Origin of the sequence: Micromonospora sp. M71_S20, from assembly GCF_003664255.1 — a bacterium.
GTDB lineage: Bacteria > Actinomycetota > Actinomycetes > Mycobacteriales > Micromonosporaceae > Micromonospora.
The window spans coordinates 2680208-2791882 of the sequence record NZ_RCCV01000001.1; the positions used below are offsets into that span (position 1 = coordinate 2680208).

The following is a 111675-nucleotide window of genomic DNA, read 5'->3' on the forward strand; positions in this document are numbered from 1 at the left end:
GGACGTCGCGTTCGACTACGGGGCCTTCCCTGTGTGGGCCTGGATCACGATCCCCGCTCACGGCGGTCGTCCAAGCCGCGAGGTCGTGGGCTCGGTCAGCCCGGAATGGCTGAGCATTTCGGCCAAGCTGGCGACCGAGCTGCGTGCGTGGTCGGACTGGATGGACCTGCACAGCGAGTACGGCGGTGGTCGGGCCGCCGCCGACGATCAGTACCGGGCGTGGACGGCACAGGGCCGGAAGCTGGCCCAGCAACTGGCAGAGGAGACCGGCGCGGAAGTCGTCTACCAGGGGGATCGCGGCGAGATCGATCTCGACTGCCCGCACTGCGGCTAGTTCCCTTGAGCGCATGAGGATTCGAATGCGGTCAGGTTCTTGCGGACAGGGCGGCGTGCGCTGTGGTGAGGTTCGTGTTGGTGGCAGTTTCGGCGTAGTTGACGATCAGCGTGAGGGCGCTTGTGCGGTCGATCGAGGTGCCCGTGACGATGTGATAGCCGTAGGCGTCCTCGAGAGCGACCAGGTTGCAGGCGACGTGTCGGATGGGGCCACGAACGGTGAAGACGCCGCGAGCGGCTCCGTCGTTGAGAATCTGTTCGTAGAGGTCGGCTTGCTTGTCGAACAGGTTCCGCCTCATGTGCGCGTCGCCTGGGCGTAACCGGGCTTGGGGTGAGAACTCGTAGAGCAGGCAGCAGAGACTGTCGTCGCGGTCTGCGGGGAGCCCGGACTCGATCATCGTCAGCAACCGGGCGACCGGATCGCGCAGACCGTCGCTGGCTTGCTGCCGGCGTTGGTGGAACCGCTCGATCGCGTCTTCGTACACGTCCTGGAAGAGGTCGCGCACGTCACGCCAGTAGTAGGTGACCGTGCCGGGTGAGGTGTTCGCGGCATCGGCGATGTCGCGGACCCGGACGCCGGCGAGGCCGCGGTCCCTGATGGCCCGCTGGGCAGCGGTTATCAGGTGCGCGCGTTGGGCCTCCTGCCTTCGTGGTCGGACCATACGGCGCCTCCTGTCATGGCCCCCGTAGGTGCAGGACGGCCCGGGATACCAATGTCGAATCAGGCATGATCACTTCGCGATGCTCGGCCTACAGCGACTCGGCACCGGCTGCGTTGCCTTCCATCGTGCGTCACGTTGGCCGGGCGCGAGCGTCGAGTCAGTAGCCGTTGGGGGTGAGTACGTCGATGAACAATGGGTTCGGTTCGGTGCCGCCGAGGGTGACGCTGTCGTTCTTCACGTAGCCGTAGTAGGCGTTCGCGTCGATGACCCGGTTGTTGCCGATGTAGACGCCGGTGTGGTCGAGGTCGCCGCCGTAGCGGATACCGTCGTTCGGGTCGGTGTCCCAGAAGACGAGGTCGCCCGGGCGCGGGGTGCTGACCCGGCGCCCCTGGTTGATCTGACCCTGCAGCCAGTAGTTCAGTTGCAGGCCGCGTCCGGTCGCGGCCTTGGTGCCGTCCCAGATCGCGTGCCGGTTCAGGCACTCGCAGTCGACTGCCTGCACGCCACAGGTCCAGCCGTACGCCAACCGGTAGGGCGTTCCCAGGTACGCCTTGGCCGCGTCCACGACCGCCGCCCGCACCCCGGACGCGGCCTGTGCCGGCGTGGCCGCCAGCCCCAGCCCAAGCACCGTCACCACTGTCGTCGCCACGGCTCCAAGTTGCCTCTTCATCGCGGTCCATCCCTCCCTCACGTCATCGGACATGATTTGTCGTACGGGACAGCAAAGAACATCGATCGAAGCATGTCAAGGTGCTCCTGGGCTACACCTGGCGCCGCCTACCGTCGCCACGGCTTTACGGCCCCAATCGTGCAGCCGGAGGTGCACCCGGGCCGGCGGCCTCGACCCCTTGGAGAAGGTGTCGGCGCGGTACGCGTCGGGGCAGGACGACGACACCGCCGAAGAGGGCCTGCTGGCGTTGCGGGAGCTCGTTCTGCGTGATGCCGACGACCGCACCTTCACGTTCCGCCGGCCAGGTTCAGAGGGCGAACTGCCGGGCCACCTGGTCGGCGACCTCGTCCTCGCGCATCCCGGGGACCAACCGTATCGCCCGCACATCGAGCCGGTCGGTCTCGACGATCAGGCGCTCGGTGAACAACCGGTCGCGTTCGCTCAGATTCTGCCTCGCCCGTTCCGGGTCGCTGGTCTTCGCCGGGATCTGCCAGGTCGAGCCTCGCTGGGCGAGAGCGGCGTCGCGGAAGTCCGCCGTCGGCAGCAGCCACACCGCGCGATCGACCTCGGTGAGCAGCGGCTTGACCAGGTGCGGGAGGAGCCGGAAGCCCTCGGCCACCACGCGAGTGCCTGCCGGCAGGCTCAGCAAGTCGTCCACGATCAGGTGGAACGCCTCGCCGTGGAACCAGTGGAACGTGTCCAGCATGATCTCCGGGGAGCGGGTGAGCCAGCGCTCGTCCATGTCCATCGCCTTGAACCGGTCCAGGCAAGGCGCTTCCTCGGCGGTGACGCGGCCGGCGTGGTCACCCATGACATCGTCGGTGGCGTACAGACGCAAGCCGTACCGGTTGGCGAGCCGACGCGCGATCGTCGATTTACCGCTCGCGGGCCCACCGCCGATCCAGAACACGTTGCCAAGGCCCTGACGTATGGCATCCGTCGTCAGGTCAGCCTGTCGGGTGTGCATCCCCTCGGCCATGGCTCCGCTTGCGCAAGTGCCGAGGTGCCCGTAGAGGTGGTCCACACACCATGTGTAGCGGATACGCCATCCGACGAGTGGACTGCCGGGCGAGCATCGTCGGCGCGGCCTCGCCTACTTCAGGTCCCCACGAGATTGGCGGTCCGTAGGCGTCACTGACGTTGTGGCAGGCCGGGAAGCCGATCGCGGCCCAGCTGCTTGCCCGTCACCAGTGGAAGAGTTCGAGGGCGGGAGGAAGGTTCGCGTCCTCCGCGTCAGCCGGTCTGGGGGAAGGGCCTGGCTGCGTCTCGGGCGTTCAGGCCCGCTCGGCCAACTCGGCGACGAACGCGCGCCACGCGGCCGGCGCGAAGGTGAGCGCCGGGCCGGCCGGGTCCTTCGAGTCACGGACGGCGACGACGCCGGGAAGGTTGTCGGCGACCTCGACGCAGGCGCCGCCGTTCGAGCTGCTGCGGGTGCTCTTGCGCCACTGCGCGCTGGTCAGGTCATCCATGATCGCGCTCTCAACAGGTCGATGGTTTGGTCTCGCGGCAGCGCGACCGATCTCACGGTATCCCAGACTGCCCAGAGCGGAGCAACGTCATTCGTGAGACGGCCGGTGGCTTGGTCATCGAGGTAGCCGACCTCGCCGTCAGGCGTGCTGGCGATGATGAACGGTCCAGCCTGGCCGGGGTGCAGCCCGGCGCGGAGAGGAAGCACGTGGATCATGACGTTCGGACGCCGGGCAAGCTCGATGAGGTGGTCAAGCTGCGGTTGCATGACCGCCGGCTCTCCCCGGCGAAGCGCAGCCTCATCAATCACGAAGACCAGAAGGGAAGGACGCGGGCGGTCGAGCACGGCGGCCTGCCGGCGTAGCCGGGCGTCGACATAGGCTTCCGCGTCAGCCATCAGCGGTCCGCTGGTGAGGACCGCCCTGGCGTAGTCCTCGGTCTGTAGGAGGCCCGGGATGACGGCTGATTCGAACCACCGCAGTCCTGACGCCTCGCGCTCGATCTCAGTCCACGGTCTGAACCAGGCTGGCTCGCGGCGCTTCAACGCGTCCGGCCAGAGCTCTTCTATGTCCTTGTTGAGAATCTCGGCGACCCGGGCACGGTGGCGGGTCTGCGGGATTCGTCCCTGGCTGACCCACCGGGCCGCCGTCTTCGGATCGACGCCGACCTGAGCTGCGAGGCTCTCCGCAGTCTCCCCGGCCTTCGCCATCGCTACCTGTACCGCCCGGTTCATCCCCGCTCCTCGCCCGAACGTCCCGAATATCCCCGGTACAGATTGCTACGCGGTGTGATCGGCTGGCAACCCTCGGCAGGGTGCTTTGTAGACGGCGCGAGCCGGTGGAGGCGCCCGAAGCCCGCCGGTCGTGCCGCGAGGGGGTCGCCGCCGGGCGAGCATCCGTGGCGGCCCCCTCATCCAGACCGAGGGACGAGGGGGAAGACCTTGCCGGACCGCCAGCCGCCGCCGAGGCCCGACCCGAAGCCTGCGCCGCGGCAGATCAGCTCGGGTGACGTCCTGTACCTGACCCGCTCCGCGAGCCCGCAGTTCGTCCGCCCGATCTCCGTGCGCGTGATCCGTGTCCTGACCGACTGGCACACGTACCACGGTTGGTGCTGGATCGACGTCTACCAGCTGGGCGCGCGCGGCGACGCCGTGGACCGGCGCTCGCTCTACGTGCGGTGCGAGGGGGTGCGCTGGCGTACCGCGGCTCCGGCCTCCCCGGCGCCGGCCCGCCGCCGGCCGGTTTCCCGCCGGCCGGTCACGGCATGACCCGCCGCCGCGCCCACCTGCCCACCCGGCCCACCTGGCGCTGCGCGGCCTGCGGGATCGCCTGGCCGTGTTCGGCGGCGAAGCTGCGGCTGCTCGCCGAGTACCGGACCGACCGGCCAGCCCTGCTGATCCACCTGGCGACCCTCCAGGTCGAGGCGGGCGAGCAGCTCGCCGCGCTGGACCACGCCACGACGGCGACCGACCTGACCGCCCGCTTCACCGGCTGGGCCCGCCCGCGCTGACCCGCGCGACCGGAAGCACCGCCATCGGAAGCACCGGCACGGCAGGCACCGGCACGGCGGGCACCGGCAACGGTGGTCTCCGTCGAAAGATGTAGTGGACGTTCGTCCCGTGGGGCGAGTCGACAGGATCGACGCCGGCACAGAATGGTTCCGTGCCCCTACCCATCGCAAGCACCGCATGAGCGTCGGACTGCTGCTGTCGCTCGCCGGCCTGGCCCTGGTCGACAGCACGAGCATCGGCACGCTCTTCATCCCCGTCTGGCTGCTGCTCGCTCCCGGGCCGGTCAACGCCCGCCGGATCCTCGTCTACCTCGGCACGATCGCCGTCTTCTACTTCGGCGTCGGGCTGCTGCTCGCCCTCGGCGGCAGCCGGCTGGCCGACGTCCTCGGCGGGGCGATGGACAACCGACCGGTGCTGTGGGCTCAGCTCGTCCTCGGGGTCGGGCTGTTCGTGCTCAGCTTCCGCTACGACGGCAAGCGGCGTCCGCGCAGCGGGGGCGTGTTGCGCTGGCGGGACCGGGCCACCGCCGGCGACTCCTCGGCGCGGTGGCTGGTCGGGCTGGCGCTGCTCGCCGCGCTCGCGGAGGTGGCGACGATGCTGCCGTACCTCGGCGCGGTCGGCCTGCTGACCACCTCGGGGCTCGGCGCTGCCGAGATGGTGGGGCTGCTCGCCGCCTACTGCCTGGTCATGGTCCTGCCGGCGGTGCTGCTGCTGGCGGCCCGGATGGCGCTGCCGAGGCTGGTCGAACCGGTGCTGGCCCGGCTCAACGCCTGGATCATGCGGACCTCCGGCAGCATGCTCGGCTGGATCCTCGGCATCGCCGGCTTCCTGCTGGCCCGCGACGCCGCGATCCGGCTGGGGCTGTTCGGCTAGGCCGGCGGATCAGGCGGTGACCCGTTCGGGGCGGGCGTAGACGTTCATCGCGTCGCCGCGCAGGAAGCCGACCAGCGTCAGCCCGGCCTCCTCGGCCAGCTCCACCGCCAGGGTGCTCGGCGCGGAGACCGCCGCGAGCAGCGGCACCCCCGCCATCCACGCCTTCTGGGTCAGCTCGAAACTCGCCCGTCCGGAGACCAGCAGGACGTGCCCGGCCAGCGGCAGCCGCCGCTCGCGGACCGCCCAGCCGACCACCTTGTCGACGGCGTTGTGCCGGCCGACGTCCTCGCGCAGCACCACCAGGTCGCCGTCGCCGGTGAACAGGCCCGCCGCGTGCAGGCCGCCCGTGCGGTCGAAGCCGCGCTGGGCCGCGCGCAGCCGGTCCGGCAGCGCGGTCAGGACCGCCGCCGGCACCGTCAGCGGGTCGTCGCCCACCGCGAAGACCGATCGGGTACGCACGGCGTCGATGCTCGCCTTGCCGCACACCCCACAGGAGCTGGTGGTGTAGAAGTTCCGCGACGGATCGACGGTGGGTTCGGGCACGCCGGGCGCCAGCACCACGTCCACCACGTTGTACGTGTTGGGTGTCTCCGCGCCGGCGCAGAGCTGCGCGGTGCGTACGTCGTCGGCGGAGCGGATCAGCCCCTCGGTCAGCAGGAAGCCGATCGCCAGGTCGAGGTCGTCGCCGGGCGTACGCATGGTCACGGCGAGCGGGCGTCGCCGGCCGGGACCGGCCGCACCGACCCGGATCTCCAGCGGCTCCTCCACCGCGAGGGTGTCCTGCCGGCGTACCGAGGTGCGGCCGGTCGCCGCGTCGAGGTCGATGCGGAGCACGCCGCGCCGGTCAGTCGCCCGTCCCATCCCGCCATCCTGCACCCCCGGGCCGGGGCACCGCGCGGCGACGGCCCGTCCGTGTCCGCGATGTACGCGACCTGTACGCCGCCCGCCGTACGGTGTGACCGTCCGCAGGAGGAAGTCCGGAGAGGGTGGGCCATGGCCGTCAGGGTCGCTGTCGTGGACGACGGGTCGCTGACCTTTCGGGGGGTCGCCGACGCCCTCGGGCGGGCTCCAGGGGTGACCGTGGTCGGCGTGTTCCCCTCGGTCGAGCCGGTCGCCGCCCTGCGGGACGCGCCGCAGGTCGTCGTCGCCGACCGCTGCGCGGAGTCGAACGCCGGCCCGTGGTGGCCCGACGGGCCGGCGTTCGTCGTCCTCGCCACGTGCCAGGACGCGGTACGGGTGCGGGCCGCCCTGGACGCGGGCGCGCTCGCCTATCTCGGGCGGGACGTCGACGAGGCCACCCTGCTGCGGGCGGTCCACGCCGTCGGCCGGGGTGACCTCTACCTCGATGGCGCGGCGCGGGTCGCCCTGCTGCCCGACGCCGTCGGCGAGGTCTGCGACGACGGTCCGCCCACGCTGACCGCCCGGGAGCGGGACGTGCTGCGGCTCGTCGCCGAGGGCCTCACCCACCAGCAGATCGCCCGCAGGCTCTGCCTGTCCAAGTCGACGGTCGACACCTACACGCATCGCCTGCGACAGAAGACGGGCGCGGTGAACAAGGCGGGACTGACGCGGATCGCGATGGCGTTCGAGGTGGACCCCGCCGCCTAGGACCGATGGACCGGCACGTCAGCCCCGGGTCTGCACGAGGAACGAGTAGCCGATCTTCTTCGTGCCGTTCCAGTTGTACATCGGGTAGCACGGCCCCGGTGACGTCCACGAGCTGACGTACGCCGGCCGGGCCGCGTTGCACGCCTTGAGCGTGGAGTAGAGCGGGCTGTTGTAGGCCGCCTGGGCGGGCGCGGCCAGGCCGAGCACCGTACCGCCGGCCACGGCGGCGACTGCGATGAGGCTGCGTACGCGAGGGCGGCGCGGAGTCTTCGTCATAGTGGTCACTCCCTTCTTCGCCTCGGCCCGTCAGGGGCCGAGGGTGGTACCGGTTGGAGAATCGGGGTGGGACCGGTGGTCGCCACCCCCGTGGGCCGACAGCCGCAGGACCGCGTCTGCACGATTTCGTCCCTCGTCGAGCCCGTCGCTCGGGAGGGCCGCGTTACAGGACCAGGCTTCACCGGCGGCCGTCCACGAGCACGTCCCACTTCTGTGTAGGCCGCTCCACGCGGGAGGTACGCACCACCTCCCGCTCGTCGTCCCGCATCTCCCGGCGAGGCGTCGGGCGGATACCGTGGCCCGGTGGACGCGTACGCGGCGGTGGTGCTGGCGGGCGGCGCCGCGCGGCGGATGGGGGGCGTGGACAAGCCCGCCCGGACGGTCGGCGGCCTGCCCATGCGGGACCGGGTGCTGGCCGCGGTCGCCGATGCCGCGCCGCGCATCCTGGTCGGCCCGCCCGGACCGGTGCCCGCCGGGGTGCGGGTGACCCGGGAGGAACCGCCGGGCGGCGGCCCCGTCGCCGCCGCCGCGGCCGGGCTGGCCCTGCTCGACGCCGGTACGCCGGTGGTCGCCCTGCTCGCCGCCGACCTGCCCCTGCTCACCCGCGCGGCGGTCGGGGAGTTGCTCGACCGTCTCGACGCCGACGGTCACGACGGCGCCTGCTACGTCGACGTCGACGGGCGGCGGCAGACCCTGTGCGGGGTGTGGCGGGTGGCCCCGCTGCGCGCCGCCCTGGACCGCCTCGCCACCGAGCGCGCCGGCAGGCAGCCCGGCTTCGCCGCGCCGCTGGCGGGGGCACCGATCAGGGCGCTGCTCGCCGGGCTGCGGGTGCGCGAGGTGCCGTGGTCCGGTGCCGGCCCGCCGCCCTGGTTCGACTGCGACACTGACGAGGACGTACGCCGGGCGGAGGAGTGGACGCGATGACGGTCATGGACGACTGGGTGACGGCGGCCTGTGCCGAGCTGGACCTGGACCCCGCCCAGGTGCCGGTGCCGGCCGTGCTCGACCTGGCCAAGGACGTGGCGCACCAGGTGCTGCGGCCGGGCGCGCCCGTCACCGCGTACCTGCTCGGGCTGGCGGTCGGGCGGGGCGCGGACCCGGTCGGCGCCGCGGCCCGGCTCAGCGCGCTGGCCGCCGCCTGGCCGGTCGAGCTCGGTGCCGAACGCGCGGGCGGAACACCCGCCTGACCTCCGCTGTCCGATCACGGTCGGGCTGATTCGTCTCCCCCGTTCCGTGGGTAGGGTGACCTTGACGGACGGAGGCGATCATGACGGCAGACCACCCCTCGGCGCCGGGCGGCGACTCGCCCGGCACCCTGCCGGCGCACCACGAGCCGATCCTGCTCGACGAGCCCAGTACGGCCGACCTGCGGGCCAAGGTCACCCAGGCCTGGCACGAGTTCGCCCGGGCGCTCGCCGAGCGGTTGGCGGCGCTGCCCACGGGCACGCACGTCGCGCTGACCCTCGACCCCACCGCCTCCGGCACCGGCGACGCGGTCTACTCGGTCAGCATCGACGTCGGTGAGGAGGGCCGGCTGGCCGCCCGCGCGGTCGGCAACGCGACCCTGCCGGAGGGCTACCGGCTGGACCGGGCCGCCGTGGCGGACATGATCGCGCTCGGCTGGTCGCCGCCCGGCGTGGTGGAGGGCTCCGGCGAGCACTTCGGGCTGGACGGCGGCACCGCCGAGGCGACCCGACTGGCGGCCCTGCTCACCCGGACGCTGCGCGACGTCTACGGTGCCCCGCACCCCGCCTTCCTCGTCTACCTCATCCACGACGCCGAGGGCGAGCCGCTGCCGGTGGAGCCGCTGGGCACCGCGCGCAGCGAGTTCGGTCCGGACCGCAACGTCGAGGCCGACCTGGACGAGGCGCTCGCGGCGGCCGCCGCCGCCCAGGCGCCCGAGCACGACGCGGCCGCGCTCGCCGAGCAGGTCCGCACGGTCGTCTCGACCATGCTCAAGTCGGACTCGGACCGGTTGCAGGTCGACTCCGACGGCGACATCAACATCCGTGCCGGCTCGGCCATGGTCTTCGTCCGGGTCCGCGACAACCCGCCGCTGGTGGACGTCTTCTCCCCGGTGCTGACCGAGGTCGAGCCGACCGAGCGGCTCTACGTGAAGCTCTCCGAGCTGACCAACCGGATGCCGATCGGCCGGCTCTACTGCGCCGACGACACCGTGTGGGCGTCCATCCCCGTCTTCGGCCGCAACTTCCAGGCCACCCACCTCATGCTCGCGGTCCAGGTGATGACCGGGCTCGCGGACGAGCTGGACGACCGCCTGCACGGCGAGTTCGGCGGGAAGCGGTTCTTCGGCGAGGGGGACAAGCCGGTCAAGCGGGACCAGGAGGAACACCGCACCGGCATGTACCTCTGAGCCACGCCCCACTCCTGATGGTGACGGGTGGGGCCCGGAAACCCCGAGAAACCGGGCCCCACCCGCCGGGGAGGGAGGATCAGGTCACGGGGAGCCAGTCCAGGCTCCGGGCGGTGGTCGGATCGGTGGCCCGCAGGCCGGCGGCGGAGACGGTCCAGAGCACGTCCCCGACCAGCAACGACCGGAGGACCGGGCCCGCCGGGCCGGCGTGGGAGACCGTGCCGACCTCGCCGATGTCGGTCCCGGACACCCGCAGCAGCCGTACGTCGTCGCCGACCGGCAGGGCGACCAGGCCCGTCTCCGGGTGGTGCAGGAAGGCGTGCGTGTCGTGCTCCAGCGCGGAGTACGCCCTCGGCACGTGCCACTGGTCGAGCCGGGCCGGGCGGGCCGGGTCGCGGACGTCGAACAGCGAGACCTGGAGCCCCTGCGTCCGTCCCCGCCGGTCGGCCTCCTGGCCCACCCCGAGCAGCCGGCCCTCCGGCAGCGGGTGCAGGTACGCCGAGTACCCGGTGATCTTCAGCTCCCCGGTGACCCGGGGCGAGGTCGGGTCGGTCAGGTCGACCGCGTAGAGCGGGTCGGTGAGCCGGAACGTGACCACGTACGCGGAGCCGCCGAGGAAGCGCACGGACCAGATCCGCTCGCCGGGGCCGAGGCCGGTGACCGCGCCCGTGCGGACCAGCGTGTCCCCGTCGGGACGCAGCACGTACACGGCGGACTCCGAGGTGGGACGGGCGCCCCAGGTCTCGCCCGTGGTGGTGGCGACCCGCAGGTGCCCCTGCCACTCGGAGAGGGCGTACTGGTTGACGAGCGAGCCGGGCACCGAACCGGAGGCCACGTAGCGGGGGCGCCCGGGCGAGCCGGTGTCGAACCGGTGGATCTCGGTGACCTGCGGGCCCGGCCGCCAGGTGCTCCCACGGGGCGAGCCGGGCCGGGCCGTCACCGCCCGTTCCCCGGCGAGATAGAGGCTGCTCCCGGTGCCGTAGACGGTGCTGGCGTCGGCGGCGACGCTGACCGGGTCGCCGTCGCCGAGCCGGTCGCCGGCGAGGTCGAAGCTCAGCACGGTCAGCATCGACGTCCCGGACCAGGCGGGTGGCCGGCTCAGCCGGTCGCAGCCGACCCGGCCCACGTGCCGTTCCGCCCCGGCCGTCCACTCGTACGCCGGCAGCCACGCCTCCACCCCGGCGGCGGCGATCACCGCACGGTTGGCGGCGGTCCGCGTCGCGTCGGTGCCCCGTTCGGCGTACGGGAAGACCAGCTGGGGGCGGCTGCGGACCACGACCCGCGCGGTGGTCCCCGTCTGCCGGGCGTCGACGAGGCTCCCGTCCATCCGGTAGGTGCCGAGCACCCGTGGCGTGCCCGCGAGGTCGACCAGGATCAGGCTCGGCGCGGTGCGGGGCCGCGCTGCGCGGGTCGCCCGCTGGAGTTCCGGGCCCACCTGGGTCAGCACCAGCGCCCGGTCGCCGTGCAACAGCAGGGTCGCCTGCTCCCCCCAGCTCAGCTCCGGCGTCGACCGCGTGAGGTCGAGGCGGCCAGTCTCGCGACGGGCGGCCGGGTCCACCACCCGCAGCACGCCCCGGGTGACGGTCACGATCCGCCGCCCGTCCGTCTTGACCAGGTCGGGTTCGTCCGCGCCGGCCTCGTGCACGTTGGTCGTGGAGTGCTCCTGGGCGGGCTGGGCGGACTGGGCCGACGCCCGGGCCCCGGACGCGTCCTTGGGAACGTCGCCGAAGGCGGCCCCGGTGCGCCAGCCGTTGCCGAAGCCCCACGGGCCGACGGAGGCCCCGGCGGCGGCGCGCAGCCCGGCGAGCGCCTGGGCACAGGAGTCGTAGGAGACGAGCAGGGGCGCGGCCGTCGGCCGCATCGGGGCCGCCGGGTCGGGCGGCGCCGCCGGGAACGCGCTGCCGCCGAGCAGGGTGAGCGCGGCCAGCGTGCCGACCGCGAAGATGGGGGCTCCCCGTGTCATGGCCGGTTCGACGCGCCCGACCGGCGGACGGTTCCGGCCCTCCGCCGGCCTTCCGCGTTGCCTTCCGCGTCGCGCCCGCCCCGGTCAGCGGGGAGAGGGGCCGACGCCGGGGGAGTCCACGAGCCGGGAGAGCACGATGGTGCTCCGGGTCGAGGTCACGAAGGGCTCGGCCCGCAGCCGCTCCAGCGCCGCCTCCAGGTGCCCGATGTCGGCGGCCCGCAGGTGTACGAGCGCGTCGGCCTCGCCCGAGACGGTGTACGCGCCGACCACCTCGGGGTGCCGGCGGGTGGCCACCCCGATCTGGGCCGGGGTGGTCCGGCCGGCGCAGAACAGCTCGACGAACGCCTCGGTGGTCCAGCCGACGGCGGCGGGGTCGACGACGGCGGTGAAGCCCCGGATCACGCCGGCCGCCCGCAGCCGGTCCACCCGCCGTTTGACCGCCGGGGCGGAGAGCGAGACCCGCTGACCGATGTCGGCGTACGAGGCGCGGGCGTCCGCGACGAGCAACGCAATGATCCGCTGGTCTACGGCATCTATCTGCAACGTTCCGCCTCTGCGAAGCAACGGTTGTGGCTGTTACCAAAGTTCGAGGGTACCTACTCTTGGTCACCGTGAACCAGCAGCGAGTCCCGCGAAAGCGGACATATCTCATGTGCTCGCCCGAGCACTTCGCGGTCGAGTACGCGATCAACCCGTGGATGGACGTGAGCACCCCGGTCGACTCGGAGCTTGCGGTCAAGCAGTGGGACCGGCTGCGGGAGACCCTGGTCGGTCTCGGCCACGAGGTGCACCTGCTGACCCCCGAGCGAGGGCTGCCCGACATGGTCTACGCGGCCAACGGGGCGTTCGTGGTCGACGGCACGGTCTACGGCGCGCAGTTCAAGCACGAGCAGCGGGCCGCCGAGGCCGCCGCGCACCGGGCGTTCTACGAGTCGCAGGGCTGGCGGTTCATCGCGCCGATCGAGACCAACGAGGGCGAGGGCGACTTCGCGTACCTGCCGGAGGCGCACGGTGGGCTGATCCTCGCCGGGCACGGCTTCCGCACCGAGCTGCCGGCGCACGCCGAGGCGCAGGAGGCGCTCGGCCGCCCCGTGGTGTCGCTGCGCCTGGTCGACCCGCGCTTCTACCACCTGGACGTCGCGCTCGCCTCGATCGACGACGAGAACGTCGTCTACTACCCGGGCGCCTTCTCCGCCGCCAGCCAGCGGGTGCTCACACAGCTCTTCCCCGACGCGGTGGTCGCCGACGCCGAGGACGCCCTGGCCTTCGGCCTCAACCTGGTCAGCGACGGGCTCAACGTCGTGCTGAACAGCGAGGCGACCCGGCTGGCCGGGAAGCTGAAGGCGGCCGGCTACCACCCGGTCCCGGTCGAGCTGGCCGAGCTGAAGAAGGGCGGCGGCAGCGTGAAGTGCTGCATCGCCGAACTCCGCCCCTGACCCGACCCCGCCCTCCTCTCCCCGCCGCCCCCGCTCGCCCCTGCCCGTCCCCGCCCCGACGACGCGTCGATCATGCACTTGTGGTGCCGGTTGCGTGGCGGAATGCGGATTTCATCCCCCACCACAACTGCAAGATCGACGGCGCGGGGCGGCGTGGGGCGGCGGGGCGCGTGGGTGGGCGGGGCGGGGCGCGTGTGGGTGGGGTCAGCCGAGGGTGGCCAGTTCGGTGACCAGGACGTTGGACAGGACCTGGCCGTCGAGCTGGACCTCGCGCAGGTACCACTTCTGCTGCGGCGTACGCGGCTGGTTGAACTGCCACACCCCGCGCGGGCTGTCGATCTGGCCGATCTTGCCGAGGGCCAGGTTGACCTGCTGCGGGGTGGGTGAGCCGCCGGCGATCCGGATCGCCTGGTCGAGCACCTGCGCGGCGTCGTACGAGGCCATCGCGTAGGTGGTGGGCGAGGTGCCGTGCTTCTTGCGGTACGCCGAGGCGAACCGGCGGTTGGCCGTGTTGTTCAGGTCGGACGAGTAGTTGAGCGCGGTCTGGATGCCCAGCGCGTCCTCGGCCTTGACGCTGCTCAGCACGGCGCCCTCGGTCAGGAAGCCAGGGGCGTAGACCTTGCCGGTGAACCCCTCGATGCGCAACTGCTTGATGAACTCGACGGCCGCCGGCCCGGCGAAGAAGCAGAACACCGCCGTCGGGTTGCGGCCCAGCGCCTTGCGGATGTCGGCCCGGTACGCGGACTTCGACGGGTTGGTGAAGACCTCCGTCGAGACCACCGCGTCCTTGATCCGGGGGTCGGACTCGCCGAACTCCTGCCGGAAGCCCCGCACCACGTCCTGGCTGCCGACGCTGTCCGGCGCGATGATCGCCAGCCGTGCCGACGGTTCCAGCTGTTCGCGCAGGTAGCGGCCCAGCGCCCGGCCCGCCTCGTCGAGCACGTACGACGTCCGCCAGATGTAGACGACGCTCTGGAGGCTGGACGGCGAGGCGTTGGAACCGATCAGGGGCACCCGGGCCTGCTCGACGGTGTCCCGGATGCCGGACATGACGTTCGCGTCCACCACGCCGGTGAGGGCGAGCACGCCCTGCTTCAGCAGCCCCTCGACGGCGGCCTTGCCGGTCTTGACGCTCTCGCCCTCGTCGGCGGTGAGCAGGGTGGTGGGGTGCCCGCCCAGCAGCTTGTCGTTGAGGTCGAGGAAGAGCTGGAAGCCGTTGGTGATCTCGTCGCCGATCGCCTTGAGGCCGCCGCTGGTCGGCGCCACGAGGCCGATCTTGATCGGGCTTCCCTTGGCCGTCTCGCCGTCGGCGTCGTCGGTGCCGCACCCGGCGACCAGTCCGGCCGTACCGAGCGCGGCCAGCAGTTGGAGGGCCCGCCTGCGGTTCATCTGCGACACCGAGTTCCTTCCGGGGAGCGTTGCAGGGCGGATCACGCCCCCTCGGCGTTCTACCCGGTCAGCGACGCTGCGTCAATGCTTAGCGATCTTCCCGCAGTGATCGGAAAGCAGCCGTGATCTGCGGCCACGCTGCGGACTCCGGATCGATGAGCCCGAAATGCTCGCATTCCGGCAGCTCAACGAGGTGAATGTCGCCGCCCGCCGCCCGGCCGGCGGCGACGAACTCCCGGCTCATCCCGACCGGCACGTGCTGATCCAGCGCGCCATGAGCGACTACTGTCCGTGTCGGTACGGGTACCAATGACCGTGGATCCGCTGCGGCGTACCGCTCGGGGTGGTCCGCCGGACCGCCGCCCAGCAGCGCGGCCACCGCCCCCTCGTCCAGGTCCAGCCGGTACGCCTCCGCGAGGTTCGCCACCGGGGCCAGCGCCAGCACGCCGCCGACGGCGTCCGGGGCGGTCGCCGCCACGTACAACGCCAGGTGTCCTCCCGCCGAGTGGCCCACCAGCAGCGGTGGCCCGGCGGCGACCCGGCCGGGCAGCGCCTCGGCCGCGAGCCGGGGCAGCTCCGTCACGCCGGTCAGCACGTCGGTAAGCGTCGTCGGCCAGCCGCCACCCGGCTGCCCCGTCCGGCGGTACTCCACCTGCGCCACGGGGTGGCCCAGCCCGGCCAGCGCGGCGGCCAGCGGGTCGGTGTGCCGCCGGTCGTACTCGGCCCGCCAGAAGCCGCCGTGCACCACGACGACCAGCTGCCGGGCCGGGCCCGACCCGGCCGGGGCGCGCAGGTCGGCGAGCTGGTCCGGGTGGTCGCCGTAGGAGACGGTGGCGTCCGGGGCCGGAGCGGGCCGGCTGAGCACGTCGCGGGGGTCGGCGGGCATGGCGCGACCGTAGCGCGGATCACGCGCGGATCCGAGGCCGGGGATCGGTCCCCGGGCGCATGGGCGCTCGCGGCTGGGTAAAGATGGGTCCCATGACCGAAGCGCACTCCGCTGGACAGAACGACGAGCCGGGCCAGGATGGCACCGGTCACTCCGGAACGGTGGTGGTGGTCGGCCCGGACGGGCGACCCGTCGGCACCGTGCAGACCGACGAGGCACACGGCGAGGACCCGACCCGACTGGTCGAGCAGCCGGCCAAGGTGATGCGGATCGGCAGCATGATCAAGCAGCTGCTCGAGGAGGTCAAGGCCGCCCCGCTCGACGACGCCAGCCGGCACCGGATGCGGGAGATCCACGAGCGGTCGATCGTCGAGCTGAAGGAAGGGCTCGCCCCCGAGCTGCGCGAGGAGCTGGAACGCATCTCGCTGCCCTTCACCGAGGAGAAGGCGCCCAGCGAGGGCGAGCTGCGCATCGCGCACGCCCAGCTCGTCGGCTGGCTGGAGGGCCTGTTCCACGGCATCCAGGCGGCCCTGGTCGCGCAGCAGATGGCCGCCCGGGTGCAGCTGGAGCAGATGCGCTCCGGCCGGCAGGCGCTGCCCAGCGGCCCCGGCGGCGGCATGCTGCCGGGCATGCCGGGGATGGGCCAGCCGCCGCAGGGCGGCGAGGGGCACAGCACCGGCCAGTACCTCTGACCGCGCGGCCGGCCGGGAACGCCGGCCGGCCGCTCACCCCACCCCGAAGACCTTCTCCAGGTACGCCGCCACGCCGTCCGCCGAGTTCGCCGCCGTGACCTCGTCGGCGATCTCCAGGACGGCACGGTGCGCGTTCGCCACCGCCACTCCCCGTCCGGCCCAGGTCAGCATCGGCACGTCGTTCGGCATGTCGCCGAAGGCGAGCACGTCCCGGGCGTCGATGCCGAGCCGTGCGCAGTACCACGCCAGCCCGGCCGCCTTGGTCACGCCGGCGGCGGAGATCTCCACCAGCCCCGAGTACGACGAGTGGGTCGCCTCGGCCAGCCCTGCGAGGGCCGCGGCCACCAACGCGACGAACGCGTCCGGGTCATGCTCGGCGGAGCGGGCCAGCAGCTTCACCGCCGGCGCCGACAGCAGCTCCTCGGGGGTCTCGACCGCCCGGATCGCGTCGTGGTCGGCGTCCCAGCGCAGCGGGTAGTGCGCCTCGTGCCGCATCTGCCGGCTGTCGACGATCTCCACCGCGAAGCTGACCTCGGGCACCTCGGCGCGCAGCCGCCGGGCCACCTCGGCGAGCAGTTGCGGGGCGAGCGGATCGGCCCGCAGCACCTCGTCCGTGACCGGATTGTAGACCACCGCGCCGTTGGCGCAGATCGCCGGCAGCGGCTCGGCGAGCTGCTCGTACACCATCTTCAGCCATCGGATGGGACGGCCGGTGACCAGCACGACCGGCGTGCCCCGCGCGGACAGCCGGGCCAGCACCGCGGCGGTGTGCGGGCTCAGCGTGCGGTCATCCCTGAGCAGGGTGCCGTCGATGTCGGTGGCGATCAGCCGTGGTGCCTCTCCCATCAGCGGGACAGTAGCCGATCGAGGTACACCGCCACCCCGTCGTCGTCGTTGCGCAGGGTCACCTCGTCCGCGACGGCGCGGACCGTCGGGTGGGCGTTGGAGACCGCGACCCGGGCCCAGCCGGCCCACTCGAACATCGGCAGGTCGTTGGGCATGTCGCCGAAGACCAGCACCTCGGCCGGGTCGACGCCGAGGCGCTGCGCCACCACGGTCAGCCCGGTGGACTTGTCGACCCCCGGCGGGCAGATCTCGACGAAGCCCAGCCCGGCCTGGGTGAGTGTGGCGACCTCCGGCGGGACGACCTGCCGGGCGACCGCGAGCAGTTCGTCGACGTGGTGGTCGGCGGTCCGGACGAACGCCTTGATCACGTCGCAGGAGAGGCACTCGGCGCGGCTGCGCGTCTCGAACGCGTCCTGGTAGGGCCAGCTCGGGTGGTAGTCGCCCCAGAGCGGCGCGTCGTGCTCGTCCGACGCCTCGACCATCACGGTCAGCGGCCCGACGGCCGCCTCCAGGTCGGCCAGCAGCGTGGCCAGCACCTCGGCGGAGAGGCGCTCGTCGCGCAGCACCACCGGCCCGGCCGGGTCGCTCTGGTCGACGACCCGGCCGCCGCCGGCCATCACCAGGAAGTCCGCGGCCCGGATGTCGTTGCGGGTCAGCTCGGCCAGCCGGGGCCCGCGACCGGTGGCGCCGACCACCGGGATACCGGCGGCCCGCACCCGGTCGAGCACCCCGTGGGTGTACGCGGAGACGGTCTCGTCGCTGCGGACGAGCGTCCCGTCGAGATCCGTGGCGATCAGCTTGGGCAGGCCCGGGCGGGTCATCGTTCCTCCTTCGCCCGCCGCCGTCGCAGCCAGCCGTCTCGGTCCTCGGTGCCTCGACCCCTCGGTGACGGCGGGCAGCAAACGTACCTCGCGGAACGGGCCCCGACCATGGCGTTCCGGCGAATGCGGTGCCAACGGTCGACGACCCGCCGGTGTCCCGTCCGGGACCCTCCTGCGGGCCGTACGGTGGACGGGTGAAAGAGCGGGACTGGCCGGTGGCGGAGGCCGTCGACACCGAGCGGCTGCTGCTGGAGCCGCTCCGCGTCGAGCACGCCGAGGAACTCGCCCCTCTCCTGGACGACCCGGCCCTGCACGAGTACGTCGGCGGCAGGCCGGCCACCCCGCAGCAGCTGCGGGAGCGGTACCGCCGGCAGACGGCCGGGCGGTCCCCGGACGGCCGGGAGGGCTGGCTCAACTGGGTCGTCCGGCACCGGGACAGCGGCGATGCGGTCGGCACCGTGCAGGCCACCGTGCGGCTCGACGGCGACCGGCCGGTCGCCGAGCTGGCCTGGGTCGTCCTGGCGCCGCACCAGGGCCGCGGCTACGCCGGCGAGGCCGCCGTCGGCCTGGTCGGCTGGCTGGCGGAGCACGGCATCGAGGCGCTGGTCGCGCACGTGCACCCCGACCATCGGGCCTCCGCCCGGGTGGCCGAGCGGCTCGGCCTGCGGGCCACCGACGAGCGGTCGGACGGCGAGGTCCGCTGGATGGCCCCCTGAGGGAGGCCGGGTGCGCCGGCGGTCACCGGAGCGGGGTGGGGCCGGCGGCCGGTCAGTCCCGGCGTTCGGGGCGGGCGAAGGGGACGGTCGGCCCGACGGTGAGGTCGGCCGGCGCGGGCGGCCCGTCGTCCGCCACGTCCCGCGACCTGCGGCGGCGCCAGCCCGCCGGCTCCGCCTCGTCCCCGCTGTTCGTCTCGACCGCGTCGTCCGCCTCCCCGGGGAGCCGGGCCGCGCCGGCCGGGGCCAGCTTCAGCGCCGCCGCGAAGAGCGCACAGGCCAGGAACGCCGTCACCAGGCCCCGGCCGTACTCGACCTGGAACCCGTCGTCCGTCGAGTAGAAGAAGACGCGTTGGGCGGCCTCGTCGAGCGAGGCGGTGGCCGCGACCAGCAGCCCCAGCAGCGCCACGGCCACGGCCAGCCCGGCGAGCCGGGCGTTCGGACGCACCGCGGGAGTGCCGCGCAGCGCGAGCACCACCGCGCAGACCAGGGCGAACAGCCCGACCAGGTAACCCACCCCGAACCCGCCGACATCGGACACCCCGCCCGGCACCCGCAGCGGCGTGTTGCCCTGCGGGCCGCCGTTGGGGATGGTCATCACCTGCCACTCGCCGAGCATCGAGGCGAGGGCGGCCACCGCGCCGAGCGCCGCGAGCAGCACGGGGAGCCGGCGGTCCCGGCCCAGGCCGGAGAACGTACGCCCGAACCGCCCCGGCCCGTCCGGCTCCGTGCTGCCCCACTCCAGGACGGCCGCGCCGTCGGACCGCTGTTCCTGCCGGGGAATGGGGGAATCCTGGGACATCGGCCACCCTTCCGCGTTCGCGGGCCTGCCCCGAATCATGACACAGTACGCACCCGGCGACGCGGAGCGTGAACGGTCGCCAGCCGGTGCCCGTTGGGCTAGCGTCGGGTGCATGCCTATCCGTACCGCTTCCGCACAATGGCAGGGCAACCTCACCGAGGGGTCCGGCACGATCCGTACCGGCAAGGGCGGGCTGGAGGGGAACTACTCCTTCAAGTCCCGGTTCGAGGAGGGTGAGGGCACCAACCCCGAGGAGCTGATCGGTGCGGCCCACGCCGGCTGCTTCTCGATGGCGTTCTCCAAGGCCCTCGCCGAGGCCGGCTCGCCGCCCACCTCGGTGGAGACCACCGCCAAGGTCCACCTCGACAAGACCGACGCCGGAATGACGGTGACCCGGATCGAGCTGGACACCGTCGGCCAGGTGCCCGGCATCGACGAGGCGCAGTTCACCAAGCTCGCGGAGACCGCCAAGGAGAACTGCCCGATTTCCCGCCTGCTCGCCCCGGGCGCCCAGATCAGCCTGACCGCCCGCCTCGCCTCCTGACCGTCCCCGTCTCGGCGTCGACCGCCACGGGAACCCACGCTCCCCGTGGCGGTCCGCCGAGCCGGCGCGGGCGCTCGAACGGCTCCAGACCCGGCGCGCGCTCGCACGGCTCCGGTCCCGGGAACGGGTGGTCGGCCGCCGGCTCCGACCGGCCCGGGCGGTCCGCCGGCGCGGGCCGGCGCTCGCGCCGACGGGTCCGACCGGCGCGGGCGGGCCGTGTCGTCGGGCAGAATGGGCGGGGTGCCGGTGGAGATGAGTCGCGAGCGCTTCGAGGAGCTGGTCGGCGACGCGCTCGACGAGGTGCCCGAGGAGCTGCTCGCCCTGATGAGCAACGTCGTGATCCTGGTGGAGGACGACCCGCCCCCCGGCGAGGACCTGCTCGGCCTCTACGAGGGGCACGCCCTCACCGAACGCGGCTGGGACTACGCCGGCGTGCTGCCGGACCGCATCCTGATCTACCGCAACCCCATCCTGCGCATCTGCGACGACGACGAGGACGTCGTCGACGAGGTCGCGGTGACGGTGGTGCACGAGATCGCCCACCACTTCGGCATCGACGACGCCCGCCTGCACGAGCTGGGCTGGGGCTAGACGGACGGTTGTTGCCTCCGTCGCCTACCGTCGGTCCAGGTACCGCGAACTCAGGAGGCACTTCCAATGCGCAGCGAGCTGTTCTCGGCGGAGAACCTTGAGAAGGAGTCCGCGCAGCCCGGCATGCGGCTGCAGAACTCCAAGATGTTGAAGATCGAACTCAACGGCGAGGCGATGGCCCGGGTCGGGTCGATGGTCGCCTACCAGGGGCAGGTGCAGTTCCAGGCGCTCGGCTCCGGCGGGCTCGGCAAGTTCCTCAAGCAGAAGCTGACCGGCGAGGGCGTCCCGCTGATGAAGGTCTCCGGCCGGGGTGACGTGTTCCTCGCCGACTTCGCCAAGGACGTGCACATCATCGACCTGGAGCCCGGTGACGCGCTCTCCATCAACGGGTCCAGCGTGCTGGCCTTCGACTCCACCCTCCAGTACGACATCCGGATGGTCGGCGGGGCCGGCATGGCGTCCTCCTCCGGCCTGTTCAACTGCGTCTTCAGCGGTCACGGTCGGATCGCCATCACCACCAAGGGCACCCCGGTGGTGCTCAGCGTGGACGCTCCGACCTACGTCGACCCGCAGGCGGCGGTCTGCTGGTCGGCCAACCTCCAGACCGGCTACCACCGCGCCGAGCAGCTCGGCCTCGGCACGCTGCTGGGCCGGCGCACCGGCGAGTCGTTCACGATGAGCTTCGCCGGTCAGGGCTTCGTCGTCGTCCAGCCCTCCGAGGAGCCGCCCATCATGGGCAGCGGCACCCAGGAGCAGCAGGGCGGGATCCTCGGCGGCCTGCTCAGCTGAGGCACGTCCCGCACCGCCTCGCACCGCCCCCGCCCCGCGCCGACCGGCCCCGCCGGATCCGACGCGGGTCGGGGGCGGTGCCGTTGCGGGGGCCGCGGTCAGCCGCGGTGCGGTTCCGGGACTGCCGTCAGCTGAGGTCGCCGGCGCGGAGGCGGGCCAGCCAGGCGGCGGCGTCGGCGTAGTCGGCGTCCGAGAGGCCGGCGGGCGCCGGGATCGGGCGGTCGCCCGTCCCGGGGAACCGGTGCCGGGGGTACGAGCCCAGGAAGCGCACGTCGGCGCAGACCCGGCGCAGCCCCTGCAACGCCTCGCCGAGCCGCACGTCCGCCACGTGCCCGGCGCAGTCGAGGAAGAAGACGTACCGGCCGAGCGCCTCGCCGGTCGGGCGGGACTCGATCCGGCTCATGTTGATCCCACGGACGGCCAGTTCCATCAGCACCGACAGCAGCGCGCCCACCCGGTCGTGGGCGATGTAGACCGCCAGGGACGTCACGTCGTCGCCGGTCGGCGGCGGGGGCGGCCCGGGGCGGGACACCAGCGCGAAGCGGGTCACCGCGTCCGGGTGGTCGGCGATCTTGTCCGCGAGCACGTCCAGCCGGTGCCGGCCGGCGCCGATCGGGGCGCAGATCGCCGCGTCGTACTCGCCGGCGGCGGCTCCGGCGGCGGCGGCGCCGTTGGAGAGCACGTCGACCACGACCGCGTCGGGCAGGTGCGCGCGCAGCCAACCCCGGCACTGGGTCGACGCCTGCGGGTGGGCGGCGACGCTGCGCACGTCCGGGAACGTCGTGCCGGGCCGCGCGGCGAGCACGAACTCGACCGGCAGGATCACCTCGCGGGTGATCACCAGGGGTTCGCCCTCGGCGAGTTCGTCCAGGGTCACCCCGACCGCGCCGCCGATCGAGTTCTCCAGCGGCACCAGGGCCGAGTCCGCCTCCCCGGCCCGTACGCTCTCCAGCGCCTCGGGGACGCTGCGGGCCGGCGTGCGGCTGCCCCGCTCGGCGGCGGGGATGCTGTTCAACGCCTGCTCGGCGAAGGTGCCCTCCGGCCCGAGGTAGACGAAGCGCGTCGGCGGTGTTCCCGGCATGGCGACAGCCTACGCACCCGGTACGCCGAGCGACCCGCCCTCGCAGACGCGCGTCCGGATGCCGGGCGGCCCGGCGGCGCGGACCTCGGCGGTGCAGACGTCGGTGCCGGCGGTGACCAGCCGCGGGGCACCCGGCCGGCCCTGGGTGATCACCTGGAGCGTCTCGTGCCCGGTCACGTCGAGCACCGTGTAGTGCCACTCACCGGCGCAGAGCGGCCCGGTCCGCACCCGCACCCGGACGCCGTTCGGCAGCACGCCACCCCGGCCCCGCACCAGGTCGACGATCCGTGTTCCCGAGGGGCCGTCCGGGCACGGGACCGCGACCAGGCCGGGGTCGACCGTGGGGGTGATCCCCCCGGTGCCGGGCAGGCCGGTGGCGGGCGGGGGCGTCGGCGCGGCGCTGGGCGTGGTGGGGACCGCGGTGCGGGTCGGGGCGGTGGTCGGGGCCGGGCGGCGCAGCTCCGGTGGGGTGCCGCAGCCGGCGAGGGGCAGCGCGGCCAGCAGTACGACGGCTGCGAGGCGGCCGGCGCACGCCAGCGGGGCGGGGCGGGACGACGCGCGGACGAGCGGCAGGGGCGGAGCCGACGGCCGGTCGGTCGGGGCGCACGGCGGAACCGCTCCGGGCCGGGCGGCGGGGCCGGGCGGTCGGGCGGGCGTGGCGTGGCGCGAGGGGGTGGGCGGCACGGCCGATCCTCGGGACATCGGGGAGCGTCACTGCGGCCGGGAGGCCGAGCCCATCCTAGGAGGAACCGGCGGCCGGGTGAAGATCAGCCGAGGACGCGATGGCCGGCACGCTCCAGCGCGGCGGTCGCCTCGCGGAGCCGCACGGCGGGAACCAGCAGGTAGTCGGTGTCGTAGGTGGAGAAGGCGACCACGCTGACCCGGGCTGCGGCGAGCGGGTCCACCAGCGCGGCGAGGGTGCCGCTGACCGCCAGGTCGAGCGGTTCGGCGACCCGCAGGCAGCGCCAGGCGGTCTCGCCGACGGCCTGCTCAGGCGCCCGGTCGGCGGGGCAGATCAGCGAGATCCCGTCGGCCGTCCAGCTCACCGTGACGACGTCGCCGTTGCTCAGCCCGCCCGACAACTCGGGCGGCAGGGCGGAGCCGGCGGCCAGGCGGCACACGGCGTACTTCCCCGGCAGCAGAGCGATATCGAGCATGAGGGCACCTTACGGCCTCGGTGCGGGCCCGCCCCAGATTCGCCGCGTGCGGCGAACGCCACATCCCGCCGCTGGTCAGACCGGGGAGAAGAACGTGAGCGAACCGGCGACCGTCCCGCTGGTGAACACCGGGGTGGAGATCGCGTCGACGGTCGAGTCCGGCGCGTCGGCCGACGCGGCCTGGACCCGCAGCAGCCCTCGGGCCAGGCGCCCGGAGGAGAGGGCCAGCAGCGGCGGGATCTTGTCGATCTCGGGCTCGGTCAGCTCGCAGCGGTTGGCCGTGAAGTCGAGCAGCCGTAGCCCGCCGTCAAGCAGCGGCAGCCCGGTCACGTCCTCCGGGTCGCCCAGGCAGAGCAGCTCGCAACCGGCGACGGAGACGGCGACGACCCTCGTCCCGGAGTCGATGAGCAGGCACGGCTCGTCGGCGTGGGAGACGGTCGACGACCACCGACCGAGATTGTCGAACTCCTGCCCTGTCGTTGTTCCCGCCGCGGGCACGAACACGTCAGAGAGCGAGAGTTCGACGTGGGCCACCGCGCCTCCTATGTACACCGACGGTCCGTCCACGCTAGCCGGTCGTCACGGGTGACGCCGACCGCGCGTGGTCGCCGGGCCGCCGGTGGGTGAGGGATGCCCTGACCAGACGGCCGGCGACGGCGCGACCGACGAGTGCCGACCGGCACCCGGGCGCGTGGCGTCGCCGGTGACGTTACCGTCGGTTGGCCGGCTTGTCAGCGGCCGTTCGGCCGCCCTCGTACCACCGGTAGTCCGCGGCGGGGCGGTACGCGCCGTTCACCCAGGTCTCCGGGTGCTGCGCGACCCGGGAGAGCTTCTCGGCCGTGGCTGGACTGATCCGGCTGCCCCCGGCGACGAGCAGGCGGTCCAGCTCGCGGTGGGTGGCCATGAGGCAGTCCTTCGGCAGGCCGTAGACGCTGATGACGCCGGAGCCGACGAAGGTCAGCACCGGCGTCACCGGGATCGGCAGCCCCACGGCGTCGGAGAGGGCCTTGCTGGCGCGCTTGGCGTCGCGGCGGGCCTCGGCCACGTAGGGCGGTCGCTTGCCGTTGATCTGGACCACGTCGCCGGCCACCAGGACCCGGGCCCGGCCGTGGTCGGCGATGGTGACCGCGAAGAGCCCGCTCGGCCCGATGGCGAGGAAGCCGGCGCGTTCGTCGCGTTCGTGGTCGAGCAGGAGGTCTGAGGCGTCCGTGCGGGGCCATTCGATGACGTGCCACGCGGGCCCGAGATGGTCGAGCCGGCCGAGCGCCCGTGCCCCGGCCGCCTCCAGCCGTCGGGCACCCCGTTCCGCCCTGCGGCGGCGGGCCCACTCCAACGGGGACGGACGGACGGGTGCGAGCACCCCCGGCGACTCCACGCGGGGGTGTGGCACCGCCGCGGGCGGCAGTGCCCGGGCGGACGGTACGGCTTGACGAGCGGGAAAGACAGTCATCGCGACCTCCGGCAAAAGGTCCCTCGAAGTTATGTCCTCACTACCCTACGTTGCCAGTCCCCTGTGTCGGCAAGTTGGAACGCCGGAGTGAGTGCGGATGAATGCCATATTCATCCACCCCTGTTTTATCGGATGCCGCCAAACCCTGCCCTACGCTGCGAGGGTGACCCACTACGTGGACAGCGAAGTCGGTCGGCTCGGGACGGTGCTGCTGCACCGCCCCGGTCCTGAGCTCGCCCGGCTCACCCCCCGCAACAACGACTCGCTCCTCTTCGACGCCATCCCGTGGGTCGGCCGCGCCCAGGAGGAGCACGACGCCTTCGCCGCCGCCCTGCGCGAGCGCGGCGTCGAGGTGCTCTACCTTGCCACCCTCCTCGCCGAGACGCTCGCCGTCGCCGACGCGCGGGCCGAGCTGACCGAGGAGGTGCTCCGTTCGCCCAGGCTCGGCGACTCGCTGCGCGCCCGGGTCGCCGACCACCTCGCGTACCTCGACCCCGTCGCGCTCGCCGACGTGCTCATCGCCGGGCTGGCCCACGAGGAACTGCGGGTCAGCCGGGAGCGGCCGGGCGGCCTCGTCTACACCCTGATGGACCGGCACGACTTCGTCATCGACCCGCTGCCCAACCTGCTGTTCACCCGGGACTCCTCGTTCTGGGTCGGCGACCGGGTCGGGGTGACCAGCCTGGCGATGCCGGCGCGGCGGCGGGAGACCACGCTGACCGACGCCATCTACCGGCACCACCCGCGCTTCGCCGGCACCGAGCTCGTCTACCAGCCCGGCCTGGAGCACCTGGAGGGCGGCGACGTGCTGCTGCTCGCGCCGGGGGTGCTGGCCGTCGGGGTGGGCGAGCGGACCACGCCCGCCGGCGCGGAACGCCTCGCCCGGCAGGTCTTCGCCGCCGGGCTCGCGCACACCATCCTCGTCGTCCCGATCGCCCAGGAACGGGCGACCATGCACCTGGACACCGTCTGCACGATGGTGGACGTCGACGCCGTGCTGATGTATCCGAACATCGCCCACACGCTGTCGGCGTACACGGTGATCGCCGGGGCCGACGGTGAGGACCCGCGGGTGGACGGCCCGGCGCCGTTCCTGCGGGCCGCCGCCGACGCGATGGACCTGCCCCAGCTCCGGGTCATCGACACCGGCCTGGACCCGGTCACCGCGGAACGCGAGCAGTGGGACGACGGCAACAACACCCTGGCGATCGCGCCCCGGCTCTGCGTGGGCTACGAGCGCAACACGGAGACCAACGCGCAGCTGGAGCGGGCCGGCATCGAGGTGATCCCGATCGCCGGCTCGGAGCTGGGCTCAGGCCGGGGCGGACCGCGCTGCATGTCCTGCCCGCTGGTCCGCGAGCCGCTGGGCGGGCCGGCAACGGCACCTCTCCCGTAGGGAGAAGCCCGTTCCGCGCGCCGCAGGCACCCGCCAGGGCCCCGCGGGCACTGCCCGCAACCACCCGCCAGGCCCTGCGGGCACTGCCCGCAGCGACCCGCCAGGACCCCCGCGGGCGCTGGCAGGCACCCCGTCAGGCGTCGCAGGCCCAAAGCCGGAGACCGGAGGCCCCCGCCGGGGCCGCCGAGCGGCGGCCCCGGCGGGGGCACCCGGCTCAGCGGAGGGTGAGTTGGCGGCCGAGCAGGCCGTGGCGGGCCCGGCGGCCGGCGGCGTCCAGCGGGGCGGGCTCGGCGAGCGCCTCCGCGTACCGCTTGGCGAAGTCGGCGACCGGCTGCTCCCAGTCGGCGGCCGGGACGTCCTCCGGCAGGTCCCATACCGGCACCAGCCGGCCGTGGGCCCGGAACATGCCCGCGAACCGGGTGTTCTCGCCGAGCACCAGCGTGCCGGCGACGCTCAGCCGGGCCAGCGCGTCCAGCGCGGCGTCCTCGTCGTCGGGCAGCACCCAGCGCACGTGCGCCTTCTCCGGCACCTGGCACCAGTAGGCGGCCCGGGCGGCGGCGAGCCGCACGGTGGGGTAGATCGCGGCGTTCGCCCGCTCCAGGGACGCCTGCACGTTCGGGTCGTCGCCGGCGCCCGGGTCGAGCCAGAACTCGAACCCGTCGTGGATGCTGACCTCCAGCGGGCCGTCGACGAGGACGTCCTGCAACCGGGGGCCGGGGCCGGGCAGCGGCGGCACGGGCACCGGGCGGCCCGGCTCGGCCCGCAGCGCGCAGAGCAGCGCCTCGGCCAGGTCCCGGGAGACGTCGCCCGACTGGAGGTGACGCTGGAGCCCGATGAGGACCCGCCCGTCCGGCTTGGTCATGGCGGGGGTGGCCATCGGCAGCACGGTGGCCAGGGTGACCTCCCGGTCGCCGAACTCCTCGACCAAGGCGGGGGCCAGCCGCAGCGGCGCCGAGGCGGCCGGCACCAGTTCCCGCAGGGCGATCCACTCCGGCTCGTCGGTCAGCCCCTCGAACGGTCGGGGCACGAAGATGTCCCGTACCTTCTCCCGCTTGGGGGTGGCTTCGGCGGCCCGCTGGCTCTTTCGACGCTTGCTCACGGCGAGACAGCCTAGAGGCCCCCGCCGATCGGCGGGGGCAGGACCCGCCCTCGCGGTCGGTCAGCCGGCCACGGCCAGGTCCGACCGGGTGACGTCGGCAGGGTCGAACTCGGCCCACACGCTCTGGCCCAGGCCGTCGCGCTCGACGCCCCAGCGGTCGGCCAGCCCCGAGACGATGTGCAGCCCCCGGCCGTCGACGGCGTCGGTGTCGGCGATCCGCATCGTGGGGCCCGCGGCGGCGCCGCCGTCGGTCACCCGGAGCTGCACCTGCTGGCCGCCGGGCGAGTGACGCAGCCGCCAGGCCACCCGGACCACTCCGCCGGGCAGCGGATCGGCGTGCCGGATCGCGTTGCCGACCAGCTCGGCCAGGACCGCGACGAGGTCGGCCAGGAGCGGCGGGGGTACGACGTCGGCCAGTTCCTCGGCGAGGCGTCGCCGCGCCACCCGTGCCCCAGCGGCGTGGTGGGGCACCACCACGCACCACGCCCGATCGGCAGCTCCCGTCGACACCCTTCGTCCCTTCACGCCCTCGTTGCCCGTCGCCGGTCACCCGCGGGGCAGCCGCACCTCTGCGACCGTACCGCCACCGGCCCTCGGCCGTAGGGATACCCATCCATTCTGCTGTTCAACGATCCGACGGACGAGATAGAGGCCGAGTCCGGCCCCGGCATAGCGGCGACGGTCGCCCGACTCGCCCTGCCAGAACCGGTCGAAGGCCCGCTCCACGTGCTCCGGCCGGATGCCGATGCCCCGGTCGCGGACCTGGAAGGAGACCGTCGACCCGTCCGCGTCGGCGGTGATCTCGATGAGCGAGCCCGGCGCGGAGTACTTGCCGGCGTTCGTGCACAGCTCCGTGAGGACGGTGGCCAGGCTCAACCGGTGGCCGAGCGCCTTGGGCAGGTCCGCGGGGAGGCGGAGGACGAGCCGTTGCCGCAGCTCCGCCGGCAGGTCGACCGCCGCCGCGCGCAGCGCGTCACCGAGGTCGTACGGGGCGGGGGGCTCGTCGCCCGGCCCCGCCTCGGCGGCGGAGGAGAGCAGCCGGTCCACCAGCCGGGCCAGCTCGTTGGCGCGTTGCCCGATCACGCGGGCGGCCTGCCGCCGATCGGTCTCGGTCAGCGACTCCCAGTGGTCGGTGAGCGTGTCCGCGTAGCCCTTGATCACGGTCACCGGCGTACGCAGCTCGTGGCTGGTCACCGCCACGAAGAGGTCCCGGTCGTGGTCGCGGCGCTGCTGGTCGGTGATGTCCCGGAAGGTGACCACCCGCAGGGTGCCGGGGCCGGGCAGCTCGCCGGAGGTGATCTTGAGCCAGCGGCCGTCCGGCATCCGGTGGTCGAGCACCTGCCCGGACGGGGGCAGCGGGAAGGGCAGCGGCCGGTTGAGCGCCTGGGCCACGGAACGGCCGGTGACCCGGGCGGCGGCCGGGTTCCAGAGCCGGACGTGGTTGTCCCGGTCCACCACGGCCAGGCCGTCCGCCAGCGCTGCCACCACCGGTCCGTCGCCGTGCACGGGCAGCCCGGTCTGGTCGCCGTACATGTGGGCGATGCAGGAGGCCACGTAGCCCGCGACGGCGTGCTGCTCGGCGTCCAGCGGGTCGTCGCCGTCGGGATAGAGCACGTGCAGGCTGCCGACCGTCAGCCCGCCGATCTCCGCGCGGGAGACCACCATCCGGAGCAGGCCCCGCTCGGCGAGCTCACCGCAGAGCCTGCCGGTGAGCTCGTCCGTGCGGATCTGGCGTACCCGCGCGCCGGAGAGCAGGCAGACGGTGGCGGGGTCGTCGGCCGGCACGGGGTGGCCGACGGCCCACTCGGCGGCGCCGGTCGCGGCGATCACCCGGCCGCCGGTCGGCGCGAACTCGACGAACGCCGTGCCCGCCGCGCCGAGCGCCGACCGGGCCACGCGGAGCAGGTGGGTGAGCACCGGAAGGCCGGTGCCGCCCGAATTGATCATTTCGATCACCGTGGTCTGGCCGGCGATGAGAGCGGAGAGGTCGGTGCGCTCCGGCATTCTCCGAGTGTGCCCCGCCGGTCCGTCCCGGGACACCCCTGCCCGACCCGGCCTCCGCCCGGCGCCACCCCGGTCAGCGGCCCAGGCTGGCCAGCGTGTGCGCCGGCCGGTCGGTGATGATGCCGTCCACCCCGGCGGCCAGGACGAGGTCCAGGTCCGCCGGCTCGTTGACGGTCCACACGAAGACCTGGTTGCCCGCCGCCCGCAGGGCGGGCACCAACTGCGGGCGGGCCCGCACCAGGGCGACGCCGGGGCCGGCGATCCGGGTGCCGAACGGCAGCCGCCCCGGCCGTATCCAGCGCGGCAGCACATCCAGCAGCAGCACCGTGGGCAGCGCGGGGGCCAGCCCCCGGATCCGGCGTACGGCCAGCGGCGAGAACGACATGACGGTGACCCGTACCGGATCGTCCGGTTTCGGCTCGGCCAGGCCGTACCGGCGCAGCATCGCGACGAGCCGGCGCTCGACGTTCCCGCCGTGGCGGGAGGGGTGCTTGGTCTCGATCAGCAGCCGCACCGGCCTGCCCGCGGCCAGCACCGCGTCCAGCAGCCGCTCCAGGGTGAGCAGGCGCGTGTGCGACTCGTCCAGCACCTCGTCGCCGTCGGCGGGCGCGCAGCCGGGATGCCAGGAGCCGAAGTCCAGGGCCTCCAGCTCCGCGAGGGTGCGGGCGCTGACCAGCCCCTGGCCGTTGCTGGTGCGGTCGAGCCGGCGGTCGTGCACGCAGACCAGGTGCCCGTCCCGGGTCAGCCGGACGTCGCACTCCAGCCCGTCCGCGCCCTCGTCGAGGGCCCGCAGGTAGGCCGCGAGGGTGTGCTCGGGCAGGTCGTGGGAGGAACCGCGGTGGGCGAAGACGAGAGGGGCGTCCATCCCGCCCGTCCTAGAGGACCCGGCCCGGCTGCCCGTCCTCGCCGACCACCGGTCGCCCGGCGGCGGCCCACTGGCCCATCCCGCCCTCGACGTTGCGCACCTGGTCCCAGCCGTTGCGCATCAGGTAGGTGACGACCTGTGCGGAGCGCCCGCCGGAGCGGCAGATGACGGCGACGTCGCGGTCGGTCGGCACCTCTGCGATGCGGGCCGGCAGTTCCATCATCGGCAGGTGGTGCGCGCCGGGGGCGTGGCCGGCGTGCCACTCGTCGTCCTCCCGGACGTCGAGCAGGTACGCGTCGTCGGCGATCTCGGTCACGGTCACGGTGGGAACCTGGGATCCGAACACGGGCCAAGCCTAGATCCTCGCCCGGACGGCCGGTGGCGGGCCGCCCCCGGCGTCACAACCGGGTGACCCACCGCGGGTTGGCCCGCGCCCAGTCCGGCACGCGGGTGCCGCGTACCGCCTCGAAGAGGCCGTTCCCGCCGTTGTCGAGCACGACGTACGACACCTGGTCGATGGTCTGGGGGTGGGAGGGGACCTGCACGCCGCGCAGCGCGTCGGCCGGCAGGTCGCGCAGCGCGAGGACCAGGTCCTCCAGCGGTACGCCGTTGGTGTCCACGGTCAACGAGCCGCCCACGGCGCGGATCACCTGGTCCAGCTTGACCGGGTTGGTCCGCAGCGACGTCTCACTTGTGCGCTCCAGCATCGCCCGGAGCAGTTGCTGCTGGTGGGTCTGCCGGTCGTAGTCGCCGCCCGGCAGGTCGTAGCGCTGCCGGACGTAGTCCAGCGCCTGGCCGCCGTCCATCTGCTGGCAGCCGGGCGGGAAGACCCGGTCGGTGTGGATCGAGCGGACCTCGGTGTCGACGCACATGCGTACGCCGCCGAGCAGGTCGATGACCTTGCGGAGACCGGAGAAGTCGATCAGGGCCGCGCCGTCGAAGCGGATGCCGGTCAGCCGGGACAGGGTGGCCGAGAGCAGCCGGGTGCCCGCCTGGCCGCCGCCGCCGTGCTCGTACGCCGCGTTGATCTTGTCCTGGCCGCCGCCGTAGCCGTTGCCGGCGGGGATGGCGACGAGCAGGTCCCGGGGGACCGAGACCAGGTACGCCTCGCGCCCGCCGGCGGGGACGTGCACGATGAGGATGGTGTCGGAGCGTCGGTCCGCCGCGCTGCCGCTCTGCCACCGGTCGGTCCCCACCAGCAGGTAGTTCAGCGGCCCGTCGGGGTCGGTGCGCTCCCGGCGGGCGGTGGGGTCGAGCAGTTGCTCCCGGACGACGCTGCCCTCGTACCGGTCGGTCAGCGCATTCAGGCCCGCCACGGCGAGCCCGGCCAGCAGGACCAGGGCCAGGCCCAGGCCGAGCAGCAGCCGGGGCCAGCGGGCGCGGGGCGGCCGGGCGGGCCGGGCGTCGGCCCCGGCCCGGCCCCGACCGTCGCCCGTCGATCTGGACGTGACGCCTCCCCGCGACCCGTACGTGAATGCTTCTCACGTCAGGCTAGGGGGTGGCCCCGGCCGTCCGGGCCGGTTCGCCGACATCGCCCGGCGAGCCGGCCCCGCCGGAGCTACTCGCGGCTGGAGACCACTTCGGGGTTGGCGAAGACGAACTCGGCCAGCTTGTCCTGTTTCACCGCGCGGAACATGTCCAGCGTCTGGGCGCTGAGCGTCTCGCGGGTGCCGTCGCTGTGGAAGGTGCCGCCGTTCGTCTTCAGCATCACGAGGTCGTTGCCGGTCACCCCGCGCATGGTGAAGACGAAGTCGGGGACCGGCACGCCGGCGGTGTCCAGGATGAACGCCTTGCCGGCCGCGTCCATCAGCTTGTTGAGCTTGAGGGGGTTGGTCAGCGTCCCGTCCTGGGTGGCCTTCTTCGCCATCGCCTTGATCAGCTGCTGCTGGTTCTGCTGCCGGTCGTAGTCGCCGTTCTTGAGGCTCTTGCGCTGCCGGGAGTAGTCCAGCGCCGCCCAGCCCTCCATCTCGCGGCAGCCCTTCTTGTGCACCACGGGCGTCCGCTGCTTGCCGGTCTTCTTCGCGTCGGCGTTCCACATCGGCTTGCCGTCCACGTACGACATGTGGATCGACTCGACCTCCTGCTTGACGCAGATGCGCACGGTGCCGAGGGCGTCGATGACGTTCTTGAAGCCGCCGAAGTTGATGATCGCCGCGCCGTCGAAGCTGATCCCGGTCATCTTCTTGATCGTCTGCGCCATCAGCTGGGCGCCGCCCTCCCAGCCACCGCCGTTGCGGGCGCCGGCCTGGAACGCCGCGTTGATCTTGTCGGTGCCGCCCTTGTAGCCGCTCGGCCTGAAGGCCGGGATCTGGGCCTCGGTGTCCCGGGGGATCGAGATCAGGTACGCCTGGTCGTGCGTCGCCGGGATGTGCAGCACGATGATGCTGTCCGCCCGCACGTCGTCGGCGGCCCACCGCTCCCGGGCGTCCACACCGAGCAGCAGCATGTCGATCGGGCCGTCCAGGCTGGCGCCACCCTCGGCGTCGGTCTTGCCCGCGTCGCCGAGCAGGTTGCGCTGGGCGATGTTGCCGGTGGCGCTGCTGATCAGCGCCTTGCTGCCGACGATCGCCGCACCGCTGGCGACCATCAGCACGGCGCCGAAGATCAGGGTGAGTCGGGCCCAGAGCGGGTCCTTGCGGCGCGACCGCTTCTTAGCGGACCCGCCACGGGGCTTGCCGCCCTTGACGGGCTGCTTCGGGATGCTCGTGGAGGCCCGGACCGGGCCACGGGGGGACTCCAGCGCCGGAGGGCGACGGCTGGTCTGAACCGGCATGCGTGCTCCAGCTCGCGTTGTCAGGGGGCGGGATCACTTTACGGACGCTTTCCCGTCCTGGCGAGGTCGTCCGACCGTCAAATACCGTTCGCACGGCCGTCATCCAGGAAAACTGACCGAACGGACAGATCGATACGGCTGGTCGGCGGTTGGCTCACAGGAAGCGGTCGGCCGGCCCTCCGAATCGTGATGACGTTGGTCGATCACGGGAGGGCCGGCCGGCGGGCTGCTCAGTTTCCGGTGCCGTCCTTCTTCTGATTGGCCTCGACCCAGGCCGTCATGGTGTCGGCCGACATCGCCTTGTACATGGTCAGCGCCTTTTCCTTGTCCGACACCACCACCGACTCCCCGTTGATGGTCTGGCTGCCGACGTGCGGGCTGGTCACGAAGGTGAGGTTCTCGCCGCGCAGGTTGCGGAACTGGACCCCCATGTCGACCAGCGAGAAGCTCTGGTCGACGGTGACCGCGGCGGTGACCGACTTGAGGAAGTCGTTCAGCTTCTTCGGATTGGTCAGCGTGCCCGTGCTCGCCGCCTTGTCCATCAGGGCGCGGAGGAACTCCTGCTGGTGCCGCATCCGGGCGAAGTCGCCGTCCGGGAACTGCTTGCGCTGCCGGATCCAGTCCAGCGCCTCGGCGCCGTCCATGTGGTTGGTGCCCTTGGTGAACGTCCGGTACGGCTTGTGGATCGAGGTGACGGTCCGCTCGACCTTGAGGTCGACGCCGCCGAGGGCGTCGGTGACCTGCTTGAAGCCGGCGAAGTCGATCGCCATCACGTGGTCGAGCCGCACGTCGGTGAAGCACTCCACCGTCCGGACGGCCAGCGGCAGCCCGCCGAAGGCGAAGGCGGCGTTGATCTTCCCCCGCTGCCCGGTGCCGCAGTCCGCGTTGGCACTCTCCGGGATCGGCACGTACAGGTCGCGGGGGATGGAGACCAGGTAGGCCTTCTGGTGGTCCGACGGGATGTGCATCACGATGATCGTGTCGGCCCGCCACTTGCTGGACTTGTCCACCGGGGCGTCCGGGTCCCGGGAGTCGCTGCCCACCAGCAGGATGTTCAGGGCGCCGTCCACCGCCTTGGCCGGGCGGCCCCCGGTGATCTCCGAGAACGGGTCGGTGCGGGCCAGGTCGTCGTTGAGGCCGCGGGCGTAGAACCAGGCGCCCGCCCCGCCGAGCAGCGCGAGCACCAGGACGGCCACGCCGGCCACCAGGGCGATCCGGCCCCACCGGGGGCGGACGCCGCGCCGGCCCGGCCGGTCAGGTCCGCCCGGTCCGCCCGGTCCGCCCGGCCCGCCCGGTCCCGCGGGGCCGCCCGGGCCGCCGGCGCGTGGCTCGTCCGCCGCCGGGGACCAGCGGGCCTCGGCCGGCCGGGCGCGTCCGGCGTCCCGGCCGGGGCCGGGCACCGAGGCGCGCCCGGCGCTGCGGTGCAGGTGCGGGAGTGGAACTCCGGCGGGCATGGTCGCTGACATGTAACTCAGGGTACGTACGCGGGGCCACTGTCGCCCCGTAGCGCCGCCGACGTGTGCGCCGGCGGCGGCACGCCCGCTAGACCATCCGCTCGCGGAAGTACTCGATGGTGCGGCGCAGACCGTCCTCGGGCGCCACGGTCGGCTCGTATCCGAGCAGCTCGCGGGCGAGGGTCAGATCCGGGCGGCGCATCTCCGGGTCGTCGGCGCTGCGGGTGATGTAGGTCACCTCCGAGCTGCTCCCGGTGAGCGACACGATCGTCTCGGCCAGCTGCCGCATGCTCATCTCGTGCTCGGTGCCGCAGTTGATCGGCCCCGTCTCGCGGGAGTCGAGCAGCAGCAGGATGCCGTGCACCAGGTCGGACACGTAGCAGATCGACCGGGTCTGGTTGCCGGTGCCGTGCACGGTGATCGGCTCGCCGCGCAGCGCCTGGGAGATGAAGGTCGGGATGGCCCGGCCGTCGTCCGGGCGCATCCGCGGGCCGTACGTGTTGAAGATCCGGACGATGGCCGTGTCCAGCCCGCGGCTGCGGTGGTAGGCCATGGTGGCCGCCTCGGAGAAGCGCTTCGCCTCGTCGTAGACGCTGCGGATGCCGATCGGGTTGACGTTGCCCCAGTACGACTCGGGCTGCGGGTGCTCCTTCGGGTCCCCGTACGCCTCGGAGGTGGAGGCCATCAGGAAGCGGGCGCCGTCGGCGACCGCGCGGTCCAGCAGGTGCAGGGTGGCCACCGAGCCGACGCGGAGGATCTCCACCGGCAGCTTCTCGAAGTCGGTCGGGCTCGCTGGCGAGGCCATGTGCAGGATGGCGTCGAACCGCTCGGCCATCGCCGGGTGGGTCGGCAGGCCGTCGGAGATGTCGGCCTCGACCAGGGTGAAGTTCGGCTCGTCCAGCAGGTGGGCGACGTTCTCCTTCGACCCGGTGATGAAGTTGTCGAGCGCGACCACGGTGCAGCCGCGAGCGATCAGGGCGTCCACCAGGTGCGACGGTACGAAGCCGGCGCCGCCCGTGACGAGGATGCGGTGACCGGGTCCGAAGCGGGCAGCAGCGTTCATGCCGGTCAGCCTACCCACTGCCCCGAGCCGTCCTGACGCAAGGAATCGCCCCTCGTCGTCGCCGACGACGAGGGGCGATTCCCTGCACCTGCGGGAGGCCGTCAGTGGGCGCCGGCGCCGGTGACGGAACGCACCTCCAGCTCCGCGTACTTCTCCTCGTCGTGCTCCTTGGAGATCACAGTGCCGATCCACCCGCACAGGAAGCCGAACGGGATGGACAGGATGCCCGGGTTGGACAGCGGGAACCACTGCCAGTCCTGCTCGGGGAACATCGAGGTGGGCGCGCCGGAGACCACCGGCGAGAAGAACACCAGCAGGACGGCGGAGAGCAGGCCGCCGTAGATGGCCCACACCGCGCCCGAGGTGTTGAACCGTCGCCAGAACAGGCTGTAGAGGATCGCCGGCAGGTTGCCGGAGGCGGCCACCGCGAAGGCCAGCGCCACCAGGAAGGCCACGTTCAGGTTCTGCGCGTAGATCGACAGCACGATCGAGATCGCGCCGATCACCAGGGCGGAGACCCGGGCGACCCTGACCTCCTGCCGCTCGGACGCCGTCCCGTCCTTGATCACGTTGGCGTAGAAGTCGTGCGCCAGGCTGGACGAGGAGGCCAGGGTCAGGCCGGCCACCACTGCCAGGATCGTGGCGAAGGCGACCGCAGCGATGATGGCGAGCAGGGTGGCACCGCCCAGGTCGCCGCCGAGGAAGTCGATGCCGAGCGCCTCGGCGAGCTGCGGCGCGGCCGTGTTGCCGGCCTTGTCCTGCGCGATGATCGCCTCGCTGCCGACCAGGGCCGCCGCGCCGAAACCGAGGGCCAGGGTGAGCAGGTAGAAGGTGCCGATGATGCCGATCGCCCAGAGCACGCTCTTGCGGGCCGCCTTCGCCGTCGGCACGGTGTAGAAGCGGATCAGGATGTGCGGCAGCCCGGCGGTGCCGAGCACCAGCGCGATACCGAGCGACAACAGGTCCATCTTGTTGTAGAAGGTCTGCATCGCGTTGCCGGCCACCTCCACGCCGTACCGCCCGCCCGGCTTGAGGAAGCTCTCTCCCTTGCCCGATGCAGCCGCCGCGTCGCCGAGCAGGGCGGAAAGGTTGAACTTGTAGTGCGCCAGCACCAGCAGGGTCATCACGAGGGCACCACCCATGAGCAGGAACGCCTTGACGATCTGCACGTACGTGGTGCCCTTCATGCCGCCCACGGTGACGTAGATGATCATCAGGGCGCCCACCATGATGATGGTGGCGACCTTCGCGGTGTCGGCGTCCATGCCGAGGAACGTGGTGCCAGGCTTGATGCCGAGCAGCAGCGCGACCAGCGCGCCCGCGCCCACCATCTGCGCCAGCAGGTAGAAGATCGACACGGTGATGGTGGAGACGGCCGCGGCGGTCCGCACCGGGCGCTGGCGCATTCGGAAGGCCAGCACGTCGGCCATCGTGTAGCGGCCGGAGTTGCGCAGCAGTTCGGCGACGAGCAGCAGCGCGACCAGCCAGGCGACCAGGAAGCCGATGGAGTAGAGGAAGCCGTCGTAGCCGTACAGGGCGATCATGCCGGCGATGCCGAGGAACGACGCGGCCGACATGTAGTCGCCGCCGATCGCCATGCCGTTCTGGAACCCGGAGAAGGAGCGCCCGCCGGCGTAGAAGTCGGTGGCCGTCTTGGTCTGCCGGCTGGCCCAGATGGTGATCACCAGGGTCACCGCCACGAAGACCAGGAACAGGGCGATGGTGAGGTTGCGGGCGGTGGTGTCGCCCGCCTCAGCCGCGAGGACCGTGTTCATGGCCCACCTCCCCCATCTCGGCGCGGATCCGGTCGGCGACCGGGTCGATCTTCCGGTCGGCGAACCGCGCGTAGAGCCAGGCGATGAGGAACGTGGAGACGAACTGGAGCAGGCCGAAGACGAGGGCGACGTTGATGTTGCTGCCGAAGAGCTTCGTGCCCATGAAGTCCCGCGCGTACGCGGACAGGATCACGTAGAGCGCGTACCACAGGAAGAACGCGACGGTCATCGGGAAGATGAAGCCGCGCAGCGTGCGCCGCAACCCGGCGAACTCGTCCGACCGCTGTACGGCCAGGTACCGGTCCGCCGCCGAGGTCGACGGCGTGGACGGGGGTGTGTCCGTGGACATTTGTGGATCACCACCTTCACAGGCGTGGGGAGTTTCGCGCACGGTAGAAAGCGCGCTCCCCGCCGGGGAAGGGTGAGATCGACGCCGGTCGGCGGCTGCGCCGAACGGCACGGTGGCTGCGCCGAGTGACGCAGCTCACTCCGTTCACCGGTCACGGGCGCGGCCCGGGTGGGCCGAACGGTCGCCGCCGGTCGCCGGGCGTCAGGTCAGCTCGCGGTACCGGCCCCGGTAGTGCAGCAGCGGGTCTGTCTCCCCGACCAGCTCGACGGCCTCGATGGTGGCCTCCACCAGCAGGCCCCAGCCGTACTCGCGGGCGGTGTCGAGCCGGCACCCCGCCCAGCCGCCGGCGTCGGCCGGCACCGGGCCGTAGGGGGTGTCGGTCCATGTGCCGGTGGCGAACAGGCCGCCGGGGGACGGGAAGAGGCCCGCGAACCGGTCGGCGAGCTGCCGGTGCGAGGGGCTCAGCGGGGCCACCGCGAAGCGACCGGCGGACTCGACCGCCGCCCACAGGTCGGACTCCGGGTCGACCAGACCGAGCAGCCGGTCCGGCTCGCCCTCCGCGACCAGCGTCGAGGAGACCGTCAGGCCCGCCGGCTCCGGCGTCGTCCAGAGCGTCACCGGCGACGCCAGCCGACCCCGCAACCGGCGTACGGGCGAGCGTTGGTCGGCGGGCACGGCGAACGGGTCGATGTGGTGGATCTCGGCGCCCGGCTCTTGATTCACGTGAAACATTGTGGGGCCTGCCCCGCCCCGACGGGCCCGGACCGCGTGGTGGCCGCTCTTCTCAGCTCCGGCGCGTCCGGTCCTGGTCTGCCGTGCGGCGGTCGACGTGCACGGCACCGGCAGGGCGGGCGACGTGACCTACGGCGACGCGCGCCTGGCCTGGCTGCTTCACGGAGAGGACTCGCGCGACGTCCGAAAGCGATCGTGGGGAAACCCTTGCCCTTCAACAGAAGCGGCCTTAAGTTGCATCGATGATCCTCAGCGAGGACCCTCGCCCTGACCCTTCTCAGAATGCCAGCCACGGCGATCTGCGGCCCAAGGATCTCGGTGGCATCGCCTATCTGCGGGGACTTTCGCGACGGGGGTTCATCACAAGCGCCGCGTTGGCGGCATCCGGGGTGTCGGCCGCCTTTGCTCTGCTGCCCGGCTCCGCTCAGGCCGCTGGCAGCTATCAAAGGCCGTGCGGCAATGTTCGGATTTCGAGCTCTTGGCAGGACCACCGGAACCGGATGCCGCCCTCGGGCGAGCCGGGCACCGACTATGCGGTCGGAACCGGTACTCCCGTCATGGCCGCGGCGAACGGCACGATCCGTTACGTGAAGACCGACACCTCTACCGCGACCGGACGCGTCGTGGGGATGGCCCATGACGATGGCAATTACACCCGGCACTTGCACTTGTCGAGGATCACCGTCTCAACCGGTCAACGTGTGTCGCGAGGCCAGACGATCGCGTACTCCGGCGCCTCGGCCAACGGCAGTGACTACGCTGTCGGACCGCATGTGCATACAAGTCTCTGGCTGAACACCGGCAGTCCGACGAATTTCCGCGCGACGGTGGATTTCGAGAACTACGTCGGAGACGTCGCCAACCCGAACCCGCCCGACCAGGAGGTAGTTGAAGTGTTCATCGCGAATGTAAAGGGAAACTGGTACCTCGTCGTCCCCCAGGGCACCGGTAAGCCGCGGGCAGTGGTCCTTGGTGGCGACAGCAATGCCGCCGCTTCCGGCCTCCCCGTCCTGAACTTCAGCTGGGATCCGTCGATCAATGCACTCAGGGCCGCGGTCGACGGCATCGGTTGATGTGGCCTGGCGCGTCGTCGCCGGGGAAACCCGTAGCGCGGATTCACAGGAATGGGCTTCGAGTAGGCCGGCCTGGTGAGCGAGCGTGTTTCGTGGCCGTCCACATCACTGGATCAAGTAGTCTCAGCAGATTTGATGCGCAGGTTCAGCAGCATGTCCTCGAAGGTCTGGGGTCCGAATCGCGCCGCCACTATGTGCACCGGTGAACACATCGTGTCCAGTGTCACGTCGCCTAAGGGGCGCCTCTCGACGCCGGTCACCACCAGAGTCGTTTCCCGCACGGTGACGTCTTCGATCGTGACGTCGTAGCCCAGAACAGCGCGGGTCCCCACCGAGAGCATGATGACCGTCTCGCGGGTGAGATCCACCAGCGGCGGCGGCGGGACGGGCTGCCTTCCCGCATTGATCGATGCCCAGTGCTGCGCCCATGACCCTGATCGACGAATCAGGAAGAGGCCGTAACCCGATGCGGCGCCAGCTGTGGCCTGCCCGTGGTACAGGGTGCGGAAGTTCGCGGTGCGTCCGGAGGATCTGCTCACCCGCCGGACCCTACCGGCACTGACCCACGGGACAGCGCTCCCTTTTTGCCGCAGCCGCACGAATGACGCCTGCATTCCTCGGACTTCAGCCGGACCCACAGGCCGGGGTCAGTCGTCGTCGGCGGTGAGTGACCGTCGGGCGGCGGCCAGCACCTCCGGGTCCGTGCAGCCGGCGGCGTACCCGGCGATCCGGCGGCGGATGTCGCGGCCGAGCAGCCAGGACCCGATCCGGTCCGCGACCGGGCGGAGGAACGCGGGCCGGCACCGGAAGCTGTAGCGCCAGGTGGCGATCGCGTGGCCGGGCTCCGGGGCGGGCGCGAACCGCCAGCCGCCGGCGAACATCTCGAAGAACCACGGGCCGCGCACCATCTTCATCCCGACGTGGCTCGGCGGGGCCCAGGAGACGTACTCGCTCACCATCGCCAGGCCGTGCCGGGACCGGGTGAAGGTCCGTACCCCCTTGCCGGGCCGGGTCGCCCCGTCGGTGAAGTGCTGCTCGCGCACGAACGGGTCCCACCGGTAGCGCACGGGCGCGGTGGTCTGGGAGACCGCGAAGGCCAGTTCGGGCGGGACCGGCACGGTGATCACCGCTTCGACGACGGGCATCAGGCCATTGTGCCGCCGACCGGCAACCACCGCGTCCGGAGTGCGCCGGCCCGCCTTCCGCGCCCGGCCCGCCGTCAGCGGCGCGGGGTCACCGTGGCGAGCAGTTCCGGCATCCGGCGGTCCAGCACGTCGCCGGCCAGGTACGCGCCGAGCAGCGCCGCCCCCAGGCCGTACGCGGCCCCGAGCGGCAGGGCCAGCCAGAGCCAGGCGTCGCCGAGCAGCCCGGCGGCCACCACCATCGGCACCGCCGCCACCGCGGTGGCGAGCATCGCCAGCAGGGTGAGGAAGCTCTTCGCGATCCCGGCGCCGGTGTTCAACGCGAACGGGTTGCTCGTCTCCGGCAGCGAGTACGCCCCGAGCACCGAGACGAAGCAGTTCACCGCCAGCCCCGCGCCGTACGTGGCGAACAGGGTGCCCGCCATCAGCCCGACCCAGCCGGGCTCGCCGATGACCACCGCGACGACCACGGAGATCACCGCCAGCATCGGCAGGACGTAGAGCGAGAACGCGGCCATCCGGGCGCGCAGCTCCTGCTGGCCGGAGACGCCCGCGACCACGTTCGCCGCGTATGCGCTGCCGTCGAAGCCGAACTGGTTGGCCAGGGTGACGGCGGCGAGCAGCCCGACGAAGAGCATCGACAGGCTGGACAGCACCGGGGACGAGTCGAGATTGGCGTTGAACCCCTCGGCGCTGTCGATGGTGAAGCCCGAGCCACCCACGTTGACCATGACCGGTACGAAGAGACCGACGACCGCGACGGTGATCAGGTTGGCCCGGCGTCGGGCGTCCCGCCACCAGTAGCGGGCCTCCCGGGCGACGAGGGCGCCGAACCGGTCCCGCCGGGCCCAGCCGACGGCCCGCGGGAAGAGCTGGGCGACCGCTCCGCCGGTCGCGCCGCGCTGGGCACGGGCCGGCCCGGCACTGGCCGTGCCCACCATCGCGGACTCGAGCGAGCGGGACCACCAGGCCAGCAGCGCGACGATCGTCGCCGCCGTGATCAGCAGCTTCACCGGCGCGGCCCAGAGGCGGCCTTCGGCCACGTCGATGCCGGCCGTCCAGGGCGCGCCGAACGGGGTCCAGCCGACCACCTCGGCCACCCCGTCGAGGCGGTCCCAGTCGGCGTCGGAGAGGGCGGCGACGCCCAGGAGCTGCAACGGTCCGAGCAGCGCGGCGAGCACGGCGAGCAGCACGGCGGCTAGGTCACGGACCCGGCGGGACCGCAGCGCCGTGGCGAAGGCGCTGGTCACCGCCCGGGCCGCCGCGACGCAGAGCAGCAGCCCGGCGACCACCCCGACGAGGGCGACCACGGCGGCCGACCAGCCGCCCAGCGCCCCGGCGGTGACCACCAGCCCGCACAGGGCCAGCAGCACCGAGATCGTGGGGACGCTGACGAAGGCGGCGGCGAACAGCCCGGTGACGAGCGTGCGGCGGGGCAGCGGCAGCAGCGCGAACCGGGCCGGGTCCAGCGTCTCGTCCACCCCGAAGAAGACCAGCGGCAGCAGCAGCCAGCCGAGCACCGTCAGGCCACCGCCGAAGGCGGCGACCATCAGCGCGTAGCGGCTCTCGTCGGCCAGGCCGGGCGCGGCGAAGAGGAAGAAGCCGGTGCCGGCGAACCAGAGCCCGGCCACCGCGCCGCCCACGAAGAGGGCGACCCGCCAGCCCTGACCCCGGAAGTTGTTGCCCATCACCCGCAGCTTGAGCCGGACGAAGTGCCGGGCGGAGACCTTCCGGACGGGCTGGGCCGAGACGGTCGGTTCGGTCACCGCGACAGCCACGCCAACTCCTCGCCGGTCGCCGTACGGCCGCCGACCACCTCGACGAAGACCTGCTCCAGCGAGCGGCCGCCGCGTACCTCCTCGATGGGGCCGACCCGCTTGATGGTGCCCGCCGCCAGGATCGCCACGTGCGAGCAGAGCCGCTCGACGACCTCCATCACGTGGCTGGAGAAGACGACGGTGCCGCCCCCGGTCACGTACCGGTGCAGGATGTCCCGGATCAGCGCGGCCGACACCGGGTCGACCGCCTCGAAGGGCTCGTCCAGCACCAGCAGCCGGGGCCCGTGCAGCAGCGCACAGGCCAGGCCGATCTTCTTCTTCATGCCCGCCGAGTAGTCGACCACCAGGGTCCGGCCGGCGTCGCCGAGCGCGAGGACGTCCAGCAGCTCCGCCGCCCGCTGGTCGACCACCGCCGGGTCCATCCCCCGCAGCAGACCGTGGTACGCGAGCAGCTCCGCGCCGCTGAGCCGGTCGAAGAGCCGTACGCCGTCGGGCATCACGCCGAGCAGCTGCTTCGCCTGCACCGGGTCGGCCCAGACGTCGTGACCGAGCACCCGGGCGTCGCCGGCGTCCGGCCGGAGCAGCCCGACCGCCATCGACAGGGTGGTGGTCTTGCCCGCTCCGTTCGGGCCGAGCAGGCCGTAGAAGGAGCCGGCCGGCACGTCGAGGTCGACACCGGCGACGGCGACCTTGCCGTCGAAGTGTTTCGCCAGGCCACGCAGGGCGAGCGCCGGGTGCTCAGCAGTCATGCGTCGACCGTATCCGGCCGCGACCAGCCGTTGCTCCGGCCGCAGGATGATCCCCGGTCATCCCCGAGTCGTACCCCGCACGGCCCGCGTCGTCGCCGGGGGCGACCAGGGCCCTACAGCCGCAGCGCCTCCGGGGCGTGCAGGCGGAGCATGGTGGCGCCGACGTCGGCCGGCGCCCGGCGCCGGGTCGCCATCGAGACCGCCACCATCACGGCGAAGGCGAGCGGCACCGTCCAGGCGGCCGGCTGCGCGGTGAGCGTGGCCGGCCAGCCGGACAGCGGCGGGCCGAGCACCGTCACCAGCACCGCCCCGACCGCCGCGCCGCCGCCGACCAGGATCCCGGCGGCGGCGCCGAGGTCGGTCAGGCCCCGCCACCAGATGCCGAGCACCAGCAGGGGGCAGAAGCTGGACGCGGCGACCGCGAAGGCCAGCCCGACGACCTGGGACACGTCCAGCCCGGCGAGGTTGAGCGCGAGGACCGTCGGCACGGCTCCGGCGATCACCGTGGCGAGCCGGAAGCCGCGTACCGAGCCGCGCCCCAGCACGTCCGTGGAGATGACGCCCGCGACGCTGGTGAGCAGCCCGGACGAGGTGGAGAGGAAGGCCGCGAACGCGCCGGCCGCGACCAGCGCGGCGAGCATCCGGCCGACCGTGCCGTCGCCGAGCGCGGCGCCGGGCAGCAGCACCACCACCGCGTCGGTCTGCCCGGTCACCAGCAGCTGCGGGGTGTAGATCCGGCCCAGCACCCCGTAGATGGTGGGCAGCAGGTAGAACGCCCCGACCAGGGCGAGCACCACGAGCGTGGTGCGGCGGGCGGCGGCGCCGTCGGGGTTGGTGTAGAAGCGGACCAGCACGTGCGGCAGCCCCATGGTGCCGAGGAACGTCGCCAGGATCAGCGAGTAGGTGGCGAACAGGCCCCGGTCGTCGTCCCCGGCGGCGCTGGGCAGCAGCCAGTCGGCGGCGTCCGTGGCCACCCCCGACACCTCCGGCACCGGGTCGCCGGCGGCGAAGGACAGCTCGTCGCCGGGGCGTACCTCGACGATCCGACCGTCGGGAAGGGTGAGGGTCGCGCGGTGCTCGACCACGACGGTGGTCGCGGTCCGGAACGCCGGTCCGTCGGGCGGGGTCACCGCCGGCCGGGCGTCGGCCTGCCACTGCAACGCCAGGAAGATCGCCGGTACGGCGAGCGCGGTCAGCTTCAGCCAGTACTGGAAGGCCTGGACGAAGGTGATCGCGCGCATGCCGCCGAGCGCGACGTTCGCGGTGACCACCACGGCCACCAGCAGGGCCCCCAACGGGTACGGCGAGCCGGTCACCGTGGCCAGCGTCAGCCCCGCGCCTTGGAGCTGCGGCACGAGGTAGAGCCAGCCGATGAAGATCACGAAGGCGGTGGCCAGGGTACGCAGGCGCCGCGACCCGAGCCGCAGCTCGCAGAAGTCCGGCAGGGTGAACGCGCCGGAGCGGCGCAGCGGGGCGGCCACGAACAGCAGCAGGGCGAGGTAGCCGGCGGCGAAGCCGACGGGGTACCAGAGCACGTCGACGCCGTACTTGAGGATCAGCCCGGCGACCCCGAGGAAGCTCGCCGCCGACAGGTACTCCCCGCCGATCGCGGCGGCGTTCCAGGTCGGGCTGATCGCCCGCGAGGCGACCAGGAAATCGGAGGTGGTACGCGCCAGCCGCAGCCCGTAGAAGCCGATGCCGACGGTGACCAGGGTGACCGCCACGATGGCCGGTACGACGAAGCCGTTGCCCACCTCAGCGCTCCGGCCGCTGGACCAGGTCGGTGAAGTCCTGCTCGTTGCGCTCGGCCAGCCGCACGTACGCCCAGCCGACGGCGATCAGGAACGGGAACGACGCCACACCGAGCAGCAGCCAGGGCAGGTTGACGCCGAGCACGGTGACCCGGCCGACGGCGGGCGCGACGGCGAAGAGCCACGGCAGCCCGCCGAGCCCGATCGCCACCACCAGGGAGAGCCGCAGGGCCAGCGCGAACTGGGCGCGGACCAGCCCCCGGACGAGCGCGTCGCCGACCCGGGTCTGCTGGGCCAACTCGGCGCGGGTGCGTTCCGCCCGGTCCTCGCGGCGGGACACCTCGGCCAGCACGATCCGAGTCCGGGGCTGGGGTGCCGTGGGCTGCCCCGGCACCCCGGGCCGGCCCGCGTGCCCGGGCGCTGCGGACCCGCCCTGCCGGGGCGCGGGGACGGGATCGTCGGCAGCGGCCACCCCGGCAGTCTCGCCCGATCGCCGTGATTGTCAAGGGCCGCGGCGTTGTGCCTGGCGCGGTCCGGGGGCTGGGCAAGCCGTCCACACCGGGCTGTGGACAACCTGTGGAGAACGGGTCACCCCTGTGGATAACTCTTTGGGAACTGCTGTCTCCGGAACCTTCTTCCGCGTTGGTGAGTGGGAGAGGTGGAGAAGGGAGGTGACGGTGTCCGACGGTGATCCGATCTCGGAGGTGTACGCCGGTTGTTTCCGCCGGTTGGTGGTCCAGCTCTACGCGGTGACCGGCGACCTCAACGAGGCGCAGGAGGCGGTCCAGGAAGCGTTCACCAGGGCGCTGACCACGCCCCGGCGCTTCGCTCGGCTGGAGAACCCGGAGGCGTGGCTGCGGCGGGTCGCGGTGAACGTGGCCCGCAGCCGGTACCGGCGGCGGCGGGTGCTAGACGGGCTGCTGCGCCGGATCGGCCCACCCCCTGCCGTCGCCGACCGCGCGCCGGAGCACCTCGCGCTGCTCGCCGCGCTGCGCGGGCTGCCGGAGGGTCAGCGACACGCGCTGGCCCTGCACTACCTGGTCGACCTGCCGGTGGATGAGGTGGCGGCGACGCTCGGCGTCTCCGCCGGCACGGTCAAGTCCCGCCTGTCGCGGGGCCGGCAGGCGCTGGCCGCGCTACTCACCGACTCCGACGTCACCGACACCACGTACACCGGGAGGATCGATGTCCGATCGTGAGTTCGGCGGCTTCGACGTCGAGATCGTCGCCGACGCCGTCCGGCAGCCCTCGCTCGACGACCTGCGGTCGGCGGCCCTGTTCCGGCGGCGCCGACGCGCGGCCGGGGCCGGGCTGGCCATGGTGGTTGCCCTTGCCGGGGCGGCTCTTGTCCCGTCGGCCGGTGATCCGGACGGAGGAAACTGGGCCGCCCCGGACCCGTCCGGCCCAGCGATCGAGCGGGGGGTCAGCGAGCTGTTCCTGCTCACCGAACGGGTCGCGGTCGGCGTCGAGGTACGAGACCCCTGCCAGATCAGCTTCTCGGCCACCGAGGATGCCGGCCGGAGCTGGTCGGACTGGCGGACAGCCGAGTACGACGGGGCCTGCACCACCACCCCGGACTCGGAGGGGTTCGGTGTGTCCGACGTCCGGTACAGCGTGTTGGACGAGCGGACCTATCTGGTCAGCGTCGATGGCCAGGCGATCCTCTCGACGGACGGCGGCCGGACGTGGCGGGACGTTGAATCCGCGGTGATCGACGTGAAGGCGTTTCCGGAGCGGGCGCGGCCGGTGACCTGTCAGAACGGGTGCGGAGCCATGAAACGTCCGCTCGCGGTCGAGCCCGGCACCGGCAGGGTCTATCGGCTGGCGGACCTGGCCTCGACCCACGCGAGGGCCGTCGTGGACCAGAGCGACGACGGCGCGCTCTGGTACGTGCAGGCGTCCCCCGAGTTCGGAGGTGCCGCCACCGTCGCGCGTAGCGTCGACCGGGGTGCCACCTGGCAGACATCGCAGGTGCCGGAGGGCGTGACGGCCATCGGGCTCGCGGCGGTCAGTGGCCGGGAGGCGTACCTGCTGACCGAGCCCCGTCCGGCAGGCACGGACGGTCCGCCGTCCGGCTCCTCCCGGTTGCTGCACACGACGGACGCCGGCCGATCCTGGGTCGACGTCGACACGGACCTTCCCGCCAGTTCCATGGTGAGGCCGTTCACGATCGGACGGGACGGGGCCCTCCTCGTCGGCGAGCCGTTCGCGGGCGGCACCACCGCGTACGTCTGGGTCAGCAGGGACGGCGGGCGACACTTCACCCGGAGCGAGCGGTCCGGCACCGAGGGGACCGTCGGAGTGGCACCGGGCCTGGTCTGGCTTGGCGGTCGTGACGTGATGAACCTGCCAGCAACAGCTCATGTCCAGGTGAGCGCAGACGGGGAGACGTGGAGTCGGCTGCCGTTGCCCCGGTGACTGAGCCGTTGCCGGGCGTCGCGGCGGGGCGACCGGTGGCCGGTCACCCCGCTGCAGCACTCACTTCGTGATGACGTGCTCCAGGCCGATGCGCTCCGGGCGGGCGGAGGCGGAGCCGAGCCAGGTGTGCGGGTTGCCGTACCAGCACCAGCCGAGCTTCGGCGCGCCCTGGCTGATCCAGAGCGCCGGCACCCGCTTGTCGCCGCAGCGGGAGCCGACCAGCGAGAAGCACTTGTTCTTCGCCAGCGCCTCCGGGTACAGGGTGACGAAGGCGAGCCCCTCGTCGATGGTGAGCGGCAGCCGGCCCTGGCCGGTGATCACCTCCATGGCGGCGGCGGGCGCCAGGTTCAGCGTCTCCTCGCCCCGGTCGACGTCGAAGAGGAGGTACGCCGGCCCGGCCGGCACCTCCAGCTCCTTGATCGGGTCGAACTTCGGCAGGTCGCCCTCGGCGTAGTGCCGGTCGACGATGCCCGGCTTCCGCTTGCCGGCCAGGGTGGTCAGCGCGACGCGCTCCTCCACCGGCACCAGGTCGCGGGTGATCACCAGGAGGAAGGGCACCCGTGCCTCGGTCGGGGCGGGGAGGCCGGCCGACCCGGCGACGGCCGCCGCGCGCAGCGGCGCGACCAGGTCACGGAAGGCGTCCTCGGTCAGCTCGGCGAGGGCCGGGTAGCCCAGCTCCACCAGCCGGTCGAGCTGGCGGTCGAATTCGGTCGCGGCGTCGGACAAGGCGGCCTCCAATTGTCGTACGGAGTACCGTACAGCGTACGACGAAGCGCGCGTATTCCCGACCGCGAGGAAAATCCAAGCACGGTCTACCGGGTTCTCCAGACGCTGTCGATCTGCCCCGTCCATGAGACCAGAAGACGCCCGCAGCCTCCGGTCTCACGCACGGGGCAGCTCGACAGGCGCCGGGCGGGCGATGTCATCGCCCCCGGAACCGGCACGCATCGGGGCGGCACGGGCCGGGGCAGGCAGACCGGTCAGCGGTTCCAGTCCTGCTTCGCCGCGCGGACCAGCTTGTCCTTCAGCTCGCGGGTGTGCCGGCGGCTGACCGGCAGCTCCGTCGAGTCGACCACCACGACGTAACCGGAGTTGACCAGCCGCAGTTCGGCGATCAGCTTGAGCTGTACCAGGTACGACCGGTGAATCCGGACGAAACCGGCGTCCGCCCAGCGCTCCGCGAGGGTCGCCAGCGACACCCGGACCAGGTGCGAGCCGTCGGCGGTGTGCAGCCGCGCGTAGTCGCCCTGCGCCTCCACCCACCGCACCGCCGAGCGGGGCAGCATCCGTGTGGTGCCGGCCAGCTCGATGGGGATGGTCGGATCCTCCTCCGCCCGGGCCAGCGCCGCCGGGTGCGACGGCACCACCCGGGCGCCGATCACCCGGCGCAGCGACTCGGCGAGCCGCTCGGCGCGTACGGGCTTGCGGACGTAGTCGGTGGCGCCCAGGTCGAACGCGTCCACCGCGCCGTCGTCGTACGCGGTGACGAACACGATCGCCGGCGGCCGGGCGAAGCGGCGCAGAACCCGGGCCAGCTCCATGCCGTCCAGCCCGGGCATCCGGATGTCGAGGAAGACCACGTCCACGTCGCCGTCGCGGAGCAGCCGCAGCGCCTCCGTCGCGTCGCCCGCCGTGTGCAGCCGGGCCACCCGGGGGTCGGCCCGCAGGTGGTACGCCAACTCGTCCAGCGCCGGCGGCTCGTCGTCGACGGCCAGCACCCGCAGGAACCCCGCCGCGCTCACCACGCCGCTCACGAGCCGGCCCGTACGCCGGGGTGGAACTTCGGCACCCGCATGCTCACCTTCGTACCCGAGCCGAGGCCCGTCTCGACGACCAGGCCGAAGCCGTCCCCGAAGACCGACCGGAGCCGCTCGTCGACGTTGGAGAGCCCGACGTGCTGGCCCGGGTCGTCTCCGACGCCGGCCAGCGCGGCGTCGCCCGGGTCCCCGGCGACACCGGCCAACTCGGCGATGCCGGCGGTCAGCGTGGTCGGATCCATCCCCACTCCGTCGTCCTCCACCGTGATGTGACACTCGGTGCCCGCGTCCCGGGCCTCGATGCTCACCATGCCCGTGCCCGGCTTGCGGGACAACCCGTGCCGGACGGCGTTCTCCACCAGCGGTTGCAGGCAGAGGAAGGGCAGCGTCACGGGCAGCACCTCCGGGGCGATCTGGAGGCGCACCTGGAGCCGGTCGCCGAACCGGGCCCGCTCGATGGTCAGGTAGCGGTCGATCGAGCGCAGCTCCTCGGCCAGCGTGGTGAACTCGCCGTGCGCCCGGAACGAGTACCGCGTGAACTCGGCGAACTCCAGGATCAGCTCCCGGGCCCGGTCCGGGTCGGTGCGGACGAACGAGCCGATCGCGGTCAGCGCGTTGTAGATGAAGTGCGGGCTGATCTGCGCGCGCAGGGCGCGTACCTCGGCGCGGGCCAGCCGCTCCCGCGAGGAGTCCAGCTCGGCCAGGGCGAGCTGGTTGCCGGCCCAGTGCGCCGTCTCCAGGGTGGCCTGCACCAGGCCCGGCTCCGGCTGACCGTCGGCCACCGCGATCAGCACCCCGACCCCGCGCCCGTCCGCGCCGGTCAGCGGGGCGACCACCGCGCCGCGTACCGGGCAGTCGACCCGGTCGCAGTGCAGCTCCGGCTCGCCGAGGACCGTCGAGCGGCCCGTCGCCACCGCCCGCCGGGCTGCCGCGACCAGTTGCGCGTGGTGGTGCCCGCCCCGCCCGTCGAGGGCGAGCAGGCTCTCCCGGTCCGTCAGCGCCAGCCCGGCCGCCCCCACCAGCGCCCGCAGATGGCGTACGGCCTTCGCCGCGTTCGCGGCGCTCAGGCCCGCGCGCAGCGGCTCGGCGGCCAGCCCGGCGGTGTGCAGCACCTCGTACGTCGCCCGCTGGGTGGCCGTGGCGATGCCCCGCCGCGCGCGCAGCCGGACCACCGCGAACAGGGCCGCACCCAGCGCGGCGATCAGCGAGACGACGCCGAAGACGCCCGAGAGGTTGCCACCCACGCAGCGATCCTGGCCCCTGCCGGCCCGCACGCCAAGGGGTCAGTACGCGCCCTTGCGGGCGAGCACCACCCCGACGGTGCGCCACAGGATGCTCAGGTCGTACGCCAGCGACCAGTTGTCGACGTAGTAGAGGTCGAGCCGGACCGCCTCGTCCCAGGACAGGTCGGAGCGGCCGGAGACCTGCCACAGCCCCGTCATGCCCGGCCGGACCAGCAGGCGGCGGCGCACGTCACCGAGGAAGTCGCCGTCGTCGGCGGGCAGCGGGCGCGGCCCGACCAGCGACATCTCGCCCTTCAACACGTTGATCAGCTGCGGCAGCTCGTCCAGCGACGAGGCCCGCAGGAAGCGGCCCACCGGGAAGACCCGGGGATCCTGCTTCATCTTGAACAGCATGCCGTCGGTCTCGTTCCGGTCGACCAGGCTGGCCAGCCGGTCCTCCGCGTCCACGTACATGGTGCGGAACTTCCAGACCCGGAAGGTGCGGCCCTCGTGGCCGACCCGGGGCTGGCGGAAGAAGACCGGGCCGGGGTCGGAGAGCCGGATCGCGATCGCGATGGCCAGGAAGACGGGGGCCAGCAGCAGCAGGCCGACACCGGCGGCCACCCGGTCCATCAGGTTCTTGGCCAGCAGCGCCGGGCCGGAGAGGGTCGGCTCCTCGACGTGCAGCAGCGGCAGGCCCTCGATCGGCCGGATGTGCACCCGGGGCCCGGCGATGTCGGTCAGCTGCGGGGCGACGACCAGGTCGACGCCCGAACCCTCCAACTGCCAGGCCAGCCGGCGCAGCTCGCCCGGCTCGGAGCTCGCCGAGCCGCAGACCGCGATCGTGTCGCCGCCGACCTCGCGGACGAGGGCGAGGACGTCGCGGCCCGCGTACACGGGGACCGGGGTCTCGATGCCCTTGGCCGCCGCGTAGCCGTCGGTGATGTGGATGGCGACCGGCATCAGCCCGGCGGCCGGGTTGCGGGTGACCGCGGTGTAGACCTCCAGGCACTCCGGCAGGGTGCCGATCAGCACCATCCGGTGACCGGCCTGGCTGATGTTGCGGCGGACCACGTGCAGCACGAAGCGGCAGAGCATCCGGTTCAGCAGGATCAGCAGCAGCGCCGCGAGCAGGGCGGTGCCGACCGTGTAGCGGGACAGGTCGGTCTTGGTGGCGAAGGCGAGGAAGGACACCGTCGCGGCGACCGCGACGCCGGCCCGGATCACCCGCTTGTACTCGTCCGGGCCCAGGCCGAGGTAGCGCCGGTCGTAGGCGCGGTTGGCCCAGAGGCTGACGAGCCAGCCGAGCGGCAGGAGCACGAACGCCACCGTGTGGAACCACGTCGGGTCCTGCTCGGCGTTGTAGAAGCCCGCCCGCGACTGGTCGAACGTCTCGATGGCGATCAGGCTGGCGGCCGCGGCGGCTGCGAAGTCGAGCAGCAGCAGGAGTGTGATGTAGGGGCGGTGCCAGCGTGACACGCGACGGCGGGCCCGAGCCCACGCGGACCGGGGTACGCCGTTGTGGGACGGCGGTGCCGGCGGCTGGATCTCGAAGCTGTCGACGTGCCGCACGAGTTTGCTCCGGCCTGTGTTGGTTACCGGGCGCTGGAGGCTTGTCGTCACCTCACCCATGTCCTCCCGCATGACACGAGCCGCTCACTCACCGTGAGGGCCCGGTCGCCCACCGTCCCAGTCTCCCACGCGGGCGCCAACCCGTGCGCTGACCCGAGGGACAACGCGCCGGTGTGGTGCCGCCGGGCGTCTGGCCGGCTCCGCGCCATTTCAGAAGCCGGGGACCGAGCCACTATACCGATGGATGACGGGCCCGGTAGAGCCGCAACTCAGACCTTCGGCGCGGGATGGCCGATTCCGTTCCGTAGTCGGCAGTGTCGTCACTCACCGTACGAGCCGCGACAACCGGCGGTCAGCGAGCGGCTTCCCGCCGGTCTGGCAGGTCGCGCAGTACTGGAGGCTGGAATCGGCGAACGAGACCTCGCGGACGGCGTCGCCGCAGACCGGGCAGGGCAGCCCCGTCCGGGCGTGCACCTTCAGCCCCGAGCGCTTCTCGCCCTTCAGCTCGGCCGCCTTCTGCCCGACCGACCGGCGCACCGCGTCGCCGAGCACCTCCCGCGTCGCCGCGTGCAGGGTCGCCAACTGGTCGTCGGTCAGCCGGTTGGTCAGCGCGAACGGGGACAGCTTCGCCGCGTGCAGGATCTCGTCGGAGTACGCGTTGCCCACGCCGGAGAGCACCGTCTGGTCGGTGAGCACCCCCTTGACCTGGCCCTTGCGGCTGCGCAGGCGCTCGGCGAAGGTGGGCAGGTCGGCGGCGAGCGCGTCGGGGCCGAGCCGGGCCACCCCGGGCACCGCCTGCGGGTCGGTGACCAGGTAGACGGCGAGGCTCTTCTGGGTGCCGGCCTCGGTCAGGTCGAAGCCCGAGCCGTCGTCGAGGCGTACCCGCAGCGCGATCGGGCCCTTGCCGGGGCGCAGCGGGGCGGCGGACGGAAACGCCTCCCGGTAGTGCAGCCAGCCCGCCCGGGCCAGGTGGACCACCAGGTGCAGCTCGCCGTCGAGCACCACGTCGAGGAACTTGCCGTGCCGGCGGGCGTCCGTCACGGTCCGCCCGACGGCGGCGGTCGGCGCCGGGTCGTACGTCTTCAGGGCGCTGATCGCGGCGACCTCCAACCGGTCGACGCGCCGCCCCACCGCGCGCTCACGCAGGTATTCCGCGAGCGCCTCAACCTCCGGTAGTTCGGGCACCAGCCAACGGTAGCCTTCTTTCCCGTGAGAATCGTGGTGGCGCACAACCGGTACCGGGAGGCTCAGCCCTCCGGTGAGAACACGATCGTCGACGCGGAGATCGCCCAGCTCACCGCGGCCGGGGTGGAGGTGCTGCCGTTCATCCGTAGCTCGGACGAGATCCCGTCGATGTCGAAGTCGGCCAAGGCGCTGCTGCCGATCTCGCCGATCTGGGCGCCCCGCGCGCAGGAGGACCTGAGTCGGCTCATCACCGGGCACCGGCCGGACGTGCTGCACCTGCACAACCCGTACCCCCTGATCTCGCCCTGGATCGTGCGGACCGCGCACCGGCACGGCGTGCCGGTGGTGCAGACGGTGCACAACTACCGTCAGGTCTGCTCCTCGGGGCTGTACTTCCGGGACGGGATGATCTGCCAGGACTGCCGGGGCCGGGCCCTGGGGGTGCCGGCGATCGTGCACCGCTGCTACCGGGGCTCGCGGGCGCAGAGCGCCCTGATGGCGACCACGCTGGCCGTGCACCGGGGCACCTGGCGCTCGGTGGACCGGTTCGTCGCGCTCACCTCGGCGGTCGCCGACCACCTGCGCGACTACGGCATCCCGGCCGAACGGATCGTGGTCAAGCCGAACGGCATCCCCGACCCGGGGGCGCCCGCGCCGCTCGGCGACGGCTTCCTCTACATGGCCCGGCTCTCCCCGGAGAAGGGGCTGGACCTGCTGCTGGACGCCTGGCGCCGGCACCCTGACGGGACGCTCGGCCCGCTGCGCATCGCGGGCGACGGCGAGCTGCGCCCGCTGGCCGAGGCCGCCGCCGCCGAGCGCGCCGACGTGACCTACCTAGGGCCGCTGGACCGCACCGGGGTACGCGCCGCAATCGAGGCCAGCGCCGTGATCATCGCCGCCTCCACCTGGCACGACGTGCTGCCCACGGTGATCATCGAGGCGCTGGCCGCCGGCCGGCCGGTGCTCGGCACCGCCCTCGGCGGCATCCCGTACCTGCTCGGTGCGGACGGCCCGCGCGAACCCGCCGGCACCGGCCCGGCCGCCGTCGCCTCCGCCGCACCGGGGGAGGGCCGCGTCGCGCTGCCCACCGGCGTGGCGGCGGGCGAGGCGGGCTGGGTGGTGCCCCCGGAGCCGGCCGCCATGGCCGCCGCCCTGCCGGTGGCCCGGGCCGGGGCCGCGACGCTGGCCCCGACGGCCCGCGCCCGCTACGAGCGCACGTTCCACCCCGACGTGGTCACCAAGCGCCTCCTCGACGTGTACGCGGACGTCTCGCGCCGCGCCCAGCCCCGCTAGACCACCCCGCCCGCTGCATCGTGTGCGGCTGCAGGGCTCCTTGATCGTTTGCTGCTCACCCGGTGCGACACGCGGGCGGGACACGGGTGATCGACAAACGATCTTGGGGTGGCGGTGACGGCCGGCCAGAGCGGGCGGGCCGGGCATCCAACTCCCGTGCGGCCAGTCGCGGCCTCCCGTCAACCACCCCGCGACAGGGGTAGGCCGGACAGGCGCAGGCCGCCCCCCGGCGTCACGCCTCAGCGCAGGGAGGCGCGGGCTGAGAAGGCGATGCTGGCGAGCAGGAAGCCGCCGTTGACGATCGTGAACGCGACCATCACCCAGAGGACGAGGGCGGGGGCGAAGGCCAGCACCAGGCCGGCGGCGAAGATCACCGCGCCGTAGTCGCGGACCAGCTTCACGAGGCGTACGGGCAGCGAGGTCGAGGTGACCATGCTGGCGGCGTTCGGGCCGGCCTGCATCACCGACGTGACCAGGTTGACCATCCAGGTGCCGGCGAAGATCGCGACCAGCCAGCTCGGCGTCGACGGCTCCTGCGCCACGGCCGTGGCCGCCAGGGCGGCGACCAGGGCGATCTGGGCGGCCACGTCGGCGAGCACGTCAACCCGGGCGCCGGCGGCGCTGCCCTGCCCGGTCACCCGGGCGAGCTGACCGTCGGCGCAGTCCAGGGAGTATGCGACCTGCCAGCCGACCAGCGCGAGCAGCCCGACCGCCCAGGCCGGCACGTCGCCGGCGGCGACCCGCCCGGCGAGCGCGACCACGGTGACCGAGGCGGCCAGGCCGAGCACCAGGTTGGCGATGGTCAGCGCGGTCGGGCGCAGCCCGAGGCGCTGGGCGACGAGCGCGAAGACCGCGCCCAGCCACTGGCTGATCGATTCGCTGAACAGGCCGCCGCCCCGGTTGACCCGGTGGAAGTCGGCGACGGTGGGACGGGGCTCAGCCAAGGTGGTCGCGGATTGCACCGGCGTAGTCTGCCAGCCGCTCCCGCGTCTCGGTAGGCGACATCGCCAGGTGTTCGAGGATCGTGTAGCGGTCCGGCCGGGTCCGGGGCGCGAACTGCACGGCATCGACGAACTGCTCGTCGGTCAGGCCCAGGTCGGCCGGCGTGGTGGCGAGACCGTGCCGGTGCAGGCAGCGGGCGAGCCGGCCGAACCGGTCGGTGTCGCCCCGCAGGAACGTGCAGAAGAGGGCGCCGAGCCCCACCTGCTCCCCGTGGGCGGCGGTGCCGGGGTGGAGCCGGTCGATCGCGTGGGAGATCTCGTGGTCGCCGCCGCTGGCGGGGCGCGTCGACCCGCACACCGAGCTGGCGATGCCGCCCATGATCAGCGCCTCGGCCAGCGTGGTGAGGAAGCTGTCGTCGGTGATCTTGCCGGGGTGGTTGAGCAGCGCCTCGGCACCCGTCCTGGCCAGGGTCACCGCGAGCCCGTCGATGGGCTCGCCGCGTACCTCGTGGGCCAGCTCCCAGTCGGCGCAGGCGTTCAGGTTGCTCACCGCGTCGCCGATGCCGGCCTGCGTCTGCCGGTCCGGGCCGTTCTCCACGAAGTCGAGGTCGACGATGACCGCGATCGGGATGTGCACCCCGTAGGAGCCCTTGCCGCCCTCGTGGTCGAGCGAGGCGGTCGGGGAGGCGATGCCGTCGTTGGCCAGGCTGGTCGCCACCGTCACCATCGGGATGCCGTAGCGGGTGGCCGCGTACTTGGCGGTGTCGATGGTCTTGCCGCCGCCGATGCCCACCACGGCGTCGTAGTGGCGGCGGCGCAGCCGGTCACCGAGATCGTTCGCCGCGTCGATGGTGCCGCCGACGACCGTGAAGACGTCGGCCGCGCCGAGCGACGGCCGGCACAGCTCGACGATCCGTTCACCCTGCCCGGGGCCGACCACCACGGCCACGTCCCCGCCGGCCGAGATCCGCCGGTCGGCCAGCAGCGGCCCGAGGTCGGCCACCGCACCCCGCCGGACCTCGATCACGAGCGGGGTGTTGACCGTACGGGCTAGTAGCGGCACGCGATCTCCCGCGCCCGGGCCAGGTCGGCGTGGTTGTCGACCTCGACCCAGAGGACGTCGCCGATCGGCGCCGCCCGCACCTCGCCACCTCGGTCGGCGAACTCCTGGTAGCCGTCCTCGTAGTAGAGGTTCGGGTCGCGCCGCCACGTCGCCTCCAGCGCGTCGGCGAGGGCGTCGGCCACCTGCGGCTCGATCAGCGTCGCGCCGATGTACTCCCCGTACGCCTCACCCGGGTCCATGATCTTCGTGATGCGGGTGAGCTGGCCGGCGGCGTCGAAGGTGGTCTTCATCTCCTCCTCGGCCAGCGGCTTGATGGTGTCGACGGCGAGCAGGATGCCCGGGCCGCGCTCGGCCAGCAGGGTCTTCTCCACGCTGACCGGGTGCACGGTGTCGCCGTTGACCAGCAGCACGCCCCGGGCGAAGTGCTCCCGGGCCAGCCAGAGGGAGTAGGCGTTGTTCCACTCCTCGGCCTTGTCGTTGTGCACCAGGGTGAGCGTGACGCCGTACTTCTTCTCCAGCTCCGCCTGGCGGGAGACGACCGCGTCGGCGGCGTAGCCGACCACGATCACGATGTCGGTGAGCCCCACCTCGGCCAGGTTGCGCAGCGAGATGTCCAGGATGGTGGTGTCGCCGTCCACCGGCACCAACGCCTTGGGCAGGGTGTCGGTGTACGGGCGCAGCCGGCGCCCCGCCCCGGCTGCCAGCACCATCCCGATCATTGAGGCGTCCTCCCTCGTACGACTCCCGGTCACCGCTGGAGGATAGCCCCGCGTGGCGGCACCGCTGCGGCCAACCGGTCAGCCGGGCAGCGCCGCCAGGTCCGCCAGCACCTCCAGCCGCTCCTGAGCACTCAGCACGGCGTACGGGGCGGCGGCCCGCCGGTCGGTCTCCAGCTCGATGGCGAGCTGCTCCGGGCCGGGCGGCAGGGCGGCGGCGCTCGCAGCGCTGTGCCCGGCGGCGGTCCACGCGGCGGCGTGCGCGTCGGCCCGGTGGTAGCGCATCGTGCCGAGCCGGTTCAGCAGCAGCACGCCGGGCGGGGTGCCGTCCGGCTCGTACGGCGGCGCCGTCGCGGCGAACGCGGCACCGGCCTCGGCGCCCTCCTCGTCGGCCAGCACCAGCGCGCACGTGAGCACCCGGCCGAAGGCCTCCACCAGCCGCAGCACCCGGTCCTCGTGCCCCGCCCACAGTTCCTCGGTGACCTCCGCGTGCACCTGCCAGATCTCGGCGAGGAAGGCCAGCCCGCGCTCGGTGGCGGAGAGCCCGCCCTCGGGGCTGCGGTGGATCATCCCGTACGCCACCTGCTTGTCCAGGGCCCGCCGGCACTCGACCGGGTCCCGGTAGCGGGTGACCGCGGCGAAGCCGGCCTCGTCGACCGTTCCGCCCGGCGCCGCGAGGCGGGTGCGGAACTCCAGCAGGAAGCCGGTGGCGGCCGGCCCGCCGTACCGCTGGCTCAGCTCGGCGCCGCCGCCGTCGCGGCCGGCGAGGATGCCGGCGACGAACGCCCGGTCGACCGCCGGGGCGACCAGGCCGGCGAACCGGTGCGGCGCCAGCTCGACGGTGTCGTTCACAGACCTATCGAACGCAGGGCGGCGAAGCCTTCGTCCGCGATCCGCCGGATGAGGCCGTCGTTGACGTCGCGGTGCTCGTCGAGCAGGTCCAGCTCGTCGGCGGCGAGCCACCGGAACTCGGTGTGCTTGCCCACCTCCAGCGTCGGCCGGGCCAGGTCGCCGTCGACCCGGACCAGCCAGTCGCGCTCGATCCGGGCCAGGCCGTCGTCGGCGACGTAGTGGTGTTCCCCGACCTGGCCGAGCACGTGCGACACCGTCCAGCCGGTCTCCTCGGTCACCTCCCGGCGCAGCGCGTCCATCCAGTCCTCGCCCGGTTCCAGATGACCGCCGACGATGTCCCAGCAGTTGGGAAAAATGCGCCGGTGGGGAGACCGTCGCTGAATGAAGAGTCGACCGTCGTCGTCGACGATCAGCGCGCCGGCGCAGCGCAGGGGCTCGGTGGACACGCCACGACAGTAGCGAGCGGTGGCGCGTTCCGGCGACGTCCGGTCTTGTCCGCGGCAGCGCCCGGGCGCACCATGTCCCCTACCGGGTGCCACCGTCCCACAGGGGTGATGCGTGATGCAGGTTCGGGAAGCGATGTCCAGCGAGGTTCTCGTGGTCGGCCCGGAGCACACGCTCCGCCAGGCGGCCCGGATGATGTCGGCCCGCGGTGTCGGGTCGGCGGTCGTGATCGACCCGGACTCCGAGGGGGTCGGCATCATGACCGAACGCGACGTGCTCAGGGCCATCGGGGCCGACCTCGACTGCGACGTCGAGCGGACGGCAGCCCACCTGACCTGGGACGTGGTCTACGCCGGGCCGGAGTGGACGGTGGAGGAGGCGGCCGCGGCCATGGCCCGGGGCGGCTTCCGGCACCTCGTGGTGCTCGACGGGCGCGAGGTGGCCGGGGTGATCTCCGTCCGGGACATCATGCGGGTCTGGGCGGCCAGCCGGATGGCCGAGTCGACCTGAGCCGCCGCTCGGCCGAGGGTGTGGCGGGCCGATCGACGGGTAAGGATTCCCGTGCGGGCACGGACGGGCCGTGACCCGCGACGGAGGTCCTCATGCGTGGCGCGGATCGGCTGGTCGAGCAGCAGTACGCGATGCTCCTGCGGCGGGACGTGGCCCGGCTGCCGGACCTCTACGCGGCCGACGCCTTCTACTCGATGCCCGGCGTCACGGTGCGCCCGATCGAGTTGCCCGCCCTGCTGCGCACCTGGACCGGTGCCTTCCCGGACCTGTCCGTCGACCCGCTCGGGTCGGTGCAGACGGCCGGCGGCGCGGCCGTCGAGCAGCGGCTGACCGGCACCCACACCGGCGTGCTGCACTCCCCGTTCGGCACCGTCGCGCCGACCGGTCGGCTGGTGAGCTGGGACGTGGTGGACGTCGTCCGGGTCCGGCGTGGCCGGATCGCGGCCTGGCGGTCCTACTTCGACTGGGGGCAGCTGATCGCGGCGCTCGGCCTGCACGTGGACGGGCTCTCCCGGGAGGCGCAGCACGACCCGCTCGGCCTTCCGGTCTGACCTGCCGCCGACCGGTCGACGCCGGTCACCCGTCCCGGTGGCTCAGGATGCGGACATCGCCGTGCCTTCCGCACGCACCCCGTCGGCTTCCGTACGCTGAACAGCCATGACCGCCGAGCAGCTGATCTCCTTCGCCCGTGGCGCTCCCTCGCTGGACATCGTCGATGTCGAGGGGCTCAAGGCCGCCGCCGTCCGCGCCTTCGACGCCGACCCCGCCGGGGTGACCGCGTACGGCACCTCCGTCGGCTACCTTCCGCTGCGGAAGTGGATCGCCGAGAAGCACGGGGTCTCCGCCGACCAGGTGCTGATCACCAACGGGTCGTTGCAGGCGGACGCGTTCCTCTTCGACCACCTGGTCCGCCCCGGTGACGCGGTGGTGGTGGAGCGCCCGACGTACGACCGGACGCTGCTCAACCTCCAGCGGATGGGCAGCGAGCTGCACGGCGTCTCCATCCAGCCGGACGGGCTCGACACCGCCGAGCTGCGCAAGCTGCTGGAGTCCGGGGTGCGTCCCCGGCTGGCGCACGTCATCCCGAACTACCAGAACCCGGCCGGCGTGACCCTCAGCCTGGAGAAGCGCCGGGAGCTGCTCGACCTCGCCGCCGAGTACGAGTTCACGATCTTCGAGGACGACCCGTACGCCGACATCCGGTTCCGGGGCGAGGCGCTGCCGTCGATGCTCTCGCTGGACACCCGCAACGTGGTGGTGCACGCCTCCAGCTTCACCAAGACGGTCTGCCCGGGCGTACGGGTCGGCTACCTGGTCGGTCCGGCGGACCTGATCGGCGACATCGCGAAGAAGGCGACCAGCCTCTACATCTCGCCGGGCATGGTCTCCGAGGCGATCGTGCACCAGTTCTGCGTCTCCGGCGACATCGAGCGCTCCATCGAGACCGTGCGCGCCGCGCTCGGCGAGCGGGCCCGGGTGCTGGCCGAGTCCCTGCGCCGGCACATCCCGGAGGCCCGCTTCGTGGAGCCGGACGGCGGCTACTTCCTCTGGGTCGAGCTGCCCGAGGACGTGGAGGTCGACAGGCTCGCCCCGGCCGCCGCCGAGCGCGGGGTCGCCGTGGTCAAGGGCAGCGACTTCGTCGTCGACGGCGGGCGGCACGCCCTGCGGCTGGCGTACTCGGCGGTGACCGCGGACCGCATCGACGAGGGCGTGCGGCGCCTGGCGGAGGCCATGGCGGCTGTACGGAGCTGAATTTCTGTCAGATTTCTGACAGTTGCACGATCGTGGCCGCCCCGGGACTCCCGCCGGGGCGGCCGGCAGCCCACAATGCTGCGAGCGTCACTCACCACGTGTAGCGGAGTTCACCGCCCGGTGCCGGCCCCCGCCGCGCCCGGCGACGAGCCGGGCCGGCCCGGCCGGCGGCACGTGGGGCGGCGCGACCAGCACAACCCCCGCCCCCAAAAGGGCGTCGGGTGGGCCGTGTCGTCCCCTCACCCCCCTGATGCGACCCGGCCCACCCGGCGCCCCATCCCGGCGATCGTCACCGGCGGTGATCATCCACGGCGGCGTACTGTTCACCGGCGGCGGCGCGTGGGGAGGGGGCGTGATGACGGACCGGGAACGGACGACCGCGTCGAACGGCGGACGGGTGCTCAGGCCCCGGGACTGGGTGGCGCCGGTGCGGGCGATGACCCGCCGGCTCAACTCCGACAGCCCCCAGCAGACGTCCCCGCCGGCCGGCCCGCAGCGCAACGCGGTGGTCGACTGTGCCCTCTACGTGGACGGCTGCCGACAGCCGGGCGACTGGCAGTACGCCGAGGCCCTCGCCGCGGCCCGCCGCGAGGAGCACGGCTTCGTCTGGCTCGGCCTGCACGAGCCGGAGCTGGCCGAGATGACCGCCATCGCCGCCACGTACGGGCTGCACGAACTGGCCGTCGAGGACGCGGTGAAGGCGCAGCAGCGCCCCAAGCTGGAGCAGTTCGGCGAGGTCAGCTTCCTGGTGCTGCGGACCGCCCGGTACTGCGAGCACGCCGAGCTGACCGAGCACTCCGAGGTCGTCGAGACCGGCCAGGTGATGCTCTTCATCGGCCCGAACTTCCTGATCAGCGTGCGGCACGGGGACGCCTGCCGGCTGGCCCCCGTCCGCGCCGACCTGGAGACGAAGCAGGACCTGCTGCTCCAGGGGCCCTGGGCGGTGGCGTACGCGGTCACCGACCGGGTGGTGGACATCTACCTGGAGGTCGCCGACCGGCTGGAGGACGACCTCGACACGCTGGAGGCCGACGTGTTCGACCGCCAGTCCACCGGCCGGATCCAGCGGATCTACCAGATGAAGCGGGAACTGGTGGAGTTCAAGCGGGCGGTGATGCCGTTGCAGCGCCCGCTGCTGACCCTCACCGCGCAGATGAACCGCGACGTGCCGAAGGAGATCCGCCGCTACTTCCGTGACGTGCAGGACCACCTGAGCCGCACCGTCGAGCAGGTCAACTCCTACGACGACCTGCTCAACTCCATCCTCCAGGCGCGGCTGGCCCAGGTCACGGTCGACCAGAACAACGACATGCGCAAGATCGCGGCGTGGGCCGCCATCGCCGCCGTGTGGACCGCCATCGCCGGCATCTACGGGATGAACTTCGACGTCATGCCGGAGCTGCGGATGACGTACGGCTATCCCGTCGTGCTCGCCCTGATGCTCGCGATCTCGCTGGCCCTCTACCGCTGGTTCCGCCGCAACGGCTGGCTCTGACCGCCCGAGCCTGACGCACAGCCTGACGCCGGACGCGGCGCCGCCGGACCCCGCAGCTTCCGCCGGACGCGGAAGCGCCGGCGGGGCGGCGGGAGCCGCTTCGCCGGCGCTTTCCGTGACCGACAGAGGTGTCAGCGGCGGCCGTTGGTCTTGGCGCCGCCCTTGCCGAGCGCCTCGGTCAGGTCGTCCGCCGGACGGCCCGAGGTGTCCTTGGCGCCCTCGGCCACCGACGGGACCTTGTCCGTCGCGTGGACCGTCGGCTGCTTGCCGGGGGTGGTGGTGGAGGCGCTGTCGCCGCCGGCCACCGCCGAGCTGCCGGCGCCGGTCGGGCCGCCCGCCACGCCCGAACCGCTCGACATCGTCGAGGCGTCGGTCACCGGGGTGCGGATCTCCATGGTCTCCACCTCGTCTCGCATCGGCTCCAGCGTGCGGGTCGGGTCGTACTCGGCCCACTCCTGCTGCTCGCGGCGCCGCCGCATCGCCACCGCGGCGACCCCGGCCACCGCGCCGGCGGCGAGCAGACCGGTCATCATGGACCCGCCCCGCCGGGAGTTCTTCTTCCGGGAAGCCTTCATGTTCTTCGCCTTGACCTTCCTGCCGGCCGCGACCTGCTTGGCTGCCAGGGCCTTCCGGCCGGTGACCGCCTTGCCCGCCGCCTCGGCCTGCGCCTTGCGGACGGCCAGGGCCAGCGGCGCGAGCGCGGCGACCGTGGACGCGAGGCCGCTGGACGCGCGGTCGCGCACGATGACGGCCGTCGGCGCGACCGCGCCCCGGGCCGCCTGGACCCGCGGGGCGACGGTGGCGCCGGCACCCTTCGCGGCGTACGTCGCGGCCTGCCTCAGGTGACCGAGGCCCTGGTTCAGCTCCACCTTGGCCAGCTGCCCCTGGGTCTTACGCCGCCCGATTCCAAACACGGTCCCACCTCCTGGGAGTTGTTCCTTCGTCATCCTCCACCTTCGGATGCCTCCGCACTGCCAGATCGGGCACATGGGAGGATCCGCATGGAACTGACCAACGAGTGAGGAGTACCCGTGGCCGAGGCTGTCTACGCCACCTTGCACACCAACGCTGGCCCGATCCGGCTGGAGCTCTTCCAGAACCACGCCCCGAAGACCGTCAAGAACTTCGTCGACCTGGCGGAGGGCAACCGCGAATACACCGACCCGCGTACGGGTCAGCCGGGCAGCGGGCCGTACTACGACGGCACCATCTCGCACCGGGTGATCAGCGGCTTCATGATCCAGATGGGCGACCCGACCGGCACCGGCCGCGGTGGCCCGGGTTACAAGTTCGGTGACGAGTTTCACCCGGAGCTGCGCTTCGACCAGCCGTACCTGCTGGCGATGGCGAACGCCGGGCCGGGCACCAACGGCTCGCAGTTCTTCATCACCGTCTCGCCGACGCCGCACCTGAACAACCGGCACACCATCTTCGGGAAGGTGGCCGACGAGCAGTCCGCGAAGGTCGTCGACACGATCGCCAACACCCCGACCGGTCCGAACGACCGGCCGTTGCAGGACGTCGTCATCGAGCGGGTCGAGATCGAGCGGACCGCTGCCTGAGTGGTCCGCGAGGTACCTTTGCCGGCATGACTGAGCGCTCCGAGGGCCGGGACCGGTTGGTGGGCCGCACGATCCGCGACGGCGGGCGGGCGCGGTGAGCGAGTCGCCACCCACCACCCCGGTCTGCTACCGGCACCCCGGCCGGGAGACGTACGTGCGGTGCACCCGCTGCGACCGGCCGATCTGCCCGGACTGCATGCGGGAGGCGTCGGTCGGGTTCCAGTGCCCGGAGTGCGTGGCGGAGGGACGTCGTAGCGTGCGGCCGGCGCGTACCGCCTTCGGTGGTGGTGCCGCCGGCCGGCACGGCTACGTCACCAAGGCGCTGATCGCGCTCAACGTGCTGCTGATGCTGCTCTCCATCGCCTCGGACCGGGGCGGGGACGCGGCGGTCGGCGGCTCCGGCTTCGGCGGCCTGATGGGCGGCAGCACCCCGCTGACCGACTGGGGCTCCGTGCTCGGCGGCGCGATCTTCCCGGACGGCACGGTCGGCGGCATCGCCGAGGGCGAGTGGTACCGCCTGGTCACCGCGATGTTCCTGCACTACGGCGTGGTCCACCTGCTGCTGAACATGTGGGCGCTGTGGGTGCTCGGGCGGTCGCTGGAGGCCAGCCTCGGGCCGCTGCGTTTCCTGGCGCTCTACCTGGTCGCCGGGCTGGGCGGGAACGTCGCCGCCTACCTGTTCAGCGCGGAGAACCAGCTCACCGCCGGCGCCTCCACGTCGATCTTCGGCCTGTTCGCCGCGCTGGTGGTCATCGAACGGAAGATGGGCCGGGACATCTCCCAGGTGCTCCCCGTCCTGGTGATCAACCTGGTCTTCACGTTCACCGTGCCGGGCATCTCGATCCCCGGGCACCTGGGCGGCCTGGTGGTCGGCGCGCTGCTGGCGCTCGTGTTCGCGTACGCCCCGAGGTCGCGCCGGTCGCTGGTGCAGCTCGCGGGCGTCGCGGTGATCGTGGCGGCGCTGATCGGTCTGGCCCTGGTCCGCACCGCGGCCATCGTCGGCGGCTGACCTTCCGCCCGGTCCCCGCCCTCCGGGCGCGGGCCGGCCGGGGCCAACGCCGCCGACCCGGTGCGCGGGCCCGCTCAGTGCGGGCGGGCCTCGTGCAGGGCCTCGGCCACCTCGGCGGGATCCGCGCCGAGGTCGTGGCGGCCGAAGAGGTGCAGCGACTCCCCCGCGTCGATCTCCAGCAGCTCGCTGGTCAGGCCCCGCCGCGCGCGGCGGTCCACGGTCACCTTCTCGACGGCCGACCAGGGCAGCCGCCGGTGCCCGGCGAAGCCCCGGACGACGGTGATCCCGTCCGGGTCGACGGCGAGCCGGACGGGCACGATCAGGTCCCGCGCGGCCCAGCCGGCGAGCGCGGCGGCGGTGAGCACGGCCAGCGCCAACCGGACCGGGTCGCCCCCGTCGAGGAGCAGGGCCAGCGCGAGCAGCGCGACCGCGCCGGTCAGCTTGAGCGCCGGCAGGGTGGGCGGCACCCGCCACTGCCGGGTCGGGGCCGGGTCGGGAGACATCCGTTCAGCATGCCAGGGCACCGGGGGAGGACGCCCGGCCCGCCGACGACGTAGGATCGGGGCCGGCCCAAGTTACCGGGGAGTAGTCATGAGTGACGCAGTCATCGTCGGCGCGGTACGCACCCCGGTGGGGCGGCGCAAGGGCAGCCTGGCCGCCGTGCACCCGGTCGATCTCTCGGCGCACGTGCTGCGCGCCCTCGCCGAGCGCACCGGCATCGACCCGGCGCAGGTCGACGACGTGGTCTGGGGCTGCGTCTCCCAGGTCGGCGACCAGTCGTGGAACGTCGCCCGCAACGGCGTGCTCGCCGCCGGCTGGCCCGAGTCGGTGCCCGGCACCACGCTCGACCGGCAGTGCGGCTCCAGCCAGCAGGCCCTGCACTTCGCCGCCGCCACCGTCCTCTCCGGCCAGGCCGACCTGGTCGTCGCCGGTGGCGTCGAGTCGATGACCCGGGTCGCGATGGGCTCCAGCGTGGCCGGCGGGTCGCCCTTCAGCGACCAGCTGCGCGACCGCTACCGCGGCGTCGAGGGCTTCGCCGACGACGCGCCGCTGCCGTTCAACCAGGGCGTCGGGGCGGAGCTGATCGCCGAGCGCTGGCGCCTGTCCCGCACGCAGCTCGACGAGTTCGCCCTCGCCAGCCACGAGAAGGCCGCCGCCGCGCAGGACGCCGGTGCCTTCGACGCCGAGATCGCCCCGGTCGCCCTGGCCGACGGCGGCAAGTTCGCCGCCGACGAGGGCATCCGGCGGGACACCTCGCTGGAGAAGCTCGGCGAGCTGGCCACCCCGTTCCGCGCCGACGGGGTCGTCACCGCCGGCTCCGCGTCGCAGATCTCCGACGGCGCGGCGGCGCTCGCCGTCACCACCAGCGAGTGGGCCAGCCGGCACGGCCTGCGCCCGCTGGCGCGCGTGCACACCGCCGTCGTCGCCGCCGACGACCCCGTCACCATGCTCACCGCGCCCATCCCGGCCACCGCGAAGGCGCTGCGCCGCGCGGGGCTGGGCATCGAGGAGATCGGGGTGTACGAGGTGAACGAGGCGTTCGCGCCGGTGCCGCTGGCCTGGCTGGCGGAGACCGAGGCGGACCCGGAGCGGCTCAACCCGCGCGGCGGCGCCATCGCCCTCGGCCACCCGCTCGGCGGGTCCGGCGCCCGGATCATGTGCACCATGCTCGCCCACATGCGGGACAACGACATCCGCTACGGCCTCCAGACGATGTGCGAGGGCGGCGGCATGGCCAACGCGACCATCGTCGAGCTGCTGTAGCGGGCGGGAAAACTCCTGGCCCCGTGGCGGGGCGGCGGCTAGGTTGCCGGGCGTGACCGACGCCGCCGCCCCCCGCGCCGACTGGGCCGACCCGCACTGGCGGGAGACCGCCCTCGACTGGATCGGCGAGCAACTCGGTCGGCACGGCCGCCGGGTCGTCGGGCCGGTCGAGCCACGGGTCCGGCCCTGGTCGCTGGTCTGGCGGGTGCCGACCGACGCCGGGGACGTCTGGTTCAAGGCGAACAACCCCGGCACCCGGCACGAGGCCGCGCTGCTGGCCGCGTTGGCCCGGCTCGCCCCCGACCGGGTGCTCGACCCGGTCGCCGTGGACGCCGAGCGCGGCTGGTCCCTGCTGCCCGACGGCGGCCGGACGCTGCGCGACGCGTTGGGCGGCGACCGGAGCCTGCTGAGCCGCTGGGAGCGGGTCCTGCCCGAGTACGCGCACCTCCAGCGCGCGGTCGCGCCCCGGGCCGGCGAACTGCTCGCCCTCGGCGTGCCCGACCACCGGCCGGAGGTGCTGCCGGAGCTGTTCGAGGCGCTGCTGGACGACGAGGAGTCGCTGCTGCTCGGGGCGGAGGACGGGCTCACCGCCGAGGCGTACGGGCGGCTGCGCGCCCACCGGTCCGCCTTCGCCGAGGACTGCCGGCGACTGGCCGCGTCGGGTCTCGCGCCGACCGTCCAGCACGACGACCTGCACGACGGCAACGTGTTCGTGGCCGGCGACGGGCACCGCTTCTTCGACTGGGGCGACGCCTCGGTGGCCCACCCGTTCGGCACCCTGCTGGTGACGCTCAACTCGGTCGCGGACGGGTTCGGGCTGCCCGACGGCGACCCGGCGCTGGCGTGGCTGCGCGACGCCTACCTGGAGCCGTGGTCGGACGGGCACGACCGGGCGACGCTGCGCGAGGCGGCCCGCCTGGCCGTCCGCGTCACCCGGGTCAGCCGGGCGCTCTCGTGGCGCCGCGCCCTTCCGATCGCCGACCCGACCCGGGCGGAGTACGCCGCCGCGGTGCCGGGCTGGTTGCAGGAACTGTTCGCGCCGGATCCGGTCTGAGCCGACGCGGCGACTCCTGTCGACCGGCCCTCCGGCGGCCGGCGCCGAAGCCGGACAGGCGGTGCGACGCACGCGCGTGGAAGTTCCAAAATTCCGGCGTGACCCACGTCACCCCAGGTCGCGCCTCGTTGGGCAGGGCATGGACGTCTTCTCCCGAACGTTCCTCCCGGCCGCCTCCGAGGCCGGGCTGGCGGTGCAGACCGTCACCCGGCACATGCCGGTCTTCCGACGCTGCGTCGGTTCCGGCGACGCCACCATCCTCGTCACCCGGTGCGCCCGGCCGGACCGCCCGATGGCCGGCGAGTACCTGCTCCTGCTGACCCACCGACGGCTGGTCGTCACCCAGCAGACCCGCGTGCTGCACCGGCTGCGCCTGCACCTCAACACGGAACTGCGGGAGCTCAGCAACGTCACCTGGAGCCCCGACCCGCGCCTGCAGTCGGTCGAGATGGCCGCCACCGCGATCGACGGGATCCGCGAGCGGTTCCTCATCCGCACCCGCCACCCGAAGCAGGTGTGGCAGCTCGACGCCCTGCTCAACCACGCCTTCCGGACCCGGCTGCGGACGCCCCGGGAGCGGCTCGTCGCCACCATCGGCGAGGCCCCGCCGGTCGCGCGGCCCGTCGCCTTCCGCCCCGCCGTGGTGCGCTGACCGTCTTCTTACCGAACCCGAACATCCGCTGACCGTCGCGGCGGCACCGGGTCGGCAATCATGGGCCGGTGACCGTCGACGCCGCGCCCCGCGGGCTCGTCCTCGTGGTGGAGGACGAGCCGGCCATCGCCGACCTGGTCCGGCTCTACCTGACCCGGGACGGCTTCGGCGTACACCTGGAAAGGGACGGGGCGGCCGGGCTGGCCGCCGCCCGCCGCCTGCGCCCGGTGGCCTGCGTCCTCGACATCGCGCTGCCCGCCCTGACCGGCACCGAGGTCTGCCGGCGCCTGCGCGAGGCCGGCGACTGGACGCCGGTCATCTTCCTCACCGCCCGCGACGACGAGGTGGACCGCGTCGTCGGGCTGGAACTGGGGGCGGACGACTACGTCACCAAGCCGTTCAGCCCCCGCGAACTGGTCGCCCGGGTGCGGGCGGTGCTGCGACGCACCGCCGGGACGCCCGAGGGCACGGGCCTGCCCCGGGTCGTCGGCGCGGTGGCTCTCGACCCGACCCGCCGCACGGTGACCGTCGCGGGCACCCCGGTCCAGCTCACCTCCACCGAGTTCGACCTGCTGGCGCACCTGATGGCCCGACCGGGCCGGGTCTTCACCAGGGAGGAGCTGCTCGCCGGGGTCTGGGGGTACGCGGCGCACGCCGGCACCCGGACCGTCGACGTGCACGTCGCACAGGTCCGGGCGAAGCTGGGCGCGGCCGGCGTGATCCGCACCCACCGGGGCGTCGGGTACTCCGCCGATGGCTGAGCCGACCGTCGCGCCGCCGTCGGCGCCGCGGCACCGTCCCGGCCGGACGCTGACGTCCCGCGCGGTGCTGGTCACCTGCGCGGTCGCCCTGGTCTCGGTGCTGGTCACCGCGATCGTCGCGGTGCCCCTGGCGGTACGCGGCGTGGAACGACGCGACCAGGAGGCGCTGGCCGCCCAGGCCCGGCTCGCGGCCGAGGTGCTGCGCCCCAGGCTGGAGACCGGGCGGACCGCCGACGAGGAGCGGATCGTCCGGCAGCTGAACGCCCAGGGCGTCGACGCGTACCTCGTCCGGGGCGGGGTGGCCGAGCGCCCCGGCCTGCCGCCGCGGGTGGTGCGGCGCGTCGCCGAGGGGCGCAACGTGTCGACCCGCCGTCCGCTCGACGGGCGGCGCACGCTGATCGAGGGACGCGCCCTGCCCGGCGGCAACGGGGTGGTGCTGACCCGCTCCCGGCCCACCGCGCCGTGGCGGCAGGTGGTGCCCAGCCTCTGGCTGCCGCTGCTGGCCGGGCTCGCCGCCGGGGTGGTCGCCGGGCTGCTGCTCGCCCGCCGGCTGGCCCGACCGATCCGGCGTGCCGCCGACGCCGCCGCCCGGCTGCGCGCCGGGGACCGGGCGGTGCGCGTGCCGGTGGAGCCGCCCGACGAGGTGGCCGACCTGGCGTACGCGCTGAACGGGCTGGCCGCCGCGCTGGCCACGAGCGAGGGCCGGCAGCGGGAGTTCCTGCTCTCCGTCTCGCACGAGCTGCGCACCCCGCTGACCGCGATCCGGGGCTACGCCGAGGCACTGGCCGACGGGGTGATCGGGCCGGTGGACGCGCCCGACGCGGGTCGTACCGTGCTCGCGGAGGCGCAGCACCTGGACCGGCTGGTCAGCGACCTGCTGGCGTTGGCCCGGCTGGAGGCCGCCGACTTCCCGCTCGAACCGGTGCCGGTGGACCTCGCCCGGCTGGCCGCCGACGCGGGCCGGACCTGGGCCGACCGGTGCGCGAAGGTGGGGGTGCCGTTCCGCGCGGAGGTCCCGGACGCGCCGGTGCCGGCGTACACCGATCCGGGGCGCATCCGGCAGGTGGTGGACGGGCTGCTGGAGAACGCGCTGCGGGTCGTACCGCCGGGGGCGCCGATCGTGCTCGCGGTCCGGGCGGCCGGCGCGGACCCGCTGGCGGGCGGCGTCGTCGAGGTCCGCGACGGCGGACCGGGCTTCACCGACGACGACCTGGCGGTCGCCTTCGAGCGCGGCGCCCTGCACCAGCGCTACCGGGGGGTGCGCAAGGTCGGCACCGGGTTGGGGCTGGCGCTCGCCGCCGGCCTGGTCCGCCGGCTCGGCGGGGAGATCGCGGCCGGGCACGCGCCGGAGGGCGGCGCCGCGTTCACGGTCCGGCTGCCGCCGGATCCTTACCTGACCCGAACATCGGTCTGACCCTCCGCTCGCCGGTCGGCGGGAGGCTGGGGCTCCACGGACGAGAGGGAGACTCATGGCACGTTGGGGAATCGCCACCACCACGCTGCTCGCGGCGGTCGCGCTCGGCGTCGGCGGATGCGGCGCCGCCGGGCCGGCCGGTCAGCCGGCCCGGGAGACCGCCGTCGAGGTCGCCGCGGCGCTGGGCGCGGAGGGGCAGGCGCTGGCCGCGCTGGGCTTCGACACCGGCGACCTGGACGTCGAGCCGCTGGCCGCACCCGCCTCGCCGGAGGCGTCGCCGGGCGCGGCCGGGGAGAAGCGGCGGGAGCGCGCGGAGGAGCGCCGCGAGCGCCGGCAGGCCCGGGTGCTGCTGCGTCGGGACGCCCTGCACGGCGAGGCCGTGGTGCGGACGAAGGACGGCGGTACGCGGACCGTCGCCGTGCAGCGGGGTGAGGTGACCGCCGTCGACGGCGACTCGATGACCGTGAAGTCCGCCGACGGCTTCACCATGACCTGGACCTTCGGCGACAAGCTGCGCGTCGTGGAGCGTCGCACGACGATCCGGTCCGCCGACGTCAAGGTCGGCACGACCGTCGGCGTGGCCGGTGCCAAGGAGGGCGACGGCGGGGTCGCCCGCCTGATCGTCGTGCCGGCCCGGCAGAAGTAGGTGGGGTGTGACCCGTCGGCGACGGCGGGCCGCACCACGCCGTCGGTGTGAGCGGTGCCGCCCCCGGGGGAGGGCGGCACCGCTCACGCGGGGAGGGCCGAACTCAGTAGACGCGGGAGCCGATGAAGTCGTCGTGCCCGTAGCCCACGGGGTTGGCGAAGTTGCGGGACTCGAAGGACCACTGCTGGCGGGCGCTGGTGGAGCAGGCGGCCAGGCGCAGCCGGGGGGTGCCCAGCAGCGGGTTGTCGAACGCCAGGCAGAGGTTGGCGTTGCCGGCCGTCCTGATCTGGTTGCCGGCCAGCACGAACTTCTGGTTGGCGCCGCCGTGGCAGTCGTGGATGTTCACCGCCGTACCGGCGCTCAGCGAACCGCCCGAGACGTCCAGGCAGCGGTCGTGGGAGAGCTCCGAGTGCAGCGACTGGCGGGTCGGGTCGTACCAGAAGCCCTGGTTGCGCCCGCCGTGACAGCCGTACGACTGCTGGGGGGTGCCGTTGCGCGAGTCGTAGCCCTTGCCGTCGACGCAGGTGCCGGTGGCGGCGTTGCGCAGCTGCTTGAACTCGAAGAGCCCGTCGTAGAGCACGCCGTTGCCGGTGCTGGCCGGGTCCACGCAGGTCGCCCGCTGCCGCCCGGAGTCGACGAACTGGGTGACGCACTGGGCGAACATGCCGTGCCCCCGCTTGTTCGGGTGGAACGACTGCCGGGCCGCGTTCTCGTCCCAGATGCCCAGCTCGATGTGGAGCCCGCGTACCGAGGTGTTGTCCGTGCACACCTCGTGGCCGTGGAAGAGCCGGCTGGCGTCCAGGTAGCGGGTGCCGGTGTTGGTCGCCGCCGCCCGCAGCGCCGACTCGAACATCGGCACCGCCTTGTTCCGGGCGAACGCGGCGTCGGCCAGGTAGAGCAGGCAGCCGCCGGCGTACCAGCCGGGGAAGTTCGGGTTGTCCTCGACGTCCGGGCTGCCCGGGCTCGGGTACGACATCAGCACCAGCTCGTAGTCGGAGCGCAGGTAGCCGGCGCCGGTCATCGTCTGCCGGATGTCTTCGAGGGCGTCCTCGACGGCCTGCCGGCTGCCGTCGGTGCGGACGCTCCACTGGTCGGTGTAGGTGGGGTAGCAGGCGCCCTGGAGGAGGACCCGGCGGACGGCGCAGTCGGTGGCGACCGGGCCGAACTGGATCGTGCCGTCGCCGTTGGCGCCGACCACCACCCAGATCAGCTTGATGTGCGTGTTGCGCGCCTTGATGGCGAGGTGGTCGCCCTGGTTCAGCTCGTTGTGCTGGGTCGGCCCGCCCCGGATCAGGTTCCACGGGGTCGCGCCGGAGCAGGCGATGTTGTACTTCTCGTCGGCGGCGATGCCGGTGCGGAACACCGCCTGGTCGTACGAGCGGTCGCACCAGTTGCCGGGCTCGTGGGTGCCGGGCACGTAGTTGCCCACCCCCTCGCCCGAGATCTCGCTGTCGCCCATGGTGATCAGCGCGGTGCGGCGCTGCTCGATGGGGCGGACGGCGGGCGTGCCGTAGAGCGCGGTGGCCTCGGCGGCGCGGATCGTCTCCAGGTTGGCGGGGAGCGGCTGGACGGCGGGACGGTCGGCCGCGGTGGCGGGGGTGGCCGTTCCGGCGAGCATCGGCAGGACGAGAGCGGCGGCGGCGACGAGGGTGAGGGCCCGTCGTCGGGTCGCGCGTTCGCGCCTGGCGGAGGAACCAAGCACCGACGCACTCCTTTCGGCTCGATCGCGGGACGTCGATCGAGTTACCAGAAGGTAGCGTCGGCTTCGAGGTATGTGAATGCGTCTCGTAATCGTTGCCGCAGAGTGCAGAACCGGGCGATCGGGTCGAATCGTGCGCCGGTCGGCTTCCTGGCGGTCAGCTCCCCGGCGGCAGGGCGTAGCCCACGTAGCTCCGGAACTGCACCCGCCAGCCCGCCGGCACCAGCGCCGTGCACGCCGGCCGGCTGCCCGTGCAGACGATGGCGTCCACCGAGGCCGGATCGGCCGGCGGGCGCTCGGGCAGCACCGACTGGAGCGCCACCAGCTCCGGCGGGCGGCCGTCCGCGTCGCGCAGCAGCAGCCACCAGGGGTACTCCCAGTTGTCGTTCTGCTGCACCAGGCCGATCCGGCGGGCGCCCGTCGCGCGTACCGCCTCGGCGGCCCAGCGGAACTCCGCCGCCCACTGGGGACGCCGCAGGAACCGGGTGTCCCATTCGGAGGTGGTGAAGACCGAGCCCGCCCCGACCAGCCGGCGCGGGAAGCCGTACGACACCGCCAGCACCCCGGCCAGCGCGGAGGTGGCCAGCACGCTCACCGCCAGCCCGGCCGCCACCGGCCGCCGTCCGTCCGTGCCGCCGGCCCGGCGCCGGAACAGCGCGTCCAGCCAGAGCCCCGCCAGCGGTACGGCCAGCGCCAGCGCGTAGAGCAGCAGGCGGTTCCCCCACGGCTGCCACTTGATCATGGCGGTGTGCAGTAGCACGGCCGCCACCACGACCACCGCGTACGCGCGCAGCGGACCCGCCTGCGTCGGGGCGACCCGACCGGGCCGGGCCAGCGCGTACGCCGCCCCGATCACCGCCAGCGCCCCGGCCAGCGGGAAGGCCACCCGGTCCTCGTCCGGATACCAGGACGGCACCGGGAACCGTTCCCGCCCGAAGGTGGTGGCCCGGTCCTGCGGGTCCACCCCGATCGCCTCGGCCCCGCCGATGATCGCCTCGGCGCCCGCCCGGCGCAGCGGCGCGAGCGGCGTGTCGAACGCGGTGTGCGCGATCCGTAGCGCGTTGACCAGCAGCGACGGCGGGTCGTGCCGTTCCATCGGGATGGACTCGCGCAGCCGGGGCGGCCCGAGCGGATGCCCGAACTCGGCGGTCACCCGGGCCAGGAACGGCCCGACCACCACCATCGCCACCAGCAGGATCAGCACCGACCCGGCGACCGTCCGGCGCACCTGCCGCCGTGACCGGCCGCCACCGGTCCGGGACGCGCCGGTGCCCCGGCCGGGCGGCCCGGCGCGGTCCGGCGCGGAGCCGGGCCGGGCCAGCCGGAGCTGGGCCAGCCCCCAGAGCAGCAGCAGCGGCCCGACCGCCACCAGGCCGCTGGTCTTGGTCAGCGCGGTCAGCCCGGTGGCCGCCCCCAGCCCCAGCATCGCCCCGGTCCCGGCGCGTCGGCGCAGCCCGTCCAGCGCCACCGTGGCGGCGCAGGCCACCCAGGCGGCGCAGACCAGATCCGTCTGGGTGCTGGTCGCCTGGAGCGCCACCATCGGCGTGGTGGCGAGCACGAACGCGGTCAGCAGCTGGGCCCGCCGCCCCCCGCCGAGCTGCGCGGTGATCCGGGTGGCCGCCAGCAGTACGCCGACGCCGGCCGCCCACTGCACCAGGTGGTGCAGCGCGTCCCCGCCGGTGAACAGGCGCAGGTGCAGCAGCAGGTACTCGGCGCCGGGCGGGATGGTCACCTGGCGGTGGATGGCGGTGGGCCAGAAGCCCAGGCCGCCCTGGGCCACCCAGTGCTCCACCTTGGGCAGGTGGTAGGTCTGCGAGTCGAAGTTGTTCGGCTCGGCCAGCAGGGCGATCAGCAACTCGACCAGCAGCAGACCGCCGACCGTGCCGGCGAGCAGCCGCTCGCCCCGGCCCGCCCTACGCCAGGCGGAGGCCAGCCGGGTCCACCAGCCGGCGCGGCCGGGTGCGACGCGGCGTGCGGCGGCGGGCGGTGCCGGCGGAGGGGGCGGGGCGCCGACGGCCGGGCCGGCCGTCGCGCCGACCAGAGCGGGCTCCGGCGCGGCGACGACCTCGACCGCGCGGTGCGCGGCGGCGACCACGGCGGTGCCGCGCGCGGCGTCCCGGCGGCGTCGCCAGCCGACGGCGGCGACCGCGCCGGCGAGGAGCGACAGCCAGGCGACGGCGAACGCCGGCAGGGTGAGCAGCCGCAGCGCGCCCAGCAGTTCCACCGTGAGCACCGCGAACGCGCCGGTGACCAGAGCCGCCCGGACCAGCGCGAGGCGCCGCCCCGCCACGGTTCCGGCCGCGACCGGACGGAGCGCGACGGCGAGCAGTCCGATCGCGGCGACCGGCGCCAGGGCGAGCGGGTAGCCGACTGCCGACATGGCGGCAGTAAACACCATGAACCTGAGGTCGCCGCGCCGGATGCCCGCAGTGCTGAGCACCGCGTCGTCAACCGCCAGGCTAGGCTAGGGCCGACATATCGTCGCCACCGTGGAGATTCCCGTGAAGCTCTCGATCCTCATGCCGGTCTACAACGAGGAAGAACGCATCGCGGATGCCCTCAAGCAGGCATTGGCGGTCGACTACCCGTGTGAGATCGAGCTGGTCGTGGTCGACGACGGCAGCCGGGACGGCACCGGTGAGATCCTCGGTCGGGCCGACGACGCGCGCCTGCGGGTCATCACCCACCAGCGCAACGCCGGCAAGGGTGCCGCCATCAAGACGGCGGTCGACAACGCCGAGGGCGACTACATGGTCATTCTCGACGCCGACCTCGAGTACGACCCGATGGACATCCCGAAGCTGCTCGACCCGGTGCTCGACGGGCGGGCCGAGGTGGTCTACGGCAACCGCACCTTCGGCAGCCACAGCGCCTACAGCTTCTGGTACGTGATGGGCAACAAGGGCGTCACGATGGCGGCGAACGTCCTGTTCAACTCCTACATCGGCGACCTGGAGACCTGCTTCAAGCTGATGCCGGTCGCGCTCTACCGCTCGCTCGACATCCGCTCGCGGGGCTTCGGCATGGAGGCCGAGGTCACCGGCAAGCTGCTGCGCCGGCGCATCCGCCCCTACGAGGTCCCGATCAGCTACCGGGCGCGGGGCCGCGAAGAGGGCAAGAAGATCACCTGGAAGGACGGCGTCGAGGCGATCTGGATCCTCGGCCGCGAGCGCACCCGCCGCCGCCCCCTCGCCGCCCCGACCCGCTGACCCTCCCGCCCTCCCGCGCCGCCCGCCGTCGGCGGTGCACGGCCCGCCGACGTCGGGCGTGACTCAGCGGCCGGCCGGCACCGGCGCCGCGTCCAGGAACCCGGCGACCGAGCGGCGCAGCCCGGCGGCGTCCAGCCCGTGCCAGCGGGTGTGGTCCTCGGCCGAGCCGTAGCGGCGCAACTCCTCCCGGCTGACGCCGAGCGCCAGCAGCCGGTGCGGCCGGTCGGCCAGGGCCGCCGACACCACCCGGGCCGACGTGCCGGCCAGGTAGGGCTCCACCAGGATCACCGCGTCGCCCGCCAGCGTCCGCAGCCCCGTCGTGTCGAACGGTCGCGGCCGGTGGGTGTAGGCCACCGTCACGCCCAGGTCGGCCACCGCCGCCACCGCCGCGTCCAGCACCGGCCCCACCGCGACCAGCAGCGGTGCGCCCGGCCCCGCGTCCCGGAGCACCCGCAGCGCGCCGTCGCCGCCGTACGGCCGGACGTTGTGCAGCGTGGACAGTCGCAGGTACGCCGAACCGTCGGCGGCCACCGCGTCCCGCAGCAGCGCCGGCACCTCGTCGCGGTGGCCGGGGACGTGCACGGTCCAGCCGTGCAGGGTGTCGATCAGCGAGACGTCGGCCGGGGACAGGTGGGTACGCCCCGACTCCGCCCGGTCGTACGACGCGCCGATGCTGACCAGCACCGCCTCCACGCCCTGGTGGTCCAGGTCGAGCTTGATCTGCTCGTACGCCCGCTCGACGAGGAACGGGGCGTAGCTGTGCACGATCGGTCGGAGCCCGGTCAGGGCGAGCCCGCCGGCCACGCCCACCATCAGTTGTTCCCGGATCCCGACGTTGAGCACCCGGTCCGGGTGCCGGTGCGCGGCCGGGTCGAACGCGTCGGCGGAGATGTCCGCCAGCACCAGGGCCGTACGCGGATCCTCCGCCAGCAGCGCGGTGGTGGTCTCGATGAAGCGCTCCCGCACGGTCACTCCCCCTGGTCGACGACCGCGACGACGACGTGCGGCCGGTGGTTGTCGTGCCCGGTCAGGGCGGTGTGCAGGGCCTCGTGGTCGTGCCCGTCGACGGTGGCGGCGGTCCAGCCGTTGACGGTGAACCGGGCCGCGGCGCCGCCCGCCCAGCCGTGCGTGGCGGAGCCGTTGTCGACCACGATCGCGGTCAGGCCGCCCAGCCCGGTCGCCCCCGCGTACGCGATCGCCTCGTGGTTGGAGCCCTCGTCCAGTTCCGCGTCGCCGAGCAGCACGTACACCCGGGGCCCCAGCAGGCCCTGGGCGCGCAGCCCGAGCGCGGTGCCGACGCCGAGCCCGAGCCCGTGGCCCAGCGAGCCGGAGCCGATCTCCACCCCGGGCACCAGCACCCGGTCGGGGTGGTCGCCGAGCCGGCTTCCGGGCCCGCCCTGGTCGTCGAGCCAGTCGGCGGGGACGAACCCCTTCGCGGCGAGTACGGCGTAGTAGCCGGCCACGGCGTGGCCCTTGGAGAGCAGGAACCGGTCCCGCCCGGGGTCGTCGACGGTCTCCGGGGTGATCCGGAGGACCCGGTCGTAGAGCACCCAGAGCACGTCGACGGTGGAGCGGACGTTGGCGCCGAACTCCCGGCCCGCGCGGACCCGCTCGTACAGCGGCGCGACGGGGCCCGGCAGCGGCGGGGCGGTCGGGTGGTGGCGTGGCGCGGTGGTCGGATCACGGGGTGGCACGGCGGTCGGGGCCGGGCCCGCGCTGGCGGTGGTCGTGGTCATGCCGCTAGCCTGCAAGTTGAAGTCCACTTCAACTCAAGGCGACGTGATGCACGAGTCTCTGACCATCGGCCAGCTCTCCACCCGCAGCGGCGTCGCGCCCTCGGCGTTGCGCTACTACGAGCGGCTCGGGCTGATCCGGGCGGAGCGGACGGGCGGCAACCAGCGCCGCTACGCCCGCACCGAGCTGCGCCGGGTGGCGTTCGTCCGGATCTCCCAGCAGGTCGGCATCTCGCTGGAGGAGATCCGGGAGGCGCTGGACTCCCTGCCGGCCTCCCGCACGCCCAGCGCGGAGGACTGGGCGCGGCTCTCCGCGACCTGGCGGGAGCGGCTGAACGAGAAGATCCGGCTGATGACGAAGCTCCGCGACGACCTCGACGGCTGCATCGGCTGCGGCTGCCTGTCCCTGCAACGCTGCACGCTCAACAACCCCGGCGACTCGCTCGCCGGCGAGGGCCCCGGCGCCCGCCTCGTGCTCCCCCGCGGGGCCGAGGAGCCGACGCCGACCCCCTGACCCGCCCGGCCGGTCTTCCGCCGGGGCGGACCGCGCGTCAGCCGGTGGTGAGCAGCACCTTGCCGACGTGGTCGTTCGACTCGACCAGCCGGTGCGCCCGTGCCGCCTCGGCCATCGGCACCCGCCGGTCCACGACCGGCCGGACCGCCCCCGACTCGACCAGCGGCCACACCTCCTCGCGGACGCCGCGCACGATCTCCGCCTTCTCCGCCAGCGGCCGGGACCGCAGCGCGGTGGCCGCGATCGTGCCCCGCTTGGCCAGCAGCGCCCCGAGATCCAGCTCGCCCTTGCGGCCACCCTGCATGCCGATCACCACCAGCCGGCCGCCCGTGGCCAGCGCCGCCACGTTCCGGAGCAGGTAGGCGGCGCCCATGATGTCGAGGATGACGTCCGCGCCCCGGCCGCCGGTGACCCGCCGGACCTCCTCGACGAAGTCCTGCTCGCGGTAGTCGATCGTGTGCGCCGCGCCCAGCTCACGCAGCCGCTCGTGCTTGCCGGCCCGGGCGGTGACCGCCACGGTGGCGCCGAGCGCGACCGCGAGCTGGATCGCGAAGGTGCCGATCCCGCTCCCGCCGCCGTGCAGCAGCAGCGTCTCGCCCTTGCCGAGCCGGGCCACCTGCACCACGTTCGACCAGACCGTGCAGGCGACCTCGGGCAGCGCCGCCGCGTCGACCAGGTCGACGCCGGCCGGCACCGGCAGGAGCTGCCCGGCCGGCACCGCGACCCGCTCCGCGTAGCCGCCGCCGGCCAGCAGCGCGCAGACCTCCCGGCCCACCTCCCAGCCGGCCACGTCGGGACCGATCGCGCTGATCACCCCGGAGCACTCCAGCCCGGGGTACGCGGGCGCGCCCGGCGGCGGCGGGTAGTGCCCCTGCCGTTGCAGCAGGTCGGCCCGGTTGACCGCGCTGGCCCGCACGTCGACGACCACCTCACCCGGGCCGGGCTCGGGATCGGGCACCTCGCTCCAGACCAGTGCGTCGGGTCCGCCGGGCTCCGGGATCGTGATCGCGCGCATGTTCCGTGTCTACCCCACCCGTCCGTCGGTCCACGCCCGGGCCAGGATTTCGTCCACCGTCCGCGCCGGGGTGAGCGCGGAGGTGTCCAGCCAGAGCCCGATCCGGGGCGTCTCCGCCCGGAACTGCGCGTCCAGGTCGGCGACGGGCCAGTCCCCGTACCCCTTCTTCTCCCGCGCGTCCTCGCGGGCGGCGACGGCCTCGGGGCTCGGCGCGAGCACCACGACCGCCAGCGGCCGGTGCCGGATGCGGTCGACCATGGCCGGCAGTTCCGCGCCGAGGATCACGTCCTGGAGCACCACCGTGAAGCCCTCGGCGGCGTACCGGTCCGCCGCCGACGCGGCGAGGTCGTAGCGCAGCCGCAGCTGCCGCCACGCCTCCGGCGACGGCTCGGCGGTCATCTCCGCCCGCCCGCTGACCACCATCCGCCGGAAGACGTCGCCGCGCAGGTGCACCGCGCGGGGCAGTCGCCGGGCCAGCGCCTCGGCCACAGTGGACTTTCCGGCGGCCATGATTCCGCTGATCAGCACCACCGACGGGGTCTCCCACACGCCGCCGATCATGCCAGCGCGGGTGCGGTGCCCGCTCGCCCGCAGCGGGTCCGTGGCAGACTAGGCACGTCGCGCACCCCACGAGGAGCGCGGCCCGGGAGGGTTCGCCTAGTGGCCGATGGCGCTGGTCTTGAAAACCGGTAAGGCAGCGATGTCTTCGTGGGTTCGAATCCCACACCCTCCGCTTCCTGAACAGCAGAAAGCCCAAGCTGCCAGATATCGTCAGCAGCGGAGGTAGGTGCCGCACAGCGGCGGCGCGTCGACGCGGCAGACCTTCCAGCCGCCGCTGATGCCCCCCTCCTCCGTCGTGTGGAAGCGCCACCGGTGGGTGGCGCCGGTGAAGGTGACGCTTCCCGAGGGGTCGACCTCCGTGAACCGGAGGTCCACCATCGCGGAGACAGTGCCGTCCGAGTCGTCGGTCTGCCAGTTGGTCGTCTCGATCCGCACGCCGAAGGTGACCCGTGACTCGACCTGTTTGCGCAGGTCGCGAACCTGTCGGAACAACTCGTCCCGATTGTCGCCGCACAGGCACCGGTTGATGTCGGGGTTGTCGTCCGGCTGGAAGACCGCCAGGAGGTACGCCTCGGCCGCCGCAGCGGGCGTCTTCTCGCCCCGCCCCGCCTCGATCGCCCTCGTCACCGCCTGCCTGACCGGCGCGCCTATGCAGGCCACGGCGAAGACGACGGCGGCGGCGATCGTCGCCCGGCGACGCCATTGCCGACCGGTGAGAGGCGGCTCGATCACCGGGCGAGACTACGTGCCCGAGCAGCGACGGGCGGTGCCGCGAGGCGGCCGGGCGCGGGTCACACGACGGCCAGCGGGCGTACGGGCGAGCCCGTGCCGCCGACGATCGGCAGCGGAGCCAGGACAAACAGAAACTCGTTCACGCCCGCCTCCGCCAGCGAGTCCAGCCGCAGGTGTTCGACGATGTAGATGCCCGCCTCCACCAGCAGCAGGCGGTGGACCGGCAGCACCCGGAGCCCGGCGCCGGGAGGGATCTGCTCGTAGGCGGTGGTGTCCGCCCCCGTCAGGGCGACCCCGTGCTCCGCGAGCCAGGCCGCGCCGGAGGGGTCGACGCCGGGCACCCCCGTGTCGAGGCCCAGGTAGGCCGTCGGACTTGTCCAGTGCCGGGCCCAGCCGGTACGGACCAGCGCCACGTCGCCCGCGCCCAGCCGCACGCCGGTGCGCCGCAGGCACCGTTCGAGGTCGTCGGCGGTCACGCCGTACCCGCCGGGAAGCACGTCGACCCCGTGGACCGAGGCGACGTCCAGCAGCACCCCCCGCCGGACGAGAGGCGGAATCGTCTCGGTGCCGTGTACGCGGAACCGGCCACCCGACTGCGCCTCGGCAGCGTCGTGTCCACCGTGCAGCAGCCCGTCCTGCGAGATGTGCGACAACGCGTCGACGTGGGTCCCGACGTGCCCGCCGGTGACGATCAGCTCGCCGGCCGACGAGCCCCCGTCGGCCCGCACCACGTCGCCGTGCCGGCGGAGCAGGGCCAGGCGGAATCCCGGGTGGTTCGGCGCGCAGGGCATCCCCTCCTCGAACGGCTGGCTGAGGTCGTGGATGGTGACGCCCGCGGAGACGGCGTCCAGGAGTGCGGTCATGGTGGTGATCCTGTCTCTGCGGGGATGACGGATGCGTACCGGGCCGATTCCGGGTGCGGGTCCCGCGGATGATTCTCCGGTAATGGTTCCGCCGCGCTTCGTGTTCGGCATGCGGGCGCGCCCGAAAATCGAGATTGCGTCGGCCGGTGTCGTCGCCGTCGACCGGATGCCGGCCGGCACTGTACTCGGCGACCCCACGCCGGTCGACCCCTGAAATGTTCGACACTTACCGTGTCCGCATTCAATACCGCGAGTTTGCCCCTGCCCGCCGGGCCGCTCGTGTCGTACACTCGCATCCGATTCAATAACGAGGCGGGCGAAGGGGTGCGGTTAACGGTGCGGCATGACAACTCGGACTGCAATTTCGCGGAATTGAACGCGCCCCTGGTGGCCGCACTGCAGGACGAGCCGGCGCGGTCCGCGTTCGTCGCGGCCGCGCCGCCGGTACGGCGTTTCATGGACGACCTCGGTGCCACCCGGATGCGGTTCATCCCCTATCCGCTCGTCATCGACCGGAACGAGTTCGACCGGATGGCCGAGGCGGCCTGCGCCCTGCTGGAGGCGCAGACGGCGATGATTCGCGAGTTCCTCCGGTCGGGGCCTCCCGAGCGACTGTTGGCGGAATTCGGCCTGCCCGCCGCGATCGCGCCCTTCGTAAATTGGGAACAATTGGATTCCGTCGAGCAGGTCTTCGCCCGCGTCGACGTTCTGCCGACGCCGTCCGGATACCAGTTCTGTGAATTCAACGTCGACTCGTCCATTTCCGGATTCGAGTTCCACGACTGCTATCAGGTGATGGGCGAGGCGCTCGACATCCCGTGGCTCGCCGACACCCCCAGGCCCGAGGAACAGATCGCGGACGTCGTCATCAAAGCTTTCCACCAGGGCAGTTTCGACCGGGTGGTGGTGTGTGACTGGTCGAGCCGCATCGGAGTCGGCTACTTCGGCTTCGAGTTGCTGACCGAGACGCTGCGCCGGCGACTGCCCGACGTGCCGGTCGAACTGGTCTACCACGCCGACTATCCGCAGCGGTGGCTCGATCCGTCGGCCGGCAAGCGCACCCTGGTCTATCGCGGCTTCATGCACGAGGACATGGACGACGACTACGACTTCATCACCCGGCTGGTCGGCAGCGGCGCCTCCGTGATCAACCTCTTCGAGGCCGAGATCCGTACGCACAAGCGCTGGATGGCGATGTTCTGGGAGGAGCGTTTCGCCAGCCTGCTGCCCGCCGGCGTGCGCGACATGGTCACCCGCTACGTGCCCCACACCGTCTCGGTGACCCCCGAGAACCGTGACCGCCTGCTGGCGGACCGGGCCGAGTACGTGTTCAAGTTCGGGCACTCGTCCGGCGGGCACGACGTCATGCTCGGGGCCGACCACGACGCGGACACAATCGCCGCCCGGCTGGCCGAGCGCGGCCCCGACGGCTGGCTCGCCCAGCGTCGCGTGCAGCTCGCCGAGTGCCGGTTCGCCCCCGAGGCCGGTGCCGAGCCGGAGCCCCACCATGTCGTGCTCGGGCTCTACGTGCTCGGCGGCGAGTGCTCCGGCATGAACATCCGCGCCGACCGGGGCTCGGCCGTGGTCAACATCCACCAGTCGGCGGCCAGCGGCTGGGCCATCCCCATGGACGCCGACGAACGGCGACGGCTCATCGAACGCGTGCAGGCGATCGGGCCGACGGCCCGCGAACGACACTGACACCAGTTGGAGACACGATGGAAATTCCCCTGTACCAGGTCGACGCGTTCACCGACCGGGTGTTCTTCGGCAATCCGGCCGCGGTCTGCCCCCTGGACGAGTGGCTCAGCGACGAGGTGATGCAGGCCATCGGCCTGGAGAACAACCTCGCGGAGACCGCGTTCATCATCGACCGGGGCGACAGCTTCGCGCTGCGCTGGTTCACCCCGTCGATGGAGGTCGACCTGTGCGGGCACGCCACGCTCGCCGCGGCCCACGTGGTGCTCAACCACCTGCGGCCCGAGTGGGACGAGGTCACCTTCCACTCCAACACGGGTCCCCTCATCGTCAGCCGTACCCCGGAGGGGCAGTTCATGATGTCCTTCCCCGCGTTGCCGCGCGAGCGGGTCGACCCGCCGGAGGCCCTGCTCGCCGGTCTGTCGATCGCGCCCACCGCGGTGTACGGGGGCATGGACTACATGGCGGTCTACGACAACGAGGAGGACCTGCGCGCGATCGAACCCGACCAGCGGATGCTCGGGACCCTCGACCGCCGCGCGGTGGTCGTGACGGCCCCCGGCATCTCCTCCGACTTCGTCGCCCGCTTCTTCGGCCCCAAGCAGTCGATCCCGGAGGATCAGTTCACCGGGTCGGCCCACTGCATGCTGGTCCCCTACTGGGCGGAGGTGCTGGGCAGGACCAGCCTGACCTCCCGTCAGTTCTCTCCCCGGCTCGGCAAGACGCTGACCATCCACGCCAACTGCGAGCTGCGCGACGACCGGGTCATCCTGGGCGGGTCGACGCGCCAGTACCTCGCCGGCGTCATCACGCTGGACGACGACGAGGTCGCTCGACTCAGTCGCTGAGCTGCCGTGCCTCGGGCCGCGCCCCGTCGCCCGCCGCCCGTTCGGGCTGCGGCTCCGGGGCCGGCTCGGGCTCAGGCTCGGTGGGCATCTCGACCACCCGACGCAGCGGCGAGAAGTACAGCGGGACGATGGAGACGAGTTCGCCGGCGACCGCGAGCGCGAGGGTCTGGCGGACGCCGATGACGTTCGCGACCAGCCCCGCGACCGACGCGCCCAACGGGATCACGCCCCAGACCAGGAACCGCATCGTCGCACTCAACCGGGCCTGCATGCCCGGCGCGCACAGCGCCTGCCGGACCGACAGTTGCAGGATGTTGGAGACGACGATGCATCCCGAGGCGATGCCGTAGCCGATGGCGGCGACGATCAGCCAGGTGCCGCTGCGCGCGAAGGGCAGCGGAATCGAGGCGATTCCCGCCAGCACGCACGCGCCGAGGACCGTCGGCCCGACGCCGAAGCGCCGGGACAGCCGCACCGCGAGGAGGGCGCCGAGGGTCGCGCCGGCACCGGCGCCGGAGAAGATGATCCCGATGTACGCCGACGGCAGCCGCAGCACCGACGCCAGCAGCAGCAGGAACATGGTGGTGGTCGCGATGTTGCAGAAGTTGTACGTCGAGCTGCGGATGGCCATCACCCGGAACATCGGCACCCGCAGCACGTACCTGATGCCGTCGCGTACGTCCTTGAACAGCGTGGTGGTGCGTGGCGGCGGGGCCGCCGTCGCCCCGGTCACCCGGATCCGGCTGAGCAGCAGCGTGGCGATGCCGAAGCAGACGGCCGAGGCGCCGAGGACGTACGACGAGGTGGCCAGCGCCAGCAGGAAGCCGGCGATGGCCGGGCCGGTGATCTCCGCCAGCGAGAGGGTGAACTCCACCCGCGAGTTGGCACCGGGCAGCAGTTGCCGGTCGACGATCCGCGGCAGGACGCTCTGGTAGGAGATCCCCAGGAAGACCGTGCAGAGGCTCCCCGCGAACATCAACGCGTACAGCGTGGGCATGGTGAGGTCGCCGGCCAGCGCCAGCGCCGCGACGACCCCGAACACGGCCGTACGGCCCAGGCTGGACAGCACCAGGACCCGTTCCCCGCGCCGACGGTCGATCCACGCCCCCGCCGGCAGCCCGATGAGCAGGAAGCCCAGGAACTCGCAGGTCACCAGGAACCCGACCTGCGCGGGGGTGGCGTGCAGGGTCTTCACGGCGAACAGCGGGATGACGACCGTCGCCACCTCGAAGCCGAACTGGCTGACGGTCTCCGCCGTCCAGAGCAGGCGGAAGTTCTTCTTCAGGGTGATCTCCTACCCGTGACCGGCGGCGATGGTCAGGCCCCCGGGTGCAGCAGCACCGGTGCCAGCAGGACGTTGGTGATGCCACGGACCACAGCCCCCGGCACGGTGGTCAGGCGGCAGGAGAAGCCGGTGCATCCACCGGGCCCGTAGTGCATCCCCCACACCGCGTACCAGTCCCGTTCCGTGACGCCGTCGGTGTCGAAGCCCGGCTCCGCCCGCTGGACGACCCTCCGTTGCAGGATGTGGCGTCCGTTCTCGGCCGCCGAGGCGAGCGCAGCCTGCCACGTCTCGTCGTCGACCGTCCAGCCGGCCACCGTGCCCTCACCACGGGCCAGGGTGGTGGGTTTCAGGATGGTGACCGCCCGGTCGCGGACGAAACCGGTCAGGTCGGTGGCCGCGTCGACGTGAATCGTCTCGGGAAGGATGCGCCGCAACGCGGCACGTTCGCCGTCGGTCAGCGCGTCCTGCACCTCGGGGAGCCACACCAGGGCGAGGCACGCCTTGCTGTTGTACATGTCGTGCACCGGCGAGGTGACCATCGGCGGTAGGGCGGAGCCCGGCGCCGGATGCAGCCGCTGCCAGGCCAGCACCGGATCCGGCTCCTCGGCGAGCTCCGTCAGGTTGAACAACCGCAGGAGGTGGGTCACCCCGGCGACCTGATTCGCGACGCTGCCGTCCGGCTCGTGCAGGTCCGCGACCTCCGCCAGGCGGGTCCGCAGCGGACGATCGGAGTACGCCTCCAGGCAGTCGCCCAGGGGACGCCAGTCGTCGGCCCACTCTTCGAGCGCGCCGGTCGCCTCGACCATGAGCACCTCCGCCGGCCCGGGCGCCTCGGCGTCGTGGCCCGTGCCCGTGGTCTCCACGGTGCGCAGCACGTCGAGCAGGGCGGTGACGGGGTCGGGGTGTCGCAGCCCGTGCCGCTCGGCGAAGGGCCGGAAGGCCGGTTCCGCCATGACGGCGGGGAGCCAGGCGGTGCGTTCGGCGCCGCCGACGGCGGGGCTCAGGCCCAGCTCCAGGACCTTGAAGCCGGTCCCGTCGTGGATCAGGTCGGCGCGGCCGTACGGCACCAGGGCGGGCAGGTCGGTTCCGGCCAACAGCGGGCGCAGTACCGCCGGCACGTCGGTCAGCGCGCCGAACGCCGAGGTGCTGCCACCCGCCAGCAGGTGGGGCAGGCGTCCCACGACGTCGAGCAGCACCGTGAAGTCGGCGTAGAACGACGCGAGCTCCCGCTCGTCGACGAACATCACCCGGTGGAAGCTCTGAGCCTCGATGTCGGGCGTCAGCACCCGGGCGGCCGTGCGGGCCGGCAGATCCGGTGGCAGCTCACCCTCGCGTACCGCCCGCAGGTAGTCGGTTGCCGGGTCCTGCGAGACCGACCGCTCCGGCGCGCTCATGCGGCTGGCTTCCGCACGGCGGCCCGGAGGCGTGGGCGTGCGGTGCCGACGGCGGGCCGCCGCCGCGTGCGCCGGTCAGGCCGACAGGAACAAGGCACCGGCTGCCTCCAGTTCGCGTAGCTTGCGGTAGTCATCCGAGATCGTCTCCGGGCTCTCGTGGACCAGGAAGACCAGCCCCGGGGTCGTGTACGAGTTGACGGTGACCTGCAACGGGTCGCCGGCCTCGAGGTACGTGTCGACCGCGTGGAAGGACGGCAGCGCGCGGAGCAGGCCGAGGTCGTAGCCGGCGAGGGTCCCCGAGTGGCGCGACAGCAACTGCACCATGGCGGCGTGCCGGCGGAGAGCGGGACGCCAGTCCTCGCGGACCCGGGCGGCGAAACGGTCCAGGGCCACGATCGTCTCGGCCACCAGCTGCACCGCGTTGGTGCCCGTCGCCTCGGTCACCTGCGAGATGTCGATCGAGCCCATGAACCGGGCGCCGGTCTCGACGAGCACCGGCTCACCGGCGATCATCATGACCTCCGTGTGCGCCGTGCCCTCGCGGATGTCCAGGGCGTCGAGCACGCGCCCGACGAAGCCGTGCAACTGGTCGAAGACGGCATCGCCCGGATCGACGAGCCGCTCCAGGTCGTAGAGCGCCGTACCGCCCTCGTGGCGCTTCTTCGTGTGCCAGATGTCCGAGACGACGTACTCGCCCCCGGCCGAGACGGTGTTGACGGCGTACTCGTCGCCGGTCATGAAGGGCTGGACGAGGAGTTCACCGATCGGGGAGCCGAACACGTCGGGTGCGCCCAGCCAGCCCTTGAACGCGGTGTCGAGGTCCGCCTCGGAGCGGCATCGCAGGAAGCCGAAGCTGCCGGAACTCGCCCGGGGCTTGACGACGGCGTCGTCCAGCCAACCCCCCGCGCGCAGCCACTCCGCCGCGTCGTCGCGGGAGGAGGTGCTCAGGTGCGGGATGACCGCGACGCCCCCGGCCGCTGCGGCCCGTGCCATGTGGTGCTTGTCCCGGCGGCACCGGGTCGTCGCCGGATCGTTGCCGGGTACGCCCAGCGCTCGGGCCAGTTGGTCACCCAGCTCGACACCGGTCTCGGCGCCGGCCACCACGCTGCGTGGCCGCAGGCCCGCCCGGTCGAGCCGGTCGACGATCGTGTTGACGTCGCCGTCGTGCAGGTAGGTGTCGAGATAGGCGTGGTCGACGCCGGTACGCAGGAGGAACTGCGGCAGGTCCGGGTCGCTCTGCACATGCACCGCGCCGAAACCGTAACCGGCGAGGGCCGGCGCGAGCGCGTTGGCCGTCGAGTACCCGTCCACGACGACACAGACTTCGCTGGCGTGTCGCATGATCCGCCTCAGGACTCTCGTGCCAGCAGGAAGTACCTCCGCATCGGAGGGATCATGTCGAGCCGCGCGGCGGCGGGCGAGTGTCGGGCCGCCCCCTCCAGCAGGTCGAACACGCCGTCGGGGGTGATGTCCCGGGTGAACATCGTCTTGATGGCGATCTTCAGGAAGTCCCGGTAGTTGGTGGTGTCCATGAGGACCCCGGCGCGCTCGAACGCGGCGAGTTCCTCCCGGTCCACCGGTTGCCGCGCGACCTGGTGTGTGCTCGGGATGCTGGGCGACCGGACCTCGCCGGTGAAGCAGGCGGCGAGCGAATCGGCCTGGAAGTCGAGCACCAGGTGGGTGCGGTCCTTCGTCCAGTTGGAGACCGCGCTGTGGGCCTGGGTGGCGTCGAGGAACCAGATCTCACCGACGTTCATGTGGTAGAGCGTCGTGTTGTGCGAGCTGACGCAGGACTCGTCGGTCTCCAGCGGAAGGTGGATCCGGATCAGGTTCGTGTCGAGTTCGAGGTAGTCCCGGTGCGGCACGAGTGCGCTGCCGGGGGTCAGCCGGGCGAGCCGGCCGTACTTGAGGAGGGACAGGTCGAACAGCTCACCCACCAGATGCCGCACGTACGGCAGGCGCTCGCCCAGGTCGGTGACGACGGCCGGGCCCTCGTAGGGGTCGAGTCCCGCGTCGAGACCCTGGCCCGTGCCGTTCCACACCGCGCAACTCTTCCAGGCGCCGCAGACGAAGTCGCTGTACTTGTCCGTGTAGGGGAACGACGCCATGGTGTCGAGGTCCGTGGCGAGGCCGTCGGCGTCGATGTCGCAGGTGCCGAGGATGCCGGTCTCGGTCGAGTTCATAACGGTGGTCATGGTCGGTACCTTCCAGCGGGAAAGGGACGGAGCCGCACGTCGTTCAGGAGAGGGCGGCCGGCGTGGCTCACACGCCGAGTCGCTCCTTGAGCTCGGCGAAGAAGGGCACGTGGAGGAACTCCCGCTTCTCCTCGTCGTACCGGGTGTACCGGCGGGTGAAGTCGATCAGTCCGGCGCGGGCGGCCTCGACATCCTCGGTCAGGACGACGTCCTCCAGCTCGGTGATCTCGGTGACGAGCGTGCTCAGCGCCTCGGGCAGGCTCGGCAGGAGCCGGATCCGCCCCTCGTCGATCGTCAGGGCGCCCTGCTCGCGCAGGTAGTTGAAGAGCAGTTGCGACGCGATCGCGTCGTAGTTCGGCTTCGGGATCCCCTCGACCGAGTAACGCAGCAGCCGCTCGGCCAGGACGAACTCGAAGGTCAGCGCGGCGAGCTCACGATCGATGTCCGCGTCCTCGAGGCAGACCAGCATCGACTTGACGTCGACCCGCATCTCCTCCAGGCCGGCCAGCGGCTTGTAGCTCTTCGCGGACAGGAACTGCGGGATCGGCATGCTGCCCGTGCGGTGGTGGAACTCGTGCAGCCGCACCCAGGAACCGGCGGCCCGCTCGACGCCGGCGTCGTCGACGCCGGACAGCAGCGGGAACGAGCCCGGGACCATGGCGGCGTCGATGAGCCGGCGGGTGAGGCGGTGCCGGGCGACGAACTTGTCGATGAAGTAGAAGATCAGGTCGTCCGGATCCTGGCGACCGTCGATGTGGTTCTCCGGGAAGAGCGCCACGACGACCCGACTGTCGAAACCCGCGCTGTGCCGGAGCAGGTTGACCGGCATCGTCGGGCTCGGGTAGCGGCTCACCAGTACTGGGTCGGACGGGATGGGCTCGTACTCCAGGTAGTCCAGACCGAGAGTCGGGAAGTACGCGGCCGAGAACACGGACAGGAGCGTGTTGTCGGTCCGCGAGTTGATGTGCCGCTTCGTGGCCGTGAGCTGCGGCGTGTCGTGTGCGCCGGACAGATCCTCGACGAGCGCCCGGGCCGCGGGCCGGTCACCTAGCGCGGCCGAGTCGGCGATCCAACCGGCCAGCCGGCGCAGCGCCTCTGGCGATCCGGGCTCGGTCTCGCGCTGGTAGCGGGCACGCAGCTCGTTCACTTCGTCGACGACGGCGTCTGTTTCCACTGCTGGGAGGGACGATCGCATGACAGCTCCTTTCCTCGAAACCGGATGACTCCGGCGGTTGCCACCACGGGCCCGGGGGCGTCGTCGATGGCGGCCGTCAGTGCCGACCCCGGTTGGTCGCTACGACAGGTCCCGGGCGAAGTCGTCCAGCAGGTCCGCCCACGCCGGGACGTACGACTCCGCGAGCGCGACGAAGTGCCGCGCCTCGGCCGGGGTGGAGATCAGGTGACTCATGCCGGCTTCGTCGTCACTGACGGACGCGGCGTGCCCCGTCTCCGCCCTGATGTGCGAGTCGATCCAGGCGTAGTCGCGCTGCTCGGGAAGGACCTGGCGGCCGTCCACGGTCACCTTGGCGTACAGGCGCCGGAACGCGACCGCGATGTCGAGGGCGATGGTCTCCACGACCCGGAGCTGGACCGCGCCCCCCAGCTCCTCGGCCGCCATGGAGTCCATGACGTCGAGGATGCGGGCCAGCGCGGCGGACTCGGCGGGCGCGTCGGCGCTGCCCAGGGCCGAGCGCAGCGGCGCGCTGATCGTGTCCGCCCACCACAGATAGTGGATACCGTCCACACCCTCCGGTGCGACCTCCGCGAACGCCGCCGCGCGATTGTCCAGATCGTCCCCGATGACGCGGTAGGCCATCTGATACGCTCCGAGCACCTCTCGACTCACTGCGTAGTCGCGAGCCAGGCGTCGCCCGTGGGCACCGAGGCTGGAGATGGTGGTGAACATGAACGACTGAGTGGTCCGCTGCCACTTCTCCGCGATCCGCAGCGCGCCGGCGGGGCTCACGGAGGTGGCCTCCTTCGCGCCAGCGAAGAACCGGTTGTTGCGCCGGGTGAGGCCGGCCTCGTCGATCAGCCGGTCGATGGTGGTGTCGGCCTGTAGACGGAGGTCGGTCAGGTCGAGTGTGGTGGTCATCGTGCCCTCCTCGCTTGTGGGACCGGGCGGAGCGCTCCCTGAAGCCCGCCAGGACAGGCCTTCGCCGACGAGGGGCATCCAGTCGACGCGGGCCTATGATCATCGAATACCGTGTATCGCGCAACGGGAAGACGACCGAACCCCTGTGCCTCCCCCTATACGGGTGCCAGCTCCTCGTGCAGGTGCCTCAGGAGCCGGAACCCACGACCAACGTCAACTCGACGCGAGCGACGGTACGGTGCGGGCCAGGCCATCGTCCGGCTCACCGGCGTCCACGAACGGCACCGCCAATCTCTCCGGCACCCCCATGTTGCGGGCGAACACCCCGAGCCGGCGCTGCCAGGCGGCCATGTCGGACGGTGGCGCGATCGGCACGGTGGCGCGGGCGACCAGCTCTGCGTGCTCGTCGCGATCCGCGTTGCCGGTGGCGATCGAGTGCCGGAGGGCCGCCTCCAGATCGCGCTGCGCGTTGACGACGCACATCGTCCACTTGAGCAGGACCGTCGCGGTGCAACCAGGTGCGACGTCGAGCACCCCGGCGTTGCGACGGAGCCGCGACGAGTCGGTGGTGTTGATCGCCACCTTGAGGTGGGCGGACACCACCTCGGCGCCCCGCACCTCCGGATACCACTGGCTGAGCTGGCGGAGCGCCAGTTCGGCGCGCTCCGTCGCCTCGGGGTGACCGTTGCGCAGGTAGTGACGGAAGTCGTCGGGCAGCGCATAGGTCGTCGGGTCGACGCGATGCACCGCGATGTGGGCCGCCGGGGGGTAGTAGACGAGCGCGGTGTCCCGACTGAACGGGCTCAGCATGCCGCCGTACTCGTCTTCGAGCTTCAGGCACGTGTAGTCCCTCGTGGTGCCGTCGGGCAGGTCCACGAAGAGGATCTGGCGCAGAGCCATGTAGATGGACGGCAACGCGAGCGACGGGTTGAGGCGGCGAGCCATCGCCGGGGTCTCGGTGGCGGCACAGAGACTCACCTGGTCACCGACGACCGTCTTCCGGAGACCGTCCTCGACGTACTCCACCTGGTAGGTGCCGTCGGAGCGGCGGCTCACCTCGGTCACCTCGGCGCCGCCGCGTACCTCGACGCCGCAGCGACGCAGCTCCTGGTCGAGGAGCGCGGTGACGACGACCGGGTTGATGCCCCGCTGCGGGGTGATGAAGGTGGCACCGACGTCGGAGATCCCCTCCGGTGCCGGGATCTCGCGGCAGACCTGCTCCGGTGCGCCGAACAGCGCGTTGGCCGGGTCCTCGGCGCACCGCTGCGCGTAACGGTCCTGGATGACCCGCATGTTGTCCCGGCACTGGCCGATGATGTCCGTGCCGCTGTCCTGCATGGCCCGGGAGGCGATGACCCGGCTGTGGTCCTTGCCACCGAAGACGAGGTCGGGGAAGAAGCGTTCGTTGACCAGTCGCCCGTCGAAGCAGTCCCGGGCGCTCTGCGGATCGAACGGATACTCGGCACCGCTGTGGTTCTCGCTGACGATGTTGCTGGCCCCCGTGCAGATCGGGTGGGCCTCGGGGGACCGGGCCTCGGCCCGCTCCAGCAGAAGGACCCGGTATCCCGCGCGTCTGCGCATGATCGCGGCCAGGCAGCCCGCGATACCTCCGCCGATCACGATGTGCAGCTCGGTTCGCTTCACTCTGTCAATCCCTCTGTCATGGGCAACGATCCTTCGCGCGGCACGAGCTGAACCAGGTCTCGGGTTCGACACCGTGCCGGCCGGACGGCGCGTCCTGCGGCGGATCTTGGGGTGGGAGAGCGTGATGTGGCAGGCCGGGGACGTTGGCCGGAGGAGGGGCGCCCTCGTTGGCGGTAGACGGTAACAAACTTCGATCAGCCCCGGAAGGATCTTCAGATAGGACAGGGGTTCGAGTGATCGGGGCTGCTCACACCGCTCTCACCAGCGCCGTTGCGGGATCGGCGGCGCCACGTTCGCGCTCCGGAGCGGATGACGTCGATCTGTACCCTCTCTGCCATGTCTGGTTCTCCCCTCGTCAAAGACCTGCGCGCGGCGCTCGGCGACGACACCGTACTGACCGACCCCGACCTGCTCCGGTTGCACCGCAAGGACGAGGCCGACCTCTGCGAGGCCGGCACGCCGCTGGTGGTCGTCCGGCCCCGTAGCACGGCCGACGTGGTCGAGGTGATGACGATCGCCGGACGGTACGGGGTGCCGGTGGTGCCGCAGGGCGCACGTACGGGGTTGGCGGGAGCGGCGAACGCCGTCGACGGCGCGGTGGTGGTCAGCATGGTCGCCATGAACGCGGTGCTGGAGATCGACCCGGTCAGCCGGATCGCCGTGGTGCAGCCCGGCGTGGTGAACGCGGCGTTGTCGGCGGCCGTGGCGAAACAGGGGTTGTGGTATCCGCCGGACCCTGGATCGTGGGAGATGTCGACGATCGGTGGGAACGTCTCCACCAACGCGGGTGGCATGTGCTGCGTCAAGTACGGCGTGACCACGGAGTACGTGTTGGGTCTGGAGGTGGTGTTGGCTTCCGGAGAGGTGTTGCGTACCGGTCGGCGTACCGCCAAGGGCGTGGCCGGGTACGACCTCACCCGGCTCTTCGTCGGCTCCGAGGGGACCCTCGGCGTGATCACCGAGGTGACCGTGGCGCTGCGGCCCGCTCCGCCGGAGTCGCTGACCATGGTGGCGGTCTTCCCCACCACCGCGGCCGCCGGCCGGGCGGTCGCCCGGATCGCCGAAGAGGGGCTCACCCCCAGCCTGCTGGAACTGATCGACCGCACGTACCTGCGGGCGATCGAGGCGTACCGGCCGATGGGCCTGCGTACCGACGTCGAGGCGCTGCTGCTGGCGTCGGCGGACACCGGGTCCCAGGCCGCCGGGGACCTGGCGCGGCTCGCCGAGCTGTGCGAGGCGGCCGGTGCCGACGAGGTCTACGCGGCCACCGACGCCGTGGAGGCGGCGGCCCTGCTACAGGCCCGCCGGCTGGGGCACGCGGCGATGGAGAAGTTCGCCAGGGAGTCGTTCCCCGCCGGCAACGGTGGGATGGTGATCGACGACGTGGCGGTGCCCCGGGCCGCGTTGGCGGCGCTGCTCGACGGGGTGGCCCGGATCGCGGCGGAGTGTGACGTGACGATCGGCGTGGTCGGCCACGCCGGGGACGGCAACATGCACCCGAACATCGTGGTGGACCGGGCCGACCCGGCGAGCCTCGAACGCGGCCGGCGCGCGTTCGACGAGATCATCCGCCTCGGCCTGGAACTGGGCGGCACCTGCACCGGCGAGCACGGGGTGGGCCTGCTCAAGCGCGACTGGCTGGCCCGCGAGATCGGCCCGGTGGGCATGCGGGTGCACCAGGCGATCAAGGCCGCACTGGACCCGGCCGGCCTGCTCAACCCCGGCAAGGTCTTCTGATGTCCGCCACCCTCCCCCGGGCCGCACGGAGATGAGGAGAACGTGCCGACCATAGCCATCGTCGACGGATACTCCGCAGGCAGCGCGCTCAGCCGGGCGCTGGCCGAGCGAGGGGTGACCTGCGTCCACGTACGCAGCGCCGAGTCCCTCTACGACTACTACCTGAAGACGTTCCGCCCCGGCGACTACGCGGTCGACCTCGGCTTCGTCGCCGACGAGGACAGCCTCGTCGAGCGGCTGCGAGCGCTCGGCACCGAGCGGGTCGTCGCGGGCACCGAGACGGGGGTGGTCCTCGCCGACACGCTCAACCACCTGCTCGGTACGCCCGGCAACGACATAGCCACGGTCACCGCGCGGCGCGACAAGTCGGCCATGGCGGCGACCGTGGCCGCCACCGGTCTCGCCGTGCCCGCCGGTCGGTGCTTCGAGTCCGTGGACGAGGCGGTCGCCTGGTACGCGGACAGCCTGTCCGGCCCGGCCGTCGTCAAGCCCGTGGACGGCGCGGGCACCGACAACGTGCGGTTCTGCGGAAGTGTCGACGAGGTGCGCCTCGCCTGCGCGACGGTCCTGGCCGCGTCCAACCTGTACGGCGTCCCCAATCGACGCGTGCTGGTCCAGGAACGGCTCGTCGGGACGGAGTTCTACGTCAACACGGTCTCGTACGCGGGGACGCACCGGGTCGCCGAGATCTGGCGGTACACGAAACGGCCAGGTCCGGGCGGCGGTCCCATCTACGACTACGAGGAGCCGGTCGACCGGGGCTCGGCCCTGGCCCGGCAGCTCCGTGAGTTCGTCTTCGGGGTGCTGGACGCGCTCGGTATCCGGTCCTCGGCGGCACACACCGAGCTCATGCTCACCGATCGGGGGCCGGTGTTGATCGAGACCGGGGCCCGCCTCGGGGGAGCGACCCTGCCCGACGTCGTGGCGAAGTTCTGCGGCGTGTCGCAGACCTTCCTGCAGGCCCAGCACCTCGTCGATCCGGCGTCGCTCGACCGGTTCGACGACCGTACGCCGGGCTGGGCCGCCGTCCGGAACGTGTCGCTGATCAACCCGGCTCCCGTCGCCGCGCAGGCGGAGGACTGGTGCTCCCGGCTGTCGGAGCTGCCGGCGGTCGTGGCGGTCGCCGCGAGTTGCTCCCCCGGGGCCGAACTGCCGCAGACCGTCGACCTGTTCAGCTCGCCCGGCTACCTGTACCTCGCCGCGGAGGACCCGACCGAGGTCGAGCGGGACTATCAGACGTTGCGCCGATGGGAACAGCACGGCCTGTACGGGAGCTGACCTGGCGCGGCGGAGGCCGGAGGGCGGCGCGCGGTCCCGGGATGCCGATGGGTGCGTGCGGCGGGGACGGGACGCTCGGCGCTTCCGGTTCGATCGCGGGCGTCGACGGGGTAAGAAGGGGCGGAGGAACAACCGCTCACCGGAAGGACCGCCCCGATGACCCTGGAACGACCGATCGCCCCGGACCCGTACGAGCTGCTGCCGACCGTTGCGTCGTTCACGCTGACCAGTGACGACGTGCAGAACGGCGAACCGATGGACGCCGCGTACGCCCACGGCAGCGTCGGGGGCGAGAACGTCTCGCCGCAGCTCGCCTGGTCGGGCTTCCCGGCCGAGACCAAGGGCTTCGTGGTGACCTGCTTCGACCCGGACGCGCCGACGGGCAGCGGGTTCTGGCACTGGGTCCTGGTGAACCTGCCGGCCGACGTGACGCGGCTGCCGCGCGGCGCGGCCGGGGACGACCTCGGCGGCGCCTTCACGGTCCGCAACGACTACGGCGACCAGGGCTACGGCGGCGCCGCCCCGCCCGCCGGCGACCGGCCGCACCGCTACGTCTTCGCGGTGCACGCGCTGGACGTGGAGCGGCTCGACGTCACCCCCGACGCGACTCCCGCCTACGTGGGCTTCAACCTGGCCTTCCACACTCTGGCCCGGGCCGTGATCCGCCCCACCTACCAGATCAAGGAGTAACCGGGGCCCGCCCCGACCTCAGGAAGGGACGCGGGCCACCGCGAAGACCGACTGGCCGAACGGGGGGAGGACGCGCTGTTCCGCCGCCTTGGTGGCGGGGAGCACGAGGGTGTCGTAGACCTTGACCATCGGGCCCTCCTTCGGCATCAGCCGGAAGACCTTGGTCGCCATGAAGTAGCCGATCAGGCCGAGCGCGTTCGCGTAGTGGATCTTCTCCACGGTCAGGCCGGCGTCGGTCATCGCGGCGGCCAGGGTCTTCTTCGTGTAGCGGCGTACGTGGCCGGTGGCGATGTCCGCCGGGCTCATCGCGAACTGGAAGGCCGGCACGATGATGATGACGTTGCCGCCGGGCCGCACCAGGTCGCGCATGCTGCGCAGCGCGCCCACGTGGTCCTCGATGTGCTCCAGCACGTTGTACGACACGGCGGCGCTGTAGTCGCCCCGGTCGGGGTGCGGCAGCAGCATCTGCCGGACCTCGATGTGGGGCTGGTCGGCCAGCCGCTCCTTCAGCAGGACGAGCCGGTCCGGGTCGGCCTCGGTGGCGGTGAAGCGCGGCAGGTGCTCCGCCCACTCCAGCGCGTAGTCGCCGAGCCCGCTGCCGATCTCGATCGGGTTGTCACCGAGGTACGGCAGGGCCAGCTCGACGAACCAGCGACGGTGGTTGACCGCCGTCGCGAGACCCTCCAGGACCTCGGACTGCACGCGCTGATCCCCAGTGATTTCTGCCATGCGTCGATTCCTCACGATATGAACTCGACCCGCGCCTGGACCGACTGAGTGAATCATCCGCACGGGCGGCAGAAAAATCGGGGCACCCGTGGTGGCCGAAATGCGGTCGGGGGTGGGCACGTGATCGGCGGTCGGCGAACCCGGCACATAGTACGCCAGTACCTCGAAACATGTCACGGCGGCGTCATAGCCTGACTACTCTACGAATCGTCATGACTACTCCTGAATCGGGCCTTCCCGCCGGCGAGTCAGGGCCCGGGGCTTCGGCGAGCGGGCCCGACCGGGGCGTACGGCCCTGGAAGGGGTGGTGGACGGACGTCGCCGCGGTGGCGAGTTTCGTCGCGCTGGGCTTCTGGGTGACCGCGCGGCTCTGGCTGCGCCCGTCGCACGGCATCCGGGACAACCGCACCGACCAGTCGCAGTTCGAGTGGATGATGGCGCACGGCGCACGCGTGGTGACCGATTTTGTTGATCCATTCACGTCGGACCGGATGAACGTGCCGGAGACCGTCAATCTCATGGCCAATACGTCCGTATTATCCGTATCTCTGCCAATGACGCCCGTCACGCTCCTGCTCGGTACCCGCGCGTCGTTTCTGCTCTTTCTCACCCTGGGCATGATCGCCACGGCGACGGCCTGGTACTTCCTGCTGTCCCGGGTGGTCGTCGGCGCCCGCGGGCCGGCCTGGCTCGGCGCCGCGTTCTGCGCGTACGCCCCCGCGATGGTGTCGCACGCCAACGCGCACCCCAACATCGTCTCGCAGTACGTGGTGCCCCTGATCGTCTGGCGCACCCTGCGGCTCGCCGAGCCGGGGCGCTGGCTGCGCAACGGGCTGCTGCTCGCGGCGGTCATCGTGTGGCAGGCCTTCCTCAACCTCGAGGTGCTGCTGATGACCGCCATCGGGCTGGGCGTGGTGGTCGGGGCGCTCGCCCTCGGCCGGCCCGAGCTGCGCCGGCGGGCCCGGCCGTTCCTCGCGGGCCTGGCGGTGGCCGCCGCCGTGGCACTGGTGGTGCTCGCGTACCCGCTCCACGTCCAGTTCTTCGGCCCGGGGGCCTACAACGGGCTGTCCTGGCTGATCCGGGGCTACTCGACGGACCTCGCGTCGTTCGTCGCGTACTCGCGGGAGTCCCTGGCCGGCGACGCCCGCAGCGCGCAGGGGCTGGCGAAGAACCCCACCGAGGAGAACGCCTTCTTCGGCTGGCCGCTGGTGGTGCTCGTCGTCGCCCTGGTCTGGTGGCTGCGCCGGCACGTCGTGGTACGCGGCCTCGCCGTCCTCGCGCTCTTCTTCGGCCTGCTCTCCCTCGGGCGGGAGGTGCAGCTGGGCGGCAGGGGGACCGGGATACCCGGCCCGTGGGCGGCGTTGGAGAACCTGCCCGTCCTGCACTCGGTGGTGCCGACCCGGTGGGCGCTGGCGATCACCCCGATCGTCGGGGTGCTGCTCGCCTACGGGGCCGACCACGTGCGCGCCCTGGCCGCCCGGCACCCGCGGGCACGCCCGCAGATCCGCTTCGCCACCGCCACGGTGCTGGCCATGGCCCTGCTGCCGATCCTGCCGACCCCGCTGCCCACCACCCGGCTCGACCCCGTGCCCGCCTTCGTCACGTCGGGCGCCTGGCGGCCGTACGCGGACGGCGGGCGGAGCATCGTGACCCTCCCGCTGCCCGACACCCATTACGCCGATCCGCTGCGCTGGTCGGCGCGGACCGGGCTGGACATGCCCATCGCGCGCGGCTACTTCCTCGGCCCGGACACCCGCCCCGGTCGGGACCGGGTCGCCCTCTTCTCCGCGCCGCCCCGCCCCACCAGCGAGTTCTTCGCCGAGATCCGGCGGACCGGCGCGGTGCCGCCGATCACCCCGCAGGCGCGGGTCGACGCGGTCGGGGACCTGCGGTACTGGCGGGCGGGGGCGGTCGTCCTCGGGCCGCACCGGCAGGCCGACGCCTTGCGCCGGGGCATGACCGAGCTGACCGGCATCCGTCCCACGTACACCGGTGGGGTCTGGCTCTGGGACGTCCGCCCGTTCACCGACTGACGCCGGGCGGCCCGGAGGCGGCCGGTCAGGCCTGACGGACGCAGCAGCCCTGGCAGATCTTGGGCTTGGGGAGGGTGAACGCGAGGCAGCAGGTGCGCCGCTGCACGGTCGGCTCGCCGTTCGGGCCCGGGACCAGCTCCACCAGGTCGGCGAGGTCGAGCGCGCCGAGCAGCGTGTCGATCGCCTCGACCGACGAGCCGGGCAGGCCGTCGGCGGCCCGGAGGATGCCGTGGGCGATGCCCGAGGCCACCGACCCGAGCAGGGTACGCGCGCCGATCCGGACCTCGGCCTGGATCGCGGCGACCATCGGGGCCAGGTGGGCGTCGAGCAGCGAGGCCCGGAGCGCCTGGAGCAGTTCCGCCTCGTCCGCGACGACCCGCACCTCGGGCAGCCCGGCGAGCGCCAGCGGGTCGCTCGGCAGCACCGCGACCGTGGTCGAGCGGCGCAGGCCCATGGTGAGCAGCGGTCGGTGGTCCTCGAAGTGGATCAGCACGTCGGCCGGGTCGAGCAGCGGCACCCGTCGGGCCGAGGCCCAGCCGAGCGCCACGGGCAGCGCCGTCCAGTAGCTGTAGGACTTCCAGGCCAGCGCGGCGCACGCGTGCGGGGTGCCGCCCCAGCGCGAGCTGGCCGAACGCAGGAACTCCGGCAGGAGGGTGCCGTCGACCAGGGTGGTCGCCGGGCTCCAGCCGAACTCGTCGTGCACCAGCAGGCCGGGCGCGAGACCGGGCACGTGGTCGGTGCCGAACATCGCGCGCATGGCGGCGGTGACCGGGGCCAGCGGCGTGGCGGCGGTGTCCCGCTCCGGCAGCACCGCTGTCACTGGACTCACCCACCCCGTCGTCGCCGTCGGCGGGCAACCCGCCCGTCGCTGAGCTAAGGCTAGCCTAACCACACTCCGCCAGATAAGGGAAGCCTCGCCTGCGTCGGATCCGGAGTGGCTCGTCACTTCGCCCGCGTCCGGCGTACTACCCGGTCAACGGGGCGGAAAACGTCGGCCCAGTATCGACAGCCATCGCTTTCTGTCAAGGTTCGTGTCGGCAAGGTGCCAGTTCCGTGTGTGCGTCGCCACAGAACGTGAAACTGATACTCCCGGCCACGAGGAAGCTGATGACCTCACCGCTCGATCGGGCTGCCGACTCGTTCGCCGCCGAGATCGCCCGGCACCGCACGGGGCGGGGGCTGTCCAAGAAGCAGCTCGCCACCCTGATGGGCTTCGACCCGTCGTACGTCAGCCACGTCGAGGGGCGGCGGCACCGCCCCACCGAGGACTTCGCACGCCGCGCCGAGGCCGTGCTGGAGGCCGGCGGCGCCATCTGGCAGCGCTTCAAGGAGTACGATGAGTTGCGGCACGCCCGGGCCGAGCGGGCACACCGCGACCTACCCGTACCCGGGCAGTGGATGCCGCCCGGCACCGGACTGATCGTGGAGCGGGAACTCGCCACCCTCACCCACCTCGGCGACGCCTACCGCTGCGTCATCCGGCGCGAGCTCTACAACGCCGGCACCGAGCCGGTCACCCGCTACCTGGTGCGGATCGCCGTCGACCGCTACCCCAACGACCCGGGCCGCTCCAACCTGCACCACCGCGAACACCCGCTGACCTTCGCCGAGCTGCGGCTGCGGGCGTACCGGGAGGACGGGGACGAGCGGGAGGCGATGCACTGGCGGGCCAAGCACGACCGCGACGCCTTCAAGGAGCTGTGGCTGCTCTTCGAGAACGCCGACCGGCGCTTCCCGCTCTATCCCGGAGACCGGGCCACCATCGAGTACGCGTACTGCGTCGGGCACGACAAGTGGGGCCCCTGGTTCCAGCGGGCGGTCCGGCTGCCCACCCGGCAGATGGCCGTACGCCTGGACCTTCCGGCGGCCGTCGACCCGCAGGTGTGGGGCGCGGAGACCTCGCTCTCGGCGGAGGAGGGCCCGCTGCGCACGCCCGTGACCAGGCGCGAGGACGCCGACCGGGTGATCTTCGACTGGGCGACCGAGGACCCGCCGCTCAACGCGCGGTACCGGTTGCAGTGGCGGTTCCGCGGCCGGCCGGACGCCGAGCCCGAGGAGGCCGGGCGGGTCCGGCCCAGCGACCGGATGCGCGGCATCGGCATCGTGCAGCGAGGGGCCGACCTGCTCCGCCAGCCGGCGCGCCCGTTCGACCTGCCCCGCGAGGAGCAGGAGGCCCGGGACGTGGCCGACCGCCTCGCGGCGACCCTGGTCCGCCTCGACGAGTTGCACCCGTTCCGCAAGGGGGTGGGCATCGCCGCCCCGCAGCTCGGCCTCGGCCGGGCGGTGGCGGTGGTCCGGCCCCCCGACCGGTCGGCCGACCCCGTCGTGCTGCTCAACCCCCGCGTCGTCGACGCCTCCCCCGACAGCGACGAGCAGTACGAGGGATGCCTCTCCTTCTTCGACCACCGGGGCCTGGTGCCCCGGCCGCTCCGGCTCGACGTGGAGCACGCCCAGTACGACGGCAGCCGGATCATCACCTCGTTCGAGTTCGGCATGGCCCGGCTCGTCGCCCACGAGATCGACCACCTGGAGGGGCGGCTCTACGTCGACCGGATGACGCCGGGGGTGCCGCTGGTGCCGGTCGAGGAGTACCGCGAGACCGGCCGGCCCTGGCGCTACTGACCTGCCCGCACGCGTGCCGACGGCACGACCACGTCCGCACGGGTGGGAAGGACGGCCGGGCGGACGTGGTCGTGCGGGGCGGTGCCGGTCCGCCCGTCGGGGGACCGGGGCGCGTGCCCCAGGGGGCAGGGGCACGCGCCCCGGTTGGGGGGAGGAACGTTTCTAGAGGTTGCCGAAGGTGTCGTAGCGGGTGTTCTCCGGCGGGACGCCGTCCTCGGCGAGGACCCGGAGGGTGGCCCGGACCATGCGGGCGGAACCCGAGACGTAGCAGTCGTGCGCCGTCCACGGGCCGTACCGGCTGACCACGTCGGAGACGTCACCCAGCTCGCCGTCGAAGTCGGGATCCTCGCTGCACGCCGGAGTGACCGACAACCACGGGTGCGCGGCCACCAGCTCCTGGAGCCCGGCCAGGCCGTACAGGTCCGCCGCCGTACGGGCGCCGTAGAAGACGTGCACCCAGCGGGTCCGGTTGTAGCCGGCCAGCTCCTCCACCAGCGCCTTGATCGGAGCCAGCCCGACGCCACCCGCCACGCAGAGGATGTCCCGCTCCGAGGAACGGTCCAGCGTCATCGACCCCATCGGCGCCGCCACCCGGAGCAGGTCGCCGGGCTTGACCCGGCGCACCAGCGCCCCGGACACCCAGCCGGCGCCCGCCGGCGTACGGACGTGGAACTCCAGCACGTTGTCCTCGTTCGGGGCGTTCGCCACCGAGTAGGTGCGCCACACCCGGGGCAGGTGTCGGGGCACCTCCAGACTGACGTACTGGCCGGCCTTCCACGACAGCGGATGCTGCAACGCCCGGCAGGTCAGTACCGCCGTGTCCCTGCCGTACCGCTCGTGGGTCAGCACCTCCGCGTGCCAGAACGGCGGGTTGTCGTCGGCCGCCGCGCCGGCCAGCATCTTCTCCGAGATCGCCGCGTACGCGTCCCGCCACGCCTGGTCGTACTCCAGGTTCCAGCCGTCGCCGGCGATGCTGCGCAGCGCGTCCAGCAGGGCCACGCCCATGGTCTCGTAGTGCGCCGCGTCGACGTGGTACTTGCGGTGGTCCCGGCCCAGCGCGCGCAGGTACTCGTCGAAGCTCTCCGGGTCGCCGACCGTCTGGGCGGCGGTGACGATCGCCTCCAGGATCCGGTCGCCCTGCCCGGTCATCTCCACCGGGAAGAGCTTGCGCAGCTCGGGGTCGAGGAGGAAGAGCCGGGCGTAGAAGTGACCGCTCAGCCGCTCCCGGTGCTCCTCGACCAGGGTCCAGCTCTCCTTCAGCAGCCTTGCGAAGTCGTCCACGGGGCGCGCTCCTTCTCCTGACGGCGGATCGGGCACCCATAGAATGTCCACGGAGCGTGCCGACCGGTCGCACAGAATGTGCGATCGGCTCGTGAGGCTCGTTCGGGCGGTGCCACCGGCCGTCGGCGTCGGGCAGAGTGGTGCGGTGACCGTTGAGCTGGAACGCCCGGCGACCCGCCGGATGCTCGGCGCCGAGACGCTGCTCGTGCTCGGCCTCTCGCTCGGCCAGTCCGCCGTCTACGCGACGGTGTCGATCGTCGCGAAGCTGACCGCCGACGGGCCGCTGTCGAAGCAGACCGCCGCCCTCAACACCTCGGTGTCGCCCCGGCCGTGGCTGGACCTGACGTACCAGCTGCTCGGGATCGTCTTCGCGCTGCTGCCGGTGCTGCTCGCCGTACACCTGCTGGCGCGGGACCCCGGCGATCCGGCACGGACGCTCGGCCTGGACGCCCGGCGGCCCGGTCAGGACCTGGCCCGCGGCGCCGGCCTGGCCGCGCTGATCGGCCTGCCCGGCCTGGCGCTCTTCTGGGCGGCGGCGCAGCTCGGCGTCAACGCCACGCTGGTGCCGGCCGCGCTGCCCGAACTCTGGTGGACGGTGCCGGTGCTGATCCTCGCCGCCGTGCAGAACTCGGTGCTGGAGGAGGTGATCGTGGTCGGCTACCTGGTCACCCGGCTGCGTCAGCTTCAGTGGCGGGTCGGCGCGATCGTGGCGACGAGCGCCCTGCTGCGCGGCTCCTACCACCTCTACCAGGGCTTCGGCGCCTTCCTCGGCAACGTGGTGATGGGCGTCGTGTTCAGCCTCTTCTACCTGCGCACCCGCCGGGTCATGCCGCTGGTCGTCGCGCACACGCTGCTCGACGTGGTCGCCTTCGTCGGCTACGCCCTGCTGCCGAGGGAGTGGTTCGGCTGGCTCTGACGCCGCCCAACCGTTCCGCCCTCGCCGCCGCCCGGCTCCGGTTCTGGTAGATCTTGGCGAGTTCAGGCCCCCAAAGGGGCCGTTTCCTGCCAAGATCTCCGGCGATCCGCATCTTCTGCCGGGCGTGCTTCGCTCAGCCGGGCGGGCGCCGGTGCCACGCTGGGCGTCTAGATGGCCGGCGCGGGTCAGCGGGGTGCGGGCCGCCGGTAGGCGTTGATCGCGCGGGCGGCGAGCCGCTCGGCCGCCGCCGCGTCGCCGGCCGCCGCAGCCAGCACCGCCGCGCCGGGCAGCAGCCGGGACGCCAGCCGCAGCGCCAGCCACCCGCCCGCCTGCGCGACCAGCGGCGCCGCCAGCCGCCACGCGGCCTCCGCCGCCCGGGGCCAGCCCGCCGCGTCGGGCTCCTCCGCCGATCGGGCCGCCGCCAGCGCGGCCCGCGCGCTCTCCGCGTCCGGGTGCACGCGGGTCAGCACCAGCAGCTCCACCGCCCGGTCCGGATGGGCCGGGTCCCGGCCGTACGCCGCCGCCAGGTGCAGCACCAGGTTGGCCTGCGCCCACAGCACCGCCGCCAACTCGGCCACCGGCGCGAAGAGCCCCGCCAGCGCGGCGGTCGCCCCGCCCACCCCGGCCTGCCGGACGAACCGCCGGGTCGCGAGCCGCGCCAGGCCGTCCGCTCCCGCATCGGGGTACGCGTCGCGGAGCCGCTGCGCCCAGTCGCGGGCGCGCGGCCCGACCGCCTCGACGGCGGCCAGGGCCAGCAACTCCGGCGCGAAGGCGGGATGCTCCAGCACTCGCGCGGCGGCCAGCCGAAGGACCGTTTCCGGCGTACGCCCCGGCGGTGCGCCCGCCGCCTCGGCGCTGGCGGGCGGCTCGACCACCTGCGGGGGCGCGGCGGCGTCGGACGCGGCGGCCGGGGCCTGGACCGGGACCTCGCCAGCGACCGGTGCCGGGGTGAGCGTCGCCGGGGCGGCCTTCTTCGCGGGCGTCGCCTTTGCGGGCGTGGCCTTCCGGGCGGGCTCGGTCCTTGCGGCGGGTGTGGCCTTCTTCACGGGCGTCGCTCTCTTCGCGGGCGTCGCCTTCCGGGCGGTGGTGGTCTTCCGGGCGGGTGTGCCCTTCGTCGCCGCCGGGGGCGTCGCGCCCTCCGCCGCCCCCGGCTCTGCGGCCTTCACCGTCGTCCCCGGCTCTGCGGCCTTCACCGCCGTGCCCGGCTCTGCGGCCTCCGCCGCGGTCGGTGTCTCGGCTCGGTCTGTCGCCTCCACCGCAGTCGTCGGTCGCGTCGGCGCGACCTTCTTCGCGACCGCCCTCTTCCCGGGCGCCCCGCGCGCGGGGGTGGCGCTCCCGCCGGAGGTCTGCGTGTCCTGGGCGGGCCGGCCCGTGGGCGACTTCCTCGCGGCGGGGGCCTTCGGCGCGGCGCCGGAGGTCTTCTTGCCCCGGGCGGGCGGGTCCGCAGCGGTGGCGGCTCCCCGCTGATCCCCGGCAGCGGCGGGCGCGCCACCACCGGTGTGTGCGACGTCACTCCCGCCGGTCTCGTCCGCCCGGCCGGGCCGCTCCCGTGGCGCCGGTTCGGCCGCCGGGTCGGCCTGGCGGGGCAGCGGCGGATCGGCCGAGGGGGGCTGGAAGAGCACCGCTGGCGCCGGCTTCGCCCGCCGGGGGTGTTTCCCGGAATCCTCCGTCCCGGCCGGCTCAGGCGGCAAGGGGGGCGGACTGAAGGTTGCCTTCGGGGAGCGTCGGCGCGCTCCCTCAGCAGGCTCTCGGCGGGTCGGCTCGCGCGGCGGCTGCTCCTGCATATCGATGGAGCGTAGTCCCGATCACGCCCGCGCACAGCAGAGAAAGGCGAGGCCGGGGCGAGTCCCGGCCTCGTCCGGCGACAGCCAGGCGCACAGGCGGAGGGGCGGACCGGGGAAGTCGCTTTGCTCCCGATGGGTGAGGCCCTGTATCCTCGGGCGCGGTGGTCTGCAGGGCCACCAGGGAGACTTCGCCTAGTCTGGTCTATGGCGCCGCACTGCTAATGCGGTTGGGGTCTTAAAGCCCCTCCCGGGTTCGAATCCCGGAGTCTCCGCGCGAAAGCCGGGTGTGTAGACTGGCCAAGCACCGAGCGCCCGTAGCTCAACGGATAGAGCATCTGACTACGGATCAGAAGGTTAGGGGTTCGAGTCCCTTCGGGCGCACTTCACGATCAAGGCCGTGACCAGCGGAAACGCTGATCACGGCCTTGATCGCTTCCGCGTCTTGGGACAGATTTTCCCAAGGCTTGGAATCTGGTGCTCCGATGGTGCTCCGTAGTCGCTGTGCTGTTTCGGCGGGGTCCGTGCTGACCAGTGCGTTTGCGTGTCGCGTGGTCTGGATCATGGCCCGGCTGTCGGTGCGTCAGCGCGTGGCCGTTGTCCGTCTGGTCACTGTTGTGGATCTTTTTGCGAGGTGGGTGCTCGGCGGTCGGTCGCCGTTGACCTGGGCTGGCGCAGGTGACGAGCGGGGCTACCCGTTGGCCCAGCGAGCAACGACTGGTGACGGGCGACAGGTCCACGGATCTGACTTGCGCTCTACTCGTCGCCCGGCCAACCGACCAGCGCCACGATCCTCAGGGGCGGGCCGCGCTCTCGTTGCTCGGCACCTGATCGGGCGGGCACCCTTTGCGTTCGGCTCCCGCCCAGGGTCTGGGCAGGTATCTGTCCCTGTGGTGCAACGGGTGCCGTGCGGCCGGTCGGCGTGGCGATCCGGAACGGCGGGCGACGCTGAGCGCTCATGCCGGTGAGCGGGTGCCTCGCCGTCGGCGCGGCGTGGACGTCTGCTGTTCCTAGCCCGGACACCGCGGTCGACCATGCCGTCGAGCAGATTGCTGGCATGGCTGTTGCGGCGGGCTACACGGACATCGCGGTGGGTCTGGCTCGGGTACCCGAGGTGAAGGGGCAGGCCGCCACCACGATCGAGGCCTGGTGGCCGCAGGTTCACGCGTTCCTGTATATCGGCATCACCAACTCAGGCTCAAAAGGCACCACCCGCGAGATTAAACGATCGCCCGCGACGCCTGCGGCTTTCGCAACCCGGAGAGCAGCGCCTACGCGCCCGCACCGCCACCACCCGGCGCCACCGCGGACACCTTAACCCCGCTGAACTTCGAAGAGCCGTCAAACGTCGAGGCGGCCAGGAACCATGACGGGACGGGTCGGAGGCCGGGTGGTAGTCGGATGCGGGGCCGTGAATGCTCGAGGTGGATGATGTCAGGATGACGGGGGACCAGGACCGACCGGCGCGGGGCGACATCATCGAGATTGGCGGCTCGATCCGCGAGGGCGCCGCCCCCCGCTGGCGGCGGTGGCCGAAGTGGCTGCCGTTGGTGCTGGCCGCCGGGGTCGGGTTGGCCGTGTACGCGCGTACCGGGGCCGACCGGGTTCCGCCCCCGGCGAGCCGGTCGCCGTCGCCGCCGGTCGCGTCGTCGGCGCCCGAGGCCACCGCCCCGGCCACCCCGGGGCTAGCCACGACCGGAGCGCCACCGGCGGTCACTGAGGTCGGCCGGCCCTTGCTCGGGATCACCGGCGGTTGGCAGTTGTACGGCCGGGGGCCGGACGCAGTGGTCCGGATCGAGTTCGCGCGGGGCCGGGTGAGCATCACCCCGGTGCGGGCGCTGCGGAGCACCGGCCCGGTCAGCTTCCTACTCTCCCCGGACGGGGTGGTCATCCGTCCCGTCGACGCGGTGGAGGGCTATCGGGTGCCCGACGGCCGGCCGTCGACGGAGACGACCAACGACCTTGACCGATCCGGGGCGATGCTGCCCGGGCCGGATCCGGAGTCGGTGTGGGTGTCCGACGGTGACGGCGTGCGGCCCAGGATGCTGCTGGCCCGGTTCGACGGCAGGGCCACCGGTGTGGAGATCGTCCTGCCCGCGGGGGTCAGCAGCTTCGCCCAGCCGGACGGGGCCGGTTATCCGGCGATCACCGCGACCGGCGGGGTCTACACCATCCGTCCCGACGGGGTGCGCCGGATCACCATGGGTGACCTGGTGGCCGTCGGCCCGCGCCACTGGCTGGCCCGGGAGTGCGACGAGCGTCTGCGGTGCGCGGGCGTGCTGATCTCACACCCCGGCGGTGCCCGGCGGGCGGTCCCGCTGCCGGCCGAGATCACCGCCTTCGACCGGGGGGCGATCTCCGGTGACGGTCGGATGGCCGCCCTGGTGGCCATGAACGCGACCGGCGCGCCCCGGGTCCATTTGTTGGATCTGGGCTCGGGTGTCGTTCGTGTGCTGGGCCTGCCGGTGGAGGCCAGTCCGGGGTCCGTGGTCTGGTCCCCGGACGGCAAGTGGCTGTTCGTCACCGGACTGGACGGGCAACTCGCCGCCGTCGACGCGGCGACCGGCCGGTCGCGGGATCTCGGCGTCCGGCTGCCGCAGGTGAGCCAGCTCGTGGTCCGGCCAGCCGCCGGGTAGTCCGGTCGGTGTCCGAACCGGTCGGCGGGACAGGGTAGGCCGATCGGTGCGCTCACCCGCGTCAGCCTCGGCCTGACGGATCCAGTTCCTGAGCGCCTCGTGAACGCCGAGTTGCTCGGCCAAGCGCGGATCACCGGCTTCGGGTCCGACGCTCGGTACAAGCGCACAGCGCGCTGACGTAGCTCGTCGGGGTACTTCTTCGGTGCTGCCACGGACGACTTCCTCCCCACGGCCATCAGATTGTGATCAAGAAGCTCCATCAAAGCGGGGGTGGCTCAACGCAAGGTCGGACAACAAGTCGGCATTCCCAGCCTCCACCGGCTCGGGAGATCCTTGGCGCACAAGGCGATTGCGCTGGACTTCAGCTTCTCCGGCTTCTCTCCACGAGCCGGTGATGATTGCCCGGAGCTGTGCCTCCCACCGCAGGAAAGCGAGCACAGATCAGCCCTGCATTGCGCGCTACCTGCACCCGGCACCCTGTCACGGCCAGATGGCACGAGAAACCCAGAGATTGGAGCGCCGAGTGACGCACACGGCTGACAGGTCGGATTCCTCGGATCGAGTCGGGCAGATTCGAGATGCCCTCGTGGACCGGCTCATCGCTGACGACATGATCACCTCCTCAGCCGTGGAGGCGGCGTTCCGGACGGTACCGCGGCATGCGTTCGTGCCTGCGGGCACGCCACTCGAGGTCGTCTACGACGTTGACCAGTCGGTGATCACGAAGACGGATGAGCACGGGGTTCATCTGTCCTCGGTCAGCGCCGCGTACATCCAGGCCCGCATGATCGAGCAAGCCGGCGTCGGACCCGGAATGCGGGTCCTAGAGATCGGTTCGGGTGGTTACAACGCGGCGCTGCTGGCTGAGGTGGTCGGTGTGGACGGCCAGGTCGTCAGCGTGGACATCGACGCCGAGATTACGGACCGGGCCAGGGTCCTGCTGCGCGAGACGGGCTATGACCGCCGGGTACGGGTGTTGCAGGCCGACGCGGTGCACGGCATGCCCGGTGAGGGTGTGTTCGACCGGATCCTCGTCACGGTCGGCGCGTGGGACATCTGTCCCGCCTGGCTGGATCACCTCGCACCGGACGGGGTGATCGTGGTGCCGTTGCGGATGAACGGCGTGACCCGGACGATCGCATTCCGCCGCAACGGCGACCACTTGACCAGTACCTCGAGTGAGGTGGCGGGATTCGTGCCCCTGCAGGGCGACGGTGCGCGGCCCGAGCGGATCTTCCGGCTGCCCGACCGGCAGGGCCAGTTTGTCAGCTTGCGTTTCGACGTCGGCGCTCCGGACGACGTCCGTCAGCTGGATGGTGTGCTGGACACCGAACGCACCGAGGTCTGGTCGGGAGTCACGATCGGCCTCAGCGAGTCCTTCGCGGATCTTCACCTGTGGCTGGCCGGGTTCCTGCCCGGCTTCTGCCTGCTCGCGGCGGACGACGGTACCGAGCTGGCTGCCGAGCGTCGCTGGTTTCCGTTCGGTGTCGTGCGCGGTGACTCGTTCGCCTACCTGGCCTGGCGTCCGACCGACGAGGGCTCGAGGGCCGAGCTCGGGGCTCGCGCCTTCGGGGCGCACGGCAAGGACTCCGCAGCGGCCATGTCGGAGCAGATTCAGGCCTGGTATCAGCGGGCCCGCCGCGGGCCGGCGCCGACGTTCGCCTACTGGCCGGCCGGTACCAGCGCCGGCGCGGTGCCGGACAACGTAGCGGTGCTGAAGAAGACGCACGGCCTGCTCATGATCTCCTGGCCGGTGGCAAGCTAGCCGCCCTCGGCCGGGTGAACCACCCCTGTTCGACCTACCCGAGGAGCGTGAAGACCATGGCCCCGCTGCTGGAACTCGAGCGCACGGACGCCGCCACCGCAACCACCGAGGACGACTTCGTGCTCGACATGCGGGTCGTGGAGTCCACGACCCCGCTGGTGATCATGATGTGCAGCACCAGCGACGGCTGCGGCAGCAGCTGCAGCACGAGTGCCTGCGCGACCAAGTCCAGCGACCCCGTCTGATTCGGGCTTCATCCTGACGATGCCGTCGGCGCCCAGTGCGGGCGCCGACGGCGGCCATGCGGTTGAGGAGGCATCGTCGTGCCAGTCCCGCCTGTCTTCCAGCGTGCCGGTGTGGTCATGGTGCGCGCCACGACGGATCCCGGCGATTTCGATGTGCCTTCTCAGCTGGACCTAGCCGATGATGCCCTGGTGCTGCATGACGGCATGGCGTGGCTGATGAAGACGTGGGCGCGTTCTGACGTCCGCGACGCGCTCAGTCTGGCGAGTCCCACGCTGGCGGCGCAGCTCGACCGAATCACCGAGCGTCCCGACACGGCGCCGGTCAAGGCCGTTCGCCGGGCGGTCATCTCCGTCGCCGGATATCTGCTGCGGTGGCAGCGCCGCGCTACGCCTTTCGGTTTATTCGCCGGCGTCACGATGGCCGCCGAAGGAGCGGGCAGCGTGGCGGTGGGACGACGGCACCGCGTGATCGCGCGCGTCGACAGCGAGTGGCTCACGGCCGTGATCGGCCGGCTGGAGGAGTACCCGCTCCTGCGACGTCAGCTGCACCTTGTTGCCGACAACACCGGCGTCGTTCGTGACGGCCGGTTCATCACCGCCCGCCGCGCCGACCCGGGCAGCGGCAAGGCGGTTCCGCTGCGCGACGCGTCCGTGCGCTACACGGCACCGGTGAAAGCCGCGCTCGCCGTCGCCGCCATTCCCGTCCGGTACGACGACCTTGCCGTCGAACTGGCCGAACAGTTCCCGGCTGCCCGACCTGGACAGATCACCACGGTCCTGGACAATCTGCTGTTGCAGGGTGCCCTCATCAGTGCACTGCGCCCACCGATGACGACCCTCGACGGCCTCACCCACGTGATCGATACGGTGACCGCCGCAGGCGGCGAACAGTTCACTGACGTCGCCCCGCTGCTGCGGGACCTTGAAAAGGTGCGGGAGCTGATCGACCAACACAACGTGGTCGACGATCCGGTGCAGGCAGCCGCGATCCGCGCATCGGTCATGCAACGGATGCGCGAGGTCGTTCCCGGCAGCCAGGATGTGCTGGCCGTCGACGTACGGCTCGACGCCCAGATCCGCCTCCCACAGCAGGTGTTGGCCGAAGCAGTCGAGGCCGCGAACGTCCTGCTGCGGGTCAGCACGAAGCCATTTGGGTCGACCGCCTGGCAGGACTACCGGTCCCGGTTCCGAGCCCGCTATGGCCAGGGCGCACTCGTGCCAGTGCGGGACCTGGTCGCCGACTCCGGGCTCGGCTATCCCACCGGCTACCTCGGTGCGCCCCGCGCGCACCCCAGCTGGCGTGCCATCAACGAGCGTGACGCGGCGTTCCTGGCCCTGGTGCAACGGGCCGCGCTCGACGGACGCGACGAGATCAGCCTGACCGATGCGGATGTCGAGGCGCTAACCGTGGGCGAACCGGCAGACGTGATACCGCCGGCACGCATCGAACTCGGCGTG

Annotated in this window: 114 protein-coding genes, 3 tRNA genes and 1 pseudogene (2 of these 118 only partly in view); 50 read left to right on the forward strand and 68 right to left on the reverse strand. The window is 72.7% G+C overall.

Going from position 1 to position 111675, the window contains the following annotated elements:
- Positions 1–334 carry the 3' portion of a hypothetical protein gene (locus DER29_RS12190; protein WP_148710010.1) on the forward strand. It extends 2 nt beyond the left edge of the window, so 334 of the gene's 336 nt are visible here — the last part of the coding sequence; only part of the start codon is in view: it crosses the left edge, with 1 base visible at position 1; its stop codon occupies positions 332–334.
- Between the two features lie 31 nt (positions 335–365).
- Here the strand turns inward: DER29_RS12190 and DER29_RS12195 are convergent, their stop codons facing one another.
- The 5 genes from DER29_RS12195 to DER29_RS12215 all read right to left on the reverse strand — a co-directional run bounded on the left by DER29_RS12195 (position 366) and on the right by DER29_RS12215 (position 3865).
- On the reverse strand, positions 366–995 hold the full coding sequence (locus DER29_RS12195; protein WP_121397454.1) for a TetR/AcrR family transcriptional regulator: 630 nt from the start codon (positions 993–995) through the stop codon (positions 366–368).
- Between the two features lie 157 nt (positions 996–1152).
- Positions 1153–1665: a C40 family peptidase gene (locus tag DER29_RS12200; protein ID WP_199729235.1), complete on the reverse strand. Its 513-nt coding sequence runs from the start codon at positions 1663–1665 to the stop codon at positions 1153–1155.
- A 307-nt stretch (positions 1666–1972) separates the two neighbouring features.
- Positions 1973–2689, reverse strand: a complete 717-nt coding sequence (locus DER29_RS12205) for a hypothetical protein (RefSeq protein WP_233599729.1) — start codon at positions 2687–2689, stop codon at positions 1973–1975.
- 250 nt (positions 2690–2939) lie between these two features.
- Positions 2940–3134 (reverse strand): DUF397 domain-containing protein, encoded by a 195-nt coding sequence (locus DER29_RS12210; protein WP_121397456.1) that lies wholly within the window; start codon positions 3132–3134, stop codon positions 2940–2942.
- Positions 3122–3865: a helix-turn-helix transcriptional regulator gene (locus DER29_RS12215; protein WP_121397457.1), complete on the reverse strand. Its 744-nt coding sequence runs from the start codon at positions 3863–3865 to the stop codon at positions 3122–3124. Before DER29_RS12215 ends, DER29_RS12210 begins: the two co-directional genes overlap by 13 nt.
- Before the next feature lie 207 nt (positions 3866–4072).
- Between DER29_RS12215 and DER29_RS12220 the strand changes: the two genes are divergently transcribed.
- The 3 genes from DER29_RS12220 (at position 4073) to DER29_RS12230 (ending at position 5515) form a co-directional block, all read left to right on the forward strand.
- Complete coding sequence (locus DER29_RS12220; protein ID WP_370040064.1) at positions 4073–4399, forward strand: hypothetical protein; 327 nt, start codon at positions 4073–4075, stop codon at positions 4397–4399.
- Positions 4396–4641 carry a flavin reductase gene (locus DER29_RS12225; RefSeq protein ID WP_121397458.1) on the forward strand — a complete coding sequence of 82 codons (246 nt, stop codon included), beginning with the start codon at positions 4396–4398 and terminating at the stop codon, positions 4639–4641. Before DER29_RS12220 ends, DER29_RS12225 begins: the two co-directional genes overlap by 4 nt.
- Before the next feature lie 178 nt (positions 4642–4819).
- Positions 4820–5515: a GAP family protein gene (locus DER29_RS12230; RefSeq protein WP_121397459.1), complete on the forward strand. Its 696-nt coding sequence runs from the start codon at positions 4820–4822 to the stop codon at positions 5513–5515.
- 9 nt (positions 5516–5524) lie between these two features.
- Here the strand turns inward: DER29_RS12230 and fdhD are convergent, their stop codons facing one another.
- Positions 5525–6376 carry a formate dehydrogenase accessory sulfurtransferase FdhD gene (fdhD, locus tag DER29_RS12235; RefSeq protein ID WP_121397460.1) on the reverse strand — a complete coding sequence of 284 codons (852 nt, stop codon included), beginning with the start codon at positions 6374–6376 and terminating at the stop codon, positions 5525–5527.
- Between the two features lie 132 nt (positions 6377–6508).
- Between fdhD and DER29_RS12240 the strand changes: the two genes are divergently transcribed.
- Entirely contained in the window at positions 6509–7123 is a 615-nt protein-coding gene (locus DER29_RS12240; protein ID WP_121397461.1) for a response regulator transcription factor, read from the forward strand.
- Positions 7124–7141: 18 nt separating this feature from the next.
- Here DER29_RS12240 and DER29_RS12245 read toward each other — a convergent pair whose 3' ends face one another.
- Positions 7142–7399, reverse strand: a complete 258-nt coding sequence (locus DER29_RS12245; protein WP_121397462.1) for a hypothetical protein — start codon at positions 7397–7399, stop codon at positions 7142–7144.
- Between the two features lie 303 nt (positions 7400–7702).
- Between DER29_RS12245 and DER29_RS12250 the strand changes: the two genes are divergently transcribed.
- The 3 genes from DER29_RS12250 to DER29_RS12260 all read left to right on the forward strand — a co-directional run bounded on the left by DER29_RS12250 (position 7703) and on the right by DER29_RS12260 (position 9773).
- Positions 7703–8323 (forward strand): molybdenum cofactor guanylyltransferase, encoded by a 621-nt coding sequence (locus tag DER29_RS12250; RefSeq protein ID WP_121397463.1) that lies wholly within the window; start codon positions 7703–7705, stop codon positions 8321–8323.
- The gene (locus DER29_RS12255; RefSeq protein ID WP_121399167.1) at positions 8320–8586 is read left to right on the forward strand and encodes a DUF6457 domain-containing protein; all 267 of its coding nucleotides are present in this window, start codon (positions 8320–8322) and stop codon (positions 8584–8586) included. Before DER29_RS12250 ends, DER29_RS12255 begins: the two co-directional genes overlap by 4 nt.
- An 80-nt stretch (positions 8587–8666) precedes the next feature.
- The gene (locus tag DER29_RS12260; protein WP_121397464.1) at positions 8667–9773 is read left to right on the forward strand and encodes a hypothetical protein; all 1107 of its coding nucleotides are present in this window, start codon (positions 8667–8669) and stop codon (positions 9771–9773) included.
- 79 nt (positions 9774–9852) lie between these two features.
- On the opposite strand, the gene DER29_RS12265 is transcribed toward DER29_RS12260, so the two are convergent.
- Together DER29_RS12265 and DER29_RS12270 are read right to left on the reverse strand one after the other, a co-directional pair.
- Positions 9853–11736 carry a beta-propeller domain-containing protein gene (locus tag DER29_RS12265; RefSeq protein ID WP_121397465.1) on the reverse strand — a complete coding sequence of 628 codons (1884 nt, stop codon included), beginning with the start codon at positions 11734–11736 and terminating at the stop codon, positions 9853–9855.
- Between the two features lie 84 nt (positions 11737–11820).
- Positions 11821–12279, reverse strand: coding sequence for an Lrp/AsnC family transcriptional regulator (locus DER29_RS12270; protein ID WP_121397466.1), 459 nt, complete (start codon positions 12277–12279; stop codon positions 11821–11823).
- Positions 12280–12338: 59 nt separating this feature from the next.
- Here DER29_RS12270 and ddaH point away from each other — a divergent pair, with 59 nt between their 5' ends.
- On the forward strand, positions 12339–13172 hold the full coding sequence (ddaH, locus tag DER29_RS12275; RefSeq protein ID WP_366641561.1) for a dimethylargininase: 834 nt from the start codon (positions 12339–12341) through the stop codon (positions 13170–13172).
- Between the two features lie 204 nt (positions 13173–13376).
- Here the strand turns inward: ddaH and DER29_RS12280 are convergent, their stop codons facing one another.
- Together DER29_RS12280 and DER29_RS12285 are read right to left on the reverse strand one after the other, a co-directional pair.
- Positions 13377–14570: an ABC transporter substrate-binding protein gene (locus DER29_RS12280; protein ID WP_121397468.1), complete on the reverse strand. Its 1194-nt coding sequence runs from the start codon at positions 14568–14570 to the stop codon at positions 13377–13379.
- A 79-nt stretch (positions 14571–14649) separates the two neighbouring features.
- Complete coding sequence (locus tag DER29_RS12285; protein ID WP_121397469.1) at positions 14650–15447, reverse strand: S9 family peptidase; 798 nt, start codon at positions 15445–15447, stop codon at positions 14650–14652.
- Between the two features lie 83 nt (positions 15448–15530).
- Here DER29_RS12285 and DER29_RS12290 point away from each other — a divergent pair, with 83 nt between their 5' ends.
- Positions 15531–16139 carry a bacterial proteasome activator family protein gene (locus tag DER29_RS12290; protein ID WP_121399168.1) on the forward strand — a complete coding sequence of 203 codons (609 nt, stop codon included), beginning with the start codon at positions 15531–15533 and terminating at the stop codon, positions 16137–16139.
- Between the two features lie 33 nt (positions 16140–16172).
- On the opposite strand, the gene DER29_RS12295 is transcribed toward DER29_RS12290, so the two are convergent.
- Positions 16173–16985: an HAD family hydrolase gene (locus DER29_RS12295; protein WP_121397470.1), complete on the reverse strand. Its 813-nt coding sequence runs from the start codon at positions 16983–16985 to the stop codon at positions 16173–16175.
- A complete protein-coding gene (locus DER29_RS12300; RefSeq protein WP_121397471.1) occupies positions 16985–17806 on the reverse strand; it encodes an HAD family hydrolase in 822 nt (273 codons plus the stop codon). The genes DER29_RS12295 and DER29_RS12300 overlap by 1 nt, the downstream gene beginning before the upstream one ends.
- Before the next feature lie 194 nt (positions 17807–18000).
- Here DER29_RS12300 and DER29_RS12305 point away from each other — a divergent pair, with 194 nt between their 5' ends.
- Complete coding sequence (locus DER29_RS12305) at positions 18001–18522, forward strand: GNAT family N-acetyltransferase (protein WP_121397472.1); 522 nt, start codon at positions 18001–18003, stop codon at positions 18520–18522.
- Between the two features lie 52 nt (positions 18523–18574).
- Here DER29_RS12305 and DER29_RS12310 read toward each other — a convergent pair whose 3' ends face one another.
- Positions 18575–19321, reverse strand: a complete 747-nt coding sequence (locus DER29_RS12310; RefSeq protein ID WP_121397473.1) for a hypothetical protein — start codon at positions 19319–19321, stop codon at positions 18575–18577.
- A 112-nt stretch (positions 19322–19433) separates the two neighbouring features.
- On the opposite strand from DER29_RS12310, the gene DER29_RS12315 reads away from it, so the two are divergent.
- The 3 genes from DER29_RS12315 (at position 19434) to DER29_RS12325 (ending at position 21245) form a co-directional block, all read left to right on the forward strand.
- Entirely contained in the window at positions 19434–19865 is a 432-nt protein-coding gene (locus DER29_RS12315) for an OsmC family protein (RefSeq protein WP_121397474.1), read from the forward strand.
- A gap of 246 nt (positions 19866–20111) precedes the next feature.
- Complete coding sequence (locus DER29_RS12320; RefSeq protein ID WP_172896728.1) at positions 20112–20456, forward strand: metallopeptidase family protein; 345 nt, start codon at positions 20112–20114, stop codon at positions 20454–20456.
- A 66-nt stretch (positions 20457–20522) separates the two neighbouring features.
- Positions 20523–21245, forward strand: coding sequence for an AIM24 family protein (locus DER29_RS12325; protein WP_121397475.1), 723 nt, complete (start codon positions 20523–20525; stop codon positions 21243–21245).
- 127 nt (positions 21246–21372) lie between these two features.
- Here DER29_RS12325 and pheA read toward each other — a convergent pair whose 3' ends face one another.
- The 5 genes from pheA to DER29_RS12350 all read right to left on the reverse strand — a co-directional run bounded on the left by pheA (position 21373) and on the right by DER29_RS12350 (position 24933).
- Positions 21373–22326 carry a prephenate dehydratase gene (gene pheA / locus DER29_RS12330; RefSeq protein WP_121397476.1) on the reverse strand — a complete coding sequence of 318 codons (954 nt, stop codon included), beginning with the start codon at positions 22324–22326 and terminating at the stop codon, positions 21373–21375.
- A 9-nt stretch (positions 22327–22335) separates the two neighbouring features.
- Positions 22336–22863, reverse strand: a complete 528-nt coding sequence (locus tag DER29_RS12335; protein ID WP_121399169.1) for a hypothetical protein — start codon at positions 22861–22863, stop codon at positions 22336–22338.
- Between the two features lie 230 nt (positions 22864–23093).
- Positions 23094–23483, reverse strand: coding sequence for an ACT domain-containing protein (locus tag DER29_RS12340; RefSeq protein ID WP_121397477.1), 390 nt, complete (start codon positions 23481–23483; stop codon positions 23094–23096).
- 75 nt (positions 23484–23558) lie between these two features.
- Entirely contained in the window at positions 23559–24017 is a 459-nt protein-coding gene (locus tag DER29_RS12345) for a hypothetical protein (protein WP_121397478.1), read from the reverse strand.
- A 175-nt stretch (positions 24018–24192) separates the two neighbouring features.
- Positions 24193–24933: a hypothetical protein gene (locus DER29_RS12350; RefSeq protein WP_121397479.1), complete on the reverse strand. Its 741-nt coding sequence runs from the start codon at positions 24931–24933 to the stop codon at positions 24193–24195.
- A gap of 163 nt (positions 24934–25096) precedes the next feature.
- Between DER29_RS12350 and DER29_RS12355 the strand changes: the two genes are divergently transcribed.
- On the forward strand, positions 25097–26329 hold the full coding sequence (locus DER29_RS12355) for an arginine deiminase (protein WP_121397480.1): 1233 nt from the start codon (positions 25097–25099) through the stop codon (positions 26327–26329).
- A gap of 214 nt (positions 26330–26543) precedes the next feature.
- Here the strand turns inward: DER29_RS12355 and DER29_RS12360 are convergent, their stop codons facing one another.
- The 12 genes and pseudogenes from DER29_RS12360 to DER29_RS12415 all read right to left on the reverse strand — a co-directional run.
- Complete coding sequence (locus DER29_RS12360) at positions 26544–27428, reverse strand: DUF5926 family protein (protein WP_121397481.1); 885 nt, start codon at positions 27426–27428, stop codon at positions 26544–26546.
- A 60-nt stretch (positions 27429–27488) separates the two neighbouring features.
- Positions 27489–27938 (reverse strand): ATP-binding protein, encoded by a 450-nt coding sequence (locus tag DER29_RS12365; RefSeq protein ID WP_121397482.1) that lies wholly within the window; start codon positions 27936–27938, stop codon positions 27489–27491.
- A 36-nt stretch (positions 27939–27974) separates the two neighbouring features.
- Entirely contained in the window at positions 27975–29432 is a 1458-nt protein-coding gene (locus DER29_RS12370) for an ATP-binding protein (RefSeq protein ID WP_121397483.1), read from the reverse strand.
- Between the two features lie 73 nt (positions 29433–29505).
- A complete protein-coding gene (locus DER29_RS12375) occupies positions 29506–30297 on the reverse strand; it encodes a glycerophosphodiester phosphodiesterase family protein (RefSeq protein ID WP_121397484.1) in 792 nt (263 codons plus the stop codon).
- A gap of 10 nt (positions 30298–30307) precedes the next feature.
- Positions 30308–30643, reverse strand: a complete 336-nt coding sequence (locus DER29_RS12380; protein WP_121397485.1) for a rhodanese-like domain-containing protein — start codon at positions 30641–30643, stop codon at positions 30308–30310.
- A gap of 52 nt (positions 30644–30695) precedes the next feature.
- Positions 30696–31637 carry an LCP family protein gene (locus DER29_RS12385; protein WP_370040285.1) on the reverse strand — a complete coding sequence of 314 codons (942 nt, stop codon included), beginning with the start codon at positions 31635–31637 and terminating at the stop codon, positions 30696–30698.
- A 218-nt stretch (positions 31638–31855) separates the two neighbouring features.
- Positions 31856–33070 (reverse strand): LCP family protein, encoded by a 1215-nt coding sequence (locus tag DER29_RS12390; RefSeq protein ID WP_121397487.1) that lies wholly within the window; start codon positions 33068–33070, stop codon positions 31856–31858.
- A gap of 230 nt (positions 33071–33300) precedes the next feature.
- Positions 33301–34536 (reverse strand): LCP family protein, encoded by a 1236-nt coding sequence (locus tag DER29_RS12395; protein ID WP_121397488.1) that lies wholly within the window; start codon positions 34534–34536, stop codon positions 33301–33303.
- A 76-nt stretch (positions 34537–34612) separates the two neighbouring features.
- Complete coding sequence (locus tag DER29_RS12400; RefSeq protein WP_121397489.1) at positions 34613–35587, reverse strand: UDP-glucuronic acid decarboxylase family protein; 975 nt, start codon at positions 35585–35587, stop codon at positions 34613–34615.
- A 101-nt stretch (positions 35588–35688) separates the two neighbouring features.
- Positions 35689–37362, reverse strand: coding sequence for a cation acetate symporter (locus DER29_RS12405; RefSeq protein WP_121397490.1), 1674 nt, complete (start codon positions 37360–37362; stop codon positions 35689–35691).
- Positions 37340–37711: a DUF485 domain-containing protein gene (locus tag DER29_RS12410; RefSeq protein ID WP_121397491.1), complete on the reverse strand. Its 372-nt coding sequence runs from the start codon at positions 37709–37711 to the stop codon at positions 37340–37342. The genes DER29_RS12405 and DER29_RS12410 overlap by 23 nt, the downstream gene beginning before the upstream one ends.
- Before the next feature lie 201 nt (positions 37712–37912).
- Positions 37913–38464 (reverse strand): annotated as a pseudogene (locus DER29_RS12415) (flavin reductase family protein); the annotation flags it as partial.
- 221 nt (positions 38465–38685) lie between these two features.
- On the opposite strand from DER29_RS12415, the gene DER29_RS12420 reads away from it, so the two are divergent.
- On the forward strand, positions 38686–39516 hold the full coding sequence (locus DER29_RS12420) for a M23 family metallopeptidase (protein ID WP_121397493.1): 831 nt from the start codon (positions 38686–38688) through the stop codon (positions 39514–39516).
- Between the two features lie 113 nt (positions 39517–39629).
- Here DER29_RS12420 and DER29_RS33860 read toward each other — a convergent pair whose 3' ends face one another.
- The 6 genes from DER29_RS33860 to DER29_RS12450 all read right to left on the reverse strand — a co-directional run bounded on the left by DER29_RS33860 (position 39630) and on the right by DER29_RS12450 (position 45330).
- Positions 39630–40055 (reverse strand): hypothetical protein, encoded by a 426-nt coding sequence (locus DER29_RS33860; protein ID WP_148710011.1) that lies wholly within the window; start codon positions 40053–40055, stop codon positions 39630–39632.
- 108 nt (positions 40056–40163) lie between these two features.
- The gene (locus DER29_RS12430; protein ID WP_121397495.1) at positions 40164–40661 is read right to left on the reverse strand and encodes an SRPBCC family protein; all 498 of its coding nucleotides are present in this window, start codon (positions 40659–40661) and stop codon (positions 40164–40166) included.
- A 74-nt stretch (positions 40662–40735) separates the two neighbouring features.
- Complete coding sequence (locus tag DER29_RS12435) at positions 40736–42436, reverse strand: ABC transporter permease (RefSeq protein ID WP_121397496.1); 1701 nt, start codon at positions 42434–42436, stop codon at positions 40736–40738.
- Complete coding sequence (locus tag DER29_RS12440) at positions 42421–43185, reverse strand: ABC transporter ATP-binding protein (protein ID WP_121397497.1); 765 nt, start codon at positions 43183–43185, stop codon at positions 42421–42423. Before DER29_RS12440 ends, DER29_RS12435 begins: the two co-directional genes overlap by 16 nt.
- A gap of 113 nt (positions 43186–43298) precedes the next feature.
- A complete protein-coding gene (locus DER29_RS12445; RefSeq protein WP_121397498.1) occupies positions 43299–44939 on the reverse strand; it encodes a cation acetate symporter in 1641 nt (546 codons plus the stop codon).
- Between the two features lies 1 nt (position 44940).
- The gene (locus DER29_RS12450; RefSeq protein ID WP_121399170.1) at positions 44941–45330 is read right to left on the reverse strand and encodes a hypothetical protein; all 390 of its coding nucleotides are present in this window, start codon (positions 45328–45330) and stop codon (positions 44941–44943) included.
- A 283-nt stretch (positions 45331–45613) separates the two neighbouring features.
- Here DER29_RS12450 and DER29_RS12455 point away from each other — a divergent pair, with 283 nt between their 5' ends.
- Entirely contained in the window at positions 45614–46135 is a 522-nt protein-coding gene (locus DER29_RS12455; protein WP_121399171.1) for an RNA polymerase sigma factor, read from the forward strand.
- A complete protein-coding gene (locus tag DER29_RS12460; protein WP_121397499.1) occupies positions 46122–47354 on the forward strand; it encodes a hypothetical protein in 1233 nt (410 codons plus the stop codon). Before DER29_RS12455 ends, DER29_RS12460 begins: the two co-directional genes overlap by 14 nt.
- 60 nt (positions 47355–47414) lie before the next feature.
- Here DER29_RS12460 and DER29_RS12465 read toward each other — a convergent pair whose 3' ends face one another.
- From DER29_RS12465 to DER29_RS12485, 5 genes are all read right to left on the reverse strand, one after another.
- Positions 47415–48080, reverse strand: a complete 666-nt coding sequence (locus tag DER29_RS12465) for a DUF5701 family protein (protein ID WP_233599730.1) — start codon at positions 48078–48080, stop codon at positions 47415–47417.
- A gap of 254 nt (positions 48081–48334) precedes the next feature.
- The gene (locus tag DER29_RS12470; protein WP_121399172.1) at positions 48335–49096 is read right to left on the reverse strand and encodes a LytTR family DNA-binding domain-containing protein; all 762 of its coding nucleotides are present in this window, start codon (positions 49094–49096) and stop codon (positions 48335–48337) included.
- An 8-nt stretch (positions 49097–49104) separates the two neighbouring features.
- Positions 49105–50355, reverse strand: coding sequence for a sensor histidine kinase (locus tag DER29_RS12475; RefSeq protein ID WP_121397501.1), 1251 nt, complete (start codon positions 50353–50355; stop codon positions 49105–49107).
- A gap of 39 nt (positions 50356–50394) precedes the next feature.
- Positions 50395–51966 (reverse strand): sugar transferase, encoded by a 1572-nt coding sequence (locus DER29_RS12480; protein WP_121397502.1) that lies wholly within the window; start codon positions 51964–51966, stop codon positions 50395–50397.
- A gap of 264 nt (positions 51967–52230) precedes the next feature.
- On the reverse strand, positions 52231–53091 hold the full coding sequence (locus DER29_RS12485; RefSeq protein WP_121397503.1) for an Fpg/Nei family DNA glycosylase: 861 nt from the start codon (positions 53089–53091) through the stop codon (positions 52231–52233).
- 24 nt (positions 53092–53115) lie between these two features.
- Here DER29_RS12485 and DER29_RS12490 point away from each other — a divergent pair, with 24 nt between their 5' ends.
- On the forward strand, positions 53116–54384 hold the full coding sequence (locus DER29_RS12490; RefSeq protein WP_121397504.1) for a glycosyltransferase family 4 protein: 1269 nt from the start codon (positions 53116–53118) through the stop codon (positions 54382–54384).
- Positions 54385–54623: 239 nt separating this feature from the next.
- Here DER29_RS12490 and DER29_RS12495 read toward each other — a convergent pair whose 3' ends face one another.
- From DER29_RS12495 to DER29_RS12515, 5 genes are all read right to left on the reverse strand, one after another.
- Positions 54624–55346, reverse strand: coding sequence for a CDP-alcohol phosphatidyltransferase family protein (locus tag DER29_RS12495; RefSeq protein ID WP_121397505.1), 723 nt, complete (start codon positions 55344–55346; stop codon positions 54624–54626).
- Entirely contained in the window at positions 55321–56388 is a 1068-nt protein-coding gene (locus tag DER29_RS12500; RefSeq protein WP_121397506.1) for an iron-containing alcohol dehydrogenase family protein, read from the reverse strand. Before DER29_RS12500 ends, DER29_RS12495 begins: the two co-directional genes overlap by 26 nt.
- Positions 56376–57107 (reverse strand): sugar phosphate nucleotidyltransferase, encoded by a 732-nt coding sequence (locus DER29_RS12505; RefSeq protein ID WP_121397507.1) that lies wholly within the window; start codon positions 57105–57107, stop codon positions 56376–56378. The genes DER29_RS12500 and DER29_RS12505 overlap by 13 nt, the downstream gene beginning before the upstream one ends.
- A gap of 78 nt (positions 57108–57185) precedes the next feature.
- Positions 57186–57956, reverse strand: a complete 771-nt coding sequence (locus DER29_RS12510) for a hypothetical protein (RefSeq protein WP_121397508.1) — start codon at positions 57954–57956, stop codon at positions 57186–57188.
- Complete coding sequence (locus DER29_RS12515; RefSeq protein WP_121397509.1) at positions 57953–58402, reverse strand: NUDIX hydrolase; 450 nt, start codon at positions 58400–58402, stop codon at positions 57953–57955. The genes DER29_RS12510 and DER29_RS12515 overlap by 4 nt, the downstream gene beginning before the upstream one ends.
- Before the next feature lie 115 nt (positions 58403–58517).
- Between DER29_RS12515 and DER29_RS12520 the strand changes: the two genes are divergently transcribed.
- The 4 genes from DER29_RS12520 (at position 58518) to corA (ending at position 62157) form a co-directional block, all read left to right on the forward strand.
- On the forward strand, positions 58518–58910 hold the full coding sequence (locus tag DER29_RS12520; protein ID WP_121397510.1) for a cyclic nucleotide-binding/CBS domain-containing protein: 393 nt from the start codon (positions 58518–58520) through the stop codon (positions 58908–58910).
- A 92-nt stretch (positions 58911–59002) separates the two neighbouring features.
- Positions 59003–59461 (forward strand): ester cyclase, encoded by a 459-nt coding sequence (locus tag DER29_RS12525; RefSeq protein WP_121397511.1) that lies wholly within the window; start codon positions 59003–59005, stop codon positions 59459–59461.
- Between the two features lie 106 nt (positions 59462–59567).
- Positions 59568–60662 (forward strand): PLP-dependent aminotransferase family protein, encoded by a 1095-nt coding sequence (locus tag DER29_RS12530; protein ID WP_121397512.1) that lies wholly within the window; start codon positions 59568–59570, stop codon positions 60660–60662.
- A gap of 355 nt (positions 60663–61017) precedes the next feature.
- On the forward strand, positions 61018–62157 hold the full coding sequence (corA, locus tag DER29_RS12535; RefSeq protein ID WP_121399173.1) for a magnesium/cobalt transporter CorA: 1140 nt from the start codon (positions 61018–61020) through the stop codon (positions 62155–62157).
- A 131-nt stretch (positions 62158–62288) separates the two neighbouring features.
- On the opposite strand, the gene DER29_RS12540 is transcribed toward corA, so the two are convergent.
- Complete coding sequence (locus DER29_RS12540; RefSeq protein WP_121397513.1) at positions 62289–63104, reverse strand: hypothetical protein; 816 nt, start codon at positions 63102–63104, stop codon at positions 62289–62291.
- Positions 63105–63188: 84 nt separating this feature from the next.
- Between DER29_RS12540 and DER29_RS12545 the strand changes: the two genes are divergently transcribed.
- Together DER29_RS12545 and DER29_RS12550 are read left to right on the forward strand one after the other, a co-directional pair.
- Positions 63189–63719, forward strand: a complete 531-nt coding sequence (locus DER29_RS12545) for a peptidylprolyl isomerase (protein ID WP_121397514.1) — start codon at positions 63189–63191, stop codon at positions 63717–63719.
- Positions 63720–63813: 94 nt separating this feature from the next.
- On the forward strand, positions 63814–64728 hold the full coding sequence (locus DER29_RS12550; protein WP_121397515.1) for a rhomboid family intramembrane serine protease: 915 nt from the start codon (positions 63814–63816) through the stop codon (positions 64726–64728).
- A 74-nt stretch (positions 64729–64802) separates the two neighbouring features.
- Here the strand turns inward: DER29_RS12550 and DER29_RS12555 are convergent, their stop codons facing one another.
- Positions 64803–65231, reverse strand: a complete 429-nt coding sequence (locus DER29_RS12555; protein ID WP_121397516.1) for a PH domain-containing protein — start codon at positions 65229–65231, stop codon at positions 64803–64805.
- 88 nt (positions 65232–65319) lie between these two features.
- Here DER29_RS12555 and DER29_RS12560 point away from each other — a divergent pair, with 88 nt between their 5' ends.
- The 6 genes from DER29_RS12560 (at position 65320) to DER29_RS12585 (ending at position 71019) form a co-directional block, all read left to right on the forward strand.
- Positions 65320–66492 carry an acetyl-CoA C-acyltransferase gene (locus DER29_RS12560; RefSeq protein ID WP_121397517.1) on the forward strand — a complete coding sequence of 391 codons (1173 nt, stop codon included), beginning with the start codon at positions 65320–65322 and terminating at the stop codon, positions 66490–66492.
- Between the two features lie 52 nt (positions 66493–66544).
- Complete coding sequence (locus DER29_RS12565) at positions 66545–67546, forward strand: phosphotransferase (RefSeq protein WP_233599731.1); 1002 nt, start codon at positions 66545–66547, stop codon at positions 67544–67546.
- 139 nt (positions 67547–67685) lie between these two features.
- Complete coding sequence (locus DER29_RS12570) at positions 67686–68198, forward strand: hypothetical protein (RefSeq protein WP_121397519.1); 513 nt, start codon at positions 67686–67688, stop codon at positions 68196–68198.
- A 68-nt stretch (positions 68199–68266) separates the two neighbouring features.
- Complete coding sequence (locus DER29_RS12575; RefSeq protein WP_121397520.1) at positions 68267–68959, forward strand: response regulator transcription factor; 693 nt, start codon at positions 68267–68269, stop codon at positions 68957–68959.
- Positions 68952–70373 carry a sensor histidine kinase KdpD gene (locus DER29_RS12580; RefSeq protein WP_121397521.1) on the forward strand — a complete coding sequence of 474 codons (1422 nt, stop codon included), beginning with the start codon at positions 68952–68954 and terminating at the stop codon, positions 70371–70373. The genes DER29_RS12575 and DER29_RS12580 overlap by 8 nt, the downstream gene beginning before the upstream one ends.
- 55 nt (positions 70374–70428) lie before the next feature.
- Entirely contained in the window at positions 70429–71019 is a 591-nt protein-coding gene (locus tag DER29_RS12585; RefSeq protein ID WP_121397522.1) for a hypothetical protein, read from the forward strand.
- A 103-nt stretch (positions 71020–71122) separates the two neighbouring features.
- On the opposite strand, the gene DER29_RS12590 is transcribed toward DER29_RS12585, so the two are convergent.
- Positions 71123–72721 (reverse strand): ricin-type beta-trefoil lectin domain protein, encoded by a 1599-nt coding sequence (locus DER29_RS12590; protein ID WP_121397523.1) that lies wholly within the window; start codon positions 72719–72721, stop codon positions 71123–71125.
- A gap of 154 nt (positions 72722–72875) precedes the next feature.
- Positions 72876–75098: a hypothetical protein gene (locus tag DER29_RS12595; RefSeq protein ID WP_121397524.1), complete on the reverse strand. Its 2223-nt coding sequence runs from the start codon at positions 75096–75098 to the stop codon at positions 72876–72878.
- 121 nt (positions 75099–75219) lie between these two features.
- Here DER29_RS12595 and DER29_RS12600 point away from each other — a divergent pair, with 121 nt between their 5' ends.
- Positions 75220–75927 (forward strand): glycosyltransferase family 2 protein, encoded by a 708-nt coding sequence (locus tag DER29_RS12600; protein ID WP_121397525.1) that lies wholly within the window; start codon positions 75220–75222, stop codon positions 75925–75927.
- Between the two features lie 63 nt (positions 75928–75990).
- Here the strand turns inward: DER29_RS12600 and DER29_RS12605 are convergent, their stop codons facing one another.
- Positions 75991–76893, reverse strand: coding sequence for a transketolase family protein (locus DER29_RS12605; protein ID WP_121399174.1), 903 nt, complete (start codon positions 76891–76893; stop codon positions 75991–75993).
- Between the two features lie 2 nt (positions 76894–76895).
- A complete protein-coding gene (locus DER29_RS12610; RefSeq protein ID WP_121397526.1) occupies positions 76896–77663 on the reverse strand; it encodes a transketolase in 768 nt (255 codons plus the stop codon).
- Positions 77664–77709: 46 nt separating this feature from the next.
- Here DER29_RS12610 and soxR point away from each other — a divergent pair, with 46 nt between their 5' ends.
- Positions 77710–78174, forward strand: a complete 465-nt coding sequence (gene soxR, locus DER29_RS12615; protein WP_121399175.1) for a redox-sensitive transcriptional activator SoxR — start codon at positions 77710–77712, stop codon at positions 78172–78174.
- Positions 78175–78211: 37 nt separating this feature from the next.
- On the opposite strand, the gene DER29_RS12620 is transcribed toward soxR, so the two are convergent.
- Together DER29_RS12620 and DER29_RS12625 are read right to left on the reverse strand one after the other, a co-directional pair.
- Complete coding sequence (locus DER29_RS12620) at positions 78212–79189, reverse strand: NAD(P)H-quinone oxidoreductase (RefSeq protein ID WP_121397527.1); 978 nt, start codon at positions 79187–79189, stop codon at positions 78212–78214.
- A gap of 9 nt (positions 79190–79198) precedes the next feature.
- Positions 79199–79738: an AAA family ATPase gene (locus DER29_RS12625; protein WP_233599733.1), complete on the reverse strand. Its 540-nt coding sequence runs from the start codon at positions 79736–79738 to the stop codon at positions 79199–79201.
- Positions 79739–79835: 97 nt separating this feature from the next.
- Here DER29_RS12625 and DER29_RS12630 point away from each other — a divergent pair.
- Positions 79836–79922 (forward strand) — tRNA-Ser (locus DER29_RS12630).
- 38 nt (positions 79923–79960) lie between these two features.
- Here DER29_RS12630 and DER29_RS12635 read toward each other — a convergent pair.
- Both DER29_RS12635 and DER29_RS12640 read right to left on the reverse strand, forming a co-directional pair.
- Complete coding sequence (locus DER29_RS12635) at positions 79961–80482, reverse strand: hypothetical protein (RefSeq protein ID WP_121397529.1); 522 nt, start codon at positions 80480–80482, stop codon at positions 79961–79963.
- A 59-nt stretch (positions 80483–80541) separates the two neighbouring features.
- Positions 80542–81345 carry a cyclase family protein gene (locus DER29_RS12640; protein WP_121397530.1) on the reverse strand — a complete coding sequence of 268 codons (804 nt, stop codon included), beginning with the start codon at positions 81343–81345 and terminating at the stop codon, positions 80542–80544.
- Positions 81346–81376: 31 nt separating this feature from the next.
- Between DER29_RS12640 and DER29_RS33865 the strand changes: the two genes are divergently transcribed.
- The 3 genes from DER29_RS33865 to DER29_RS12650 are packed head-to-tail and all read left to right on the forward strand — an operon-like array spanning position 81377 to position 83891.
- The gene (locus tag DER29_RS33865; RefSeq protein ID WP_148710012.1) at positions 81377–81559 is read left to right on the forward strand and encodes a hypothetical protein; all 183 of its coding nucleotides are present in this window, start codon (positions 81377–81379) and stop codon (positions 81557–81559) included.
- 41 nt (positions 81560–81600) lie between these two features.
- Positions 81601–83046, forward strand: coding sequence for a circularly permuted type 2 ATP-grasp protein (locus DER29_RS12645; RefSeq protein WP_148710013.1), 1446 nt, complete (start codon positions 81601–81603; stop codon positions 83044–83046).
- A 17-nt stretch (positions 83047–83063) separates the two neighbouring features.
- Entirely contained in the window at positions 83064–83891 is an 828-nt protein-coding gene (locus tag DER29_RS12650) for a PhzF family phenazine biosynthesis protein (RefSeq protein ID WP_121397532.1), read from the forward strand.
- On the opposite strand, the gene DER29_RS12655 is transcribed toward DER29_RS12650, so the two are convergent.
- The 7 genes from DER29_RS12655 to DER29_RS12685 form a co-directional block, all read right to left on the reverse strand.
- Entirely contained in the window at positions 83881–85182 is a 1302-nt protein-coding gene (locus tag DER29_RS12655; protein WP_121397533.1) for an MFS transporter, read from the reverse strand. The two genes, DER29_RS12650 and DER29_RS12655, sit on opposite strands and share 11 nt — an antisense overlap.
- Before the next feature lie 26 nt (positions 85183–85208).
- Positions 85209–86570 (reverse strand): hypothetical protein, encoded by a 1362-nt coding sequence (locus DER29_RS12660; protein WP_121397534.1) that lies wholly within the window; start codon positions 86568–86570, stop codon positions 85209–85211.
- A 75-nt stretch (positions 86571–86645) separates the two neighbouring features.
- Positions 86646–87911: a hypothetical protein gene (locus tag DER29_RS12665; RefSeq protein ID WP_121397535.1), complete on the reverse strand. Its 1266-nt coding sequence runs from the start codon at positions 87909–87911 to the stop codon at positions 86646–86648.
- A gap of 8 nt (positions 87912–87919) precedes the next feature.
- Entirely contained in the window at positions 87920–88765 is an 846-nt protein-coding gene (locus tag DER29_RS12670; protein WP_121397536.1) for an aspartyl/asparaginyl beta-hydroxylase domain-containing protein, read from the reverse strand.
- 67 nt (positions 88766–88832) lie between these two features.
- The gene (locus DER29_RS12675) at positions 88833–89960 is read right to left on the reverse strand and encodes a DUF6421 family protein (RefSeq protein WP_148710014.1); all 1128 of its coding nucleotides are present in this window, start codon (positions 89958–89960) and stop codon (positions 88833–88835) included.
- Positions 89961–90059: 99 nt separating this feature from the next.
- Positions 90060–90860, reverse strand: coding sequence for a DUF6202 family protein (locus DER29_RS12680; RefSeq protein WP_121397538.1), 801 nt, complete (start codon positions 90858–90860; stop codon positions 90060–90062).
- A gap of 213 nt (positions 90861–91073) precedes the next feature.
- Positions 91074–92504 (reverse strand): FAD-dependent oxidoreductase, encoded by a 1431-nt coding sequence (locus DER29_RS12685; protein ID WP_121397539.1) that lies wholly within the window; start codon positions 92502–92504, stop codon positions 91074–91076.
- A gap of 336 nt (positions 92505–92840) precedes the next feature.
- Between DER29_RS12685 and DER29_RS12690 the strand changes: the two genes are divergently transcribed.
- The 3 genes from DER29_RS12690 (at position 92841) to DER29_RS12700 (ending at position 96209) form a co-directional block, all read left to right on the forward strand.
- Positions 92841–94241, forward strand: coding sequence for an FAD-binding oxidoreductase (locus DER29_RS12690; protein ID WP_121397540.1), 1401 nt, complete (start codon positions 92841–92843; stop codon positions 94239–94241).
- A gap of 42 nt (positions 94242–94283) precedes the next feature.
- Complete coding sequence (locus DER29_RS12695) at positions 94284–95519, forward strand: ATP-grasp domain-containing protein (RefSeq protein ID WP_199729237.1); 1236 nt, start codon at positions 94284–94286, stop codon at positions 95517–95519.
- A gap of 156 nt (positions 95520–95675) precedes the next feature.
- Positions 95676–96209, forward strand: a complete 534-nt coding sequence (locus tag DER29_RS12700; protein WP_121397541.1) for a YbhB/YbcL family Raf kinase inhibitor-like protein — start codon at positions 95676–95678, stop codon at positions 96207–96209.
- A gap of 18 nt (positions 96210–96227) precedes the next feature.
- Here the strand turns inward: DER29_RS12700 and DER29_RS12705 are convergent, their stop codons facing one another.
- Entirely contained in the window at positions 96228–96938 is a 711-nt protein-coding gene (locus tag DER29_RS12705; protein ID WP_121397542.1) for a class I SAM-dependent methyltransferase, read from the reverse strand.
- Between the two features lie 212 nt (positions 96939–97150).
- Here DER29_RS12705 and DER29_RS12710 point away from each other — a divergent pair, with 212 nt between their 5' ends.
- Complete coding sequence (locus DER29_RS12710; RefSeq protein WP_121397543.1) at positions 97151–98971, forward strand: hypothetical protein; 1821 nt, start codon at positions 97151–97153, stop codon at positions 98969–98971.
- Between the two features lie 25 nt (positions 98972–98996).
- On the opposite strand, the gene DER29_RS12715 is transcribed toward DER29_RS12710, so the two are convergent.
- Positions 98997–99728, reverse strand: coding sequence for an IucA/IucC family C-terminal-domain containing protein (locus tag DER29_RS12715; protein ID WP_370040287.1), 732 nt, complete (start codon positions 99726–99728; stop codon positions 98997–98999).
- A 347-nt stretch (positions 99729–100075) separates the two neighbouring features.
- On the opposite strand from DER29_RS12715, the gene DER29_RS12720 reads away from it, so the two are divergent.
- On the forward strand, positions 100076–101593 hold the full coding sequence (locus DER29_RS12720; protein ID WP_121399178.1) for a peptide deformylase: 1518 nt from the start codon (positions 100076–100078) through the stop codon (positions 101591–101593).
- 162 nt (positions 101594–101755) lie between these two features.
- Here DER29_RS12720 and DER29_RS12725 read toward each other — a convergent pair whose 3' ends face one another.
- Entirely contained in the window at positions 101756–102874 is a 1119-nt protein-coding gene (locus tag DER29_RS12725) for a globin domain-containing protein (protein ID WP_121397544.1), read from the reverse strand.
- A 145-nt stretch (positions 102875–103019) separates the two neighbouring features.
- Here DER29_RS12725 and DER29_RS12730 point away from each other — a divergent pair, with 145 nt between their 5' ends.
- Entirely contained in the window at positions 103020–103790 is a 771-nt protein-coding gene (locus DER29_RS12730) for a CPBP family intramembrane glutamic endopeptidase (RefSeq protein ID WP_121399179.1), read from the forward strand.
- Positions 103791–103975: 185 nt separating this feature from the next.
- Here DER29_RS12730 and DER29_RS36075 read toward each other — a convergent pair whose 3' ends face one another.
- Positions 103976–104836 (reverse strand): hypothetical protein, encoded by an 861-nt coding sequence (locus DER29_RS36075; RefSeq protein WP_121397545.1) that lies wholly within the window; start codon positions 104834–104836, stop codon positions 103976–103978.
- Here DER29_RS36075 and DER29_RS12740 point away from each other — a divergent pair.
- The 7 genes from DER29_RS12740 to DER29_RS12775 all read left to right on the forward strand — a co-directional run.
- On the forward strand, positions 104823–105257 hold the full coding sequence (locus DER29_RS12740; RefSeq protein ID WP_148710015.1) for a hypothetical protein: 435 nt from the start codon (positions 104823–104825) through the stop codon (positions 105255–105257). The genes DER29_RS36075 and DER29_RS12740 overlap by 14 nt on opposite strands.
- A gap of 498 nt (positions 105258–105755) precedes the next feature.
- Positions 105756–105846, forward strand: a tRNA-Ser gene (locus DER29_RS12745).
- 36 nt (positions 105847–105882) lie between these two features.
- Positions 105883–105955: transfer RNA gene (locus DER29_RS12750), tRNA-Arg, on the forward strand.
- A gap of 1055 nt (positions 105956–107010) precedes the next feature.
- On the forward strand, positions 107011–108207 hold the full coding sequence (locus DER29_RS12760; protein ID WP_121397547.1) for a hypothetical protein: 1197 nt from the start codon (positions 107011–107013) through the stop codon (positions 108205–108207).
- Positions 108208–108697: 490 nt separating this feature from the next.
- Positions 108698–109972: a methyltransferase, FxLD system gene (gene fxlM, locus DER29_RS12765; protein WP_199729239.1), complete on the forward strand. Its 1275-nt coding sequence runs from the start codon at positions 108698–108700 to the stop codon at positions 109970–109972.
- Between the two features lie 56 nt (positions 109973–110028).
- Entirely contained in the window at positions 110029–110217 is a 189-nt protein-coding gene (locus DER29_RS12770; RefSeq protein ID WP_101415307.1) for an FxLD family lanthipeptide, read from the forward strand.
- 117 nt (positions 110218–110334) lie between these two features.
- On the forward strand, positions 110335–111675 hold the start of the coding sequence (locus DER29_RS12775; RefSeq protein WP_233600050.1) for a lantibiotic dehydratase. 1695 nt of this gene lie beyond the right edge of the window; 1341 of the gene's 3036 nt are visible here — the first part of the coding sequence; the start codon lies at positions 110335–110337; the stop codon falls past the right edge of the window.

What these genes read in the sequence shown, in the direction of transcription:
- DER29_RS12195 (WP_121397454.1), bottom strand. Translation starts at nt 995, where the DNA reads ATGGTCCGACCACGAAGGCAGGAGGCCCAACGCGCGCACCTGATAACC.
- DER29_RS12200 (WP_199729235.1), bottom strand. Translation starts at nt 1,665, where the DNA reads ATGAAGAGGCAACTTGGAGCCGTGGCGACGACAGTGGTGACGGTGCTT.
- DER29_RS12210 (WP_121397456.1), bottom strand. Translation starts at nt 3,134, where the DNA reads ATGGATGACCTGACCAGCGCGCAGTGGCGCAAGAGCACCCGCAGCAGC.
- DER29_RS12215 (WP_121397457.1), bottom strand. Translation starts at nt 3,865, where the DNA reads ATGAACCGGGCGGTACAGGTAGCGATGGCGAAGGCCGGGGAGACTGCG.
- DER29_RS12225 (WP_121397458.1), top strand. Translation starts at nt 4,396, where the DNA reads ATGACCCGCCGCCGCGCCCACCTGCCCACCCGGCCCACCTGGCGCTGC.
- DER29_RS12230 (WP_121397459.1), top strand. Translation starts at nt 4,820, where the DNA reads ATGAGCGTCGGACTGCTGCTGTCGCTCGCCGGCCTGGCCCTGGTCGAC.
- fdhD (WP_121397460.1), bottom strand. Translation starts at nt 6,376, where the DNA reads ATGGGACGGGCGACTGACCGGCGCGGCGTGCTCCGCATCGACCTCGAC.
- DER29_RS12240 (WP_121397461.1), top strand. Translation starts at nt 6,509, where the DNA reads ATGGCCGTCAGGGTCGCTGTCGTGGACGACGGGTCGCTGACCTTTCGG.
- DER29_RS12245 (WP_121397462.1), bottom strand. Translation starts at nt 7,399, where the DNA reads ATGACGAAGACTCCGCGCCGCCCTCGCGTACGCAGCCTCATCGCAGTC.
- DER29_RS12255 (WP_121399167.1), top strand. Translation starts at nt 8,320, where the DNA reads ATGACGGTCATGGACGACTGGGTGACGGCGGCCTGTGCCGAGCTGGAC.
- DER29_RS12260 (WP_121397464.1), top strand. Translation starts at nt 8,667, where the DNA reads ATGACGGCAGACCACCCCTCGGCGCCGGGCGGCGACTCGCCCGGCACC.
- DER29_RS12265 (WP_121397465.1), bottom strand. Translation starts at nt 11,736, where the DNA reads ATGACACGGGGAGCCCCCATCTTCGCGGTCGGCACGCTGGCCGCGCTC.
- DER29_RS12285 (WP_121397469.1), bottom strand. Translation starts at nt 15,447, where the DNA reads ATGCCCGCCGACCCCCGCGACGTGCTCAGCCGGCCCGCTCCGGCCCCG.
- DER29_RS12290 (WP_121399168.1), top strand. Translation starts at nt 15,531, where the DNA reads ATGGGTCCCATGACCGAAGCGCACTCCGCTGGACAGAACGACGAGCCG.
- DER29_RS12295 (WP_121397470.1), bottom strand. Translation starts at nt 16,985, where the DNA reads ATGGGAGAGGCACCACGGCTGATCGCCACCGACATCGACGGCACCCTG.
- DER29_RS12300 (WP_121397471.1), bottom strand. Translation starts at nt 17,806, where the DNA reads ATGACCCGCCCGGGCCTGCCCAAGCTGATCGCCACGGATCTCGACGGG.
- DER29_RS12310 (WP_121397473.1), bottom strand. Translation starts at nt 19,321, where the DNA reads ATGTCCCAGGATTCCCCCATTCCCCGGCAGGAACAGCGGTCCGACGGC.
- DER29_RS12315 (WP_121397474.1), top strand. Translation starts at nt 19,434, where the DNA reads ATGCCTATCCGTACCGCTTCCGCACAATGGCAGGGCAACCTCACCGAG.
- DER29_RS12325 (WP_121397475.1), top strand. Translation starts at nt 20,523, where the DNA reads ATGCGCAGCGAGCTGTTCTCGGCGGAGAACCTTGAGAAGGAGTCCGCG.
- pheA (WP_121397476.1), bottom strand. Translation starts at nt 22,326, where the DNA reads ATGCCGGGAACACCGCCGACGCGCTTCGTCTACCTCGGGCCGGAGGGC.
- DER29_RS12340 (WP_121397477.1), bottom strand. Translation starts at nt 23,483, where the DNA reads ATGCTCGATATCGCTCTGCTGCCGGGGAAGTACGCCGTGTGCCGCCTG.
- DER29_RS12350 (WP_121397479.1), bottom strand. Translation starts at nt 24,933, where the DNA reads ATGACTGTCTTTCCCGCTCGTCAAGCCGTACCGTCCGCCCGGGCACTG.
- DER29_RS12370 (WP_121397483.1), bottom strand. Translation starts at nt 29,432, where the DNA reads ATGCCGGAGCGCACCGACCTCTCCGCTCTCATCGCCGGCCAGACCACG.
- DER29_RS12375 (WP_121397484.1), bottom strand. Translation starts at nt 30,297, where the DNA reads ATGGACGCCCCTCTCGTCTTCGCCCACCGCGGTTCCTCCCACGACCTG.
- DER29_RS12390 (WP_121397487.1), bottom strand. Translation starts at nt 33,070, where the DNA reads ATGCCGGTTCAGACCAGCCGTCGCCCTCCGGCGCTGGAGTCCCCCCGT.
- DER29_RS12395 (WP_121397488.1), bottom strand. Translation starts at nt 34,536, where the DNA reads ATGTCAGCGACCATGCCCGCCGGAGTTCCACTCCCGCACCTGCACCGC.
- DER29_RS12400 (WP_121397489.1), bottom strand. Translation starts at nt 35,587, where the DNA reads ATGAACGCTGCTGCCCGCTTCGGACCCGGTCACCGCATCCTCGTCACG.
- DER29_RS12405 (WP_121397490.1), bottom strand. Translation starts at nt 37,362, where the DNA reads ATGAACACGGTCCTCGCGGCTGAGGCGGGCGACACCACCGCCCGCAAC.
- DER29_RS12410 (WP_121397491.1), bottom strand. Translation starts at nt 37,711, where the DNA reads ATGTCCACGGACACACCCCCGTCCACGCCGTCGACCTCGGCGGCGGAC.
- DER29_RS12420 (WP_121397493.1), top strand. Translation starts at nt 38,686, where the DNA reads ATGATCCTCAGCGAGGACCCTCGCCCTGACCCTTCTCAGAATGCCAGC.
- DER29_RS12430 (WP_121397495.1), bottom strand. Translation starts at nt 40,661, where the DNA reads ATGCCCGTCGTCGAAGCGGTGATCACCGTGCCGGTCCCGCCCGAACTG.
- DER29_RS12440 (WP_121397497.1), bottom strand. Translation starts at nt 43,185, where the DNA reads ATGACTGCTGAGCACCCGGCGCTCGCCCTGCGTGGCCTGGCGAAACAC.
- DER29_RS12460 (WP_121397499.1), top strand. Translation starts at nt 46,122, where the DNA reads ATGTCCGATCGTGAGTTCGGCGGCTTCGACGTCGAGATCGTCGCCGAC.
- DER29_RS12480 (WP_121397502.1), bottom strand. Translation starts at nt 51,966, where the DNA reads ATGGGTGAGGTGACGACAAGCCTCCAGCGCCCGGTAACCAACACAGGC.
- DER29_RS12505 (WP_121397507.1), bottom strand. Translation starts at nt 57,107, where the DNA reads ATGATCGGGATGGTGCTGGCAGCCGGGGCGGGGCGCCGGCTGCGCCCG.
- DER29_RS12520 (WP_121397510.1), top strand. Translation starts at nt 58,518, where the DNA reads ATGCAGGTTCGGGAAGCGATGTCCAGCGAGGTTCTCGTGGTCGGCCCG.
- DER29_RS12525 (WP_121397511.1), top strand. Translation starts at nt 59,003, where the DNA reads ATGCGTGGCGCGGATCGGCTGGTCGAGCAGCAGTACGCGATGCTCCTG.
- DER29_RS12530 (WP_121397512.1), top strand. Translation starts at nt 59,568, where the DNA reads ATGACCGCCGAGCAGCTGATCTCCTTCGCCCGTGGCGCTCCCTCGCTG.
- corA (WP_121399173.1), top strand. Translation starts at nt 61,018, where the DNA reads ATGACGGACCGGGAACGGACGACCGCGTCGAACGGCGGACGGGTGCTC.
- DER29_RS12540 (WP_121397513.1), bottom strand. Translation starts at nt 63,104, where the DNA reads ATGACGAAGGAACAACTCCCAGGAGGTGGGACCGTGTTTGGAATCGGG.
- DER29_RS12555 (WP_121397516.1), bottom strand. Translation starts at nt 65,231, where the DNA reads ATGTCTCCCGACCCGGCCCCGACCCGGCAGTGGCGGGTGCCGCCCACC.
- DER29_RS12560 (WP_121397517.1), top strand. Translation starts at nt 65,320, where the DNA reads ATGAGTGACGCAGTCATCGTCGGCGCGGTACGCACCCCGGTGGGGCGG.
- DER29_RS12570 (WP_121397519.1), top strand. Translation starts at nt 67,686, where the DNA reads ATGGACGTCTTCTCCCGAACGTTCCTCCCGGCCGCCTCCGAGGCCGGG.
- DER29_RS12580 (WP_121397521.1), top strand. Translation starts at nt 68,952, where the DNA reads ATGGCTGAGCCGACCGTCGCGCCGCCGTCGGCGCCGCGGCACCGTCCC.
- DER29_RS12585 (WP_121397522.1), top strand. Translation starts at nt 70,429, where the DNA reads ATGGCACGTTGGGGAATCGCCACCACCACGCTGCTCGCGGCGGTCGCG.
- DER29_RS12595 (WP_121397524.1), bottom strand. Translation starts at nt 75,098, where the DNA reads ATGTCGGCAGTCGGCTACCCGCTCGCCCTGGCGCCGGTCGCCGCGATC.
- DER29_RS12610 (WP_121397526.1), bottom strand. Translation starts at nt 77,663, where the DNA reads ATGACCACGACCACCGCCAGCGCGGGCCCGGCCCCGACCGCCGTGCCA.
- soxR (WP_121399175.1), top strand. Translation starts at nt 77,710, where the DNA reads ATGCACGAGTCTCTGACCATCGGCCAGCTCTCCACCCGCAGCGGCGTC.
- DER29_RS12620 (WP_121397527.1), bottom strand. Translation starts at nt 79,189, where the DNA reads ATGCGCGCGATCACGATCCCGGAGCCCGGCGGACCCGACGCACTGGTC.
- DER29_RS12640 (WP_121397530.1), bottom strand. Translation starts at nt 81,345, where the DNA reads ATGACCGCACTCCTGGACGCCGTCTCCGCGGGCGTCACCATCCACGAC.
- DER29_RS33865 (WP_148710012.1), top strand. Translation starts at nt 81,377, where the DNA reads ATGCGTACCGGGCCGATTCCGGGTGCGGGTCCCGCGGATGATTCTCCG.
- DER29_RS12650 (WP_121397532.1), top strand. Translation starts at nt 83,064, where the DNA reads ATGGAAATTCCCCTGTACCAGGTCGACGCGTTCACCGACCGGGTGTTC.
- DER29_RS12660 (WP_121397534.1), bottom strand. Translation starts at nt 86,570, where the DNA reads ATGAGCGCGCCGGAGCGGTCGGTCTCGCAGGACCCGGCAACCGACTAC.
- DER29_RS12665 (WP_121397535.1), bottom strand. Translation starts at nt 87,911, where the DNA reads ATGCGACACGCCAGCGAAGTCTGTGTCGTCGTGGACGGGTACTCGACG.
- DER29_RS12670 (WP_121397536.1), bottom strand. Translation starts at nt 88,765, where the DNA reads ATGACCACCGTTATGAACTCGACCGAGACCGGCATCCTCGGCACCTGC.
- DER29_RS12675 (WP_148710014.1), bottom strand. Translation starts at nt 89,960, where the DNA reads ATGCGATCGTCCCTCCCAGCAGTGGAAACAGACGCCGTCGTCGACGAA.
- DER29_RS12680 (WP_121397538.1), bottom strand. Translation starts at nt 90,860, where the DNA reads ATGACCACCACACTCGACCTGACCGACCTCCGTCTACAGGCCGACACC.
- DER29_RS12690 (WP_121397540.1), top strand. Translation starts at nt 92,841, where the DNA reads ATGTCTGGTTCTCCCCTCGTCAAAGACCTGCGCGCGGCGCTCGGCGAC.
- DER29_RS12700 (WP_121397541.1), top strand. Translation starts at nt 95,676, where the DNA reads ATGACCCTGGAACGACCGATCGCCCCGGACCCGTACGAGCTGCTGCCG.
- DER29_RS12705 (WP_121397542.1), bottom strand. Translation starts at nt 96,938, where the DNA reads ATGGCAGAAATCACTGGGGATCAGCGCGTGCAGTCCGAGGTCCTGGAG.
- DER29_RS12710 (WP_121397543.1), top strand. Translation starts at nt 97,151, where the DNA reads ATGACTACTCCTGAATCGGGCCTTCCCGCCGGCGAGTCAGGGCCCGGG.
- DER29_RS12715 (WP_370040287.1), bottom strand. Translation starts at nt 99,728, where the DNA reads ATGCGCGCGATGTTCGGCACCGACCACGTGCCCGGTCTCGCGCCCGGC.
- DER29_RS12760 (WP_121397547.1), top strand. Translation starts at nt 107,011, where the DNA reads ATGACGGGGGACCAGGACCGACCGGCGCGGGGCGACATCATCGAGATT.
- fxlM (WP_199729239.1), top strand. Translation starts at nt 108,698, where the DNA reads ATGGCACGAGAAACCCAGAGATTGGAGCGCCGAGTGACGCACACGGCT.
- DER29_RS12770 (WP_101415307.1), top strand. Translation starts at nt 110,029, where the DNA reads ATGGCCCCGCTGCTGGAACTCGAGCGCACGGACGCCGCCACCGCAACC.